This window comes from Leptolyngbya sp. CALU 1928 (assembly GCF_056784215.1).
Map to the genome: position 1 here is coordinate 1,730,146 of NZ_JBXBCE010000001.1, position 115,343 is coordinate 1,845,488.

Annotated in this window: 105 protein-coding genes, 1 tRNA gene and 2 pseudogenes (2 of these 108 only partly in view); 53 read left to right on the forward strand and 55 right to left on the reverse strand. The window is 48.5% G+C overall.

Annotated features, from left to right (window positions below):
- Nucleotides 1-126: the 3' end of a cyclic nucleotide-binding domain-containing protein gene (locus AC1S5B_RS08040; RefSeq protein ID WP_482035155.1), read on the forward strand. 2,712 nt of this gene lie to the left of the window's left edge; 126 of the gene's 2,838 nt are visible here — the last part of the coding sequence; its start codon lies off the left edge, out of view; it ends in the stop codon at nt 124-126.
- A 15-nt stretch (nt 127-141) separates the two neighbouring features.
- Here the strand turns inward: AC1S5B_RS08040 and AC1S5B_RS08045 are convergent, their stop codons facing one another.
- The 24 genes from AC1S5B_RS08045 to AC1S5B_RS08160 all read right to left on the reverse strand — a co-directional run bounded on the left by AC1S5B_RS08045 (nt 142) and on the right by AC1S5B_RS08160 (nt 25,227).
- Entirely contained in the window at nt 142-282 is a 141-nt protein-coding gene (locus AC1S5B_RS08045; protein ID WP_482035156.1) for a photosystem I reaction center subunit IX, read from the reverse strand.
- Nucleotides 283-384: 102 nt separating this feature from the next.
- Complete coding sequence (locus tag AC1S5B_RS08050; RefSeq protein ID WP_482035157.1) at nt 385-864, reverse strand: Photosystem I reaction center subunit III; 480 nt, start codon at nt 862-864, stop codon at nt 385-387.
- 51 nt (nt 865-915) lie between these two features.
- Nucleotides 916-1,290 (reverse strand): photosystem II reaction center phosphoprotein PsbH, encoded by a 375-nt coding sequence (gene psbH, locus AC1S5B_RS08055; RefSeq protein ID WP_482035158.1) that lies wholly within the window; start codon nt 1,288-1,290, stop codon nt 916-918.
- A 66-nt stretch (nt 1,291-1,356) separates the two neighbouring features.
- The gene (gene psbB / locus AC1S5B_RS08060) at nt 1,357-2,973 is read right to left on the reverse strand and encodes a photosystem II chlorophyll-binding protein CP47 (RefSeq protein WP_482035159.1); all 1,617 of its coding nucleotides are present in this window, start codon (nt 2,971-2,973) and stop codon (nt 1,357-1,359) included.
- Between the two features lie 57 nt (nt 2,974-3,030).
- Nucleotides 3,031-3,372 carry a hypothetical protein gene (locus AC1S5B_RS08065; RefSeq protein WP_482035160.1) on the reverse strand — a complete coding sequence of 114 codons (342 nt, stop codon included), beginning with the start codon at nt 3,370-3,372 and terminating at the stop codon, nt 3,031-3,033.
- Nucleotides 3,373-3,509: 137 nt separating this feature from the next.
- Nucleotides 3,510-4,922, reverse strand: a complete 1,413-nt coding sequence (gene psbC, locus AC1S5B_RS08070) for a photosystem II reaction center protein CP43 (protein ID WP_482035161.1) — start codon at nt 4,920-4,922, stop codon at nt 3,510-3,512.
- Nucleotides 4,906-5,964 carry a photosystem II D2 protein (photosystem q(a) protein) gene (psbD, locus tag AC1S5B_RS08075; RefSeq protein WP_482035162.1) on the reverse strand — a complete coding sequence of 353 codons (1,059 nt, stop codon included), beginning with the start codon at nt 5,962-5,964 and terminating at the stop codon, nt 4,906-4,908. Before psbD ends, psbC begins: the two co-directional genes overlap by 17 nt.
- Before the next feature lie 2 nt (nt 5,965-5,966).
- Nucleotides 5,967-6,452 carry an allophycocyanin subunit alpha-B gene (apcD, locus tag AC1S5B_RS08080; protein ID WP_482035163.1) on the reverse strand — a complete coding sequence of 162 codons (486 nt, stop codon included), beginning with the start codon at nt 6,450-6,452 and terminating at the stop codon, nt 5,967-5,969.
- The gene (locus AC1S5B_RS08085; protein ID WP_482035164.1) at nt 6,449-6,721 is read right to left on the reverse strand and encodes a hypothetical protein; all 273 of its coding nucleotides are present in this window, start codon (nt 6,719-6,721) and stop codon (nt 6,449-6,451) included. The genes apcD (AC1S5B_RS08080) and AC1S5B_RS08085 overlap by 4 nt, the downstream gene beginning before the upstream one ends.
- Complete coding sequence (locus tag AC1S5B_RS08090; RefSeq protein ID WP_482035165.1) at nt 6,718-9,066, reverse strand: phycobilisome rod-core linker polypeptide; 2,349 nt, start codon at nt 9,064-9,066, stop codon at nt 6,718-6,720. Before AC1S5B_RS08090 ends, AC1S5B_RS08085 begins: the two co-directional genes overlap by 4 nt.
- A gap of 52 nt (nt 9,067-9,118) precedes the next feature.
- The gene (locus tag AC1S5B_RS08095) at nt 9,119-9,475 is read right to left on the reverse strand and encodes a hypothetical protein (RefSeq protein WP_482035166.1); all 357 of its coding nucleotides are present in this window, start codon (nt 9,473-9,475) and stop codon (nt 9,119-9,121) included.
- Nucleotides 9,476-9,597: 122 nt separating this feature from the next.
- On the reverse strand, nt 9,598-10,077 hold the full coding sequence (gene apcD, locus AC1S5B_RS08100) for an allophycocyanin subunit alpha-B (RefSeq protein WP_482035167.1): 480 nt from the start codon (nt 10,075-10,077) through the stop codon (nt 9,598-9,600).
- Between the two features lie 22 nt (nt 10,078-10,099).
- Nucleotides 10,100-10,585 (reverse strand): globin family protein, encoded by a 486-nt coding sequence (locus tag AC1S5B_RS08105; RefSeq protein WP_482035168.1) that lies wholly within the window; start codon nt 10,583-10,585, stop codon nt 10,100-10,102.
- A gap of 114 nt (nt 10,586-10,699) precedes the next feature.
- On the reverse strand, nt 10,700-11,176 hold the full coding sequence (gene apcD / locus AC1S5B_RS08110) for an allophycocyanin subunit alpha-B (RefSeq protein WP_482035169.1): 477 nt from the start codon (nt 11,174-11,176) through the stop codon (nt 10,700-10,702).
- A gap of 65 nt (nt 11,177-11,241) precedes the next feature.
- The gene (locus AC1S5B_RS08115; RefSeq protein ID WP_482035170.1) at nt 11,242-12,387 is read right to left on the reverse strand and encodes a photosystem II q(b) protein; all 1,146 of its coding nucleotides are present in this window, start codon (nt 12,385-12,387) and stop codon (nt 11,242-11,244) included.
- Nucleotides 12,388-12,697: 310 nt separating this feature from the next.
- A complete protein-coding gene (locus tag AC1S5B_RS08120; protein ID WP_482035171.1) occupies nt 12,698-13,207 on the reverse strand; it encodes an allophycocyanin subunit beta in 510 nt (169 codons plus the stop codon).
- A gap of 34 nt (nt 13,208-13,241) precedes the next feature.
- Nucleotides 13,242-13,403, reverse strand: coding sequence for a photosystem I reaction center subunit VIII (psaI, locus tag AC1S5B_RS08125; RefSeq protein ID WP_482035172.1), 162 nt, complete (start codon nt 13,401-13,403; stop codon nt 13,242-13,244).
- 118 nt (nt 13,404-13,521) lie between these two features.
- On the reverse strand, nt 13,522-14,040 hold the full coding sequence (locus tag AC1S5B_RS08130; protein WP_482035173.1) for a photosystem I reaction center subunit XI: 519 nt from the start codon (nt 14,038-14,040) through the stop codon (nt 13,522-13,524).
- 114 nt (nt 14,041-14,154) lie between these two features.
- Nucleotides 14,155-16,386, reverse strand: coding sequence for a photosystem I core protein PsaB (gene psaB / locus AC1S5B_RS08135; RefSeq protein WP_482035174.1), 2,232 nt, complete (start codon nt 16,384-16,386; stop codon nt 14,155-14,157).
- Nucleotides 16,387-16,439: 53 nt separating this feature from the next.
- Nucleotides 16,440-18,791: a photosystem I core protein PsaA gene (gene psaA / locus AC1S5B_RS08140; protein ID WP_482035175.1), complete on the reverse strand. Its 2,352-nt coding sequence runs from the start codon at nt 18,789-18,791 to the stop codon at nt 16,440-16,442.
- A gap of 368 nt (nt 18,792-19,159) precedes the next feature.
- The gene (gene psbA, locus AC1S5B_RS08145) at nt 19,160-20,245 is read right to left on the reverse strand and encodes a photosystem II q(b) protein (protein WP_482035176.1); all 1,086 of its coding nucleotides are present in this window, start codon (nt 20,243-20,245) and stop codon (nt 19,160-19,162) included.
- A gap of 75 nt (nt 20,246-20,320) precedes the next feature.
- Complete coding sequence (locus tag AC1S5B_RS08150; RefSeq protein ID WP_482035177.1) at nt 20,321-20,689, reverse strand: response regulator; 369 nt, start codon at nt 20,687-20,689, stop codon at nt 20,321-20,323.
- 10 nt (nt 20,690-20,699) lie between these two features.
- Complete coding sequence (locus AC1S5B_RS08155) at nt 20,700-23,285, reverse strand: ATP-binding protein (RefSeq protein ID WP_482035178.1); 2,586 nt, start codon at nt 23,283-23,285, stop codon at nt 20,700-20,702.
- Nucleotides 23,278-25,227, reverse strand: a complete 1,950-nt coding sequence (locus AC1S5B_RS08160) for a response regulator (protein WP_482035179.1) — start codon at nt 25,225-25,227, stop codon at nt 23,278-23,280. Before AC1S5B_RS08160 ends, AC1S5B_RS08155 begins: the two co-directional genes overlap by 8 nt.
- 41 nt (nt 25,228-25,268) lie before the next feature.
- Between AC1S5B_RS08160 and AC1S5B_RS08165 the strand changes: the two genes are divergently transcribed.
- Nucleotides 25,269-25,454: a hypothetical protein gene (locus AC1S5B_RS08165; RefSeq protein WP_482035180.1), complete on the forward strand. Its 186-nt coding sequence runs from the start codon at nt 25,269-25,271 to the stop codon at nt 25,452-25,454.
- A gap of 308 nt (nt 25,455-25,762) precedes the next feature.
- Nucleotides 25,763-26,884, forward strand: a complete 1,122-nt coding sequence (locus AC1S5B_RS08170; RefSeq protein WP_482035181.1) for a response regulator — start codon at nt 25,763-25,765, stop codon at nt 26,882-26,884.
- A gap of 119 nt (nt 26,885-27,003) precedes the next feature.
- Here the strand turns inward: AC1S5B_RS08170 and AC1S5B_RS08175 are convergent, their stop codons facing one another.
- Both AC1S5B_RS08175 and AC1S5B_RS08180 read right to left on the reverse strand, forming a co-directional pair.
- Nucleotides 27,004-27,381 (reverse strand): response regulator, encoded by a 378-nt coding sequence (locus AC1S5B_RS08175; protein WP_482035182.1) that lies wholly within the window; start codon nt 27,379-27,381, stop codon nt 27,004-27,006.
- Nucleotides 27,363-32,198: a PAS domain S-box protein gene (locus AC1S5B_RS08180; RefSeq protein WP_482035183.1), complete on the reverse strand. Its 4,836-nt coding sequence runs from the start codon at nt 32,196-32,198 to the stop codon at nt 27,363-27,365. The genes AC1S5B_RS08175 and AC1S5B_RS08180 overlap by 19 nt, the downstream gene beginning before the upstream one ends.
- A 240-nt stretch (nt 32,199-32,438) precedes the next feature.
- On the opposite strand from AC1S5B_RS08180, the gene AC1S5B_RS08185 reads away from it, so the two are divergent.
- The 12 genes from AC1S5B_RS08185 to AC1S5B_RS08240 all read left to right on the forward strand — a co-directional run bounded on the left by AC1S5B_RS08185 (nt 32,439) and on the right by AC1S5B_RS08240 (nt 41,789).
- Complete coding sequence (locus AC1S5B_RS08185; protein ID WP_482035184.1) at nt 32,439-32,654, forward strand: hypothetical protein; 216 nt, start codon at nt 32,439-32,441, stop codon at nt 32,652-32,654.
- A gap of 34 nt (nt 32,655-32,688) precedes the next feature.
- Complete coding sequence (locus AC1S5B_RS08190; protein ID WP_482035185.1) at nt 32,689-33,075, forward strand: response regulator; 387 nt, start codon at nt 32,689-32,691, stop codon at nt 33,073-33,075.
- Between the two features lie 91 nt (nt 33,076-33,166).
- Entirely contained in the window at nt 33,167-33,661 is a 495-nt protein-coding gene (locus AC1S5B_RS08195; RefSeq protein WP_482035186.1) for a DUF1269 domain-containing protein, read from the forward strand.
- A gap of 3 nt (nt 33,662-33,664) precedes the next feature.
- Complete coding sequence (locus AC1S5B_RS08200) at nt 33,665-34,120, forward strand: hypothetical protein (protein WP_482035187.1); 456 nt, start codon at nt 33,665-33,667, stop codon at nt 34,118-34,120.
- 103 nt (nt 34,121-34,223) lie between these two features.
- Nucleotides 34,224-35,699, forward strand: a complete 1,476-nt coding sequence (locus tag AC1S5B_RS08205; protein ID WP_482035188.1) for a basic amino acid/polyamine antiporter — start codon at nt 34,224-34,226, stop codon at nt 35,697-35,699.
- Nucleotides 35,700-35,800: 101 nt separating this feature from the next.
- On the forward strand, nt 35,801-37,063 hold the full coding sequence (gene arcA, locus AC1S5B_RS08210; protein WP_482035189.1) for an arginine deiminase: 1,263 nt from the start codon (nt 35,801-35,803) through the stop codon (nt 37,061-37,063).
- A gap of 45 nt (nt 37,064-37,108) precedes the next feature.
- Nucleotides 37,109-37,534: a DUF6325 family protein gene (locus AC1S5B_RS08215; RefSeq protein WP_482035190.1), complete on the forward strand. Its 426-nt coding sequence runs from the start codon at nt 37,109-37,111 to the stop codon at nt 37,532-37,534.
- Between the two features lie 62 nt (nt 37,535-37,596).
- Nucleotides 37,597-37,965 (forward strand): SHOCT domain-containing protein, encoded by a 369-nt coding sequence (locus AC1S5B_RS08220; protein WP_482035191.1) that lies wholly within the window; start codon nt 37,597-37,599, stop codon nt 37,963-37,965.
- Between the two features lie 213 nt (nt 37,966-38,178).
- Nucleotides 38,179-38,982, forward strand: coding sequence for a cyanophycinase (locus AC1S5B_RS08225; protein ID WP_482035192.1), 804 nt, complete (start codon nt 38,179-38,181; stop codon nt 38,980-38,982).
- Nucleotides 38,983-39,023: 41 nt separating this feature from the next.
- The gene (locus tag AC1S5B_RS08230) at nt 39,024-40,664 is read left to right on the forward strand and encodes an MFS transporter (protein WP_482035193.1); all 1,641 of its coding nucleotides are present in this window, start codon (nt 39,024-39,026) and stop codon (nt 40,662-40,664) included.
- A 134-nt stretch (nt 40,665-40,798) separates the two neighbouring features.
- Nucleotides 40,799-41,275, forward strand: coding sequence for a hypothetical protein (locus AC1S5B_RS08235; protein ID WP_482035194.1), 477 nt, complete (start codon nt 40,799-40,801; stop codon nt 41,273-41,275).
- Between the two features lie 79 nt (nt 41,276-41,354).
- Nucleotides 41,355-41,789, forward strand: coding sequence for a hypothetical protein (locus tag AC1S5B_RS08240; RefSeq protein WP_482035195.1), 435 nt, complete (start codon nt 41,355-41,357; stop codon nt 41,787-41,789).
- 103 nt (nt 41,790-41,892) lie between these two features.
- Here AC1S5B_RS08240 and AC1S5B_RS08245 read toward each other — a convergent pair whose 3' ends face one another.
- The 3 genes from AC1S5B_RS08245 to AC1S5B_RS08255 form a co-directional block, all read right to left on the reverse strand.
- Nucleotides 41,893-42,858: a YihY/virulence factor BrkB family protein gene (locus AC1S5B_RS08245; RefSeq protein ID WP_482035196.1), complete on the reverse strand. Its 966-nt coding sequence runs from the start codon at nt 42,856-42,858 to the stop codon at nt 41,893-41,895.
- Nucleotides 42,859-42,959: 101 nt separating this feature from the next.
- Nucleotides 42,960-44,066, reverse strand: coding sequence for an AI-2E family transporter (locus AC1S5B_RS08250; protein ID WP_482035197.1), 1,107 nt, complete (start codon nt 44,064-44,066; stop codon nt 42,960-42,962).
- Nucleotides 44,067-44,171: 105 nt separating this feature from the next.
- The gene (locus AC1S5B_RS08255) at nt 44,172-46,160 is read right to left on the reverse strand and encodes an ABC transporter ATP-binding protein (RefSeq protein ID WP_482035198.1); all 1,989 of its coding nucleotides are present in this window, start codon (nt 46,158-46,160) and stop codon (nt 44,172-44,174) included.
- 182 nt (nt 46,161-46,342) lie between these two features.
- On the opposite strand from AC1S5B_RS08255, the gene AC1S5B_RS08260 reads away from it, so the two are divergent.
- On the forward strand, nt 46,343-46,804 hold the full coding sequence (locus tag AC1S5B_RS08260; RefSeq protein ID WP_482035199.1) for a hypothetical protein: 462 nt from the start codon (nt 46,343-46,345) through the stop codon (nt 46,802-46,804).
- Nucleotides 46,805-46,990: 186 nt separating this feature from the next.
- On the opposite strand, the gene AC1S5B_RS08265 is transcribed toward AC1S5B_RS08260, so the two are convergent.
- From AC1S5B_RS08265 to AC1S5B_RS08290, 6 genes are all read right to left on the reverse strand, one after another.
- On the reverse strand, nt 46,991-48,793 hold the full coding sequence (locus tag AC1S5B_RS08265) for a glycosyltransferase family 2 protein (RefSeq protein ID WP_482035200.1): 1,803 nt from the start codon (nt 48,791-48,793) through the stop codon (nt 46,991-46,993).
- Between the two features lie 32 nt (nt 48,794-48,825).
- The gene (locus tag AC1S5B_RS08270) at nt 48,826-49,728 is read right to left on the reverse strand and encodes a glycosyltransferase family A protein (RefSeq protein ID WP_482035201.1); all 903 of its coding nucleotides are present in this window, start codon (nt 49,726-49,728) and stop codon (nt 48,826-48,828) included.
- Entirely contained in the window at nt 49,725-50,708 is a 984-nt protein-coding gene (locus tag AC1S5B_RS08275) for an NAD-dependent epimerase/dehydratase family protein (protein ID WP_482035202.1), read from the reverse strand. Before AC1S5B_RS08275 ends, AC1S5B_RS08270 begins: the two co-directional genes overlap by 4 nt.
- Before the next feature lie 33 nt (nt 50,709-50,741).
- Nucleotides 50,742-52,085: a UDP-glucose dehydrogenase family protein gene (locus tag AC1S5B_RS08280; protein ID WP_482035203.1), complete on the reverse strand. Its 1,344-nt coding sequence runs from the start codon at nt 52,083-52,085 to the stop codon at nt 50,742-50,744.
- A 24-nt stretch (nt 52,086-52,109) separates the two neighbouring features.
- On the reverse strand, nt 52,110-53,075 hold the full coding sequence (locus AC1S5B_RS08285; RefSeq protein WP_482035204.1) for a hypothetical protein: 966 nt from the start codon (nt 53,073-53,075) through the stop codon (nt 52,110-52,112).
- A gap of 226 nt (nt 53,076-53,301) precedes the next feature.
- Nucleotides 53,302-53,541 (reverse strand): hypothetical protein, encoded by a 240-nt coding sequence (locus AC1S5B_RS08290; protein WP_482035205.1) that lies wholly within the window; start codon nt 53,539-53,541, stop codon nt 53,302-53,304.
- A gap of 171 nt (nt 53,542-53,712) precedes the next feature.
- Between AC1S5B_RS08290 and AC1S5B_RS08295 the strand changes: the two are divergent.
- A pseudogene (locus AC1S5B_RS08295) lies at nt 53,713-53,859 on the forward strand (helix-turn-helix domain-containing protein); the annotation flags it as partial.
- 18 nt (nt 53,860-53,877) lie between these two features.
- Here AC1S5B_RS08295 and AC1S5B_RS08300 read toward each other — a convergent pair.
- The gene (locus AC1S5B_RS08300) at nt 53,878-54,015 is read right to left on the reverse strand and encodes a hypothetical protein (protein WP_482036625.1); all 138 of its coding nucleotides are present in this window, start codon (nt 54,013-54,015) and stop codon (nt 53,878-53,880) included.
- A 51-nt stretch (nt 54,016-54,066) separates the two neighbouring features.
- Here AC1S5B_RS08300 and AC1S5B_RS08305 point away from each other — a divergent pair, with 51 nt between their 5' ends.
- The 4 genes from AC1S5B_RS08305 to shc all read left to right on the forward strand — a co-directional run bounded on the left by AC1S5B_RS08305 (nt 54,067) and on the right by shc (nt 58,976).
- On the forward strand, nt 54,067-55,980 hold the full coding sequence (locus tag AC1S5B_RS08305; RefSeq protein WP_482036608.1) for an NACHT domain-containing protein: 1,914 nt from the start codon (nt 54,067-54,069) through the stop codon (nt 55,978-55,980).
- A complete protein-coding gene (locus AC1S5B_RS08310; protein WP_482035206.1) occupies nt 55,977-56,324 on the forward strand; it encodes a type II toxin-antitoxin system RelE/ParE family toxin in 348 nt (115 codons plus the stop codon). Before AC1S5B_RS08305 ends, AC1S5B_RS08310 begins: the two co-directional genes overlap by 4 nt.
- Nucleotides 56,321-56,617, forward strand: a complete 297-nt coding sequence (locus tag AC1S5B_RS08315) for a helix-turn-helix domain-containing protein (protein WP_482035207.1) — start codon at nt 56,321-56,323, stop codon at nt 56,615-56,617. The genes AC1S5B_RS08310 and AC1S5B_RS08315 overlap by 4 nt, the downstream gene beginning before the upstream one ends.
- 412 nt (nt 56,618-57,029) lie before the next feature.
- Complete coding sequence (gene shc / locus AC1S5B_RS08320) at nt 57,030-58,976, forward strand: squalene--hopene cyclase (protein WP_482035208.1); 1,947 nt, start codon at nt 57,030-57,032, stop codon at nt 58,974-58,976.
- Nucleotides 58,977-59,051: 75 nt separating this feature from the next.
- Here the strand turns inward: shc and AC1S5B_RS08325 are convergent, their stop codons facing one another.
- A complete protein-coding gene (locus AC1S5B_RS08325) occupies nt 59,052-59,738 on the reverse strand; it encodes a PEP-CTERM sorting domain-containing protein (protein ID WP_482035209.1) in 687 nt (228 codons plus the stop codon).
- Nucleotides 59,739-59,986: 248 nt separating this feature from the next.
- Between AC1S5B_RS08325 and AC1S5B_RS08330 the strand changes: the two genes are divergently transcribed.
- Nucleotides 59,987-61,609, forward strand: coding sequence for a SulP family inorganic anion transporter (locus tag AC1S5B_RS08330; RefSeq protein ID WP_482035210.1), 1,623 nt, complete (start codon nt 59,987-59,989; stop codon nt 61,607-61,609).
- Between the two features lie 12 nt (nt 61,610-61,621).
- On the opposite strand, the gene AC1S5B_RS08335 is transcribed toward AC1S5B_RS08330, so the two are convergent.
- Nucleotides 61,622-63,202 carry a VanZ family protein gene (locus AC1S5B_RS08335; protein WP_482035211.1) on the reverse strand — a complete coding sequence of 527 codons (1,581 nt, stop codon included), beginning with the start codon at nt 63,200-63,202 and terminating at the stop codon, nt 61,622-61,624.
- Nucleotides 63,203-63,643: 441 nt separating this feature from the next.
- Between AC1S5B_RS08335 and AC1S5B_RS08340 the strand changes: the two genes are divergently transcribed.
- The 9 genes from AC1S5B_RS08340 to AC1S5B_RS08380 all read left to right on the forward strand — a co-directional run bounded on the left by AC1S5B_RS08340 (nt 63,644) and on the right by AC1S5B_RS08380 (nt 70,673).
- Nucleotides 63,644-63,787, forward strand: a complete 144-nt coding sequence (locus tag AC1S5B_RS08340; RefSeq protein ID WP_482035212.1) for a hypothetical protein — start codon at nt 63,644-63,646, stop codon at nt 63,785-63,787.
- Entirely contained in the window at nt 63,784-63,948 is a 165-nt protein-coding gene (locus AC1S5B_RS08345; protein WP_482036609.1) for a transposase, read from the forward strand. Before AC1S5B_RS08340 ends, AC1S5B_RS08345 begins: the two co-directional genes overlap by 4 nt.
- 27 nt (nt 63,949-63,975) lie before the next feature.
- Entirely contained in the window at nt 63,976-65,148 is a 1,173-nt protein-coding gene (locus AC1S5B_RS08350) for a DNA double-strand break repair nuclease NurA (RefSeq protein WP_482035213.1), read from the forward strand.
- 61 nt (nt 65,149-65,209) lie between these two features.
- Nucleotides 65,210-66,022 carry a 5'/3'-nucleotidase SurE gene (gene surE / locus AC1S5B_RS08355; protein WP_482035214.1) on the forward strand — a complete coding sequence of 271 codons (813 nt, stop codon included), beginning with the start codon at nt 65,210-65,212 and terminating at the stop codon, nt 66,020-66,022.
- A 437-nt stretch (nt 66,023-66,459) separates the two neighbouring features.
- On the forward strand, nt 66,460-67,368 hold the full coding sequence (locus AC1S5B_RS08360; RefSeq protein ID WP_482035215.1) for an MBL fold metallo-hydrolase: 909 nt from the start codon (nt 66,460-66,462) through the stop codon (nt 67,366-67,368).
- Nucleotides 67,369-67,392: 24 nt separating this feature from the next.
- On the forward strand, nt 67,393-68,394 hold the full coding sequence (locus AC1S5B_RS08365; RefSeq protein ID WP_482035216.1) for a bifunctional riboflavin kinase/FAD synthetase: 1,002 nt from the start codon (nt 67,393-67,395) through the stop codon (nt 68,392-68,394).
- Nucleotides 68,395-68,534: 140 nt separating this feature from the next.
- Nucleotides 68,535-70,010 carry a glycogen synthase GlgA gene (glgA, locus tag AC1S5B_RS08370; RefSeq protein ID WP_482035217.1) on the forward strand — a complete coding sequence of 492 codons (1,476 nt, stop codon included), beginning with the start codon at nt 68,535-68,537 and terminating at the stop codon, nt 70,008-70,010.
- Between the two features lie 88 nt (nt 70,011-70,098).
- Entirely contained in the window at nt 70,099-70,308 is a 210-nt protein-coding gene (locus AC1S5B_RS08375) for a hypothetical protein (protein ID WP_482035218.1), read from the forward strand.
- An 11-nt stretch (nt 70,309-70,319) separates the two neighbouring features.
- Nucleotides 70,320-70,673, forward strand: a complete 354-nt coding sequence (locus AC1S5B_RS08380; RefSeq protein ID WP_482035219.1) for a type II toxin-antitoxin system PemK/MazF family toxin — start codon at nt 70,320-70,322, stop codon at nt 70,671-70,673.
- 109 nt (nt 70,674-70,782) lie between these two features.
- Here the strand turns inward: AC1S5B_RS08380 and AC1S5B_RS08385 are convergent, their stop codons facing one another.
- Nucleotides 70,783-71,925, reverse strand: coding sequence for an alanine--glyoxylate aminotransferase family protein (locus AC1S5B_RS08385; protein WP_482035220.1), 1,143 nt, complete (start codon nt 71,923-71,925; stop codon nt 70,783-70,785).
- Between the two features lie 283 nt (nt 71,926-72,208).
- On the opposite strand from AC1S5B_RS08385, the gene AC1S5B_RS08390 reads away from it, so the two are divergent.
- Together AC1S5B_RS08390 and AC1S5B_RS08395 are read left to right on the forward strand one after the other, a co-directional pair.
- Entirely contained in the window at nt 72,209-72,442 is a 234-nt protein-coding gene (locus AC1S5B_RS08390) for a helix-turn-helix domain-containing protein (RefSeq protein ID WP_482035221.1), read from the forward strand.
- On the forward strand, nt 72,442-73,341 hold the full coding sequence (locus AC1S5B_RS08395; RefSeq protein ID WP_482035222.1) for a BglI family type II restriction endonuclease: 900 nt from the start codon (nt 72,442-72,444) through the stop codon (nt 73,339-73,341). The genes AC1S5B_RS08390 and AC1S5B_RS08395 overlap by 1 nt, the downstream gene beginning before the upstream one ends.
- Here the strand turns inward: AC1S5B_RS08395 and AC1S5B_RS08400 are convergent.
- Complete coding sequence (locus AC1S5B_RS08400; RefSeq protein WP_482035223.1) at nt 73,338-74,237, reverse strand: DNA-methyltransferase; 900 nt, start codon at nt 74,235-74,237, stop codon at nt 73,338-73,340. The two genes, AC1S5B_RS08395 and AC1S5B_RS08400, sit on opposite strands and share 4 nt — an antisense overlap.
- Before the next feature lie 168 nt (nt 74,238-74,405).
- Here AC1S5B_RS08400 and AC1S5B_RS08405 point away from each other — a divergent pair, with 168 nt between their 5' ends.
- Together AC1S5B_RS08405 and AC1S5B_RS08410 are read left to right on the forward strand one after the other, a co-directional pair.
- Nucleotides 74,406-74,606, forward strand: coding sequence for a hypothetical protein (locus AC1S5B_RS08405; RefSeq protein ID WP_482035224.1), 201 nt, complete (start codon nt 74,406-74,408; stop codon nt 74,604-74,606).
- A 56-nt stretch (nt 74,607-74,662) separates the two neighbouring features.
- Nucleotides 74,663-74,875, forward strand: a pseudogene (locus tag AC1S5B_RS08410) (ISNCY family transposase); the annotation flags it as partial.
- 285 nt (nt 74,876-75,160) lie between these two features.
- On the opposite strand, the gene AC1S5B_RS08415 reads toward AC1S5B_RS08410, so the two are convergent.
- Nucleotides 75,161-76,144 carry a pyruvate dehydrogenase complex E1 component subunit beta gene (locus AC1S5B_RS08415; protein ID WP_482035225.1) on the reverse strand — a complete coding sequence of 328 codons (984 nt, stop codon included), beginning with the start codon at nt 76,142-76,144 and terminating at the stop codon, nt 75,161-75,163.
- Between the two features lie 337 nt (nt 76,145-76,481).
- Between AC1S5B_RS08415 and AC1S5B_RS08420 the strand changes: the two genes are divergently transcribed.
- The gene (locus AC1S5B_RS08420) at nt 76,482-76,985 is read left to right on the forward strand and encodes a DNA recombination-mediator protein A (RefSeq protein ID WP_482035226.1); all 504 of its coding nucleotides are present in this window, start codon (nt 76,482-76,484) and stop codon (nt 76,983-76,985) included.
- 24 nt (nt 76,986-77,009) lie between these two features.
- Here the strand turns inward: AC1S5B_RS08420 and AC1S5B_RS08425 are convergent, their stop codons facing one another.
- The 3 genes from AC1S5B_RS08425 to AC1S5B_RS08435 form a co-directional block, all read right to left on the reverse strand.
- Nucleotides 77,010-78,374, reverse strand: coding sequence for a DNA double-strand break repair nuclease NurA (locus AC1S5B_RS08425; RefSeq protein WP_482035227.1), 1,365 nt, complete (start codon nt 78,372-78,374; stop codon nt 77,010-77,012).
- A gap of 205 nt (nt 78,375-78,579) precedes the next feature.
- On the reverse strand, nt 78,580-79,518 hold the full coding sequence (locus AC1S5B_RS08430; RefSeq protein ID WP_482035228.1) for a hypothetical protein: 939 nt from the start codon (nt 79,516-79,518) through the stop codon (nt 78,580-78,582).
- 196 nt (nt 79,519-79,714) lie between these two features.
- Nucleotides 79,715-80,449, reverse strand: coding sequence for a histidine phosphatase family protein (locus AC1S5B_RS08435; RefSeq protein ID WP_482035229.1), 735 nt, complete (start codon nt 80,447-80,449; stop codon nt 79,715-79,717).
- Between the two features lie 213 nt (nt 80,450-80,662).
- On the opposite strand from AC1S5B_RS08435, the gene AC1S5B_RS08440 reads away from it, so the two are divergent.
- From AC1S5B_RS08440 to AC1S5B_RS08450, 3 genes are all read left to right on the forward strand, one after another.
- Nucleotides 80,663-81,025 carry a phosphomannose isomerase type II C-terminal cupin domain gene (locus AC1S5B_RS08440; protein ID WP_482036610.1) on the forward strand — a complete coding sequence of 121 codons (363 nt, stop codon included), beginning with the start codon at nt 80,663-80,665 and terminating at the stop codon, nt 81,023-81,025.
- 30 nt (nt 81,026-81,055) lie between these two features.
- Nucleotides 81,056-81,490 (forward strand): VOC family protein, encoded by a 435-nt coding sequence (locus AC1S5B_RS08445; protein ID WP_482035230.1) that lies wholly within the window; start codon nt 81,056-81,058, stop codon nt 81,488-81,490.
- Nucleotides 81,491-81,565: 75 nt separating this feature from the next.
- Nucleotides 81,566-83,071 carry an AAA family ATPase gene (locus AC1S5B_RS08450; RefSeq protein WP_482035231.1) on the forward strand — a complete coding sequence of 502 codons (1,506 nt, stop codon included), beginning with the start codon at nt 81,566-81,568 and terminating at the stop codon, nt 83,069-83,071.
- Nucleotides 83,072-83,147: 76 nt separating this feature from the next.
- Here the strand turns inward: AC1S5B_RS08450 and AC1S5B_RS08455 are convergent, their stop codons facing one another.
- Nucleotides 83,148-84,395: a murein hydrolase activator EnvC family protein gene (locus AC1S5B_RS08455; RefSeq protein ID WP_482035232.1), complete on the reverse strand. Its 1,248-nt coding sequence runs from the start codon at nt 84,393-84,395 to the stop codon at nt 83,148-83,150.
- Nucleotides 84,396-84,653: 258 nt separating this feature from the next.
- On the opposite strand from AC1S5B_RS08455, the gene AC1S5B_RS08460 reads away from it, so the two are divergent.
- Complete coding sequence (locus AC1S5B_RS08460) at nt 84,654-84,938, forward strand: hypothetical protein (RefSeq protein WP_482035233.1); 285 nt, start codon at nt 84,654-84,656, stop codon at nt 84,936-84,938.
- A gap of 42 nt (nt 84,939-84,980) precedes the next feature.
- On the opposite strand, the gene AC1S5B_RS08465 is transcribed toward AC1S5B_RS08460, so the two are convergent.
- Complete coding sequence (locus AC1S5B_RS08465) at nt 84,981-85,301, reverse strand: TIGR03792 family protein (RefSeq protein WP_482035234.1); 321 nt, start codon at nt 85,299-85,301, stop codon at nt 84,981-84,983.
- A gap of 231 nt (nt 85,302-85,532) precedes the next feature.
- Here AC1S5B_RS08465 and alaS point away from each other — a divergent pair, with 231 nt between their 5' ends.
- A complete protein-coding gene (alaS, locus tag AC1S5B_RS08470; RefSeq protein WP_482035235.1) occupies nt 85,533-88,160 on the forward strand; it encodes an alanine--tRNA ligase in 2,628 nt (875 codons plus the stop codon).
- A gap of 13 nt (nt 88,161-88,173) precedes the next feature.
- Here alaS and glmU read toward each other — a convergent pair whose 3' ends face one another.
- Nucleotides 88,174-89,565: a bifunctional UDP-N-acetylglucosamine diphosphorylase/glucosamine-1-phosphate N-acetyltransferase GlmU gene (gene glmU / locus AC1S5B_RS08475; RefSeq protein WP_482035236.1), complete on the reverse strand. Its 1,392-nt coding sequence runs from the start codon at nt 89,563-89,565 to the stop codon at nt 88,174-88,176.
- A 91-nt stretch (nt 89,566-89,656) separates the two neighbouring features.
- A complete protein-coding gene (locus AC1S5B_RS08480) occupies nt 89,657-90,850 on the reverse strand; it encodes a GNAT family N-acetyltransferase (protein WP_482035237.1) in 1,194 nt (397 codons plus the stop codon).
- Between the two features lie 251 nt (nt 90,851-91,101).
- Here AC1S5B_RS08480 and AC1S5B_RS08485 point away from each other — a divergent pair, with 251 nt between their 5' ends.
- Nucleotides 91,102-94,158: a DUF4912 domain-containing protein gene (locus AC1S5B_RS08485; protein WP_482035238.1), complete on the forward strand. Its 3,057-nt coding sequence runs from the start codon at nt 91,102-91,104 to the stop codon at nt 94,156-94,158.
- Nucleotides 94,159-94,176: 18 nt separating this feature from the next.
- Here AC1S5B_RS08485 and AC1S5B_RS08490 read toward each other — a convergent pair whose 3' ends face one another.
- Entirely contained in the window at nt 94,177-95,088 is a 912-nt protein-coding gene (locus AC1S5B_RS08490) for a CPBP family intramembrane glutamic endopeptidase (protein ID WP_482035239.1), read from the reverse strand.
- 209 nt (nt 95,089-95,297) lie between these two features.
- Between AC1S5B_RS08490 and AC1S5B_RS08495 the strand changes: the two genes are divergently transcribed.
- Nucleotides 95,298-95,621, forward strand: coding sequence for a slr1957 family protein (locus tag AC1S5B_RS08495; protein WP_482035240.1), 324 nt, complete (start codon nt 95,298-95,300; stop codon nt 95,619-95,621).
- A gap of 232 nt (nt 95,622-95,853) precedes the next feature.
- On the forward strand, nt 95,854-96,375 hold the full coding sequence (locus AC1S5B_RS08500; protein WP_482035241.1) for a CGLD27 family protein: 522 nt from the start codon (nt 95,854-95,856) through the stop codon (nt 96,373-96,375).
- Between the two features lie 124 nt (nt 96,376-96,499).
- Here the strand turns inward: AC1S5B_RS08500 and AC1S5B_RS08505 are convergent, their stop codons facing one another.
- Entirely contained in the window at nt 96,500-98,395 is a 1,896-nt protein-coding gene (locus tag AC1S5B_RS08505; protein WP_482035242.1) for a DMT family transporter, read from the reverse strand.
- Nucleotides 98,396-98,840: 445 nt separating this feature from the next.
- Between AC1S5B_RS08505 and AC1S5B_RS08510 the strand changes: the two genes are divergently transcribed.
- Complete coding sequence (locus AC1S5B_RS08510; protein ID WP_482035243.1) at nt 98,841-99,308, forward strand: TspO/MBR family protein; 468 nt, start codon at nt 98,841-98,843, stop codon at nt 99,306-99,308.
- A 39-nt stretch (nt 99,309-99,347) separates the two neighbouring features.
- Here the strand turns inward: AC1S5B_RS08510 and AC1S5B_RS08515 are convergent, their stop codons facing one another.
- Nucleotides 99,348-99,968 (reverse strand): HD domain-containing protein, encoded by a 621-nt coding sequence (locus AC1S5B_RS08515; RefSeq protein WP_482035244.1) that lies wholly within the window; start codon nt 99,966-99,968, stop codon nt 99,348-99,350.
- A 110-nt stretch (nt 99,969-100,078) separates the two neighbouring features.
- On the opposite strand from AC1S5B_RS08515, the gene AC1S5B_RS08520 reads away from it, so the two are divergent.
- The 7 genes from AC1S5B_RS08520 (at nt 100,079) to AC1S5B_RS08550 (ending at nt 108,008) form a co-directional block, all read left to right on the forward strand.
- Nucleotides 100,079-100,519 (forward strand): peptidylprolyl isomerase, encoded by a 441-nt coding sequence (locus AC1S5B_RS08520; protein WP_482035245.1) that lies wholly within the window; start codon nt 100,079-100,081, stop codon nt 100,517-100,519.
- A gap of 243 nt (nt 100,520-100,762) precedes the next feature.
- Complete coding sequence (locus AC1S5B_RS08525; RefSeq protein WP_482035246.1) at nt 100,763-102,250, forward strand: glycosyl hydrolase family 57; 1,488 nt, start codon at nt 100,763-100,765, stop codon at nt 102,248-102,250.
- A 281-nt stretch (nt 102,251-102,531) separates the two neighbouring features.
- Complete coding sequence (locus tag AC1S5B_RS08530) at nt 102,532-104,850, forward strand: CapA family protein (protein ID WP_482035247.1); 2,319 nt, start codon at nt 102,532-102,534, stop codon at nt 104,848-104,850.
- Between the two features lie 63 nt (nt 104,851-104,913).
- On the forward strand, nt 104,914-105,786 hold the full coding sequence (locus AC1S5B_RS08535; protein ID WP_482035248.1) for an aldose epimerase family protein: 873 nt from the start codon (nt 104,914-104,916) through the stop codon (nt 105,784-105,786).
- Nucleotides 105,787-106,697: 911 nt separating this feature from the next.
- On the forward strand, nt 106,698-106,979 hold the full coding sequence (locus AC1S5B_RS08540; protein ID WP_482035249.1) for an Npun_R1517 family heterocyst differentiation transcriptional regulator: 282 nt from the start codon (nt 106,698-106,700) through the stop codon (nt 106,977-106,979).
- 125 nt (nt 106,980-107,104) lie between these two features.
- Nucleotides 107,105-107,177 (forward strand) — tRNA-Glu (locus AC1S5B_RS08545).
- 132 nt (nt 107,178-107,309) lie between these two features.
- Nucleotides 107,310-108,008, forward strand: a complete 699-nt coding sequence (locus tag AC1S5B_RS08550) for an esterase/lipase family protein (protein WP_482035250.1) — start codon at nt 107,310-107,312, stop codon at nt 108,006-108,008.
- A 215-nt stretch (nt 108,009-108,223) separates the two neighbouring features.
- Here AC1S5B_RS08550 and AC1S5B_RS08555 read toward each other — a convergent pair whose 3' ends face one another.
- The 4 genes from AC1S5B_RS08555 to AC1S5B_RS08570 all read right to left on the reverse strand — a co-directional run bounded on the left by AC1S5B_RS08555 (nt 108,224) and on the right by AC1S5B_RS08570 (nt 114,684).
- Entirely contained in the window at nt 108,224-108,451 is a 228-nt protein-coding gene (locus tag AC1S5B_RS08555) for an IS1-like element transposase (RefSeq protein WP_482035251.1), read from the reverse strand.
- A gap of 289 nt (nt 108,452-108,740) precedes the next feature.
- Nucleotides 108,741-109,409 (reverse strand): GIY-YIG nuclease family protein, encoded by a 669-nt coding sequence (locus AC1S5B_RS08560; protein WP_482035252.1) that lies wholly within the window; start codon nt 109,407-109,409, stop codon nt 108,741-108,743.
- A 177-nt stretch (nt 109,410-109,586) separates the two neighbouring features.
- A complete protein-coding gene (gene gltB, locus AC1S5B_RS08565) occupies nt 109,587-114,266 on the reverse strand; it encodes a glutamate synthase large subunit (RefSeq protein ID WP_482035253.1) in 4,680 nt (1,559 codons plus the stop codon).
- A 268-nt stretch (nt 114,267-114,534) separates the two neighbouring features.
- Nucleotides 114,535-114,684 carry a hypothetical protein gene (locus AC1S5B_RS08570; protein WP_482035254.1) on the reverse strand — a complete coding sequence of 50 codons (150 nt, stop codon included), beginning with the start codon at nt 114,682-114,684 and terminating at the stop codon, nt 114,535-114,537.
- Nucleotides 114,685-114,775: 91 nt separating this feature from the next.
- Between AC1S5B_RS08570 and AC1S5B_RS08575 the strand changes: the two genes are divergently transcribed.
- Nucleotides 114,776-115,343, forward strand: partial view of a phosphodiester glycosidase family protein gene (locus AC1S5B_RS08575; RefSeq protein ID WP_482035255.1) — the 5' end (the start) only. The gene runs 1,217 nt beyond the window's last position; the window shows 568 of its 1,785 coding nt (coding positions 1-568); its start codon is at nt 114,776-114,778; the stop codon falls past the right edge of the window.

Here is a 115,343-nt window from a genome sequence, read left to right on the forward strand (position 1 = left end):
GCCATTTCAGTCGATGCCTTTGATGATCTACTCAACAAAGACTCTGATTTTGCCCGACGGGTTTTAGAGCTTGAAAGTCGCCACCTTCAACGATTGGTGCAATCGAGGACAAGTCAGGCGATTTAGCCAATCAACACCGCTCTAAAGGGCTGCTTTGAAGTAGGTGCCATACTGCAATCCTGGAAAAAAGTAATTTAGCTCAATGAGCACAACTGAAATCAAAACCAGGGTTAAAAGGGCAACAATAGGGGCACTGGTCAAATACTTGAAAAAGTAAGTCATGGGTCATCTCCAAAGTTTTCTAACTATTCAATCGACTCAATCGACAATCGCAGGTCTAACCTCCTTGTTAGGTAGGGGCACCTATTGGGGGTGCCCTATTACTTAACGAGGGGACACATAAAGTTCGCTTTCTTTCGTCGTCAATCGCCCTGTGGCAAGCTCTTGAATAAACATCAATGGCCAGAGTAAGCCTTTGAACAAAGACTGAATTGCCAGCGGAATATCAATAAAAATTTCCTTCTGCTCAGGGTCGTTAGAGTTCTTGGAAGCTATCAGGTAAGCGCGACCACTCCAGCCAATGAACCCCGCAACATAGAAAAATAAGGCAAAGGGAATGGCGGCATCCACGGCGCGATCGCCCCGTAGAGCTAGATGAGGCAACCCATCTTCACCACACAAAAGATATTCTGAATAAGCTTTATAGGGCTGATCAAAGTAGTAGCCATCCGGCGCATTATTTTTTCGTTCCAAAAATGCTTTCGATTCTTTACAAGGAACCAATGCCGTACTATCAGCCAAGGCAGGCGACATTGGACTCAAGAACAGCGCGATCGCTAATATCAGTACACAAACTTTTTTCATTGTAGTGATCCTGTTAGGTCAAAGCTTTTTCCAAATCTGATGTCATTCCAACTATTCTTGATCTTTGGGATAGGTCGTTGCGCCATATAAGATAAACCCAACACAGACTACGCCAAACGCCAATAGCCCCAAAAACACGCGGAAGCCCGTTGCCGCAAACTCTCCCTCGCCATAAGCATGAGGTTCCATAGGCGGCGAATAGTTACTCAACACTGACCAGTCGATATCGATGCCTTCCAGCAAAATGGAAGCATTGTAAACTTGCAGAATGATCAGCAAGAATACGAAAAATAGCAGAATGATCACCGCCATTAAAAGAGTAGTTCCCCATCCTCGTGTGACTTTGCCTGCTTCAGAGTTGAGTTGCCTCAGTAGATATTGAGTTGGGGCAACCCTTTTAGATGGATATTTACTAGGTTGTTGCATACAGTTCTCCAAATTGATCGCGTTAGTGAGGCAAACACAAAACCTGCCTCACCAAATTCAATGAAATTACGCTTCGAGGCTTTGCTGTAAAGCAGGGATGGGACTATCCGGCTGACTAACTGGTGTAGCGGGTTTCATGACTTCAACGGGCTGAAATACAGGGCGTTTGCGGGAGGTTCTGTCTCCCACCTTTTGGAAAACGCCCCACTCCACTTGATCTTCATCCAGATCTGGGTCAATCCCTGCAAACACATCGCGGAAAAGAGTACGAGTGCCGTGCCAGAGGTGTCCAAAAAACCACACCAGCGCAAAACAAGCATGGAAAAAGGAGAAGAATCCTCGATTGCTGGTACGGAAGACTCCGTCTGAATTGACAATGGCTTGGTCAAATTCAAAGGGCTGACCCAGTTGGGCTTGGCGAGCAAGCTTTTTGACTTGTGAGGGTTCCGTGAAGGTTTGTCCATCCAGTTTGCCGCCGTAGAAGCTGACGGTGACACCGGTTTGTTCGACGCTATATTTGGCTTCTGATCGGCGGAAGGGAATATCGGCTCGGACAACTCCATCCTTGTCGGTTAAGACCACCGGGAAATTTTCAAAGAAGTTGGGCATTCGCTGCACGGTGAGTTCTCGCCCTTCTTGATCTTTAAATATGGGATGTCCTAACCAGCCTTGGGCAACACCATCACCATCGATCATTCGTCCCACTCTGAACAATCCACCCTTTGCCGGACTGTTGCCCACATAGTCATAAAAGGCGAGTTTATCGGGAATGCTTGACCAGGCTTCTGAAGGAGTTGCCCCGGAAGCAAGACTGGTTTGAACGCGGCGATCGATTTCGTTGTGAAAGTAGTTATTATCCCATTGGAAGCGGGTGGGTCCCCAGAGTTCAATCGGCGTGGTAGCCGTGCCATACCACATGGTTCCGGTTGCCACAAAACCCGCAAAGAAAAATGCTGCTAGGGCACTCGCTAGGACGGTTTCCAGGTTCCCCATCCGCAGCCCTTTGTAGAGATACTCAGAGGGGCGCACATTGAGGTGAAATAGTCCGCCGATAATGCCAACCAGTCCAGCGGCGATATGGTGAGCAACGACTCCGCCCGGATTGTGGGGGTTGAATCCGGCGGCTCCCCATTCTGGGGCAACGGGTTGCATGTGCCCGGTTAGACCAAACGGGTCAGATACCCACATCCCCGGACCAAATACTCCTGTTAGGTGAAAGGCTCCAAACCCAAAGCAGACTAGCCCTGCCAAGACCAGGTGAATGCCAAAGATCTTGGGTAAATCGAGAACCGGCTGATCGTTCTTGGCATCGTAAAAGGTAGCAAGATTCCAGTAGTTCCAGTGCCAAACGGCAGCTAGGAATTCTAACCCAGAGAAAATGATGTGAGCGATCGCAACGGTTTCAAACGTCCAAAAGCCCGGATCAGAAACGGTTTCGCCCGTAATACTCCAACCTTGCCAAGAGGTCGTCACGCCGAGCCGAGCGACGAAGGGCATGAGAAAACAGCCCTGCCGCCACATCGGATTCAGCATCGGATCACTCGGATCAAATAATGCCAGTTCAAATAACAGCATGGAGCCAGCAAAACCAGAGCAGAGGGCATTGTGCATCAAATGCACTGCCAGCAATCGTCCGGGATCATTAATGACAACGGTATGAACGCGATACCAAGGGAGTCCCATTGAGTAATGCTCCTTTTCCTAAATGTAGTTTGAGTGATCAATAAATTTAAATTGAGTTTAAATTTTACTGATGACCTGTTCTATTTTTGAGTTTTCTAGTGTTGGTTTATCGAGGCTAGAGAGAGTAAGTTTTGATTCGTAGTCTGAACAATTAATCGCTTCTTCCGTTAATGCTTCAATGGGATGAATTGTGCATTTAAGCTGATAGTTTTTTGTAAAAAACCGACAGGTAGAACAGGGAATTTGGTGCATCCGTTTGGCATAGATGAGGGTGTCACTGCTGAGTGCCCACCCCTTTGTAAGGAGCAAGAGCAGCACAATCCAGGCGACAAAAAAGCAAAGGAGAATTAAATAGGCGTGAAGCGGATAAACAATAGCCAGATAGGGTGGATGCAGCATATTAGTGGTCTACCAATAATATGAGAGGTAAAGGAGTAGCAAGGTAAAGGGGTAGGGATATAGAAGTAGGTGCTTCGACTTCTTCACTCCTTCTACTGCTCAACTCCTTTACCAATCACTGATTGTTTGACACACTATCAATCTAGATCAGGCATATTAAGGACGGGTTCGTTGTTGCGATCGATGCCGCGAATAAAACCGGCTGCTGAGGCTCTAGCGCGTCCAGCGTGCCAGAGATGCCCGACTAAAAACAAGAAGGCAAAGATGAAATGCACCGTTGCCAACCAACTGCGGGGCGAAAGAAAGTTAAAGGAATTGGGTTCGGTGGCAAGTCCGCCCACTGAGTTGAGGGAACCTAGCGGCGCATGGGTCATATATTCAGCCGCACGGCGCGTTTGCCAGGGTTGAATATCGTTGCGGAGTTTGTCTAAATCCAGTCCATTTGGTCCCCGCAGGGGTTCGAGCCAGGGACCCTTAAAGTCCCAGAATCGCATGGTTTCACCGCCAAAAATGATTTCTCCAGTCGGCGATCGCATCAAATATTTCCCTAACCCTGTAGGACCTTGAGCCGATGCCACATCTGCTCCCAACTTCTGGTCACGCACTACAAACGTGAATGCTTGGGCTTGGGACGCTTCGGCGGCAGTGGGTCCATAAAACTCACTGGGATAGGCAGTATTGTTAAACCAAATAAAGGCAGTTGCAATGATTGCTTGACCACAAATATTGCCCAAACTTTGCGCTAAATAAGCTTCGCCAGACCAAGTAAAGACTTTATGAGTCCACTTGAAGGGAGTCGTGAAAATATGCCAGATACCACCCAAAAAGATAATGATGCCCATATAGATATGACCACCCACAATATCTTCTAGGTTGTTGACTCCAATAATCCAGCCTTGCTGTCCGTAGGGCGATCGCACCAGGTAGCCAAAGATCGTCAGGGGATTCAAGGTGGGATGAGAAACCAATCGAACCGCGCCGCCGCCCGGTGCCCACGTGTCGTACAGTCCGCCCCAAAACATCGCTTTGCCAACAAACAGCAGCGCCGCTATACCGAGGGAAACTAGATTGAATCCCAAGATAGTGGTGATTTTATCTTTATCAGACCAGTCGAAGTCGAAGAAGCCTGCGAGGCGATCGGGTCCCTGCAAAGAATGGAAGATGCCGCCAAATCCCAGCACGGCAGAGGCAATTAGATGGAAGACCGCGATCGCAAAGAAGGGGAAAATATCTACCACTGCACCGCCGACCCCCACGCCAATCCCCAAGGTGGCAATGTGAGGCATGAGGATTAAGCCCTGCTCATACATCGGCTTTTCGGGGACATAGTGCGCCACTTCAAACAACAGCATGGCACCTGACCAAAAGGCAATCAGTCCGGCATGGGCAACGTGTGCCCCCAATAGCCGACCCGAAAGATTCATAAACCGGGCATTCCCTGCCCACCAAGCGTAGCCAGTAGAGGCTTCATCCCGTCCGTCGCGTCGCGTCGTAATGCCGCGACCAGGGGTTGAAACAATCGTCACAGACCGATCAAAGGGCGTTTCCACGGGGCAGAACCTCCTCAGGGAATACAAAGTGTTCGTGGGGTTGATCTGTCGGAGCCATCCAGGCGCGTAGCCCTTCATTCAGCAAGATATTTTTGGTGTAAAAGGTCTCAAATTCGGGATCTTCAGCCGCGCGGATTTCCTGGGATACAAAGTCGTAAGCCCGCAGGTTGAATGCTGTTCCAATCATGCCGATCGCGCTCATCCACAGCCCTGTAACCGGAACAAACAGCATAAAGAAGTGGAGCCAGCGTTTATTAGAAAATGCTACGCCAAAGATCTGTGACCAGAAGCGGTTGGCAGTCACCATGGAATAGGTTTCTTCTGCCTGGGTTGGGGTGAATCCGCGAAAGGTGTTGAATCCACGGGTTTCCTCAAATAAGGTGTTTTCAACCGTGGCACCATGAATCGCACACAGCAGCGCTCCGCCCAGCACCCCAGCCACGCCCATCATGTGAAAGGGATTGAGGGTGTAATTATGAAAGCCTTGGAAAAATAGCAGGAAGCGGAAGACGGCAGCTACGCCAAAACTGGGAGCAAAAAACCAGCTAGATTGACCTAGGGGATACATCAAAAATACTGAGACAAAGACGGCGATTGGGGCGGAAAAGGCGATCGCATTATAAGGACGAATGCCCACCAGTCGAGCGATTTCAATCTGGCGCAAACAAAAGCCAATTAGCGCGAAGGCTCCATGGAGCGCCACAAAGTTCCATAAGCCGCCCAACTGAAACCAGCGAGTTATATCTCCTTGAGCTTCCGGTCCCCAGAGGAGTAAGAGGGAATGCCCAAAACTGTTGGCGGGTGTGGAAACTGCCGCCGTTAGAAAGTTGCAGCCTTCTAGGTAAGAGGTGGCTAGCCCATGGGTATACCAGGAACTGACAAACGTGGTGCCTGTGAACCATCCCCCCAGTGCTAAATAAGAGCAGGGAAACAGCAATAGCCCCGACCAGCCGATAAACACGAAGCGATCGCGCTTCAGCCAATCATCCAGCGTAAACAATAGGTCGCCCCATTCGCGGGGACGATTCAGTGCAATAGTCATGATTAAATTCCCTGAGAAAAGGTATCAATAATATGGTCAAAGTAGGGCGTAACAGTGGCGGCATCGGCTTCCCCTAACAGGACAATCACTTCTGCTTTAATACAGCGCATTGCCTCCGCCCAGTTTGCAATGGGAATATTCAGCGATCGATACATCTCCTTCATGCCGATCGTCCCAATCTCTTCGAGGGGTTGTTGGTTGCCAGCCAACACACAGTAAGCAACCAGGCGGATATACCAGCCCTGATCCCGCTGACAGGAATTAGTTTTGCGGATGTTGCCACTGTTACTGGGAGTAATCGGGCAACGCTGCCAAAATCTCTGGCTACCTCGCTCCACCAGATAGCGTTCATTGCTTGCCAACTTATTGGCAATTTGGATGCGCTGTTCTCCTGATTTGCAAAAGTTTTGCATCATCCAAATTTCCCCTGCCGTGGGATAGCGCACCTCGTTATCGGCAGTTTCAATTAGCTGTTTGACCAGGCTCATGGCTCATTCTCCCGACTGTAAAACAATTGCACCCCCCCAAACCAGCCAAAATACAGCCGTCCAATCATGCGGCGATTGCTCTGGCGATCGCGCTTACGGGGATCGCGCGGATTGCGATTGGGTAACGCTAACGGTTGCCTCAGCCATTTTCTCAAGGCGGCTCCTAATCCCTGCAATTTGCGCCGTTGAGAGTGCAACATCAGCGGGGTTTCTGCCTGCGATCGCTCACCTGATCCAGTTTCAGTGGATCGGGGATTTAGGGGGGTCATGTTAACACCTCGGTTGGCTGTGGCGTATCCGATGGCTGTGGCGTATCCGAAACTGGTTCTTCTGGCACCTGGCTCATCAGTTCGGCAACCACGGCAGCGGGTGAAGGCGGCAACTGGAAGTTATTGTGCCCGTTATGCCCGTTGTGCCCGTTTTGTGAACGCGATCGCTGACTTGCCACTTGCATCATCCAAGCCCAAGCTCTACCGCCTTCAGAGACCTCGATCGCCGGAGCTACCGATGGAATCGATTCTGCCGGACGGCGAGTGGAACCCGCAAAGCCGTTTTGCCAAGAGTCACTGGAGCCTGTGGGCGATCGCAGTGCCAAGCCTCTAGGGGTGACATAGCGTTCATAGGGCACCGTATCTTCGCCAAACACCTCGCTGTATTCCGCACTATCGATCAGGGCATCGATCAGGGCATAGAAGCCTTGACGAGCGCAGAGGTCATAATATCGACTCAGTTCCTCACGCCCGTAGGTGGGTCGTCCGAGCAAGCGGCGATGGATATACTCGATCGCCTTGGTGACATAGAGCGATTCCCAAGCCTGTTTCCGAAACAGCCGCGATTTACCCAACTGTCGGATAAATTCCCGCAGTGTAATCTCTCCACTTTTCAGCTTCGTTTCCGCTGCGATTAGCCGTTGACCCGCGTAAACATCGCCGCCAAACACCTGCCGATAAGCGCCCAAAATGACGGCTTCAGAGGAGTGCAGAGAGACGTTGAGGTTGGGAGTTTGGGTTGAATTCCCGGAATGATTGACGCTGAATTTGAGCAATCGAGTGGCGATCGAACCCGGCACCCTGCCCAAGGCGTGAGCATCCCCATTGCCAGTCCCGCAACCAATCAAGATGCGACGATGATCATTGTTGAAAAATGCCGGATGTTCAGTGGGTGCATGATTAGACTGAGGAAAGATCGCGCCAAACTGAATTTCCAACGGATCATTGCCCACCCCATAGGGATGCTGGTCGGGCATAGGCTGACGATAGCTGCCAAATAGCGTAATAAATTGAGGGACTTTTTGCGCCGCTGCACTAAAGTTAAACAATGCAAGCTGTGTTCCCCAATTGCGGCATTCCTGCGCTTCCTGACCCAAGCCTCGCAGATAGGGAATCGTCTCTTCGCCAAAGTAATCGCTGTACTCTTGAGAATCCACTAGCGCATCAATCAGGGCTGCCAAGCCCCCGTGAGTGATGACATCAAAGTAGGTTTGAAATTCTTCAATCGAATACAACCCGCGTCCCAAAAAGTGGCGGACTGCTAATTCAATCACGCGACTGATGGTGAACGGCTCGTAAAACTCCTGGCGATAGAGGCGAGATTTGCCTAATCGACGGATAAACTCTTTGGTGGAGACTTGCCCGCTTTTTACCTGGGATTCGAGATCGCCCAAGCTCACGCCATAGGCGCGGGTCATATCGCGTTCAAACACTTGTCGATAGGCGGCTTTGATCGCGTCTTGCTGTTCTGTCACCGCCATTCCAGGTCTGATGACGAATTTAGGACGTAGGTTGGTCAGCTTATAGGTTTCTGGCAACTGTAACCCTTGCTGATCGAGAGAAACGCCTTGACGCACAAGGCCGGTAGGACTTTCCGTTTGATATTCGGCAATCAACACATCAAAGTGCTGACGAATAATCTCTTGGGCTGCTGGATCGTGCTTAAAGTAGCTCAAACTTTTCCACTTCAGCGTTTGAATTGCCACGACCGTAGCCGCTGTCACGTTCTCTGGAATTACCCCCCGCAATCCCCGCACATTCACTGCCAGAATGCTGGAATCGCCTGCGACGATCGCATAAATTACATAGCGCAAAAACCAGGAAATATCGCGCATCGACTTTTTCATGTTGCGAACGCCATAGCGCAACACATTGATCCGATGAAACTTATCGGGAACGGGGTCAAAGTCTTTTGCGATCGCAAGTTGTAGTCCTTCCAGCCAGCTATTTTTGGCAGTAGCCTCCCGTTTAGTACCGGATTCGGTATGTCTAAACTTCTGTGGCAACGCGCTCCCTATGGGCGTAGGTCGCCTCCGTTGCCATGCCCAACTGTTATGCCCTGGCAAATTCACGCGATTGGGCAATGGCTCTAAATAGATCAGCGGTGCGCCCCAAACAAAAATTCGGTTTCCTGCCGCCGAGACGATCGCCTCGGCATTTTGACTTAAGGTTTCAGCAATTTCCAACAGCTTTTCGCCGGAACGAAAGAAGTCCAGCAACTTATTTAATTCACTCTGTTTCAGCCAGCGGTCTTGCTGCTCCGCTTGCGAAAGTGCGATTGTTGGTAAGGTGTGATATCGTTGCGGATTTGCCACTGGGCTACCGCTGCTGATAAAAATACTCATGACTCTAAATCACTCCCGTTGGGAATAGTGTGGAACGATTCGATCAGCCTATCTAGCTCACAGGCGTAGCTTTTGACCAGTCCACTGCCGATGGCGATAGGCTTCTGGGGCGATCGAGCAAATCTCGATGAAGTTGCAAAATAGAGTGAATTCCCTGAAACGCCAAATCGTGGATTTTTAGACGTTCTTCTAAGCAAACGGTTAAAGGCTTGACCCTGCGTGATTCATCAGTCGTGTCAACCACTCCATACCGATTGCGAACCCGACTTAATACATAAGCAACTAGTTCTTGATGGAGATCTGGAATCAAAAATAGTTGTCGATATAGCGGGTTTTCTGACTCATCCAAAACTAGTTCAATCTCTTCAATCACAATGAGCGCAGTTAAATTAACAAGCTGCTCAGCCATGGCTAAGTTTCCTACTAAAACTTGATTTTGTAGGTTAGATAAAGTCTTAAAAACAAAAGTTTTAAGGCTCATTGAATTTATAGACTATTCAATCTAACCTACAAAAATGGGTTGGTTCTGTGCTAGGGCGTGAGTCCAGTAATGACATAGTCAAAATAAGGAGCCACCACCTTAGCATCATCTAGAGATAAGAGAATCAAAGCCGATTCTTTGAGACACTGCATACATTCCACTAGGTTTTCCAATGGAATTCCTAGAGAGATATACATCTCCTTTGCTCCTCGAATACCCACAGATTCAATGATTTTGGTATCTCCCTCAACTAGCGCATAGGTTACCAAGCGAATATACCAACCTTGGTCGCGGATACAAGAAGCGCGATAGGTTGGGTTACCGCTGTTGCTAGGCGTTATGGGGCGGCGTTCCCAAAATCGCTGGGTGCCAGTATTAATGATCGTTTGACTATTTGCCGCCAGAATTTTGGCAATTCGGAGACGTTGCTGCCCCTCTGCAAAGAAGTCGCGGATGGTATGCAGTTCTCCAATGGTGAGATACCGTGCTTCAAGATCGGCGATCGCGATCGTTCGGGTGATAATGCTCATAGCAAATAGGTGCCTTTGATAGTTAGCTTAAGCCAGCAGCAATGTAATCCAGGTAAACGCCCATTTCTTTGCCAGCATCCGCGCCTAACAAATCCGTCACCACATCTTTCATGGACTGCACTGCCCGAATGGTGGCGCTAACAGGAACGCCTAACGAGTTGTAAGTTTCCCGTAATCCATTCAAAACGCGCTCATCTAAAATCGATGGATCACCTGCTAACATGGCGTAGGTTGCATAGCGCAAGAAGTAGTCTAAATCGCGAATGCAAGCGGCATAGCGGCGGCAAGTATACATGTTGCCACCAGGAGCGGTGATGTCGGTATACATCAGCGATCGCGCTACTGCTTGGGTTACTAAAGTACTCGCATTCCCGCTGATATTAGTGGCTGCTTTTGCCCGTAATTCGCCACTCCGAAAGTAGTTTTGTAGCTTCTCTAACCCAGCATCATCCAAATACTTACCTTGAGTATCAGAAGAGTTAATCAATGTGGTAATCGCATCTTGCATTGTGAATCTCCTTAAGGTTCAATTTCGAGTCAATTTCAAGTTGATTTCAAGTTGATTGAAGAGGGTAGCGATCGCATACCGCTCAGCAATCCAAAATCACACATCTAAAATGATTTAGGACAGCGATCGAATGATGTAATCAAAATAGGGAGCCACTTCAACCGCATCTTCGGCACTCATCAAAGACACCGCTTCCTCTTTTAAACAGCGCATACATTCAACAATGTTTCGCAGCGGAATTTCTAGTGAGTTGTACATCTCCTTAATGCCCACCGTGCCGATCTCTTCCAACGGTTTTTCGCTGCCCGCCAAAATCGAGTAGGCGATTAAGCGAACATACCATCCTTGATCGCGCTGACAGGACGCGGTTTTGCGGGGATTCCCACTATTGCTGGGGGTCACAGGAACTCGCTCCCAGAACTTAGCACTGCCGTTTTGCACAATTCGCTGTTCGTTTTCTGCCAGCAGTTTAGCAATACGAATTCGCTGCTCTCCAGTCTTCAAAAAGTCCTGAAAAATCCGAATTTCTTTAGGAGCCGGGTATCGAGCTTCACTATCGGCATTGAGAATCAATTCAGTCACAATACTCATCGGGCTTCTCCTGGGAATTTACTACTGAAATGGACTACTTGTTAATCAAATCTAGCGACAGGTCACTAGCGAAAGGTCACGGGCACCGATTCCCCAGCAACCCAGTCTGGGGGAAGTTGCTGGCTTTCCAAGAAAAACTCTGGCGATCGCGATTCAGTGACCGCTTGCAGCCCTAAATTAATCTGAGTGATTCGATCTGCCCACGTTGGAACCCCTCGACCATTGCTATGCAGCGCTGGTTGATCTAGATTACGCGGGTGAAAATCTAACCCAGAAATATCGACTCCCAAAGCGGCTGACCAAATGCCTGCTACCGGTAAGGCAGCTAAGACAAAGTGCAGCGATCGCGAGTCAGGAAAGGTTAAATATCGCCCCCAGGTTCGATGTTGATAACTTTGGGCAGCATCAAAGCGATAGGTTTCCTCCTTTTGTCCGAACCGATAGCCAACGTTGATCGATTCATCGTCGCCTGTCTTACGAACGAAAGTTGAGGTCACTAGCGACCCATGCACTGCACTACAAAAAGCGCCCCCAAAAACTCCGACTACACCAAATTGATGGAGCGGATTCATCAAAATGTTGTGGTCTGCCTGAAACCGCATCATAAATGTGAAGGTTCCAGAAACTCCCAAGGGCATTCCCGCCGAAAAACCACCTTGCCCAATCGGATAGATTAGGAGGACTGATAGTGCCGCTGCCACGGGAGCCGTAAACGCTAGAGAAATCCAGGGGCGCATTCCTAAGCGATAACTTAACTCCCACTCTCGATCCTGGTAAGCAATAAGCCCAATCACGAAATGCAACACTATCAATTGATAGGGACCGCCGTTATATAACCACTCATCCACGGAAGCCGCCTCCCAGATTGGATAAAAATGTAGCCCGATCGCAGCAGAAGTAGGCACAACTGCCGCTGTCATCAGGTTATTTCCATCCAATAATGAACCCGTAATGGGAGTTCCCATTCCAGCCATATCAACGGGTGGAGCCGCAATAAACGCAATGATAAAGGTAGTGGCAGCAGTTGCCATCGTTGGAATCATCAACATTCCAAACCAGCCAATATAGATACGGTTATCGGTGCTGGTCACCCAGGCGCAAAATTGCTGCCAGAGTTGGGAAGGCGTTTTTCGGTTGACTAAAGGGCTTGTAATTGTTGCCGGACGAGCGGAATCACGACCAGACACAATCTCACTGCTGGACTGTGACATGCAATTCAAATCTCCTTACAGTATTCACCTAACTGAATAATCGAAATTTTGTGATTAAAACTGATTTATAAGGTTGTAATCAGGTTTATTTAGGCTTTGACTGCCATCTCTAATAAAGTGATAGCAATCAGGCTGATGAAAATTAAGATTAAATCAAAAAAATGAAGAACTGATAAAGAGATGAAACTCATTAAAGAGATCAAAATAATTTATCTAAAAACTGATTTAAAAATAAATTTAGCACTCAAAAACAATCTTGTTGAGATGCAAGATATATCAAGTGCTAAATCGAATATTGAATTGTGCTGAGTTAAACGTTGCGTTCGCTCAATTCGCGAATAATGTAATCAAACGGTTCATCGACAAAGGTAGAATTGCTTAGCTGTGCCGCTACCAGTTTTTGATGCACTCGCTCCTTCATCAGTTGCACACTCCGAGCCGTTACCCCTAGGGGAATGCCAAGGGAGTTAAAGGTGTCTCGTAGCCCAGCCAGCAAGCGCTCATCCAGGATGCTAGTATCTCCGGTCAGCAGAGCATAGGAAGCATAGCGCAGGAAGTAATTCATGTCCCGCAGATACATACTGTGACGACGAGTAGTATAGGCGTTGCCACCGGGCTGGATAAGATAGGGCAATTCTTCAAATAGTTGTCTGGCGGCTTCTCGAACAATTTCTACGGCGTTGGCATTAATCACGGCGACCACTTCAACTCGTGTGCTACCGGTGTCTAGGTAGTTGGCGAGAGTGGCGATCGCGGCGGTATCTAAAAAGCGATCGGTCACATCGTAGTGATTAATCACCCGATTCAGCATATCTTGCATGTTTGATCTTCCTTAATAGTTAAAGTTTTGATAGTCAAGCTTCTGTACTAGATTCTTCTTCGGGAGCCTCTTTTTCGATCCACAAAAACACCATTGCAATCACTGGAAACGGCAAAATATAAAAAACCAGTGGAATCATAATCCAGGGTAGCCACGAGGCTGAATAGGCACCCGTGAGTTGAGTCAGGTCTACCATGATCACTCTCCTAAATAAATTTCAGTTTGAATTGTGAAATGTCGATATTGATATCGAGATCGCGCGAATCATGATGCGATATCGGAATGGGGCGATCGCGCGATCGCCCAAACTGGCGTTACTGGATGTTAACGGCTCCGCGCAAACTGGCATCTAAAAACCCAAAGTTTTCTAGCAAGAAATAGGCAAACACCGCTCCGCCCATCGATCCTAGAAAAACTCCACTATTCAATTGGAACCATTCTTCCTTCGTTCTCAATGGTCTCAAATCATCTTGCGAATAGCGACTGTAGGCACCTTTGGGATTGCCTTGAAATGTGGTTAGGGCGAACAAAGAAATGCCTAAACAGGCTAAAGCAGTGATATAAACCGTCGTAATTAAACCACTCAAGTTCGCACCATGAGCCGTTTCTCGCAAGGGTCCCACCACAATCTCAGGACCAATCAGAAAATATCCGTGTGCCATGCCAATTTCCAATCCCCGGATAAAGGGAGTCAATCCTGGGCGGTAGGCGGGTAAGTTTCTGATAAAGGCTTTTACTAAGGGCGAGTCATTGATTGGAGTCGATAAGTTACCCAGAAAGGGATCTCCTTTATAAGGTTTAACCCAGTCTGTTTCGTTAGTGGTATAGCTCATAGAAGTGTCCTGCAATAGAAGATAAGAAAAGTCCTAGCGATGGCACTAGGACTATTAGCTAGTTTCTGAGAGAGAGGAGAGTCTCAACATTCGCTAGCCAAACTTGAGGCGACGCTACCCAAATTTGCTTGCAGTTGCGCCGATTAAAAATGCGCCGTAGGTGGCGACATAACCCACTGTGAAGTGAGTCAGCCCCACAAGTCGAGCTTGCACAATCGACAATGCTACGGGTTTATCTTTGGGATAGCCAAACGATAATGGGGTGCTTTCATGTGCCCAGAGCAGGGTTTCGATCAATTCTTGCCAATAGCCACGCCAGGTAATCAGGAACATAAAGCTGACTGCCCACGCAAGATGACCAAACAAGAACATCCATGCCCAAACGGCTAAACTACTGGTGCCATAAGGGTTATAGCCATTGACTAAGGGACCTGAATAGAGCCAAAGATAATCTCGGAACCAGCCCATCAGATAGGTGGAGCCTTCATTAAATTGGGCGACATTGCCTGACCAAATTGCTAGATGCTTCCAGTGCCAGTAAAAGGTGATCCAGCCCATGGTGTTGAGCATCCAAAAGATTGCTAGGTAAGAGGAATCCCAGGCAGAAATATCGCAGGTGCCGCCGCGCCCTGGTCCATCACAGGGGAAGGCATAGCCAAAATCCTTTTTGTCGGGCATTAGCTTGGAACCACGGGCATCCAGTGCCCCTTTGACTAGAATCAAGGTAGTGACATGGAGACCTAGGGCGATCGCGTGATGGACTAATAAGTCACCGGGTCCAATCGTTAGGAACAATGAGTTCGTGCCATTGTTGATCGCATCCAACCAGCCCGGTAGCCAAACATTGGCATAATTGGGCCAAGCCGTAGTCGCCACACTATCTGGATTCGATAGGAGCGTATTGAAGCCATACAGCAACTTGCCATGGGAGGCTTGAATGAACTGAGCAAACACTGGTTCAATCAAGATTTGCTTATCTGCGGCACCAAAAGCAACCTCAACATCGTTGTGAACATAGAGACCGAGGGTATGGAAGCCGAGGAACATCGACACCCAACTCAGGTGAGAGATCAGCGCCTCTTTGTGGGCAAGCATTCGTGCCAACACATTGTCCCGGTTGAGTTGGGGGTCATAATCCCGCACCAAGAAGATTGCTCCGTGAGAAAACGCGCCCACCATCAGAAATCCGGCGATGTATTGATGATGGGTGTAGAGCGCTGCCGTGGTCGTGAAATCTTTCGAGATGAAGGCGTAGGGCGGCATGGAATACATGTGCTGCGCGACCAGCGATGTGATTACGCCTAAACATGCTAGGTGCCAACCGAGTTGGAAATGCAAGGAGTTGTTATAGGTGTCGTAAATGCCTTGATGTCCACGTCCTGTTTTGGGAGCAATAAAAAAGCCTTTCCAACCGGGTCCTTGGAGCGCCTCCAGCATTTCTTTGATGTTATGCCCGATGCCCCAATGGGTGCGGTACATGTGTCCGGCAATGATGAAGATAACCGCGATCGCCAAGTGATGATGCGCCATATCCGTCAGCCAAAGCGACTCGGTTTGAGGATGAAAGCCACCCAAGAAAGTGAGGATGGCAGTTCCCGCCCCTTGCGCCGTGCCAAAAACATGATTCGCTGTATCAGGATTTTCCGCATAAGCCATCCAATTCCCCGTGAAAAAAGGCGCTAGTCCAGCGGGGTGGGGTGGCATAGAGAGGAAATTATCCCAGCCAACATGCTGTCCCCGTGATTCGGGAATGGCGACATGGACGAGGTGCCCTGTCCAGGCGAGGGAGCTAACCCCAAACAAGCCTGCCAAATGATGATTCAGACGGGATTCAGCATTTTTGAACCAGCCGAGACTGGGACGAAAGCGGGGTTGGAGATGCAGCACACCTGCAAACAGAAACACCGATGCCAGCAACATCAAAAAGAGCGCACCGACAAACAAATCATTGGTGGTTCGCATTCCGATCGTGTACCACCAGTGATACACCCCGGAATAACAGAGATCCACTGGATTTCGGGCACCCGCTTGGGTATAGGCTTCGATCGCGGGTGGACCAAACTGAGCATCCCAAATCGCGTGGGCAATGGGTTTAACGGTCAGTGGATCTTTGACCCATTGTTCAAAGTTGCCCTGCCATGCGACATGAAATTGCGTGCCCGATGCCCACAGAAAAATAATCGCTAGATGTCCAAAATGGGAGGCGAAAATCTTTTGGTAAAGATTCTCTTCGGTCATCCCATCGTGGGTTTCAAAGTCGTGTGCCGTGGCGATCGCGTAGAAGATTCGCCTCGTCGTTGGATCGCTTGCCAGATCTTGGCTGAATTTAGGAAATTTAGTCGCCATAATTCATATCGGGTTGAGTATTGGATATTGAGTGTTGCATGGAGCGATCGAGGTCATCCCAGAGCCACCGTTCGAGCCAGGAAAAATGCCCAAGTCGTCACAATTCCGCCTAACAAGTAATGCGCCACACCCACCGCTCGTCCATGAGTGATACTGAGGGCACGGGGTTGAATTGTGGTCGTAATCTTGAGCTTGTTGTGCGCCCAAACAATGGACTCAATCAATTCCTGCCAGTAGCCCCGACCACTAAACAAGAACATCAAGCTAAATCCAAAGACAAAGTGTCCAGCTAAGAACATCAACCCATAGGCTGACAGCGCCGAGTTATAGGAGGTAATCACTTGGCTCGACTGTGCCCAGAGAAAGTCTCGCAGCCAGCCGTTATTTGTGATGGAAGAGGTGGCAAAGTTACCCCCCGTAATATGGGATATCGTGCCATCCGCATTCACCGTCCCCCATACATCGGATTGCATCTTCCAGAAGAAGTGGAAAATCACCATCGACAGGGAGTTATACATCCAGAACAAGCCGAGAAATACATGATCCCACGCAGAAACCTGACAGGTGCCGCCGCGTCCGGGTCCATCGCAAGGAAAGCGGAATCCCAAATTTGCTTTATCAGGAACTAGGCGCGAACTGCGGGCAAACAGCACCCCTTTCAACAGCACTAAAACCGTGACATGAATTGTGAAAGCATGGATGTGGTGAATCATGAAATCGGCAGTTCCTAGCGGAATCGGCATCATTGCTACCTTGCCAGCCACCGCTACGACACCACCGCCCCAGGCATAGCTTACGGGTGCGCCAATGCCGGGAGCCGTGACTCCCAAACCCGAAAGAGCAATATTGTGCGCTCCGCCAAAGCTGTCACCCAAGGGGGCTGCTGCTTGCAATGCCCCGATCGCCCCAGTGTGAATATGCTGTATCCATTGGGCAAACACGGGCTGCAACTGAATGCCTGTATCTGAGAACATATCTTGGGGTCGTCCAAATGCCCGCATCGTGTCGTTGTGACAGTACATCGCAAAGCTGTGGAATCCCAAAAACTGACACACCCAGGCAAGGTGAGAAATGATTGCATCCCGGTGCCGTAGCGTCCGGTCTAGTACGTTGTTCACATGGTCAACCGGGTTGTAATCCCGCACCATGAAAATGGCTGCGTGAGCCGCTCCTCCTACAATACAGAAGCCCGCAATCCAGACATGATGGGTGAACAGAGAAGTCACGGTGGCATAGTCTGTTGCCAAGTAGGGATAGGGCGGCATGGCATACATATGATGCGCCACCAGCAGGCTGGCTGTGCCGAACTGCACCAAGTGAATCGATAGATTCGCGTGCCAGGAGGTTTCAAAGATTTTGTCGAGACCCTGATGCCCCCTTGGTCCAATGAAATTGAACAACGGAAACATTTTGGGGGTTCTGGCATCATCCAGTAACTCTCTGAAACTATGACCGATGCCCCAGTTGGTGCGATAAAAGTGACCAGCAATGATGAACAAAACCGCGATCGCCAAATGGTGATGGGCAGTATCGGTTAACCAAAGACCGCCCGTAACGGGGTTCAGCCCTCCCTTAAAAGTGAGGAAATCTGAGTAAGCCCCCCAGTTGAGCGTGAAGAAAGGAGCCAGCCCTTTGGCAAAACTGGGATAAATATCCGCCATTAGTTGCTTATTGAGAATGAACTCGTGGGGCAAGGGAATGTCCTGAATAGCAACACCCCGATCCAACAGCTCATTGGTCGGCAAGGCAACATGGATCTGGTGACCCGCCCAGCCCAACGAACCACAGCCCAGCAACCCTGCCAGGTGGTGATTCATCATCGATTCCCAATTCCGGAACCACTCCAGTTTGGGTGCGCTTTTGTGGTAGTGAAACCAGCCTGCAAATAGCATGAGGGCTGCCATCACTAAGCCACCGATCGCGGTGCAATAGAGTTGAAATGAGTTGGTAAAACCAGCAGCGCGCCACATGTAAAATAATCCAGACGTAATCTGGATTCCGTGGAAGCCGCCGCCCACATCAGCATTTAGAATATCTTGCCCAAAGATATCCCAAACAACTTGGGCGCTGGGTTTAATGCCTGTCGGATTGTTCATCCAGGCTTCGTAATTAGAAAACTTAGCCCCATGAAAATACATGCCGCTGAGCCAGATAAACACGATGGCAAGATGCCCAAAGTGAGCCGAGAAGATTTTGCGGGAAACATCTTCTAAATCACTAGTGTGCGTGTCAAAATCATGGGCATTGGCATGTAGATTCCAAATCCAGGTGGTGGTTTTAGGACCACGGGCAAGGGTGCGATCGAAGTGTCCAGGTTTAGCCCACGGCTCAAATGAGGTGGGAACTGGATCGCGATCAACGGTCACTTTTACCCGTTGTCCTCTCTCCGGAGGACTGATGGACATTTAGACTCTCCTTATGATGCGAGCTGCAAGGAACGGCGGAGGTTAAAAATTGAGGTTAAGGATTTCAGAGAACCTCTAAACAGGCTCTGCAAGGGATATCAGAGGTTTAGGGGATGCAATGTAGAATAAGCAGAAAAAATAAAGAACTGATAAAGACGATGAGTAGTTTTACAAAATGACATCTTCCGCTGGGTAGATAGTTTGGGGTTTGAGGTTCGGGTTTTGGGTTTTGGGGTTCGGGGTTCTAAAAAAACTGCTCTCCTCCGCACTCCGCACTCTGCACTACAACAAAAAGCGTCCTCCGGGATGGAGAACGCTGATTAACACAATCGGTTAGAGTCTACCCTTCGACACTTGATTGGCGGCGTTTAACCCGCGATCTCAGGAGCGCGTAACGCCACTGGAACTGCGTCTGCTCCGGCGAGATCCAGGGGGAAATTATGGGCATTGCGTTCATGCATCACTTCAAACCCCAGATTCGCCCGATTCAGCACATCTGCCCAGGTATTGACCACCTTACCCTGACTGTCTAACACAGACTGGTTGAAGTTAAAGCCATTCAGGTTGAAGCCCATGGTGCAAATGCCAAGCGCCGTACACCAAATGCAAACAACCGGAAACGCACCCAGGAAAAAGTGCAGCGATCGGCTGTTATTAAAGCTGGCGTATTGAAAGATCAGCCGACCAAAATAGCCATGAGCCGCCACAATATTGTAGGTTTCATCTTCCTGCCCAAACTTATAGCCATTATTCGCAGACTCATCTTCCGTAGTCTCTCGCACCAAACTAGAAGTGACTAAACTACCATGCATTGCACAGAATAATGACCCACCAAAAACTCCAATTACCCCCAACATATGAAAGGGATGCATCAAGATATTATGTTCTGCTTGGAAGACAAACATAAAGTTAAAGGTGCCGCTAATACCCATTGGTAAACCATCGGAAAAACTGCCTTGTCCAATGGGATAAATCCAAAATACAGACGCGGTTGAAATCAATGGCGCACTGTAGGCAACACAAATCCAGGGGCGCATTCCCAAACGGTAGCTGAGTTCCCACTGTCTTCCCATATAGCAGGCAAGGGCGGGAATATAGTGTGCCCCAATCATTTGATAGGGACCCCCGTTATAGAGCCACTCATCAATGCTTGCTGCTTCCCAAACTGGGTAGAAGTGCAAGCCGATCGCGTTCGATGAAGGCACAACCGCCGCGCTAATCAGGTTGTTGCCATAGAGTAGGGAACCTGATACTGGCTCCCGAATTCCATCAATATCGACCGGTGGAGCGGCGATAAAGGCAATGATAAATACACAGGCAGAAACACCCAGCAGGGGAATCATTAGCACTCCAAACCAACCGATATACAGTCGATTTTCGGTGCTGGTAATCCAATTACAGAAGCTTTCCCACTGATCAGTCGCTCTTTGGCGTTGTTGGAGCAATGTAGTCATAGAAGTTTAACCCGTGAATAATTGCACTCACAGAATAGGCAAAAAATCTAAAGAACTGATGAAGAGGAGAAGAGTTTAGGCGATCGCTCGAATCACTTGAGCCGACAAGCTAAACGGATCGTAAGGCTTCGTAATCACCGCAACCACGTTGAGTTGAGTGAGTTGGCGTTGTTCTGCCGTTTGAGCCTTGGCAGTCAACAAAATCACGGGAATATTTTGAGTTTCTGGATTAGTTTGCAACTCCTGAAACGTCATAATTCCGTCCATTCCCGGCATCATCACATCCAACAAAATAGCATCGGGATGTTCGATCGCCGCTTTGAGTAACCCTTCATTTCCGGAACTTGCCGTCAACACTTCCCAATCGCCTGTCACCTCTAAGCAAACTTGAGTTGCCTCACGAATGTCATCTTCATCATCAATAATCAAAATTCGCCTAATCATTAGGGTCGTCCTATTTTCGGTACAGCGGCAACGTGAAATAAAAGGTACTCCCTTTTCCGATTGTGCTTTCTACCCAGATCTGTCCGCCATTTTGCTGCACAATGCTCAGACAAATGGCAAGCCCCAGCCCAGTGCCGCCTTGATGTCCAGCGTTGGAGGCATCCAGTTGTTCAAATCGGTCAAAAATCGCTTCCAGCTTATCTTCAGGAATACCTTGCCCTTGATCTTCAACCGCGATGATCACGATATTCGGTTTAGAAAACGGGTCAGTCGGTTTCTCCGATGTGACCGAAACCGTTGTGCCAGCGGGGGAAAACTTGATGGCGTTGCTGAGCAAATTGGTCAGGGTTTGAATGATGCGATCCGGATCAACCCAAACTTGAACGGCGATCGCATTTACTAACAAAGTAATCTCCGCTTTTTCTGCCATTGCCCGCATTGCATCAACGGATTGCTGAATCAAATCAGCGACGTTGCAAGCTCGTTTTTGCATGACGGTCTTGCCAAATTTGATCCGCTCTAAATCCAGAATGTCATTAATTAATCGCACCAAGCGATTGGTGTTAGAAAATGCAATCTCCACCATGCGCTGACTTTTCTCCGGCTGAGTATCGAGATGCCCCTGTGCCAGCATTCCCAAAGCCGTGCGAATTGAGGTTAATGGCGTTCGCAGTTCGTGACTGACCACAGACACAAATTCATCTTTCATCCGTTCCATCAATTGCCGTTCAGTCATATCCTTGAACACGACTACCGCGCCCACAATCTTGCCCTGTTCTCGAATGGGCGTACTGACATATTCCACTGGAAAACTTGATCCATCCTGCCGCCGAAACAAGTCTTCCGTGACGTGCTGCACCAGACCAGTTTGCAAGGTAGCAAAAATCGGGCTATCTTCCCAAGGGTAGGGAGTGCCGTCGGGCTTGGAGTGATTCAAAATGGGGTGCATCCATTGTTCTGCCAGATCTTCAACCTCACGCCCCAGCATTCGTGCTGCCGCTGGGTTCACAAACGTTGTTTCACCCTGGAGATTTAAGCCATAGATGCCTTCGCCGGCAGAGTTGAGAATTAGTTCATTTTGGCGACTCAGCCGATTTAAAGAATCCCTTGCCTGTTGACGTTCTCGTAGAGCGCGTTCGCGTTCACTAATTTCATGCAACAGTTCGGTGTTGATGTCTTGCAGTTCTGTGGTTCGCTCTAGCACGCGCTGTTCCAGTTCAGCATTCAGGGCGAAAACTTTAATTTCCACCTGTTTGCGCTCTTGAATATCTTGTTCCAAATCGGCATTGAGGGCGTGAACTTGTTGATACAGTGCGTAGTGATGAATTGCCATGGCAAAATGTTTGCCCAAGGCTTGCGCCAGTTCCAGATCAGCGATCGCCCACTCTTGGCTCTGTCCTGGTTTTAACTCCAACCAGGCATCAAACGACTGCCGGGGGCGCAGTTGACGCGGATCATTGCGGTCAATCTTCCGTGCCCAGAGCGTCTCAATATCTATGGGTGGGCGAAACACACTGAGGTAGCCCAACGGCTGTTTGCGATATTGCAGTCGCACGATCAAGAGGCTGCAAATTTTTGCGGTTTGAAAGCTAGTCACAAGATCGGACGGCATGGCGGCACTGAATACCTCCGAGATCGCCCAAACATTCTCGACATCCGTCACAGCCACCTGGGTTTCGAGCCAGGGTTGCCACTGGGGATGAGCTTCAATCTTAAGAGTGGCATCGCTAATTTGAACGGTTGAATCATCCGCCCAGCGATCGCCAGGTTGCTCTCCCACCGTCAATAACTGAGCTACTTGTCCCGATTTTTGGGCGGCAATATACAGCCTGCCGCCGCTCCCCTTCAAAGCATTCACCGTTTGCTCTAGCGCCTGTTGCAATTGCATCTCGGTCATCGAGTGCAGCAACCAAGACACGCGATTGATCGTGGATTCTTGCTCGGCACGAATTCGAGTTTGGTCAAGCAGGATCGATTGGGCGATCGCGATCGAGACTTGATCGGCAACCAACTGCACCACCTGCAATTCTCGCTGAGTCATTTGGCGCGGTGTGGCATGGTGAGAGACTAACAAGCCCCAAAGCTGATCTCGGCATTCATTCTGATGCAAAATCGGTACAACCAACGAGGATTGCACCCCCATTGCCGTCAGATAGTCTACATGACACGGATCAACCGGGCGAAAGCGAATATCATCTGCTGCCAGCGCTTTGCCGGTTTTGGGACAATCCAACGGACTCAGCCCAATTTTCTGGGCTGCCACATCCACAATCGATCGCTGTCGAGCTTTGAGAAATAATTCCCGTGCCTCAAGGGGAATATCATCTGCTGGAAAGCGCTGCCCTAGTAAGGAGGGCAACTGCCGCTCATAAATCGACTCAGCCACCACTTCACCGCTGCCATCAGGATGAAATCGATAAACCTTGACGCGATCGGTGTCGAGAAAAGCGCGCACTTCCGCCACGGTTCCCGCCAATATTTCGGGCAGTTCTAGAGAATGCCGAATCCGGTTCATCATCCGGTGCAGCAGCATTTCCAATGAATCAACGGGCGATGGCTGATCGAGTTTTCGGTGGGTTGACGAGTGACTATTCATAGATAAGGCGAGGCAGAGGAGTAAATAGACGAAGCAGACGGGCACGTTCTAAGCGATTGAGGATACACGTCACTAATTCCTTCGCGTTAGTCGCTTTGCTCACATAGTCATTTCCACCCGCCGCGATTGCCTGCTGTACGGTAGGCGTATCCAGATGCATGGTCAGAAACATCACGGGTAAATCTTCCCACTGCGGCGCATTTCGCAACACCTGACACAGTTCAATCCCATTAAAATGCGGCATCTGAATATCGAGCAGCAACAAATCGGGTGAAAAGTCTTCGAGCATGTGCCAAAACTGACGGGGTTCGTCTAACGTTGCCAGTTGCACCCCCCAGGGTTCTAGCAAGGCTCGAATGCCTGCCAAAATTTGGGGGTCGTCATCCACCACCATCACCTTGGCAGTAGTGACACAAATATGCGCTTGTGCCCACCTCACCATCTCTAGCACCTGAGCAGACAGGGCTTTGGTTGAGCATTCACTATGCAATTGCGGGGCTGTAGTCGGCTGAATTGCCAAGGACTGAAGATCCGATTGACCTAAAAACACATGGGCACCCAATCGCGCCGCCTTAACTCGTGTGGCTAAATTGTCTTGATGGGCGATAAACAGGACGAGTGGCGGCGGGCTGCATCTTGTCGAAATTGCCAGCCGTTCCTCCTCAGAGGTGACATTCAGCAGCAGTACGGGTTCGCTTCTACAATAGGATTGCGGCTGGTCTGTAAATTCATTGATAGACTCATCTATAGACAGTGCGCGATTGTGTGACTTAGATGCCGTTGAACTTGCCACCCACTCCATACCAATGCCGTAAGTCGCTGCCATGTTAAAAATTTGCTCTACTAATTCGGCATCGTTATCGATTACCAAAAATAGAGGCACTTGATTGTATAAGGATGGTGGGGACTGTAGAGTTGCTTTCAATTGAGCTAATAAATTCAGCAGATGCACGGCTTTGTTGTCCGTGGGTAACGATGAGGATTGCAGAATGTGTTCGATGCTGCGAGCTAAGCTAGACCCTTCCGTGAATCCAAAAATCCCTAATGCGCCCGCCAGTTGATGGGCAATTCGACAGGCTTGTTGATACTGCGCTTCGCTAACGGTGCCCACTAACATTTCCGCTCCAGTCTGCTCCAAAACTAAGCAGCGATCGCAATTCAAGCGCTTATACTTTTCCCAGACAGCGGCTAATCCGACGCGAGTTTTCTGCTGAACCAATCCTTCTCTCACCCATTCTGGCAGCGCAGAAGCAGGCGCGATCGGTTCCGTTGCCTGCTTCAAACGATACCCTTGCCCATAGATTGTTTGAATCAAATCGGCAGGTGCCCCTCGCTGTTTGAGCTTTTGCCGCAGCCCTTTAATATGAACTGTGACCGTATCTTCGCCAGGAGCCTCCTCGCAAGACCAGAGATGATCTAGTATCATACTGCGGTTAAAAATTCGCTGGGGATGGCGCAAAAAGAACTCTAGCAAGCGATACTCTTTGGGAGTCAGCAACACGGGTTGTTCATCGTAGGTCACTTCGCACAAACCCGGATCAAGGCGCAGGGTCATCCATTCTAAAACCGTCGGTCGCACAGATCCTTTGCGGCGCAACAAAACCCGCAGCCGAGCGAGGAGTTCTTGCGGCTCAAAGGGTTTCACCATATAGTCATCGGCTCCGGCATCTAACCCAATGACGCGATCGCGGCTAGAGTTTTGAGCCGTCAATAATAAAACAGGAATTTGACAGCCTTGAGCGCGAAGCTGCTGACAAAACTGAATCCCATCTAATCGGGGTAATAGAACATCTAGCACAATTAAATCGTAGGTAAATGCTTCTACACATTCCCAGCCAATTTGTCCATCTGTGGCAATATCCAGAACGTAATGATTTTCAGTCAAGATGATTTCGATCGCTCTCGATATTGCTTCATCATCTTCAACGAGTAGGATTCTCATTAGGGATAAGACCCTTTACGAAAAGAGTTGAACACGTCGCTATGCTGCAAGTTGTTGCCATTTCAGAAGCAGCCTTGAATCTCAACTGCTTGCCGCTTGGCACAACAAAATGTACGGGCGAATGGGTCTTGAAAAATAATGCTGAAGCTTGCCCACAATCCACTGCGGATATCCCTTGGCAGCAGATATGGAAAATTGTAATCAAGTCTACTAAAACTCATTATTAAGGCATCTTTTGCCAAACAGTCAGATTAGTACACTAAAGTTTAACTTTAAGTAAACGAGCTTTCAGCGAAATCAGAGATCAGGGCTAACGCAAGGTCGAGATTAGGCACGAGACCTATATTTTTTAATGAAAAATACCTGCTGTGGTGTTAAGAAAAGTGATATTATTTGGCTGAAACTTTACAAAGTTAGCAAAATATAGACAGCGAGTATTCCGACTCAATTAAACGGCTAAAGAGCTAGCAAAAGCGATCCCATATTGGCTCTGCGATCGCCCACGGCATGGTTTACAGGGATGAGATCAGACATCATGAAAATTCTGTTGATAGAAGATGACCCACACACCACTGCTTTTCTGGTCGCAACGCTTTCTGCCCATCATTATGCCGTCGATCTAATCGCAGATGGCGCAGCGGGACTGGAGCTAGCCACTCAGTGGGAGTATGATCTGATTCTCTTAGATGTGCTACTGCCGACCTTAAACGGTGTTGAGGTGTGTCGTCGTCTCCGCGCTCAGGGCTGCCAAACTCCAGTCTTAATGCTAACCGTAAAAAACTCGAACGAGGATATCATTGCGGGGCTGGATGCGGGCGCAGATGATTACGTTGCCAAGTCTAGTGATGCCTCTCAGTTGTTAGCGCGAGTGCGCGCCCTGATGCGGCGTAGTGGCAGTCTTTCTGCGTCTCCCATCTTGACTTGGGGAACCCTGCATTTTGATCCAGCTTCGGCGCATGTCACCTATAATCACCAGCCGATCGCCCTTCGTCCCAAAGAATACACCCTCTTAGAACTCTTCCTCCGCTATCCTCAGCGCATCTTTAGCCGCAGCACCATCATTGATCACCTGTGGTCAATGGAGGAAACACCGGTGGAAGGATCAGTCACTAATTTGATCAAAGACTTGCGCCATCGGTTGAAGGTTGTCGGGATTGATAGTGACATGATTGAAACGGTGTATGGGCTGGGTTATCGGTTAAAAGCAGCCCCAATCCCAGAGAGAACCCTGGCAAAGGAGGATGAAGAGCGAAAGAATCAAGACATTGCTCCAGCATCCATTCCAGCAAGGAATTGGGATGATGATTGGAACGACGCGCGATCGCAGCGGGGAATTGCAGCAGTTGAGCGCATTACAGAGCAATTTCAGGTGTCGTTAGACCAACGAATTGCCCTATTAGAATCCATCACGCGATCGCTGCAATCTGGCACGATCAACGGGCATCAACAGCACACTGCAAAAACAGATCTCCACAAATTGGCAGGCGGGTTAGGCACCTTTGGCTATATTAAAGCTTCAGCGATCGCCCAAACCATGGAAAACTTGTTAGAAAAAGATTTGAGCCAAGAACCGCGATTAATCAACCAGTTCGCTCATTTACTAGGAGAATTAAAGCAAGCCCTAGCTAAACCGCTAATCAACGCCCCGATCTCCTAGGAGAAGAAGGGTCAGGAGTTGGAGGTCAGGGATCAAAAGTTAAAGTCCCTCTTTCGCTCTGGGAGAGGGACTTAGGGTGAGGGAAATCGGGAAAGTCGCCGCCTTTAGGCGTGGGAGTGTCAAGTGTTCCAACCCAATATTTCGGCGACTTGGCTCCAAATGGTTAGCGGGTTAAAAGGCTTGGTGATGATGCCTGCAACGGCTAGCCCTGAAAATTGCTGGCGATCGCTCGCCAATAGTTTAGCTGTTAACACAATGACTGGAATTGACCGAGTGCGAGGATCTGCCTGAAGCTTCTCACACATTTGAAACCCATCCATATCCGGCATTGATATATCTAATAGAATGGCATCCAAAGCATTCGTCTTGGCGATTTCTAACCCTTTAACGCCAGATGATGCAGCGATCGTCCGCCAACCTGCAAATTCTTCCAACGATACGCGCACCACATCACGAATATCATCATCATCATCCACAATCAGGATTTGCTTAGACATATAGCAGGTACTGTGAAATAAAAGGTGCTGCCTTTGCCGAGGGTGCTTTCTGCCCAAATTTGACCGCCATGTTGGTGGACAATATTTTTGCATATTGCCAGCCCCAATCCAGTTCCTCCTTTCTCGCGAGAATCGGATACATCAACCTGCTGAAACTGTTCAAAAATGAGTTCGAGTTTGTCTGCCGGAATGCCGCGCCCTTGATCGGTGACGGAGAAGAGGAGGGAGGGAGATGGGGTAGAGGGGTAGAGGGGTGATACTTCTCGTCCTTCACCTTTCTCCTCCTTCATGCCTTCACGCCTCCACTCCTCTATTCCTTGCAACTCTGCTTTGAGCCAAATTGTGTTGCCGGGAGCGGAAAACTTGATGGCGTTGCTGAGGAGGTTGGTGAGGGTCTGTATGATAGCGTCGGGGGCTGCCCACAGGGTTGTAGAAAGGGACGTGACAGTAAGGATGAGGGCTGATTGATCGGCGATCGCCTGAACGCTGTCTACTGCCTGTTGCATCAGATTGGCAACTTGGCAAGGCTCCATCACCAGTTGAACTTTGCCCGATTCTAATCGTTCTAAATCAAGAATATCGTTGACTAGCCGCACTAAGCGATCGCTGTTGTTGAGCGCGATTTTTAGCATGTGTTGAGCTTTTTCAGGGCGATCGCTGAAAATACCTGATTCTAAAATGCCGAGCGCTCCTCGGATTGAGGTTAAGGGCGTGCGGAGTTCGTGGCTGACTACGGAAACAAACTCATCTTTCATTTGTTCCACTTTTAGGCGATCGCGAATGTCTTGAATATGCCCCACAAAGTAGAGTGGTTGACCACCGAGATCGCGGATAGGAGCGGTACTCATTAATACTGGAACTATTGTTCCCAGCTTGGAAATATAGCGTTTTTCCATTTGAAATGATCGAATCTCACCCACTAGCATCTGGTGAATCCCATGGGCATCTTCCTTGAGATCCTCCGGGTGGGTAATGTCCTGGAAAGTCAGCTTGAGTAGCTCCTCTTCAGTGTAGCCAACGAGGTTGCAATAGTAATCATTCACCCTGAGAAACCGCCCCGCTAATGAAATAAGAGACATGCCAATGGGCGCATCATCAAACGCCTTGCGAAACCGCTCTTCACTATCCCGCAGGGCTGCTTCAGTTCGTATGCGATCGCTAATATCTACAAATCCGCCAATCGATCCTCTCACCTTGCCTTGCTCATCCCGCAACGGAGAAGCATAGGAAAGCAATTGGATCACTGTGCCATCAGGATGGACAATCTCGACTACTTCATCCCTAACCTCAATGTTGTGGGCGGATGCATACTGCATGGGCAAGTCTTCGACCGAGAGTTCTTGACCCTCTCGATACACTCGATAAGCCGGACGCTCGGCGACCGGGGCACTTGGGGAAGCATTGGCATCGAGTGGCACTCGCAGGATATCAGATAAACAAGGGTTGATCCGAGCAAATCGGCACTCTGGATCTTCCCCGATCGCCACCCCAATAGGCAGCACCTCAAACAGGGTTTGTAGGTCGTTAACCCGCTCAGTTAGCTGTTGATTAAGCTGCTGAATTTCAGCTTCGGCTTGTTTGCGATCGGTAATATCGCGTCCGACCGATTGGAATTCAATAAAGTGTCCCTGCTCAAAAATCGCCCGACTATTCCATTGAGTCCAACGTAACTCTCCGTGGGAAAAAACCCGATTTTCGATCGTCACGGTGGGGGTATCCTGGCTCATGGAACTGATTAACTGAGCGACCGTTTCCCGATCTGCTTCAAAAATAAGCGGCATATAACGGCTGCCGACCGCTTGCTGGAGGTCTAACCCAAAATAACGACAGAAGGTTTCATTGACAAACGTGAGCGTACCATCCGGTTGGAAGCGGCAGATCAGTTCTATCTGATCCTCCACAATGGCACGATAGCGAGCTTCACTCAGTTTCAGTGAGTCTTCTAGCTGTTTGTGATCGGTAATATCATCTGCCACCCCCACAATTCGCAAAGGATTACTGTCGTCATCGTAGATAATCAAAGATTCTGACCGAATCCAGCGAACGTTGCCATTCGAGTCAATGATGCGATACTGTATGCGCGTCTGGTTGCCAGAGAGGAGTTGATTGAACGCCCCCCCAACGTACTCTAGATCTTCAGGATAAATTCGATCGAGCCAAGATCTTGGATTTTGATAGAGGCTTTCGCAGGAGTAACCCCATAGTCTTTCGTAAGATGGGCTGATGTAGAGATACTGCCCAGTGATCACACATATCACATAGACCACATGATTGATGGTTTGAGCAATCTCTTGAAATCGAGCTTCACTTTCTTGCAGTGCTGCCTCTGCATTTTTGCGATCGCTAATATCGCGTCCAACCGACTGGAATTCAATCAGGTGTCCCTGCTCGTCGAAGATTGCCCGGTTGTTCCACTGAGTCCAGCGCACGGCTCCATGGGAGAAAACTCGATTTTCAATGGTCACTGTCGGGTTTTCCAGGCTCATGGAATTGAGCAGTTGAGCGACTCTATTCCAGTCTGCTTCAAACACAATGGGCTGATAACTGCTGCCAATTGCCGTCTCTGGGTCTAGCCCGAAGTAACGGCAGTAAGCTTGATTTACAAAGGTGAGCGTACCATCTAGTTGGTATCGGCAAATGAGTTCCATTTGATCGTCTACAATGCCGCGATAGCGAACTTCACTCAGTTGCAACGCTGCTTCTACTTGGTGGCGTTGGGTCAAGTCGCGAATCACAACCAGTACTTCATCGGTGTCGAGTGGCATCATCCTCGCTTCTTGCCAGAGGTGCTGTCCTTGCACGAAGAGTGGAAAGTCATAGACCTGAATTTCTCCGGTTTGCAATGCGGTGTTTGCGGCATCTAGTCGCTGCTGTGCCGCTTCTGGCGGCAGAATATTGCGAATGTTTTCCCCTTTTCTTAAATTGGGGAACTCGATGGGAAAAGCAGTGGTGGTTTTGAAATCTAAGTAGGTGCCATCTCGATGCATCCGAATAATTAAATCTGGCAAGGCATTTAAGATTGTGCGATTGAGGGTTTCGCTTTGTCTCAGCGCTGCTTCTGTTTGTTTGCGTTCGTCTTCGACGCGCTTGCGTTCGCTTTCTAGCCGTGCCCGATCGCTGATATCTCTGCCAATGCCCAGCACATAGGTTTCACCGCTGATTTCAATCAGTTCGGCAGACACCAGAAGCGTTTTAATTTGTCCCGTTCGGGTATGACTTTGCACTTCCAGATTATGAACCGATCCATCCTGCTGCAACGTTTCGCGGAAACGGATGCGATCGCCCAGATCGCCCCAAATTCCCAGATCCACCAACCGCTGCCCGATTAGTTCCTCACGGGAATACTCCAGCACCTCAAAAAAGCTGTTATTTGCCTTCACACAGCGTCCCTCTGCCCAGGTGGTGAGGCTGATCAGATCGGGGCTAGAGCGAAAGATGATGGTGAATCTTTCTTCAGATTCTGCTAGGGCGGTTGTGGTGCGATCAAAGGACTGTTGTAGTTGGTCTGACATTTGGTTAAACGTCTCTGCCAGACTGTTCAACTCGTGAATTAGGGTATCGGTGGGTAGTTTTTGGTCGAGATTGCCGTCTGCCAGTTCGCGGCTGACCCGGTTGAGTTGGGTAAAGCGGGCGCTGAGTCGGTTTGCGGTCAGCAATCCTAGGGCGATCGCGGCAGCCAGCGTTAATAGACAGAGCAAAACCGTGGTGCGAGTATGATTCTGAATCGGTGCCGTGAAATGAGATCTAGGAATCACCGTCAGAATTCGCCAATTCAGCCCAAGTTGATCTTGAAAGGGTGTGATTTTTACATTTTGCAGTTCACCATTGTGGTGAAATTCTAGGTATTGGGGTTGATTCAGCGCTAATGCGTTGGGGCGATTCGTGAAACGTTCGCGAAGCGTCTCCGAAGGAGAATCCCTACGGAAATCGCGCAAATATTCCCCCAGCGATCGGGTCAAACCATCTTGACTTTGCTCAATCTTCAGTTGCTTGAACTGATCTGGCTTTCCAGGAACAGCACTAATTGTGTAGGGTTTTTCTTTAAGGGATGTGGCGATTAGGGCACCGTTTTGATCAGTGATCACAACTCGACCAAAGCGGCTTATCTCTAAACGATGCAGAATCTCACTTAAATAATCTAGCCGCAGATGAACTGCAAAAACTCCTAGGAGACGATTCGTATCACGCTGATAAACCGGCTGTGAGGCATCTAAAGTCAGTTCCTTCGCAGTGCCATACTGGGCAATCGGATTCCAGCCCGGTTTTCCCGTTGTCACGGCTCGTCGATAGAACGGGCGATCGCGTCGAACATCCAAGCCATTGTCAACATGAACGAGTTCTCCCCGCTTGCCCTGCTTGTCTAGGCGATAAATCTGAATTTGGTCTGGACGAGGCGGATCAGCAATGCCTAAATACAAAGTCGGAAACCGTTCAACTAATCTAAACGTGCCTTGAGGATTGACAAATAAGATCGCCGACACCTGATCAAACTGCTGAGATCGATTGAACAAAGCTGCTTCCAGGGCTGGAGTATTCTGAAGATCAATCTGCCCCTGATTAACGGCATCTACATTCAACCGATTAATTAATATCGGTGTTTGCAGATAGGTCTTGAGTTCTTGCGTCACGCGCTCATTAGTTTCTGTGACTAATCGCTGTCCTAGATCTGTAACCGCCTCTTGCCCACTCTGGTAAGACAAGTAGCCGACTAATGCCACGGCTCCCACGGTTTGCAATACGAAGGGAACAACCAGCACCCCACGCAAAGGAATATTGGTAATCAAGTTGCGAAGTTTTTTGGGCAGGGCGATCGCCATGAAGAATGCTTAGCGGTGAGAAGATACCTTATTTATACTTATACTAAACGCGATGTGCAGCTATTCCTGATTCCTCTCACCCCAAATCTCTCCCACAGCGGGAGAGGGATTTTTAGATCCCCCAGAGTGGGCTGACTTTAGTTGCACACCACGAAAATCTAGGTTTTCCTATTAGTTTCATATTTTCTTGGTCTACTCTAAGGGACGAGTGAGTTCAACAAAGTCCCATTTGTTTCTGTCATGTTTAACAATGACTCATCCAAAATTAGTTATGTTGAAATTTCAATCAATGTTTTAAGTGAAGCTTTGCAAAAGCTTTACGAGCACGATTATACTTCCGCACAGGTAATGGTGGCGGTTGCCAGACAAGTGTTGGAAGATTTGCAATTAAACTTCGATCAACATTCTCAGGTTGAAGAAAGGCTTAAGCAACTTCTCAATCAATCACTTAAATAAGGGTTGCCCCTTTTTTGGCAAAAGGGTGTTGCTCATGCCTAATAAATCAATTTTGTTGATTGAACATGAAGCCAGTATTCGCGAGGTTTTACATACTTGTTTAATCGAGTTTGGCGGCTGGAGAGTTGCTCTATCGAACTCTATTCAAGAGGGAGTTGATTTATGTACAACTCTCTGTCCTGATGTGATTTTGTTAGATGCTTCAACTTCAGAAACAGATGCTTTGATATTTCTTGAACAGTTGAAGCAATATTCAATTGCCAAATCCATCCCAATTTTGTTGATTACTGCGAGAGCAAGTTGGTTTACACTAAGTCAGCTTCACCAAATGGGATTTGCTGGAGCGATCGCCAAGCCGTTTAATCCTTCTACTCTATCTGCTCAAGTTTCTAACTTGCTGGGATGGAATCATGAAGATTAATCGTCACCCTATTGCAGTGTTAAGGAACTGAATAGGTAAAAAGAAAAGCACCTTAATCACCAATTAACCACCAATTAACCTAGGAAAAACCATGTCTACTTTAACCGTTTGGAAATTTAGTACCGTTGATGGCGCAGAGAACGCTTTGAAGAAGTTAGGAGACTTACAGAAACAACAGATTGTTCAAGTTTTGGATGCTGCGATCGTATCCTGGCCTGTGGGACGGAAAAGTCCTAAAACCAACCAAGCCTTTAACACGGTTGGAGCCGGTGCCCTCGGCGGCGCATTCTGGGGTATGTTGTTTGGTCTAATCTTTTTCGTGCCGCTGTTTGGTTTGCTCATCGGTGCTGCAACGGGTGCCCTTACCGGCAAGTTTACAGACTATGGCATTAACGACGGATTCATCAAAGATGTTCAAAGCAAAGTAACCGAGGGAACATCCGCCCTATTTTTGCTAACGGGTCAAGTCACCGTAGACAAAGTGGAAGCGGCATTTGAAGACGCAGAAAAAGGTGAATTGATTCAATCCAACTTATCCGCTGAACAAGAAGCAAAACTACGGGAAGACTTTGGTTCAGAGGTTTAATTAATGAAAAAACTTTTGACCACTACAACCACGCTTTGTCTTGCGACAGCAGTAACGATGTTGTCTCAACCCGCACAAGCACAACCCTTTCCTGCTGCACCTCCAAGCTGTGTCTACTTAAGAGAAGTCACGACTAGAAACACCGTGATTCGGAAGGTGATTGAGACCAATAACTCAAACGCCAATGTTGATTTTTTGGTGCCAACAGGCACAAGCTTCAGCAGCTATATTGGCAAAATGATTCCTGAAAACAATCAGCGTTACACCATAGAGGTAAATCTCAAATATAACGACAACACCGCTTCTAAAGCAGTGAATCGTACCATTCAGGCACGGCGTTTTTACCTCTACAAACAGCCCTTCCGCACACCCACCAGTCAGCAACCCTTCCAGATCAATAGCCGAATTACCGGCGATCGCAACACTGCCTATCGCGTTGCCGTTTTAGCTTGCCAATAGCGTCCCTCATTTCACTTCAATCTCATCGGTGCAGTTTGCGCTGATTTGCACTGATTTGCACTGATGAGATTGACCCGATGGCAACAGTCAATAGGAGCACAGCATGGCATCAGATCAGGACTATAGTACGGCACCGGAACAAGAGTATGGTGCAGCATCAGACAAGGAGATCCTTTCCGTTGGGGCACTGACGGCGCTTGTTGTTGGTTCGATGGTGGGCGCAGGGATCTTTACCATTCCTTCCGCCTTTGGTCGAGCAACCGGGGTCGTGGGTGGGCTGATTGCCTGGGTAATTGCCGGGGTTGGCATGTTGATGCTGGCATTTGTCTTCCAAACCTTGGCGCAACGTAAACCTGATTTAGATTCGGGCATTTTTGCCTATGCCAAAAAGGGCTTTGGTAACTATATTGGCTTCCTGGCAGCACTGGCTTTCTGGGCGAGTAGCTGCGTGGGGAACACCTCTTACTTCGTCTTAATCAAATCGACGTTGGGTGAGTTTTTTCCCATATTTGGAGATGGCAATACGGTTCCGGCGGTCTTTGTCGCTTCCATCATCCTGTGGATTTTTCACTTTATGATTCTGCGGGGTGTGAAGCAGGCGGCTGGGCTGAACACCATTGTCACGATCACCAAGATTGTCCCGATCCTAATTTTTATTCTCGTTCTTCTATTTGCATTCAAAGCCGATGTCTTTGCCGCAAATTTTTGGGGTGGTCAAGGCGATAATGTTGAATCTTTATTCACCCAGGTTCGCAACACGATGCTGGTGACCGTGTTTGTGTTTATCGGCATTGAAGGCGCAAGTGTTTACTCTCGTTTTGCTGAGAAGCGCTCTGATGTTGGTTTAGCCACGGTTTTAGGATTCGTGGGGGTGCTTTGTCTGCTGATCTTAGTGACTGTCTTGCCCTACGGTATTGTGCCACGGGCGGAGCTAGGAGCCATACGCAATCCGTCGATGGCGGGTTTATTTGAGTCGGTTGTGGGGCGCTGGGGCAATATCTTTATTAGTCTGGGTCTGCTGATTTCGGTGCTGGGTGCCTTTCTAGCATGGACTCTGTTTGCCGCTGAGGTGCCGTTCATGGCTGCCAAAAGCAATCTCATGCCGAACTTCCTAAACCGGGAAAACAGCAATGGGGTGCCATCGACCTCGCTGTGGATGACCAATCTTACGGTTCAGGCATTTTTGATTGCGACTCTATTCAGCCAACAGGCGTTTATCCTTGCCTTGGAATTGGCGAGTTCCTTGTCTCTGATTCCCTATTTGCTGGTTGCTGCTTTTGCGCTGAAACTCGCGTTGACCAGAGAAACCTACGAGCAAGATTCTCGGACGCGCACCAGAGATTTGGTGATTGGCGCGATCGCCACCGCTTATTCTATTCTGATGCTTTATGCAGGCGGTCTAGAGAAACTGCTGTTGTCGGCGCTAATCTTAACGCCAGGAACAATTTTGTTTTTCATGGCTCGTCAGGAGCAAAACCGAAAAGTGTTCAAGCCCTGGGAGTTATTTATTTTCTCTGTGGCTGTGATTGCTGCGCTTTCAGCCCTTTATGCACTTTCGACGGGTCAAATTGTTATTTAATCAATTTTGAGTTTTTAATTTTGAGTAAGTAATCTAATTCAGAACTCAGAACCCACAACCCAGAACTCAAAACTACTTTATCCCTAACCAACGGAGTAACTATGGCACACGCGACCGATCCCAATTCCATCCCTTATGGTGTCCATTCGGAAGTTGGCACCCTGCGAAAAGTGATGGTCTGTGCCCCTGGTCTAGCCCATACTCGCTTAACTCCCACCAACTGCGACGATCTGCTGTTCGACGATGTCATGTGGGTGGATAATGCCAAGCGCGATCATTTCGATTTCATCACGAAGATGCGCGATCGCGGTGTTGATGTTGTCGAAATGCACAATCTGCTGGCAGAAACTCTGGATAACCCGGAAGCCAAAAAATGGCTGCTCGATCAGCAAATTACCGCTAATGAAGTCGGGGTCGGGCTGCTCGAAGATGTCCGAGGTTTCTTAGAAAGCTTGCCGTCTCGGAAGCTGGCAGAATTCATGATTGGGGGACTTTCGATCATGGATATTCCCGAAGAGCAAGGCAGCGCCCTACTCAAGCTTTCCCGCGAGGAGTTTGGCATGACGGGCTATCTACTGCCCCCGTTGCCAAACACACTCTACACTCGTGACACCACCTGCTGGATTTACGGCGGTGTGACCCTAAATCCGCTGTTTTGGCCTGCTCGTCACGAAGAAACTCTGCTCACCACGGCGATCTACAAGTTTCATCCAGACTTTGGAGATGCCGTCACTGTCTGGTGGGGTGATCCAACCCAGCACCACGGGTCTGCCACCATCGAAGGTGGGGACGTAATGCCGATCGGCAACGGCAGTGTATTGATTGGAATGAGTGAGCGCACCTCTCGCCAGGGCATTACTCAACTGGCGGTAGCCCTGTTTGCCAAAGGAGCCGCAGAACGAGTCATTGTTGCTGCTATGCCTAAACTGCGATCGGCAATGCACCTAGATACGGTTTTTACCTTCTGCGATCGCGATCTAGTCAGCCTGTTTCCCCAAATCATGGATCAAGTGGTGACCTTCTCTTTACGACCCAGCGACAAACCCGCTGGATACGAGTTGACCAAAGAGACTGAACCCTTCACCGATGTCGTCGCCTCCGCGCTGAACTTTAAAAAGCTGCGGATAGTGGAAACGGCGGGTAATCCTTATGCCATGGAGCGGCAACAGTGGGATAGCGGGAACAATATGGTTGCCCTCTCGCCCGGTGTCGTTTTTGCCTACGATCGCAACACTCTGACCAATACGGCTCTTCGGAAAGAAGGTGTAGAAGTGATCACCATAGTCGGGGCTGAACTGGGTCGCGGACGCGGTGGCGGACACTGTATGACTTGCCCCATTATTCGAGATGCCGTTGATTTTTAGTGACTCGCTCGGACTCATCGATAGTTCAAAACCAGGAGAGCCAATATGTCCTTAGGTCCCGTTGAGATGCTGTGCATCAAGTTTCCGAGCACCTCCATCAAAGATGAAATTGCGGCGGCATTGAAAGCGCTGGTTGAGAATAAAACAATTCGCATTATCGATATTCTCTTTATTCGTAAGAATGCCAGCGGTGACGTGACAATGACCGAAATTGATGAGATGGAGGATGTGGATCACAGCCTGCTTGATCCAGTGATTGCCGATATTTCTGGGCTAATTGCCGAAGTTGATGTTCAAGAAATCGCTCAATCTTTAGATAACAACTCATTCGCTGCCCTGATGCTGTTTGAAAATATCTGGGCAACGACATTTCGAGACGCAGTGCTGAAGGCAGAGGGTCAACTTCTGCTCAGCGAACGGATTCCTAGCAGTGCGATCGAATCGGCGATCGCGGCTCAGGTAATCGTGTAAGTCTGCGGGTTCAACAACATAACCCATTTTTGGGATTATTTTCCCACTTTAAGGAGGCTCAAATGGTAGGAAGAAGAGGTCGAGGGGGTCGGCGCGGTCCAGGTTTATTAAATACTGTGGCAAGAACAGCCGTAATCAGCAGTACGGCAACGGCAGCAAGCAATGCAACCAGCGGCGCAATGAATCAGAAAGCGATGCAGGCGCAGCGCGAACAGGCAGCCGCAATCCAGGCTCAAGCCGAAATGGAACAACTAAAAGCTCAACTTGCCAATGTTCAAGCTACCCAAGCCCAAGCAGCGGCACCCGTGGCAGCGGCACCCATCGCCCAACCGGATCTATTGGCACAACTGACGCAACTGTCGCAGCTTAAAGATGCAGGCGCACTGACGGACGAAGAGTTCCAGCTTGCCAAAGCCAAACTACTGAGCTAACGTTACCGCGAGTTTACCAAGGACTATTAGGGACGGTAGGCATTGTATGATCGGCTCATTGGATTTTGTGCCGAATCCTGCGAGTCGCTCAACTGAATGCCTTTTTTAATGCGGGGTATTCGTGCAAGAGAGTGACTCAACCCAAACTGCGACTGGCTCAATCTAAGCCGCGATCGCAGTTTGTCACAGCAAGTATATTTAGGAATAATCACGATGAGTACTGAGAGTAATCGGGGCGCTTTAGTCATTATTGGCGGAGCAGAAGATCGGGAAGGTGAGTGTGTTGTATTGCGGGAGTTTGTGCGATTAGCGGGGGGAAGGAAAGCCCGGATTGCGGTGATGACTGCCGCTACCAGTATGCCGAGAGAAGTGGGAGAGGATTACATCAACATTTTTAAGCGATTGGGCGCAGATTTAGTTGAAGTGATCGACACGAGAAGCCGGGAGGATGCGGAAGAGGACTCTGCGGTTCGCCTGATTGAGTATTCAACTGGCATCTTTTTCACGGGAGGCGATCAATCAAAGATTGTAGACTCCATTAAAGGAACGCCGCTGGATAAAGCCATTCACAAGCGACATGCGGAAGGAACCGTGATTGGCGGCACTAGCGCGGGTGCGGCGATGATGCCGGATGAAATGATTGTCGGCGGGGCTTCAGTCTCTAATCCCAGTGTTGATGCGGTCGAAATGGGTCCTGGAATGGGCTTTTTACCCGGCATTGTTGTAGATCAGCATTTTGCTCAACGGGGTCGCCTCGGTCGTCTTTTGGCGGCATTGGTGCTGAACCCTGCGGTGTTAGGTCTAGGCATTGATGAAGATACCGCCATTATTGTCAAGGGGGATGAATTTCAGGTGGTGGGACAAGGTGCTATTACCGTTGTGGATGAGTCAGGCGCAACTTACAACAACCTGAATGGATTGCTCAAAGATGAAGCGATCGCGCTCTGTGATGTCAAGCTACATATTTTGCCCCATGGCTATCGGTTTAACCTAAAGACCCATCAACCGATCATGTAAGCAGCCATAATCAAAATGGTGTAGAGGATTTACAGATATAAATGGCAACCTTAAAGGAGACGATCTCATCCAAAATTAGGCATCAAAGCTTTTGGGCAATTGCCCTTACCTTGTTTATGGTTGCTTACAATGTCAGCGTCATGCCTGCCATTATGTCTCCGCTGGTGCGCGAACTCAATTCAAGCGTGGGTGCCATCCAAGGTATTTTGGTTGTGTTTTCCCTGGTCACTGCCTCCTTTGCGCCCACCACCGAAAACCTTTGTCGCTTTTACGGGCGAACTCGCATCTTTGGCATTGGCTTGATTCTGTATGGCATTGGGATTGCGCTGACCTCCCTCAGCCCCACCATTGGCATTCTCGCCCTTAGTTTTTCATTGTTAACGGGGTTGGCTGCCACGCCCTTAATTAGCAGCCCTTGGGCGATCGCAGAGATGGTTTACGGCGGCGAAGATGAAGAGCAGACCAATTTAGTACTGATTTTGGCTTCAATCCTAGGAGGGCTAACTGGGGGGATCTTGGGCGGTTTCATTGCCTTCAATTTTGGCTGGCGTTGGGCATTTTTGCCGTCCCTGAGTGTGCTATTTCTGGTGTTTCGATTCCAGCGATCGCTGCCAAATTTGACCATTCCTGTTCCGCAACCGATTGATTGGATCGGCGGGCTGCTCTCATTTTTAGGACTGAGTTCTATTTTTGCAGGGATCGGTTTAGCGGGAGAATTCGGTTGGTGGGTGCCAAAGCGTCAGTTTTCAATTGCGGGCTTGATCATCCCACCCTTTGCAATCTCGATCGTACCCACATTGGTAGCCGTAGGCATGATTCTTTTGGGATTCTTCGGCTTCTGGCAACGATGGCAAGCAAACCGATCAGGAGCCTCTTTATTCCAAGTTGGACTATTGCGTCGGCGAGAATTTATATTTGGAATGCTTGCCGCTATGCTCCACACGCTGATCGTCACGGGCGTGCAATTCAACCTCTTTCAGTTTGTGCCCCTGGCATTGTCGCTGAATCCCTTCAGAACCGCGATCGCAATTATGCCCTACAACTTGACGGTGCCCATTGTGCTAGTTGCAGTAGTCAAGTATCTGATTCTAGGCAGCCGCATCGCACCGAAATATATTGTCTGTAGCGGTATTTTCTTGCTGGCTGCTGGGATTGGTGTGCTTTATAGTAGCTTGCATCCCAATATCAACGCGCTTGAATTAATGCCAGGGTTAATCATGATGGGCGCGGGTTCAGGGTTATTTTTGTCCTATGTGAGCGTCCTCACGTTCTCATCTGCTTCCATAGAAGACAAACCCCAATGCCCTGGAATTTATAATCCAATCCAGAATTTAGGCAGTTCTCTAGGGCGAGGAATCTTGGGTACGACGCTGGTCTTTTTTGCCTCTCAAGGTATTGTCGATAGCGTTTTGGAAAAGCTAGATAAAACCTTGACCATAGTCCAACGGATTGAAGTCATTGCCCAATTACAAGAGATGCTGCAAACGTTTTCTAGAGAAGAAATCAGAGCAGTATTTGCAAATAAGCTGCCACCGTCAATTTATCCATCCCTGCAATCTATTAACCTCAATGCCGCAACCACAGGAATCAGAAATTCACTGTTGATTGCACTCGCGCTTACAGTAGTGTGTTTTATGTGCGCGATCGGCTTGCCTAAATATCCTTACTGCCGTTCCTCCTGAAGAGAACCCACTGAATAGATTCTAAATTCTTAACGAAAGATTAGTGTGTTTTTATCTGCTATTTGCTGTACTCTGTTTGTCTCACTTTCCCTCCGGCTCACTGCTCATTTCCATTCCACAAACCGAGGTTTTTTATGATTTCTAACCACCTATTTTCTAAAGTTTTGATGATATTTCTGGGTGCCAGCATTCCATTGAGTACCCAGGCAGTGGTTAAGGCGGCTGAAACCTGCCAAGCATTCCGTCCTCTGAATGGTTCAGGATATGAAGTGAGAAAATCTGTGTCTTCTACCGGGGTTACTCCAGGAGTAAGAAACAATTGGGATACCGATTTTGTCGTTCCCACTGGCACCCGCTTTACTCGTTACATTGCCACCATCACCTCACAAACGCCCGAAAATTACAACGTCATCATTAACTTTAGGTTCGGTGATAATACTGCCCAACAAGTCTTTAGACGAGATGGATTACGGTTAGTGGGTGGAGTTCCATTTCAGATTATCGGAGAGCCTCCAACCGCTGCTCGGCAACCAATTCAAATCAATACGAATATCAGTGGTCGGCAAGGAGCTACCTATCGCGTGGGCGTTTCAGGTTGCACTAAACAATAAGCCTAAACGGATTTAACTAATAAATTTAAAGAGAGAACCAGGATATCATGGCGATTGGCTTAGTGCATAGGAGTGACGCATGAAACGGTTTCATTTTGGTCTTGCTTTACTACCACTGGTTTTAATGACAGGCTGCATCATTGGAACGGTTAGGGGAAAACAAGCCGAACTGTGTAGCAACTTAGTATTGTTAAACCGGACGATCGCCGCTCTCAATCAAGTCGCCAATGATCCCACGTCTCCGATAGATGCTTTGAGGCAGGCAGAGGAGCGAGTAAGTGCCGCTTACAGGGAATTCAGAAATTCTGCGAAAGACAACGTGCAAGAGGAAAAAGCGGATGAGTTAGAAAAAGCCTACAAAGATTTAGAAAAAGCCTACGGAGACTTGGATGAAAAGGTAAAAAAAATTCCTGATAAATCAACCATGGCTCAAGCACGCATCGCAATTTCTGAAAATTTGGCTGCGACCGAATCGGCATTGACTCGAGTTAAATCAGGCTTGAGGTGTCAATAGCTAAGATAAAAAATCGTTTCAGGTATTGAGATAAAACTTTAAGCAAAACAACAAGTAATCATTCAATTCAACAGTCAGTGACTTCAAAAAGTATCTTCTAAAATTATTCAGATAGGCTATCTAAGCTGTTTATTTCCCTATTGCGACGACTGCCAAAAAGATTGGCATAAACATAGGATAAGACACAGCCAAAGAGAAAGATTTGAAAGGTTAGAAAAATCCATAACATTAGAATCATCACGCTCCCAATTACACCATAGGAGAGAAAATGACTGCCGATTGTGATTACACTATTGCTGACTAATTGCTGTAATGTCACTAGCAATGAGGTGGTGAATAAAGCGCTTAACCAGACATCACCCCACGCCACATAGACAGATGGCAAAATTTTAAACAAAATGCAGCCGACGATCGCCAAAATCAAAAACGACGAGCCAAACTGAAGCCATTTAGTGAGTTGCAGTTCGTCAACCTTAATAAAGCTGAAGCGATCCTGAAAGTTAGCGGTCAGTTCAAGGACGGTTTTGATGGCAATGTCGGAAAGCAATGAAGCCAGCAGCAATAAGGCAGTCCCCAGCACTAATACAAATGAAAAAAGTTTGTTGGCAATAAAGAAAAGCGCCATTTTAAGCGGCGACCCTGCTTCGGAGACTCGGCTGGGCGATCGCCAAATTTTGTTGACTGAACTTCTGAGAATGCCAAAGACTGCGCTGGCTGCCCACAAAAGCAAGCCAAAGCCAATAACACCCGCTCCCACACTATTTTCATTCAGGGAAACAATCGTTCCTTTGATCAGATCGTGAACTTCTGGGGGTAAATATTGTATGATTCCGTCTTGAATCGATTTCACCGCTTCAGTATTCGGACCCAGCAGGGAACCCACCACGCTCAAAACAACTAGCAGCATTGGGAATAGGGAAAACAACGCAAAGTACGAGAGGGACGCTGCCATGCCAGGGCAATTATCTTGGTCCCACTTTAAGCCCGTTTTCATCAGCAGTTGGGCTGGCTTGGACGGCAAAATAGTAGACCGAATATAGGCTGGAATGGATCGAGTAAGGCGAGTCATAGACCTAATTTCCGCTTGAGAGCCACGTTAAGCAGCAAACCTGAAGTCATTATGCTACTCAAAAAAAGGAATTGTTGTTGGTCAACTGAGAAACTATAAGATCAAACCTTTTCAGATGGCTCAATCCTATCTGGCTCAGTCAGATCAACCGCAGTTTCTTCTAGAAGCGGTGTGGTTTTCTCTGGGGCTGACTGCATCCACAGGGTAATCATGCCTGCGATTGGAATTGAGAGAAAGACTCCTAGCAAGCCAGCCACTCGCTCCCCAATAAACAGAGCCAGAAACAGGATGACCGGATTCAATTCCAGAGCATCTCCCATGACTTTAGGGCGAATATAGTTATCCTGAATTTGAATCAGCACAATCGAAACCGCCAGAACCCTGAGGGCGATCGCGCTCCCCTGAGAGGCAAACACTAAAAACGTGACCACGATCACCCCAAGAGTCGCGCCGATACCCGGAATCGCATCAATGATGCCAATGATGATCGCCAGAATTAGAGAATAGTTGACTCCCAAAAATGGATAAATCAGCAGCGTTGTTGTGGATAGAAACAACATCAACAGCAGTTGTCCGCGAATAAATCCCAGGAAGCTCTGCTGAAACGTGGCATCAAAGCGATCGCGGGAAGTGTGCGGAATTAGGGTGAGAAAAGACTGCCACAGTTTTCCGCCGTCGATCAGCATATAGAGGCTGATCACCACCCCAAAAATGCCAATAAAAACGCTGGAAAAGACACTCTGCACAATGCTTAATCCATTAGCTAACCCGGCTTGGAACGTATTCACCAGATTGCTAATATTCAATTGATTCAGAAACTCTTGGAATGGCAAAAAATCTTGCTGCCTAAGACCGTTTCTAAGCTCGCCCACTAAACCTTGTCCCTGACTTAAAACTTGGAGTCCAATGCCTGTAATCAAGCCCACCAGCAGGATAAGCGCGCCGAGGAAAACAATTGCGATCGCCCAACCCCTTGGGATGTAGCGCGTTAGCCACATCACCGGATAATTGAAGAGGACAGCAAAGATAGCGGCACCGGTAAATAGAGCGATCGTACTATGAAAGTAATTAATCAGTAATACAGTGATCCACCCGCTGGCAAACAGCAAAACGTAGCGCAGAAGGGTGAAGTTATTCAGGGTTTGCCACAGGGACGCTGATGGCTGAGGTAACGGAGGACGCATGATGGCTGACCATAGACGTTGCAAACAAGAACAGGGTCGAAGTGTTCAGATTGTACTACGCCCCTCATTCAATGCACTCTTGCTATGCCAACTTTCAATCACGGGCTTCAGTTTCCTAGCGGCTCACAATCAAGACACTTCCTTACCCTCAGAGGCGTACTTGTATTCAGTAATGCCTGCTTCTCTCACGCCTGTTTGCACTTGCCACAAGCCTGCATAGACACCTTGTTGATTGAGTAAATCCTCGTGTCGTCCGCGCTCAACGATTTTGCCGTGTTCCATGACGTAGATGCAGTCGGCATTGCGAACGGTGGAGAGGCGATGAGCGATCGCGATGGTGGTGCGTCCGACGGTGATTCGTTCCAGAGATCGCTGAATGGCAGCTTCGGTTTCGTTATCCACCGCAGAAGTGGCTTCATCCAAAATCAGAATCGGCGGATTTTTCAGCACGGCACGGGCGATCGCCAACCGCTGCCGCTGTCCACCCGATAGCTTTTGTCCCCGTTCTCCCACAATCGTGTCGTAGCCATCCGGCAGTTGAGCAATAAACTCCTCCGCTTCAGCGATTTCTGCCGCTGCCACAATCTCCTCCATTGATGCATCAAAGCTGCCATAAGCAATGTTTTCGGCGACCGTGCCATGAAATAGAAAAACATCCTGATTCACCCAGCCGATCGCCCGTCGCAACTCCCGCAGCTTCAAATCTTGAATATTCACCCCGTCTAACGTAATCACGCCCGACTGAATTTCATACAGGCGCAACAGTAGTTTCACCAGCGTACTTTTTCCCGATCCAGTTGAGCCGACGATCGCCGTCGTTTTACCCGCCGGAATTTGTAGCGATAACTGTTCAATCACGGGCGGACGGTGGTTGTAAGCAAAGGTGACATTGTGAAGCTGAAGTTCTCCCCAGATGAAGAGTTCGGAGTTCGGAGTTCGCAGCGCGATTGATTGTTCGACTCTATCCTGACTGCTTTTCCCTTTTTGCTTTTCCCTTTTCTCTCCAACTTCTAAATGTCCCGAAGGAATCGCGATCGGGGTTTCCAGTAAGTTCATGACCCGATTCGTGGATGCCATTGCCCGTTGATAGAGGTCGAAGGTTTCCCCCAGGCGCGTCAATGGCCACAGCAGGGATTGGGTCAGGTATACCATGACGCTGTAGCTGCCGACGGAAAGTTGACCCGCGATCGCGGCTTTGCCGCCAAATAGCATTGTGGAAATGAAGCCCACCAATACCACCAGGCGAATTAGGGGAATAAAGGCGGCGCTGAGGGCGATCGCCCGTTGGTTGCTACGGCGATAGGCTTGGCTTTCTAAGCGCACTCGTTCTTTTTCATAGTCTTCGGTGGCAAAACTTTTAATCGTGGTGATGCCGCTCAAATTGTTGGATAAGCGACCATTCAATAGGCTGACTTTCTCGCGCACTTCGGCATAGCGGGGAGCTAACTTTCGCTGAAATATCACCGAACCCCAAATGATGAACGGCATCGGCAGCACCGCCATCCATGCCACTGTGGGAGCCAAAATGAAAAACACCGTGCTGATGATGATGACCGTGGTGGTGACTTGCAGCAGATTATTCGCGCCGCCATCCAAAAAACGCTCTAGCTGGTTGATGTCGTCATTCAAAATAGATAGCAATGCCCCGGTGCTGCGCTCTTCAAAATATGCCAGGTCCAATTCTTGCAAATGCGAGTAGGCATCCAATCGCAGGTCATGCTGAATACTTTGTGCCAGGTTGCGCCAGAGGCGATCGTAAGCATATTGAAACGCCGATTCCAGACCCCAAATTACCAAGGTCAATCCTGATAAAATCACCAGTTGGCTAAACAGATCCGTTACGCCAAACCGAGACAGCACCGAGTTTTGCTTTTGCACCACCACATCCACGGCGGCACCAATCAGCAGAGAAGGAGCTAGATCGAAAATTTTGTTGAGAATGGAGCAGGCGATCGCCCAACCAATTTGTCCGTGATAGTTGCGCCCATAGCGAATCAATCGCATCAGTGGATGCATGGTTTGAATGCTGTCTGGCAACGCATCACCAGTGGGCGTTGGCTTGGGAGCAGCAGGGCGTAATCGCTGGGTAGATGCGCGGTGAGATGATAAACGAGCCAAAGGAAAACCTCTTAAAAGCACTGACATCATCGAGCAGTCTTCACTCTAGCCAACTTTCGCACGAAGAGTCTGTCTACAGAACCGCTAGATAAAAACAACGGATATGTGCCTATCGGATGCTGTAATACTCTTCACCGAGATGATATGCTGCGTTGCGTAGAATTTGAAATGAGGGAAAACCAATGAATTCGTACACTCCAGAAGAAACCGCAGCCGTAATTAAAGCGGTGACATTAGCAGGCATGGCAGTCTCGATCGCAGATATGGGCATCGTTTCGACCGCCATTGAAGCCGGAGCTTTGGCTCAAGAGATCGTGGGTGCCGCGAAAAAATATCCCACCAACAGCATCGTGCAATCGGTGTTTTCAGCAGAAGCCGTCAAAAACAACTCGCCCAAAGCGCCCGAAGGCATGACTCCTGATAATTTGATTGATACCGCCATGACCGCAATTCATGAAGCGGTGGCGATCGTCACTGCAAAGGCAACCCCAGCCGAAGTAGAAGAGTATAAACAATTTATTTATGCTGCTGCTGAACACGTAGCCAATGCCGCAGGCGAAGGACTGTTTGGCACAGGCTCAACCAAAGTCAGCGCCAATGAAGCCGCCGCACTGACTAAACTCAAAGCAACTCTAGGCGTTTAAAGTAACCCGGCAAAGGGTATCCTGTCGGCATTATCGAACTTGATTAGCTAAGCTGCTCGTCATTTAAGCTGTAATCTTGAAGATCAAAAAGCTCTGTGAACAAGGGGCTTAAGCCCCTTGTTTCTGCAATTTGAATGGATGTCCGCTTCAGAAAATTGTTTTTTGCGGATGAAGCAGCTTTTTTCATCAAAGTTCAAACATCACTTCATCTCTAGATAAGTTGGGATTGTAATACGGGTCGTTGTAATTTAGCTGCTCAAAGTAGGGTTGCCACTTATCGTTTAGAGTTTGCCACTCTTTGGGTTGGAGTCCGGGCTGCCGACTCGCAGATTCATAATGAATGAGTTGCGCGTAGGGAGTCACCACTTGCCGATAGCCTGCTTGATGGGCTTTAAGGCATAAGTCCACATCGTTGTAGTTGAGTGGAAACGCTTCATCCATTCCACCTAACTCGTTGTATAAACTGCGTCGCATCATTAAGCAAGCTGCGGTGACAGCCAAATAATTCCGGTTGACCAGATTGGACAGAAAGTAACCAGGATGGTCGCCTGCAACTTGATGGAATGCGTGTCCTGGGTTACCGCCCAACACCATCACGCCGATATGCTGTAGGCTGCCGTTTGGGTAAAATAGCTTCGCTCCAACGGCTCCAATGTCTGGCTGTTGGGCAAATTCCAGCATGGATTCGATCCAGTCGGGCGTAAGAACTTCCACGTCGTCGTTTAATAGCAACACAAATTCGCCCTTAGCTTGGGCAACTCCTAAGTTGATCCGTTGGGCAAAGTTGAAAGAATCAGCACAATGGATAAAGCGTAAATCGTTCCCTGCGATCGCTCCTATGATTTCGTCCGATACATCATAGCCATCAACTACAATCATTTCAATATTGCGATAAGAACTGCGATCGCGAATGCTGCGAACACAAGCCTCTAACAGACAGTAATTTGCTCCTGTTTTCAACCTCTTTCCCGCAGTGGGAATCACAATGCTGACCAACGGATTTCCCTGAATCTCGCGCCGCATCCGATAAAATCCCTCACGCGAACCTGGCTCTACTCGCCCTGGATAGTCACTCCGAATCAGCATATCTTCCAGAGCGCGTTTAGCTGCCTCATATGCCCAAGGTTTTGCCTCTGAACTGGAAGTCACGGATTCTGGAATCACCCGCCAATGATACAAAATTTTGGGAATGTGATAAATCTGCTGGGTATGTTCTACCAAACGCAGCACCAGGTCATAATCCTGAGAGCCGTCGTATCCTGCGCGAAATCCCCCGATCGCCCACACCAAACTTCTGCGATATACTCCCAAGTGGCAAGTATACATACAGGAGTGAAAATAGTCAGGCGACCAGTCTGGCTTGAAAAACGGGTCATGGCGATCGCCTTCAGGACTCAGCTTGTCCTCATCGCTATAAATAAAGTCGGCTTCGGGATGTTGGTTAATCAGCTTGGCATTTTCAAATAAAGCATCGATCGCCAACTCGTCATCATGATCCAACAGCGCCAAGTACTCACCTGTTGCCAGTTCTAGGGCAGCGTTGCTAGTCGCGACAATATTGCCGTTTTCTGCTCGAAAAACAACTTTGATGCGAGGATCAAGTTTGCTGTAACGGATCAGCAATGGCTGAATGTGTGCCGCACTGGAGGCATCATCGGCAATGCACAATTCCCAATTCGGATAAATCTGATTTCGCACTGACTCGATCGCCTTCGTTAGCCAAACCTCCTCAACGTTATACACGGGCATAATCACCGAAAAAGTGGGGCGATGTTGCCACTGCGCCATTTCGAGATCGGCATTTGCCAGATCCGTTGGGGTCAGTTTTTGACGCGCTATCCACTGTTGATAAGTCAGTCGCTTACGAAAGCGAGTAACAGTGCGATCAAATAGAAATCGAAAAAAACCACGAGTTCCTCGCTCTTGCCAAGCCTGATACAGCTTACGCAACTTTCTTGCAATGACGGAAGGCACCGTTCTAAATCCCATGAATAAAAAAGTTGTCAACAAACCTGATTCAGTTAAGACAGGAGTGAATCACCCACATCTACTTTCATTCCGAGCCGTTGCTTGAGCTGCAGCCAACGCTTTCTGACTTTCCAAGTTTTACTACTTTGCACCGTTGAAACAATTGTGTTTAAACGACTTTGGGTTATATGCAATCGGCTGTGAGTTTGATGCACGTTCTCTCTGAGTTCAACAAGCTCTCTAAATAAAATATCAATGTGATCAGCGTAAAGTTGAGGATGGTTTTTAAAAATCTGAGTATAGCTTTTAATCCAATGCTCTTGGGTCATCTGCTTACTTCTAGAGTTCTCCACTTTTCGGATCATAAACAGCACTTCGGGAATCCGAAATACGTCCCTACCTAGCTCAAGAATAGAAAGCCAAAAGTCGTAATCTTCCCAGCCCCACACCATGTTCTCGTTGTAGCCACCCACTTTTTCCCAGTCGGCTTTGCGATAAAGGCTGGAATTGAAAATCATATTGCCTAATAAAATGTCGGGAAACTGATAGGGCGGTACATCAAAACTGCCCGTTTCTGCACCAAACAGTTCCGCTTGAGCATACACAATTCCTACATCCGGCTGCGACTCTAAAATGGAAACGGCTTTTTCGAGATAGGTGGGTGCAATGCGATCGTCCGCATCAATCGGCAAAATATACTGTCCTGTTGCCTGTTGAATTCCTACGTTTCGCGCTGCCGAAGGACCTTGGTTTTCGGTGTGAATCACAGAAACGTTCGGCTTCTGATAGTGCTTGAGAAGCCGAACTGTTTCAACATCGGTTGAGCCGTCGTTGATGATGATAATCTCAACCGGGGTATAGGTTTGGGCAATTACGCTTTCTACTGCTTCGTCAATAAATTGTCCCTGGTTAAAACAGGGCATGATGACCGAAACAAGAGGGGGCGAATTGCTCATACGGTGCTGACAAGAACTTGCTTTTTCGTCATTTGGTCATAAATCCAGCGGAAGGTTTGCTCCATACCGGCTTCCAACTGGATATCGGGCTGCCAACCGAGCAGTTCTTGAATCAAGCTGTTGTCGCTATTACGACCATTCACGCCTTTCGGTGCGGCGAGGTTATAGCGGCGTTTAAGCTTGATTTGAGCGATATCTTCTACAATGTCAACCAATTGATTGATGGTGACTAATTGGCTACTGCCTAAATTAAGTGGCTCAGCGATCGCGCTTGCCATAATATCGAGCGTTCCTTTTACACAGTCGTCAATGTACATGAAACTGCGCGTTTGGTTGCCATCACCCCAAATCTCAATTTCATGGGTTCCAGACAGTTTTGCTTGAATCACCTTGCGGCAAATCGCAGCAGGAGCCTTTTCACGACCGCCATCATAGGTGCCGTCGGGTCCGTAGACATTATGATAGCGGGCGATGCGGGTGATCAGTCCAAAGTCTTCAGTATAGTGCCGACACATGCGCTCACTAAACAGCTTTTCCCAGCCATAGCCATCTTCGGGCATAGCGGGATAGGCATCGGACTCTTTTAATGCCACCACGTCGGGCGTGGTTTGACGATAGGCAGGATAAATGCAAGCGGAAGATGAGAAGAAAAACCGCTTAACCCCAAATTTTTGGGCTGCCATCAGCAGATGGGTGTTGATCAAAACGGTCAACATACAGAGGGCTTTGTTGTTCTCGATAAACCCCATGCCACCCATGTCAGCTGCCAAGTTATAAACTTCACTAGCTCCGTAAAGCGCCCGTTCACAGGCAACTTTTTCGGATAAATCAAGCTGCAAGTTATCGGCTTCAGCAGAAACTTGATACCACTCCTCTAAGGGTTTAATATCAACGGCTCGAACCGGGCGATCGCCCTGCTTCAGTAAAGCTTGAACTAAATGTCCACCAATAAAACCACCCGCACCACAGACTACGATCATGTTGGGCACTCCTCACTACACTCACAATTTTGATTAAACAGTTGTTGAGCCGACTCCAAGCGCCAGGTATTCGCACACTTGAGAAAACTGGCTGCGATCTAAAACCCGCCAACAGTCCAACAGTAGCTTACGCTTAGTTGAACTATTAGTCGATATAAAATCCTCTGGCACAAGCGTTTTAAACTCTTTGGAAGACGTGGTGATGACAACCGCATCTGCTCGTTGAACGCAATCCTTCGCAGAATCAGCATACTCTGGCTGAGTTCCTAAGAGTTGCTGGACGTTTTCTAATGCTAATGGATCATACAAAATCACTGCAAATCCTTGGGACAGTAGCTCTTTTGCCAGCGCTAAACCTTGCGATCGCTCAATCACATTAGTGTCGGGTTTATAGGAAAGCCCCAGAATACCCACTTTGGAGTTTGGAGTAAGTTTGGGCAATAAATGGCTTGCTAGGCGCGCCGCTTGGTTGCGGTTGATCTCATCGGTTGCCGTGGCGATCGCAGGGTTTGCCCCCACAGAATGTGCCATGAATGCAAAAGCCACGTTGTCACGCGGGAAGCAAGGACCGCCGTATCCCGTTGCACCCTTGAGATATTTTCTGCCAATGCGAGAATCTTGACCGATCGCATTGGTGACCACATCTACATCTGCGCCAGGAATCCGTTCGCAAATCTCACTGAGCATGTTGGCATAGGAAATCTTGGTGGTGACAAAGGTATTAACCGAGATTTTCGCCAGTTCTGCATTCACCAAGTTCATGTGAGAAACGGGTGGGTTGCCATTACTCATCTGCAAATAAATTTCTTCTAGCATTGCGCCAGATTTCGGATCAGATTCACCAATCAAAATGAAATCTGGATTGAGCATGTCATAGATGACATTTCCTAACGCGATAAACTCAGGGCTATAGCAAAGCCCAAACCCTTCACCACAGGTTTTACCAGAAGCCGCTTCTAACGCCGCCTTGATTTCGCTCTCCGTCGCCCCCGGCATGACGGTGCTGGTAATGACAACCAGGTGAAAAGTGTTTTTATCCCGAATACTTTTGCCAATTGGGTCAAGCACTGCATGAATATATTTCAGCGAGAAACCACCCTCGGCATCGCTTGGAGTTGGCACAATGATAAAAGTTACGTCTGACTGGGCGATCGCCTCAGCATAATCAGCAGTTGCTCGAATATGCTCGCGATTTCGATAAAGCATTTCGTCTAAACCCGGCTCCTGCACCGGAGCTTTTCCTGCATTAACCTGGTCAATTGCGACTTGATTTACATCTACACCAATAACGGTAAAGCCTTTTTCAGCAAGGCAAGCAACCATTGGCACACCCAGTTTACCCAGACCCACTACGGAAACGATACGCTTCTCCGCCACTTATCCCACACTCCTCACTGCAACTTACTCAAGAGATGAAGGTTTACTTCGCCTTAATCCTTTCAATCTGGAGACGATTCTAGCAGGAATTCCCAACAGTTTTGGAGGAACCGCACTCAATTGATCCCCAGAACGTAGAAGACTCAGCAGCGTTGTATACACTAATCTAAATTTTGGACGCGCCAAAGACAGCATATCCAGCCTGCGATCGAGACGCTTCCAACTCAACAAAGGTTTCTGCAATCCTTGGGGGGTGATTTGCCAGTCTGCCAAATCTAACATGAAGTAGGTATAGTGGTTGCCGCCTAATAGCTGCAAATTATGCTGGGCTTCCTCTCCTAAAAATACCCCTTTTTTTCCATCGGGATGATGATTGTAATCGTGATTTTGATGCACCGCCACAATGGATTGAGTTGCGTCTATTAAAGGGATGTTGAGATTCAAGGCTTTGTAAAGCATCCAATTATCCCAACACAAGCGCCCAATGGCAAAAGGGGGAATATCCATGTAAGTATTGGGTGTAAACACAAAGTAATCCATCGCCTGGGAGCCTTCTAATCGACCCAGGGTCATGGCGCGATGCCGTAGCTGCTCTGCCCAGCCAGGATGGGGCGCGATCGCTTCATCAAAATCTAGATTCCAGCGTTGCCCAGTTAGCATAAATCGCTCGAATGGAACCTGCTGAATAGTTTCCATAAAGTCATTCAGCAAGATAATATCTGCATTGACATAAGCAAACAGCGATCCGGTGCCCACTCGTTGAGCAATTTCAAACAGGGAACTCATCAAGGGGGTTCCATATTCATTGCGCTCCACCTCTGCCACATATTTGACCCCAAATTCTTGGGCAACTTCGGCAGTTCCTTCATCATCCCCCAGCAGAATAATTTCAGGTTTTGGCTCTAGCAACGTCCAGCTAGTAATCGCATTCCGCTGAATTTGATCAAACTCTCCCCGAAACCCTTTTGGAATCGCAAACAACGTCAGCATTCAATTTGCCGTTCACTACACAACACCACTCACACTTAGACAGACTAAACCAAAATGAAACCCACATTTGTCCAGATTATGCCCTAGTTGCCGAAAAGCTCCTAATCGCGATCGGCTAAGCTACTTTGCTATTCACCCGTGGGCGAACCAGATCCGCAAGAAAACAAGAAAATTGCTGAAGGGCGATCGCAGTTTGGAGTCAGTCTAGAGCTAACGCGATCGCCCTTCACGCCTCATCGGTTTGCAATGCTCCCAAACTATGAAGCAATAGCCGCCACAGAAACGTTTGCTGCGCCTCACTCAACGGTTTTGGCTGACTGCCGACTTCTTGCAATGCAATCAAGATCAGAAAACAGAGTTCGAGCAACAGCAACAGCAAAACTGCATGAGGATTGAGCCAAGTGGCAACACCCACTACAGCAAACTTGATCACTTTCAACCATTTCGTCTTGTTGGAGTTTTTCATCAGGAGTTACTTGAAATCAACTCCTTCAGAATCTTTTGAGCGTGTTGTCGTTGTTTTGTCTGACTTGTTTGAGTTGAATGAGATAAAACTGAGAAATAGATTTTTCGATAATTTAGGTCGTCTATGTCCCGCCGCGCATCGCAAGCTGGTATTGATGCCATCCGACAAGTTATGAAGCGTAACGGCTGGACACAAGTAGAAGTAGCCAAAGACGTTGGATTTTCCCGTTCGACGCTCAATCAAATTTTGAGTGGTCAAGCAGTCAAAGTAGAAAACCTTGAGGAACTCTGTCATTTGTTTGATTTGCAAATCGGACAAGTTTTAGAGCCAGAGAGTTTATCCAATCTCTCGAACCTCGATTCCCTTGTGCAAAATATTCGCGATCGCATTCGTCCACTCATCCAGGAAAAGTGCGGCACGATGCGGGTGCTGGATATGAGCCAGCCGATCGGGTTGGGCGAGATTTATACCCATGTCAACATTCTGGAAAAAATTACTGGACGCACTCGGCGAGAACTGGCTGAAATGTTGCCAGACATTGCACCAGAAAATTTTGAGCGCTTTAGTCTAGGTGCTGTCCTAGAGAAGCGGGTTCCCGGATTGGAAGCGGTTGAGAAACACAGCAAATTGATGATTCTCGGTAAACCGGGAGCGGGAAAGACTACCTTTCTGAAGCATTTGGCAATTCAATGTATCGGTGGTGCGTTTCAAAGCGATCGCGTTCCGCTTTTCATCACCCTCAAAGACTTCGCTGAAACCGATGGTCAACCAGATTTAATGACGTTTATTGATCAGGCGATCTCGGCGATCTCAACAACGCCACCATCCCACAATACTCAACAAATTTTGGACAGTGGACACGCCCTGGTTTTGTTGGATGGCTTGGACGAGGTACGCGAAACCGATGCCAGCCGTGTTCTACGACAAATCCAGCAGTTTTCAGAACGCTATTCTCGCAATACCTTCGTAATCACTTGCCGTATCGCTGCCCGCGAATACACCTTCCAACAATTTACCGAAGTCGAAGTTGCGGATTTCGATGATGAGCAAATTGCCGATGTCTCCAGCAAATGGTTTCGCTGCAAACAGGCTGAGGTGAAAGCGAAACGATTTTTACAACAGTTAAAAGCAAACCCGCCAATTCGTGACCTAGCAAGTAGCCCACTTTTGCTGACCTTACTCTGCCTTGTGTTTGAGGATTCTGGCGATTTTCCGGCAAACCGCGCCGAACTCTACCAAACTGGCGTAGATGTGTTGCTGAAGAAATGGGACACTAAGCGTAACATTGAGCGCGATCAAATTTACAAAAAGCTTTCCCTGAAACGCAAAGAAGATTTGCTGAGTCAAATCGCGTGGCGCACTTTTGAAACAGGTAATTACTTCTTCAAGCAGAAAGAGCTTGAGCAACAAATCCGTGAGTTTATTGAAAATTTGCCTGGAGCTAGCACCGATGAAGAGACTCTAAATTTAGACAGTGAAGCGGTGTTGAAATCGATCGAGGCACAGCACGGTTTATTCGTGGAACGTGCCTGTAGCATCTATTCCTTCTCACACCTAACCTTTCATGAGTATTTTGCTGCCCGATACATTGTTGCTAACTGCAATCCATCCTCAATGGAAGATTCAAATTTAACTGAGTTAGTAAGCCATTTAACAGATAAACGCTGGCGCGAGGTGTTTTTGTTAATAGTAGGAATGTTGCCAGAAGCAGATGTTTTCTTCAAGCTATTAAGGGGAAAAAATGAATCTTTAATCTCTAATAGTGACAACATTAGAAGTCTTCTTGAATGGATTCAGAGCAAGGTAAATGAATCCGATGATCCTATTTCAAGCATATATATCAAATTGAGTAACTTAGCTAGATTAATTGATAGGCTCTGTTTTCGGATCGTACTTAAAAAGACTAATCCTGATATTCAATATCGCAGTTATGAACGTAGCTTGAACGAGCTTTTTTCAGACAGTATAACTTTGACACCTTATTTTGATTGGATAGTTGAGTGCTGTACAAGTAGGGAGATTTCCAGACCTAGAGAGATATTCTTTGAAATTGGCTTATCATTTCACGATTTATTTAATATTCGATATTTTAAGGGATTTTCTAGGAGATTTCCAGAAAAAAAACTAGTAGAAAAACTCAACATTTTCTCCTCTGAGTTATCTAGATACTGGGCAGTTCAAGAAGAGTTTGAGGAATGGTGGAATCATAATTCCGAAGAGAAGCTTTCAGAGTTGAAAATGATAATAGACGAGTATTGTGTGATATCTCAATGGAAGTTTTCAGAAGAAGAAAATCAGATAATTACAGATTATTATTATGCGAATCTTCTTCTACTACAGTGCCTCAGTAGCGATTGCTACGTTAGCCGAGAAGTGCGGCAGGAGATTGAAGAGACGTTGTTGTTGCCGATCGCTGCTTTAGAAAATAGACAGCAATGATGGTCAAACCTATTCGGTGGGTTGGCGCTGCCCGTGAAGAAATCCAAGATTTGCCGGAAGAAGCGCGAAAAGAAGTGGGTTTTGCGCTGTGGGCAATTCAGCAAGGTGAGTCGCCGCCCGACTTCAAACCAATGGCGATTGTGGGCAAAGGAGTAGAAGAGATTCGGATTCGTACCGAAAATGCCTATCGAGTCTTCTATGTTGCTAAATTTGAGGAAGCGATTTACGTTCTCCACGCCTTTCAAAAGAAAACCCAGAAGACCGCTAAAAAGAACCTTGAACTGGGGCAGAAGCGCTACCAACAGCTTCAACAACTTCGTTTAGAAGAGAATGCTGAACCATGACCGAAACGATGATTACTCAAGCTGCCGAGAATATCTTTCTTGATCTGGGTTTCTCAGATCAAGAAGCCGAGAATTTACTGATTCGCGCCAAACTCATGTTGGTGCTGCAAACTCATATTCGTCAACAGAACTGGACGATCGCTCAAGCTGCTGATCATCTCAACCAATCCACCGACCAAATTACCGCCCTGACTCAAGGCAAAATTGGGCAGTTTTCAGTAGATACATTGATCACACTGCTCAACCAGGTCGGTATGTCTGTCCGTGTCGAAGTTCTCCCCAAAGTTGCGTAATTCGCACCAACGTTAGGATTACAATGCCGATGAACGGTGAGTGGATTGCCTGAAGCACGATCGCAACTTTAACCCCAAATGTACAGCAGGAGATTGAAAATAAACTGTGGCTAGCGATCGCCGTGAGTTAGCGCCTAGGTTACTTCGCGCTTTAATTCGTCAATCAGAATTGACCGTCGATGAGTTTTTAGCGGAGAAATAGTATTGACGAATGGTTGTTAGATTGATGGAAGCGCGATCTCAGTTTGGAGTCAGTCTAGAGCCAACGCGATCGCCCCATGCAGTTTTGATAACCCGCACCTGCTCCATCAGACAGCCGTGCAATCGCCAAATCTAGTTCACCCATCAGCACGATTGCCAAACTCAACGGACAAAGGCACAATACATCAACGTTGGGGAGGAGTGTGAGTTAATGCAAACACAGGATCAAGTTTCGCAGTCCAGCATATCGCTAGAAAGATTGAATCAGGCGATCGATCGCAGCCAAAACTATTTGCTATCGCTACAAGCATCAGAGGGCTACTGGTGGGCGGAGCTAGAGTCGAACGTGACGATGGCATCTGAGACTGTGCTGCTGCATAAAATTTGGGGCACCGATGGGACTCGCCCGTTACACAAGGTTGAACAGTATTTGCGACGACAACAGCGCGATCATGGCGGTTGGGAGCTTTTTTATGGCGATCGCGGCGAACTTAGCACAAGTGTTGAAGCGTATATGGCAATGCGATTATTGGGGGTGCCTGCCTCTGATCCGGCATTGCAAAAAGCGCGCAAATTTATCTGCGATCGCGGGGGCATCAGCAAAACCCGCATTTTCACCAAGTTTCATTTGGCACTGATCGGCTGCTACGACTGGAGCGGCTTACCCTCTCTTCCCCCCTCGCTGATGCTGTTACCCGACAGCTTTCCGATTTACGAAATGTCGAGTTGGGCGCGGGGCAGCACTGTTCCTTTGCTGATTGTGTTCGATCGAAAGCCCGTGTATGTCGTCGATCCTGCAATCAATTTAGATGAACTGTATGCCGAAGGGCGCATCAATGCCAAGTTTGAACTACCCAGCAAAGGCGACTGGAGCGATATCTTTCTGTGGCTCGATCAAGCTTTTAAGCTAGGGGAAACGCTGAATCTCGTGCCGTTTCGTCAGGAAGGCATTGCCGCAGCGGAAAAATGGGTGCTGGAACGGCAAGAACCGACGGGCGATTGGGGCGGCATCATTCCCGCCATGTTGAACTCGTTACTGGCATTGAGAGCGCTGGGCTACGATGCCAATGATCCGGCGGTGGTGCGGGGGATGCAATCCGTCGATCGCTTTGCCATAGAAACAGACGACTGTTATTGGATGCAACCCTGCGTTTCGCCCGTGTGGGATACGGCGCTGGTCATTCGTGCTTTGGTGGATTCTGGGATCGCGCCCGATCATCCAGCTCTCGTGAAAGGTGCCCAATGGCTGCTGGATAACCAGATTTTGGATGATGGCGACTGGACCGTCAAAAATAAAGCTGGAAAGCCGGGAGGGTGGGCATTTGAGTTTATCAATCGGTTTTATCCTGATGTGGATGACTCGGCGGTGGTGGTGATGGCGCTGAGTGCGGTGCAAATGCCGAATGAAAAAATCAAGCAGCAAGCAATCGCCCGGTGCATTGACTGGATTTCCACGATGCAGTGTAATGGTGGCGGTTGGGCAGCCTTTGACTTGAACAATGATGCCGACTGGCTGAATCAGGTGCCCTACGGCGATCTAAAAGCCATGATTGACCCCAATACGGCGGATGTAACGGCGCGGGTGTTGGAAATGGCGGGACGATTGGATGGTAACAGTCTGGCGGCGCTGCCCCAATCTGCAATCGATCGCGCGATCGCCTACCTGCACCGCGAACAAGAACCCGAAGGCGGCTGGTTTGGGCGTTGGGGAGTCAATTATATTTACGGGACAAGCGGCGTTTTGTCTGCCCTGTCCTTAATGACTCCAACTCGCTCTCGGCGGGAAATTGAGCGCGGTGCTAACTGGCTGGTCACCTGTCAAAACAACGATGGCGGCTGGGGCGAAACCTGCTTCAGCTATCGCGATCGCTCGTTGATGGGACGGGGCGACAGCACTGCTTCTCAAACTGCTTGGGCACTGACGGGATTGCTAGCCGCAGGCGACGCGACTGGTACTTACGCGATGGCGGAGATCGAACGAGGCGTGCAGTATTTGCTAGATACCCAACGCCCCGATGGTACCTGGGACGAAGACTACTTCACCGGAACCGGATTTCCCGGACACTTTTACCTAAAATATCACCTGTATTTGCAACATTTTCCCCTGACCGCGATCAGTCGCTATCGTACCTTGTTGCTTGAATACCCACCCCACTAGAAAAAACAGAAAAGCCCTCTGGACTCCAGAGGGCTGATCCCATTGATGTAGGTGTTATCTAGCTGTTTTTATTCACTATTGAGCCAGCTTTTTTGCTTTGCGACGCGCAATGCTCATACCCATGCCCGCAAGCGCAAGTCCAGCCATGGTGGTAGGTTCGGGGGCAGCGGCGGCGGAAGTGGGTGCAGATTCAACCGCGATCGCTGAAATATCCCAGCCATCGCGATCGTTGCCCCTAGCAGATTTATCAACCAGCTTCACAAACTGATAAGTCTCTCCCTGCTTCAGGTTCACAACAGTCCCCGTTTTGGTGTTGTAGGCTCCATCAGCAATATTCTTGACTGTTTGAACCAAGTTCCAACTGTCTAAGCTATTTCCAACATAAACATCGACCTGCTCGTCGTAAGCTTCCTGACTAGATTTAAAGCCCCAGGTTGTTTCCCATAGACGAATCTGGTTTTGAAACAAGGTGCCAAAGCTAAACACCGCAGAACCGCCTAACCCTAAACTAAGAAACTTTTGATTGCCAGAGCTATACACATTTCCAGTGGGCGCTGTGAATGCTCCCAGCGCTTCTTCAGGATTATCGCGACCATCTTCAATTTTGGTCACCTTGCCACCGGAAGTCGTCGCATAGCCAGCGTTATAAGACTCTACTTTGTTGGCAAACGTGAGGGATTGAGCTTGGGAAGGAGCATTAGATATAACAGTGGCGACTAGAGCAAGCGGTACGGCGAAGAAAAGAGGATTAACAGTTTTCATAGGATTGAAGATTGGATGAGATGAGGTGTGCCCAACAGACGGATGTTTCTGATTGAAACGCTCCACTCAACGTACCCTGAATCAATTGGTATCGTTAGGTACAATGCTGCATCTTATTTAAAGCAATATCATCTGCCAATCCGTTGTGAAATTACGTGCCAAATTGACTCTCAATCCCTTTATTGCTGGGGTTTTAACCGTTTAGTGAATTCACTTAAGTATTTATAAGGGAATCCCCTTCCTCGCGGTTGGAACGAATTTATCGATCGCGGGTACGGATGGCTGTTGCGTTTTCCAACTGTTATACCAGTGAGAAAAGTACGTCTGCTAAACCCCTGGTAATTCTATATTTGATGACGATGGTAGGAAAAAAATTGAACGGAACGACTTTCAAGCGAGAGTGGTTTTCTAACACTCAAAAAGACATTGTGGCGGGCACCGTGGTGGCGCTAGCGCTGATTCCAGAGTCGATCGCCTTTTCCATCATTGCAGGTGTAGACCCCACCGTTGGGCTGTATGCCTCGTTTTGTATTGCGGTGGTGACCGCCTTTGTCGGTGGGCGACCTGGATTGATTTCAGCCGCAACGGGTTCAATGTCCCTGCTGATGATTACTTTGGTAAAAAATCACGGGCTGCAATATTTGTTTGCCGCCACAATTTTGACCGGGATTTTGCAGATTCTCTTTGGGGTTGGCAAACTGAGTCGCCAGATGAAATACATTCCGAATGCAGTGATGAGTGGCTTTGTGAATGCCCTCGCCGTCCTAATTTTTATGGCACAACTGCCCCAACTGATCAATGTGCCCCTAGCCGTGTACCCAATGGTGGCGATCGGGCTGGCGATTATTTATATTTTGCCGAGGTTTACAACCGCTATTCCCTCGCCCTTAGTGGCGATCGTGCTGCTGACGGCGGCATCCATTTTAGGCAAGATTGATGTGCCAACGGTGGGTGATATGGGAAAGTTGCCCACGGTTCTTCCCTTTTTTGTGCTGCCCAATGTGCCGTTTAATCTGGAGACGCTGCAAATTATTTTTCCCTACGCGATGACATTGGCGATCGTCGGCTTGCTGGAGTCGTTGTTAACTGCTGCGCTGTTGGATGAACTCACCGATACGCCCAGCGACAAAAATCGAGAAGCGAGGGGGCAAGGCATTGCCAATATCGTCACGGGCTTCTTTGGCGGAATGGCAGGCTGCGCCCTAATTGGGCAATCGATGATTAACTTCCAGTCAGGCGGACGAAAACGCCTTTCCACGCTATCGGCGGGTGTTTTCCTGCTGTTCTTTATTTTGGTGTTGGGGGATTGGGTTAAGCAGATTCCTATGGCTTCGCTGGTTGCCGTCATGATCATGGTTTCCATTAGCACGATGAACTGGTCATCCCTGCGGGATATCAAACGCATTCCTCGCAGTGAAACGGTGGTCATGGTCACCACAGTAGTCATCACAATTGTGACTCATAACCTAGCGATCGGGGTGGGAATTGGGGTTGCGCTCAGCACCGTCTTATTCTCACGCAAGATTGCCAAAGTTCTGTTTGTCGATACGCGGTTGAGTCCTGATGGAACCCAACGAACCTATAGCATTGCAGGACAGTTATTTTTCGTTTCCGTGAATGATTTCCTGGATGCGTTTAATTTTCATGAAAATTTGGAGTTCGTGGTGATTGACCTGACTCAGGCGCACATTTGGGATCAGTCGGCAGTGGCGGCGATCGATAAAGTGGTGATTAAATTTCGTCGTTATGGGTCAGAGGTCGAACTGATTGGGCTAAATGAGGCAAGCGCTACATTGCTGGATCGGTTAGCGGTTCACACTCAACCCGATCCACTCGACAGTCGCGCTGATCACTCATCAACGTCAATTTAGCGCTTTGTCAGGTTAGAGAAGCTTAGCCAGAGTCGTAGGCTTCATAGGTTTAAAGAGGCTTCTTTTAGAGGCGAGGATGGTTCCGCCTAACATCAGGATTCCAAGCAGTACGTTGGCGGCACGAATGGGGCGATCGCCCTCATTTGCCAAAAAGCCTTCTAAGATCAACGAGGGCAGCACAGTGCCGCCACCAATCACCATCAGATAGAGCGATCGCCGATGTTTCAATCGATTGGCAATTAACCCAATCAAAAACCCTAAGGGAACCAAAAGCAGCAGATACAGCACAATCTGATAGCGGTTCGGAGTCAGGTCAATTAGATAGCGGCGTTCAACACTGTCTAGATAAATCCGGATAACAAAGCCAGAATAGGTCACCAAAAGGCGATGGGGCTGAGTATCGGTAAAAACATTTAGAAGGGTCTGCTGCGGTATGCGTTTGGCTGCGCTGCTTCTAGCCGCATCCAGCAGGATGGTGAGTCCAGATTGCGCTTGCCCTATCATCAAATTTCCTTGACCCGATGGCGGGGCGATCGCAATGATCTGTTTAAAGCCTGGTAACGCTGCGGACAGATCTGTCGCGGCGATTGTTGCGCTCAGGGTGAACTGCGAACTTTGCTGAATCCGCTGACTGATAGATGGCACTGGCTCAGTAGTTTTTAGCCAGCTTTGTGCGGATAGAGTTGCCCCATTTTCTGAAAGGGCATCGGGGGCTTTTCCTTGCCAGGAAAGGGACGGGGCATTCCCAGTGCTATCTTGGGTTCCTTGTTCGCCTCTTAAAGAATAGGCGGCTAGCACGGAGTTATTGCGGGTGATAAACGCCTGCGAGTCTGCAAAAAACTGTTTTACTTGAGGTTGCGATAACGCGCGATCGCCCAACACGACATCAGAAATAGTGCCATCCCAAGACGTATCCAGCGTTTTCTGAAACACTGGATGGTAAGACGAATAGTTGGTGCCCAGCGACAGCGGATAGGTTAGGCTCCATCCCTGCAAACTATTACCCTGCCAAGCAAACACTACTGCACCAGCCAAAACTGCATAGGCAACTAGCCCAATCACCAACTGCTTCAGCGAAAATTTGGCGAAAATTTGGCGGCTAATATCCAGCAGCAGCGTTGCACCGCGATAGACCCAGAATCCAAAATATTCAAAACAAAGATAGCCAACCCCACCGCCCACTGCATTAGAAACCACATCTAGCGGAGTTGGCTTACGACCGGGCAAAAAAGCTTGTAGCAACTCAATCCCAAGCGACATTACACCGCACACCAGCAAGACTGCTAACAGCTTAGTTATCGGTTTGAAGGGGCGTTTTGCGATCGCACTACCCAATCCAAAACCAAGCGGCGCAAACAGCACAATGTTGGCAAGAACATCTAATAGTCCTGAGGGGGTTCTAAAACGTCGGATAATTTCTTGAATCGGTGAACTACCCGTAAACATGAACTTGAATGGATAAAGCGTTGCAACAACAATCAAGATCATGCCCAATAGGATGATTTTGGGTGCCCATCGAGTTGCTATGTCACTCGTCCATGGTTCATTGATCTCTTGAGAAAACGAGCTTTTAGCTAACCTTCGATCATTCATTGTGTTTGTGGGGTGGGGTGTCCAACCTAAAAAAGTGTGAATTAATCCCTAAGCGCACCTGCCATGGCTTCAAAACGGGATCAGAATAAATCATCATTAGAATTACTTAGTTAAGGCAGGATTAAATGCGATCATAGTCAGCGGGTTTGTGAGGTGACTACTGATGGGAATGGGCTTTACTAAGGATTCACGAACGACTTGAAAATTTATAATGGGCTTAAAGTTCGGCAGGTCTGGAACGCGATGTGCGACGTTCCTAATTGCCTTCACCCTAAGTCCCTCTCCTAGAGAAGAGTATCGGCTAACTCGACGATGAGTTTTGGCAATCTTCTGCCGGGTTTAGTGCCGTCTGTTAGAGCCTTTAATTTGTCGTGCCCCCTTTGAAGCTTACGAATTTTGCGGTCTAGCTTTGAGTAATCAGGACTCTCAGCCTTCTCGCCATTGCTCATAATTGCTCATAAAGGCAAAGATCTTGATGCCCAAATTAATGCCGATATTTTGGTTCAGGTTTCGATTGAGTATCCACCTAAGCTTTCGATTTCTCAGATGGTGAACGCCTTAAAAGAGCTATCCAGCCGCCGATAGGGGCGGCTGGATGCAAAGAACCTTGTTGCAAGGACGCTTTATGGACTCCTAGCTACTTTGTTTCATCGGTCTGCGGTGCGCCGTTAGAAGGGGTAAAGCGATATATTCAGGAACAAGAAAAGTCTTCGTCAAGCGACGGGGTTTTCAACCTATTTCTTTGATAGAACAGACCCTTCTATTCCTCCCCTATGCCTCTCAAGTCCTCCAAAATATTATCACTGCTTCAAGAAAAACGAGCCGATTTTGAACGGTTTGATTACACCGCGCAGCAAGCTTTTCAGAAATATCGCAGGGCGCTGGCAAAAGCGTCCCAAATGCCAGCAGAAGTGATCCGAACGGATCTGAGCGACTGTGCCCCCAGCGATCGCGGAGCGGAACCCTTAGAACCCCTAGAAAATGATGAAAATTGGGTAAAATCTTTTGGGCTGCTCTGGCAAAGCCGCGAAGATAGCCATGCTTGGGTGCGTGATCGCCTGACAGACATTGCCACTTTTGCCGTGGATGGTTCCCAAATTTATCCGGGCAAAGATATTTCAATTCCGATCGCGCTGATTCAAATTGGCTGGTTTGAAAACTTCCATTCTGCCGATAGCCGCTATGAAAAAGATGTTGCCGTGGATGTGATGACTCCCGCAGATCTGAAAGCAAATAGCAGCGGCGATATGCTGAATCAGCAGGTGAATATGCGCCGATTTCAAATGGAAGTGGAGCGCCTAATTCAATATATGGAAGACCGAGCCGGCGATCGCACCTGTCTTGCGTTCTTTGATGGCTCCTTGGTGGTGAGTTTTGCAGACACGTTTGATCCGGCTACGCGAGATTTTTATGTGAAATCCGTTGTGAAGCTACTACAGGCAAGCAAACACTATCAAGTGCCCCTGGTTGGCTATATTGACACCAGCTATGCACGGGATTTGACAGTCATGCTGCAACGGGTGTTTAACCTGCCCGATGCCCCTTCGATTCACGATGCGCCTCTGCTGGGCACCTTGATGCAGTGGGGCGATCGCACGCCGTTGTTTTCCTGTCGGCGCTCTGGTGTTTTGCAGGATTACCCGACCGCGATCGCCAATCAGATCAGCTTTACCTACCTCAAAGCCCACGACGGCTTACCCGTTCGCCTAGAGCTACCCCAATGGATTTATGATGCGGGGCGGCTAGAGCAAATTTTAGACTGGGTGCGGGGCGAAGTGATTATTGGCGGCGGCTATCCTTATGTGATCGAAACGGCTGATCAAACGGCTGTCCTTAAAGCTGAAGATAGCCAACTGTTTTTTCGCCTGCTGCAAGACTGGGCAAAAGCGGAGGACTTAACCCTGCGCCTTTCCCGCAAAATGGTTAGCAAAGCCCGACGACGATAGCTGATTTGTGCAGGACTCTAATGGACAATGGGCATAGGCAACCATCCAAAGGCGGCAGGCAATGAAACTATTGATCAGTAATGATGACGGCATTTTTTCTTTGGGCATTCGATCGCTGGCGAACACGCTGGCAGAAGCTGGACACGAGGTTTTTGTGGTCTGCCCTGATCGCGAGCGATCGGCAACGGGGCACGGACTCACGCTACACCAGCCCATTCGCGCGGATCGAGTGGAATCAGGGTTTCATCCTGCCATCAAAGCCTGGGCATGTTCTGGAACCCCCTCAGATTGCGTTAAGCTGGCGCTTTGGGCACTGCTGGACGAGAAACCCGACTTAGTGCTATCCGGGATTAATCATGGGGCTAACTTGGGCACTGATGTGTTGTATTCGGGCACCGTATCTGCGGCAATGGAAGGCGTGATTGAGGGGATTCCGAGCGTGGCGTTTAGCTTAACCAGTTTCGCCGCTCAAGATTTTGTGCCCGCCGCAAATTTTGCGCGATCGCTAGTTGCTAAGCTCGAAAAACAGCCCATTCCACCCTTAATGTTGCTGAATGTGAATGTGCCTGCGGTCAAAGCAGAGGCGCTCGTCGGAGTGGCTATCACTCGCCAAGGCTTGCGCCGCTATATTGATGTATTTGAAAAGCGGATCGATCCGCGCGGCAGAACCTACTATTGGCTGGCAGGAGAAGTGCTGGAAGAGGTAGAAGACTCATCGGATCTTGCAGCAGTGTTTCCTACCGATGTTCAGGCGAATCGGCAAAACTACATCACAATCACGCCACTGCAATACAATCTAACTGCCTCGCAAGGTCTAGAAAATCTAAAAGATTGGGCAAAAGAACTTTCTTCCTATGCGCCCTTAATCAGTTGAGCGATGTTAACGCTCAGGCTCACCACGCTGAACGGAGGAATCTGAAAAGGTCGCTGCTGGATAACTTAGCTGAATCATTCATTAATCTTAAAGATCTGTGAAAGCGCACTTTTCAACAAAGAGAAATAAGATTAAGAGGAACAAATAACGACACCTGAAACGTTTGCATTGTTGTTCATCTGGGTACTTTAAGTACAAGGATTGATAGAACTATAGGACTTAAAGCTTTTTGGAGTTACCTCAGGAAAACTGAATGTGTTTCTAATCACTTCAATGACCGATCCAGATCACTGTCAAAATGACGAATTTCCGTAAAGCTGCGTATATAGAGTATTTTCGGATATTGCTGCCTATCCGTGAACGGATTAAATAAGGTTCACCGTTTGCCAAGCAGTGTTCACTTGAGAACCCCTATCGAAGTTCACCGAGAGATATCCATGTCCAGCGCGTTAGATCGTTTTGTCATCAACTTTTGGGGAGTCCGAGGGAGTATTTCCTGTCCGGGAGCAAGCACGGTGCGATATGGAGGAAACACTCCCTGCGTGGAGATGCAAGTGGGCGGTAAACGATTAATTTTCGATGGTGGTACAGGGATTCGAGTTTTGGGAAGAGCGCTCTTACCTGAAATGCCATTAGAGGCACATCTATTTTTTACCCATTCTCATTGGGATCACATTCAAGGATTTCCTTTTTTCCTACCTGCATTTGTGCCGGGTAACCGTTTTCATATTCACGCTGCGATCGCGCCTGATGGCTCCACTATCGAAAAGCGCCTGAATGATCAAATGCGGCATCCTAACTTCCCAGTTCCACTGCAAGTGATGGGTGCTGATCTACAGTTTAGAGATTTGGAGATTGGGCAATCGGTGCCTGTGGGCAATGAAGTGCTGGTAGAAACGGCACTCTTAAACCATCCGGGGCAAGCACTGGGCTATCGAGTCAACTGGCAGGGGCACGCGGCGGCTTATGTCACCGACACGGAACACTACGCAGATCACCTGGATGAAAATGTGCTGAAGCTGGCAAAAAATGTAGATGTACTGATCTACGATGCCACTTATACCGATGACGAATATTATTCAAAGCAGTCTAGTAAAGTTGGCTGGGGGCACTCCACTTGGCAAGAAGCAGTCAAAGTTGCCAAAGCCGCGAATGTGAAGAAACTGGTTATCTTTCATCATGATCCCTTGCACGATGATGACTTTTTAGACCAGATAGGGAAGGATGTTGCCAAGGCATTTCCCAATAGCATTCTCGCAAGGGAAGGCGTTCCGCTGCAAATTGTACCACCCCCTGCTTCCTCAAATGGGATGAAGCCATTGAAAGAAATCCAGGTTTCCGTCTAACCAGAGGATGCGTTGTGTGTCAGAATGTCAAGCGTGTGGATTACTTCATCGATCGCTACGGTTCTTACTCCTACTGCGGTTGCCCTTGGAAATTTTGATGGTGTCCATCAGGGGCATCGGCAGGTCATTCAGCCTGTTTTGGTAAATTGCAGTGAGATTGAAAGTGGGATTGACAGCCAGATCGCCTCTCCGGTTTATCCAACGGTTGTTACCTTTCATCCTCATCCTCAAGAATTTTTTTCGGGTCAGCCGCGCAAATTGCTGACTCCTCTAGCCGAAAAAGCAGTTCAGCTAGACGCAATGGGAGTCAAGCAACTCGTGTTACTGCCGTTTGATCAGCAGCTAGCGATACTCACTCCAGCGCAGTTTGTCCACGAGATTTTGGTAGAACAATTGCAGGTGCGCCAAATCAGCATCGGTTCAGATTTTCGATTTGGGCGAAACCGGGCAGGAACCGCGCAGGAACTCCAGGCGATAGCGGCTGCCGAAGGCATTGAGGTGATAATTACCTCCCTAAAACTGCTTGACGAAAAACGGATCAGCAGTTCTGCCATTCGTGCAGCCTTGCAAGCCGGAGATATTGCCCTTGCCAATTACCTTCTGGGTCGCCCTTATACGCTGGTCGGAACCGTTATCAAAGGTCAACAGCTTGGCAATACCCTAGGCTTTCCCACGGCTAACCTGGAGCTTCCACCCGAAAAGTGCCTGCCTCGCCTAGGAGTCTACGCTGTGCGAGTGCAGTGGTGCGAAAAGAGCGATCGCGTAGGCGCTGACTTGTCAATTCGTCCCCAACCCGTTACAGCCTATGAGATAGGGGTGATGAACTTGGGCTACCGACCGACAGTAAACGGCACTCACCTAGTCGCCGAAGTGCATCTACTCAACTGGTCAGGCAATTTATACGGGCAGATTCTTTCCGTTAGTCTCGAGCAATTTCTTCGCCCTGAACAAAAGTTTGAGTCACTGGATGCGTTGAAAGCCCAAATTAAAGCAGACTGTGATGCCGCGCAAGCCATCTTTAGCTGATAATGGAGTCCATCCCAAGGCTATTTTGCGATTGCGGCTAGAATGGTAAGTTGCCTTTAATTATCACTGTACGAGTTTCGCCTAGAACTATATACTTTTGTGCAGTTAGAAACAGCGATTCGATTGATTGAGGAATAAGCATGTACATCGTCCAGATTGCCGCTGAGTGTGCCCCTGTAGTAAAAGCCGGAGGCTTGGGCGATGTGGTTTATGGGTTGAGCCGAGAGCTAACCCTACAAGGTCATACCGTAGAAATTATTTTGCCCAAGTATGACTGTATGCGGTACGACCATATTTGGGGATTGCACGAAGCCTATCAAGATTTATTAGTGCCTTGGTATGAGGGCGTGATTCGCTGCACGGTTCACTGCGGCTGGGTGCATGGGCAACTGTGCTTTTTTATTGAGCCTCAATCAGAAGATAATTTTTTCAATCGGGGCACCTATTACGGCTGCAAAGATGACAACATGCGATTTGCCTTTTTTAGCAAGGCAGCACTGGAGTTTTTGTTGAGAACTAACAAGCGACCCGATATCCTCCATTGCCACGATTGGCAAACTGGGCTGGTTCCAGTCTTGCTATACGAAATTTATAAGTGGCACGGGATGACGAACCAGCGGGTTTGCTATACTATCCACAATTTTAAGCATCAGGGCATTGTGGGTGCGGAGATGCTTGCAGCGACGGGGTTGAATAATGAAGCCTATTATTTTGAATACGATCGCCTACGCGATAACTTCAATCCGTTTGTCCTGAATTTTATGAAGGGCGGCATCGTTTACTCCAACTTTGTGACTACGGTTTCACCCCATCATGCCTGGGAAGCGCATCATGGCGAATTGGGCTATGGCTTGGGGCATACGCTGCATCTTCACCAGCATAAATTTACCGGCATTCTCAACGGGATTGATGATGAGTTTTGGAATCCGGAGAGCGATCGCTACCTTTCTGCTCACTACAGCAAAGACGACCTAACGGGCAAAGCTGCGAATAAAAAAGCCTTGCAAGAGCGCCTCTGGCTTGAAGTGGAAAACAAGCCCTTAATTGCCTATATTGGGCGCTTAGATGACCAGAAAGGAATGCATCTGGTTCACCACGCCATGTACTATGCTCTTCAGCGCAATGCTCAGTTTATTCTGCTCGGCTCTGCGACGGAACCCGGCATCAATCAATGGTTTTGGCACGAAAAACGCTTTCTCAACGACAATCCCAATGTGCATTTGGAACTGGGCTTTAACGAAGAACTCTCCCATCTAATCTATGCTGGAGCCGACTTAATTGTGGTGCCGAGCAACTTTGAACCCTGTGGGCTAACCCAAATGATCGGCTTTAAATATGGCACTGTGCCGATTGTCCGGGGGGTGGGCGGCTTGGTGAATACGGTGTTCGATCGCGATTATGACGAAACCCATTTGCCCGAAGAGCGCAATGGCTATGTATTTTATCAAACTGACGACTCAGCGTTAGAATCCGCGATGGATCGGGCGATCGGGCTATGGGAAAAATACCCCGACGAGTTCCAAAAGCTAATTGTGCAAGGGATGAACTACGATTATTCCTGGAATCATCCCACCAAAGATTACCTAGAAATCTATGAATTCATTCGCCACAAGTAGGAGCCGAGCTTTTGATTGATCAGTGATATGAACTGACGTGAATTTCTGGCTTGGCGTTTAAAGTAAGACGAAGGGAGGAGAATTCTCTATGCCAAACACAATCCAAGAGATTTATACCCAAGTGATTCGTGCGTTGCCACCCGCAGAGCGGCTACGCTTGGCAACGCTGATTCTCAATGATTTAGTACAGCATAATGCTGATGTTATTGATCAAAGTGATGCATGGACAGAGCAAGATCAACTTGATTTAGTGACCTTCTCCTTGCAATATGCGGCAACGGGTTACCCTGAGAGCTAGGAGTTAGCCGAGTGACCTTTAATCCAGGTGATGTCGTTACTGTTGATTTTCCCGGTGTCACAGGGATTAAACGTCGTCCTGCTGTCATTTTGTCTTCGGCAACCTATCATGCAAATCGCCCTGATGTAATAGTTGGGCTGATTACAACTCAGACGACTGCTTTAGGGGTAACCGATTACATCCTTCAAGATTGGCAAGCAGCAGGTTTACGGGCTGCGTCTGTTTTTCGGAGTTTTATTGTGACGTTGCCGCCTGCTGCTAACTTGGTTTATGTTGGGCAGCTATCAGAGCATGATTGGCAAAATGTTCGGGCGTGCGTCAAAGTAGCCCTTGCAAAATTGGACGAGTCAGAACTAGAGCCATAAGTTTTACTGTCGCAGGTCGCGTTTTGACTTCGCTGAATGCTCTCCAAGTAGGCGGTTAAACGAAGCCATAGCTTGCTTCCCGCAGGGTAACGCAATCTCCGAATATGCCTTACAAAAGTTGTTTGAGGGCAGCAACTAGGCGATCGCAGCTTTCGGGTTTGCTGTTATAGCCCATTAAGCCGACGCGCCACACTTTGCCTGCCAGTTCGCCTAAGCCGCCGCCGATTTCGATGTTGTGGTCGGTTAGCAGTTGACGGGCGATCGCTTTGCCATCCATACCAGCGGGAATGCAAACGGTGGTCAAGGTGGGTAAACGAAATTCTTTCTCAACATGCAGAGATAGCCCGATCGCTGCTAATTGCTGCCAGAGGTATTCCACATTCGTTTGGTGTCGCTGCCAACACGCCGCCAGCCCTTCTTCGGCAACCAGTCGCAGTGCTTCCCGCAGTCCGTAATACAGGTTGATCGGCGCAGTGTGATGGTAGACATGCTCCGCCCCCCAATATTTACCCAGCAAATTGGCATCCAGATACCAGTTGGCAACCTTAGTTTTGCGTTGCGCCAGCTTTTCTAGGGCGCGATCGCTCATGGTAAACGGCGATGCTCCGGGCGAACAGCCCAGCCCTTTCTGGCTACAACTATAGGCAAGATCCACGCCCCACTCATCCAGAAAAATCGGCACTCCGCCCAAACTAGTAACCGTATCAATCAGCAGCAGGCAACCATACTCACGGCACAAATCGCCCACGCCTTCCATGGGCTGACGTGCTCCCGTGGAGGTTTCAGCATGGACAAGGGCAAGAATCGCTGGACGATGGGTTTCCATTGCCGATCGCAATTCTTCCAGGCTAAATACCTGTCCCCAGGGTTTGGCGATCGTTTGCACATCGCCCCCATAGCGCCCTGCCATATCCACCAGACGATTGCCAAAATAACCCGCCACGCCGACCAGCACCACATCTCCCGGTTCCACAGCATTGGCGATCGTGGCTTCCATTGCCGCTGTGCCCGTGCCGCTGATGGCAAAGGTGCAGGAATTTTCAGTTTGCCAAACATAGCGCAACAGAGATTGAATTTCGCCCATGAGTGCTAAGAAGGCTGGATCGAGATGACCCACGGGGGATAGGCTCATGGCGTGAAGCACGGCGGGATGAGCATTGGAAGGACCGGGTCCCAGCAACAGGCGATCAGGCACCTGCAACGGCGCAAGATTCAAGCGTTGGCGATCGCGAATAGATAAGGTTTGCATCATGACAACATCATTGGTAGTAAGGCTGATGTTGAGTTTAGCTTTCTCCGGGTAGCGATCGGTGAAAAAGCAAAATACTGCAAGATTGGGATTGGTAGTTGGTGAGGAGTGGTGGGGCGATCGTTGACAGTCCTACCAACCTGAAGATAGGCAGAATCTTTCCGCCTATCCTCCCAAACGGCGTACTATAGAAAAGGTTGCTATATATAGTCTGTAGATATATAAGTAGCATCTGGATAGGCTGATCGAAGAATAAAATCTAATCTGTGATTCTACTTAATGTTAGATGATCAAGCAATTTCTAGGACTTAATCAAGTTGTAGCCACAAATCTAAGGAAGCTAAGAAAAGGGATTGGAATATCCCAAGAGGATTTAGCTGAAAGATGTGGTCTGCATAGAACTTATGTCGGCGCTATTGAAAGAAGTGAGCGCAACATCACGTTACAGACTCTAGAAAGACTTGCAGAAAGTTTGGGTGTTTCGCCACATGACTTACTGAAAGAGCGTCAAGATGTTTAATGCTTTTAGAGATTCTCAATATATTATTTATAAATATTATTTATAATCAAGCTAGAGATTACTTCATCCAAAACTATATTCAGCTGATCGAACTGGAAAAATTTATATCTTCCAAAATACATGAAATTATTAATATCAATATCAAGCAGATAGTTGATGACTTCAATGAAGCAAGCTACCTCTACCCATTTTGGCAAAACTATCCGCCTGAAGAAAGAGGAAGATTGCCGATAGGTGATCAGTACCATTGGATAGAGGTTGGTGAACACGCAATTGGAGATAAGTTGCCGAGGCTCTTGGAGAGTTATTTCAGTATTCGTGATGTAGGTCTACCTACAGGTTCTGATGTGAGATTAGTGCTAACGCATCCAGAAATTAGCAATATTACTAGTGGTTTTACAGAAAAGTGTTGGCTATTCCTCGATATTAAATCTGTTGGACCCAGGGACGATCAAGACCATACGGTAATGTCTCACAATCAAATTTCTGGGAGCGGCAGATGGAATTCTGCTGATGGTGGTGTCGTTAATGAAATAATGGTCGCAAGGGGTCGGAAAGCAAGCCACTTATTCCACTGTAGTATTTCTCCAATTTATGTACTTAGTGATGGGACTGTCGTACCAGTTGTTGTAGTTATTCTGAAGCCTGTGTACAAAATGCTATCCCTTGAAGAAAACTCAACTGATATAGGACAACCACTCAGAAGAATCAGCTTTGCAACGGTTCCTAACGGATTACTTCTCCACGAACGACCAAATTATCTAGAGCAATATCCTGAACTATTCTTTCCTGGAAAAGATGACAAAACAAAAAATCCTTTAAAGGTTCGCTGTAGGGTCAGCTTTGCAATTTTAAGAAGTATAGCTAACTGGAGATTTCAAGAGATTTTTGTGCGCTAAGCAAAATGCAGTTCTGTCTGAACAGATAATAGTTCTTTCAGACGGGCTTTAGCCAAATTTACATAGCCACCTTCTTTTTCTATGCCTATGTATCGTCGATTTGTTTTAACCGCAGCAACAGCAGTTGTACCACTACCCATAAATGGATCTAACACTAAGTCACCTTCCGCGCTAAATAGTCGTATTATTCGTGTTGCTAACTCCTCTGGGAACTTTGCCTCGTGGTCATCGTTTGCTCGCACACTGTTTATGTACCAGATACCTCTCGAACCCCAATCTTTCCATTCCTGAGTTGAAAGCTTGCTCCTATCAATTACATACTCTCCTGGCTTCCAGAAGATGTACAAGTCTTCATATTCACTAACTGCCTTCAGCGTGTTACTTGTCCATTGACTATTTGCCCAAGAAGGATCTTTAACCCAAACCCTTTTGTCATATAAATAAATTCCTACATTATGAGCGTATTCTTCAAGATAATGCCCTACTAGCTTAACTCTTGTCTGAGTATTATATTTTCCGCCGCGAATATTATTCCCGTTCAGTCTTCTATCAATAGTTTGTTCACTACAACCAAGTAATTCTGCTAGCTGATAACGATTAAGATTGGGATACTTCTCACGAGCTTCCAAAACCATTTCTCTTGTTACCTTGCATTTTTGATTAGAGATGTTAAGAGCCTGTATCCGAGGCATATCATCATCTTTAAAACATAAAATATCTGCAATGTTGATAGCTAGAAAACCGCCTGACTTTAGGGCTAACGCATGATTCTCAATAACTTTTCTCAGCATAGCTTGCCAAGATTCAAAGGTCTCCTCCTTCTCATATTCCTTTCCCACAAAATATGGCGGCGACCAGAAACTCAAAGCCACACTATTTGGCTCAATTTCGAGCATTTTGTACTCTGACTTGGCGTGATAGATTACGTCGGTTTTGAGGTGCTGCATCTAAAGTGCTACATAAAGTCATCATCTTAAGCATGCTACATAAAGTCATCATTTTTGTCGAATCTCTATGACGGCTTTATGTAGCTAGTTGTAACAGTCAGCGCATTCTCACACAGTTTGCCAGCCGCAAGTGACGACCTCATGATCGATCGCCCCATCACTTCAAACTGCGATCGCGGTGGTATTTTAGTCAGTGAGCAGCGATCGCTTAATTTCGATCGTGCGGCGCGATCGCCGCACGATCCTGCATCAATCACAGAACTAATGAGACTGCGATCGCTCCATCCCTTCAAAACGCGATCGCGGTTCATATCTTAGTCAGTGAGAAACGATCGCTTAATTTCGATCGTGCGGCGCGATCGCCTCACAATCCTGCATCAATCACAGAACTATCGCTGTTGTTTCACACCTTACTGGAGTGGCTCGACCAGAAGTACAAACTTCTACGATCTCACTTGCCCACTCGCAAGACCTTTTTCGATGATTTGCGAACCTTAACTCGTTACCTGTATTTCGACAGTTGGGATCATCTGCTTACCTTCATGCTTGAGGGTTTAGAGCTAGAAATCCCACCCAACACTAGTTAATTTTCCATACTGAGAATTGCTGATCACATCTCCACCAGCTTGACAATTTTTCCACGGCAGTGCAACCAAGCTGGCTATGAGGAATGACCGCCGCCATATCCTCGGCTGAAGATTCTAGCGCACATTCTACTGAGGTTGCTGTTACGCCGATTGGGTGCGTACCTGTTCTACGCCGAAGTCATCAGGAAAGCTGCAATATCCTCGAATCACTAAGGCTTTGTCTGGGATTCTTTCCACATGTTGTGTCTTCTAATAAATCATAGGGTTGCACCAACCGCTGATTTTCTATAGCTGTTTATTCACAATCTTCTTCACCGCTTCTACAATTTGTTGAGGTTGCACAATCGTCAGGCTTTCCAATGCGCCATTGTAAGGCGTAGGGATGTCTTGAGAGGAAAGCCGAATTACGGGAGCGTCGAGTTCATCAAAGAAGCGATCGCTGATGGATGCCACTATTTCCGCCCCAATCCCGCCCGTCCGCATACATTCTTCCACTACGATAACGCGATGAGTCTTGCGAATGGACGCACCAATCGTTTCAAAATCCAGCGGTTTCAGCGACAAGAGGTCAATAATTTCAGGATCATAGCCCTCTTTCTCCAGGGTTTTCACGGCTTGCATAGCATGATGGCGCATCCGCGAATAGGTCAGCACCGTCACATCTGATCCTGAGCGTACAATTTCCGCTTTGTCTAGAGGCAAATAATATTCTTCCTCAGGCAAATCTTCCTTCAGGTTGTAGAGCAGCACATGCTCGAAAAACAGCACAGGATTGTTATCGCGAATGGCAGATTTCAACAGCCCTTTGGCGTTATAAGGCGTAGAGCAGGCGACGATTTTGAGTCCTGGGACTGCTTGAAAGTAGGCTTCTAGGCGCTGGGAATGTTCGGCTCCCAACTGTCGCCCTACGCCGCCCGGACCTCGAATTACTAGGGGAATCTTGAAGTTGCCGCCGGAGGTATAGCGCAGCATGCCGGCATTGTTAGCGATTTGGTTGAAGGCTAGTAGCAAAAAGCCCATGTTCATCCCTTCAATGATCGGGCGTAACCCAGTCATCGCCGCACCGATCGCCATCCCGGTAAAACTGTTTTCGGCGATCGGGGTATCCAGTAACCGTAGATCGCCATATTTTTTATACAAGTCTTTGGTGACTTTATAGGAACCACCGTAGTGCCCGACATCTTCGCCCATGACCATCACGGTTGGGTCTTTGGACATTTCTTCGTCGATCGCCTCGCGCAGGGCGTTGAAGAGTAGGGTGTCTGCCATGGGTTCCTCTAAATGCTCAAATGATTGCTCAAAGCCAATCCTAATTCTAGACTAGTCGGCTGCGATCGCCCAGAGCTAAAGCCTATGAAGCCCTCACAATTTCGCCTTTTGTAGTTTGCACCTTTTATGGGCAATTGATTGGGGTGTGGTGTGGGTCAGTCCAAACTTAAAACTCAAAATTAGTCATTGTCCGCTTCGCAAGGCTCAACACACTCTATGTGATCCGTCCTCTATCCCCTGCCAATTGCTAAGTATTGCCTGGATTCTACGAAAAAAATCTGTGCGGCAGGGCTAGCTCTGTTACAATATGCTCCGTTGTACAGTCGGGACAGCATCATTGAGCCAGTCTATCAACATTCCTAAAGTCGATGATTTTCTGCAAGAATTGGCCACAATTCAGCAGACGGGATCTAAGCGAATCGCCCTCCTGGGTTCCCGTCATGTGCCGATTACTCATCAGAAACTAATTGAGATCATGAGCTATGCCCTTGTTCTAGAGGGAAATCGCTTAATCACATCTGGGGCAACCGGAACGAATCTTGCCGCAATTCGCGGGGCGATGCGGGCAGATCCGTCGCTGCTGACTGTGATCTTGCCTCAAGGACTTGATCGCCAGCCGCGAGAATCTCGTGACCAGCTTGAACAGGTCATGCATTTAGTAGAGAACCCTGACAATGACAATATGGCTTTGGGAGAGGCTAGCGCTGTGTGTAATCAAGAGATTATTTCACGCTGTCAGCAGCTAATTTGTTTTGCCTTTCATGACAGTGCAACCCTGCTCAAAACCTGCCAAGACGCGGAAGATCAGCGCAAAATCGTAACGCTGTTTTATTTCGATTAAATTAGCAGCGACAGAAGCGCTTTTTCAGGCGATGCTGCCGCGCTTGCGGGCTTCTTTGTAGGAAACGCCAACATTTTGTAGTCCGGCGCGGATCATTTGCTGCTCTAGCAAGGCAAAAAAGCGAGTGCGATCGCCACCCCGAACCACTGCCTGATTATGCGCCTCTGCCAAGGCGACGGGGTAACCATAACCCTTTTGCACTTGCGCCAACACCAGACTGAGCGCGTCATCCAGTAAGGTGCGATCGTCCAAAACCCAGCCTGGAAACTCCACCCTAGCGACTTCTGTGCCCACATGCACATAGCAAAAATAAACGCGGTGTTGGTCACCATACAGATCTAAAATGCTGGCAGAACTGCGCCAAATGGGGCTACGCTGACCGGGCTGTAGCTGCATTGCCCACATTGCTGGATCTTTCAGCGGTTCCAACACCTGACAAGGCGCATGATCTTTTTGCCCTACCTCGTTTTTGCCTGAACAATGGGTCATGCAATCGGGCACATCATAGGGACAGGCAGGCAACCGTAAAAAATTAATAGATTCCCCGCTGCGAGAGGCGCTGAGATAGCCAACCAAGGGAACTTTTGACTGCCTTAACTGTTCCCATGCTTCTAGAATTGGCTGCAAAATAGTATTTCGCGCCTCACTGGGCAACTGCTCCAAAAACCAGTAGATCAGCGAGCCGTCTACCATTGCGAGAGTGGGGGGAGTTTCGAGTTTCAAGTTTTGAAAGTCCGATAGCTCTATTTGGTGAGTTTGGAGTAACGCCTTCGGAGACGCTACGCGCATGGAGTTTGGAGTTTGAAGTTGGGAGTTCGGCATTCGATATTCGGCATTCGGCATATCTCCTGGGTCAACGCCACGCGATCGCAATTCGGAACTTTCTTTGACGTGCTGCCCTAGTTCTGCGATCGCGACTGCCTCTGACACAGTTCTGCGGTAGCCCATCCATTCTTCGGTGCGAATGCCCCACTGCCGCGAGAGATAGAGATCTTCAGGGCGATAAAAAACTTCTGGCAGGCTGTCCAATAAGGGGTGGCGGCTTTGCCCGTAGTGCAGCACAATTCGCCCAATGTTGATTAAATAACAATAGGCAATTTCGTGGTGGCTGGGGGCAATTTGGGAGCCGTCCGTGGCAATGACGGTGTGGGCAGCGGGAGCAGTGGGGATGCTGACTCGTAGGTTGAGCGGTTCGATCGGAGTAGCCGCAGTGAAAGTAATGCGATCGCGCCACTGTTCCTGCAACATCACTAGTTCATCCTGCTGTCGATAGGCTTTATCGAGCAAGGTTTGCGATTTCTCTAATCGCAGTCGAGTTGCCACCGCTTCTTGAGTTAAGTGCTGGCTAATGCCCTGCATTTGTTGCGCTAACTTAGTCAAATCCAGCATTCATCACGCCTCAACGCTACCCGTCTACTGATAGCATAATTCACCTGTACTGAATTGACGGGCGATCGCTTGTGTCAATTTTCTGAGTTACCTATTTGCACTTTCCTCGGTTATGTATCAGTCCTGAGAGTTTTTAGAACAAACAATAGGCGTAAACCTAGGTACACAAACCTCTGCACCGCTAGAACCCGACACCCGACACCTGCTATAGAGGCTCAGTAGAAGTTTGAGGAGTTTCTGGGATGTCGGTATCCTGGTTACGCTTTGCAACTTCTAGGGAAACCTCACTGTTTTTGCGATAAGTGCCCACTCTATCTTGAGCCGTTTTGTAGCGCCTATCAGTGCTAGGCACGGTTGCCATTAAGTCAGAGGCTTTTTGCCATTGGGCGGCTAAGCCTAGCCATTCCGCCGGAGATTTTGCGGATTGACTCGCCTGAGAGGTACTTTCTGCTAAGCGGACGGCTTCAACAAAGGCATCGGGGGTACTAGAGTTATTGACCGTGGCAGTTGAGGACTTAGTTTGAGATGGAGTATTAGATTGGGCAGAGGTTGGTTTAGCCGTCTCAGCCTGCAAATCGGTTGCAGTAGACGTGCCGAAACGGTTATAAAAAAACCATCCCCCAGCAAGCAACAGACAACTGACGATCGCGCCGCCAATTACGCCCCGACGAAACTGACTTTGCTCACGATGTTTGCTCAGCCTTGGTTTCACTACAGACGCTTTCGTCACATCAGATTTTGCCTGTGCAGCGCTGCGATCGCTCCAATCATCCGACCATTGCTGCAATAGGTTTGGTTTCTTTAAAAGAATTTCTTCCGACCACAAAACCTGTTTTACGGGATCTCGGCTAATCTCATCTAGCCAAAGCAACTGCTGTTCTCGGACAATCCGGCTGTTGATGTTGACTCGACGAATGTTACGCGGCGCGATCTCCTCTAAGATTTGCCGGATTCGCTCCACCAGCGGAATTTGATCCAACTGTTCCAGTGTCACCCCTTCACATAACAGTTGCAGGATGCCATCGGCAAAAATAGCGCGGGTTCGCACGCCAGAATCCGCCAGTTTTTCGTTCAGCACTTGAATGATGGCTGCAACGCTTCCCTGTCTTGCCTGTTTAAAAATGTCGTTCGCCTCGTTTGTCATGGCTCATCCGTGGCAGATAACTACTGAATAAACTCTTTGCTTAAACCGCCGCTCGTTTCCCAATCGGACGGACTAAAAATAATTGCAAATGCAGATCCCGCAAAAATTGCAGTCGCAACTGTATCGTAAGTTACATATTTTGCAATAGATATGATTTGTGTGAATACAATAACTCAAGTTGGCTGCAATGCAATGCTTAACTTTGTAAATGCTGGCAGTCGTTAAATCGATAGATTTGCCACAGATCCGTATTAAATCGATTTTGATCGGTACGTTCCCAGCGATCGCGATCAATCCAAAATTCAAACAGGGCGGTGTTATGGGCACGCAGTCGCCACGAGCGATCGCTGCCCATCAATTCAGCAATCAAGTGTTGCAAAATCCAGCTATGGGTGACGATCCAGATGTGATCACCATTGCGATGCTGTTGTAGCAACATTTGGATAAATCGCCGCGATCGCGATCTGGCATCTTCCAGCGTCTCTGCCCCCGGAATCAAAATCCAATCCGGTGAGCTTTCCAGCGCCTGACAGAGATCGGGATAGCGGCTGACTGCTTCCGCCCAAGTTAACCCTTCAAAAATGCCGTTTTGAAACTCCTTCAATTCATCTGCAAACTGCACTGGAATCTTGCGGCTAACCCCCTCCGCACTCTCACCCGACATCGCCGTTGCATCAATCAAATCACTCACCGCTGCCGGAAGTGGCGCAGTCAAAAAATAATCTACCAAAATCTGGGTCGTCTGCGCTGCCCGCTTCAACGGACTGGTGTAAACCTGGGAAGGATGCCATCCCTCAGTCAACAATCGGCGAGCCAGTTTTTCTGCCTGCTGCCTGCCTACCTCAGATAGCTCAAACTCTCCATGCCCTTGCATTCGTTTTTCTTGGTTACCCACCGATTGAGCATGACGAATAAACAGCAGCTTTAACACAAACAGATCCTAGGTTTCAGGTTTCAGGTTTCAGGAGAACGCTCATGTAAGCGAACCCCTAGTATTAATCGCAAATTGTGTTACGGACACTTCGCCTTTGTGCGATCGCCGTTTATTTTGGGTTTAATTAAGAAAGATTGCAACGTATTAACACCTATACCACTTATGGCACTCCTACAAAACGTTTCTGAAACCGCAGCCGTTGCGACTGCGATGGCATTGGCTCAAATGACCGGGGTCACCGATACGCGCCCTTGGGGTTCCTTCACCGTTTTGGATGAAGGAGTTGGCTACAAAATTAAACGAATTGAAGTGAATCCGGGGCATCGGCTTAGCTTACAAATGCACTACCATCGAAGTGAACATTGGATTGTGGTATCTGGCACGGCAAAAGTCACCTGTGATAATCAAGAAATCGTGCTGTGTAGCAACCAATCCACCTATGTTCCTCAAACCAAGGTGCATCGGTTGGAAAATCCTGGAGTGATTCCTTTGATTGTGATAGAGGTACAGAATGGAGATTATCTCGGAGAGGATGATATTATCCGCTTCCAAGATGATTATGTTCGGCAGTAGATTAGCTCTGGCAATAAATGAGTGATTTGAATGCATCACATCTCAATTCGGACGGCAGATATTCATCAGGCGATCGCATTTTACGAAATGCTCGGTTTTGCCGTAAACGAGCGCTTTACCACGGGTTACACTCTGGCTTGCTGGATGGAAGGGCTGGGGGGACGCATTGAACTGATTCAAATTCCCCAGCCAAAACCTGCCCCCGATGCTTTTCACGATGAACATTATGTGGGGTATTACCATCTTTCCTTTGACCTGACCAACCACACCTCCGATCTTTCCGATTGGGTCAACACGCTTCAAGACCAATTTAAGCAAGCCATTGCCGCCGATTCATCTCTCCTACAACCGCTTAAAGTATTGCTGAAACCAGAGCAGCAGATGATTGGCGATCGCGTTTACGAAGTTGCCTTCATCGCCGATACGGATGGGCTACCGCTAGAGTTTATTCGATTGTTAAATTAGGTTTCGGGTTTCAGGTTTCAGATTTCAGAGATCCTGATCTTGCTACCATGCGTCATTCGCCATTCGTCGTTTTTTATGGATATTGAGCCTTTTTTTGATAACTGGTGTTATTTGCGAACTGAGCTAGGCTGGCTCGACCGCGTGTTAGCGACGGCGGTGGCTCGGCAGCGCAAGGAGACGAAGGAGATTAGTCAGGTAGCGCGATCGCAGGCAGATCGCGTAACAAGCCACTGGTGGAAAGGCATCGTGAATTTGGAAGGAGCGATTTCATCCGATTCACCTGCGGATATGCCCCGCAAGGGTGGCAGTGGGCTGAGCTATCAGCAACAGATGGAATCAAAAATTCGAGTCAGTCAACAGCACGGAGTTGCCTTAGGGTTGCCGACTTTATGCCAACGGTTGAGCCTAACTCCCTTTGAAAAAAATGTGGTGCTGATGGCATTAGCACCCGAAGTAAGTCGACGTTACGGCAAACTTTATAACTTTTTGCAAGAGGCAAATCAAGGCAGTGGATCGGGCTTGCCGACGGTGGATTTGCTGCTGCGGCTGCTGTGTCGCAACGATGGGGAATGGCGATCGGCGCGGCTGGCATTTGCAGCAGATGCAACGCTCGTTCAACGCGACATTTTAAGATTACCCACTTCTAGCACGGAGCCATTTTTGGAGCATCCAGTTAAGCTGGTTGACCTGATTGTGGAATATCTGCTATCCGATCAACCGGATATTACCCTGCTCGATCGCTGGCTTCAAAAAACCGATACTCTCAGCGCTGAGCCTCCCCTACCTGCCTTGAGTTTAGATACTTGGGAGCCTAAAAACCTGACCTCTGGTGTAGATACGCCAGCAATTTTGCAGGTCAACGCGCACCCTGAAAAATCGCTGTGGTCGAAGCTACTTTTACCTAATTCACTGATGGCGACCCTGAAACATTTGGGCGATCGCATTCAATATGCTCAACAGGTGGATCAGCAATGGGGCTTTCAGGCTGTTCATGACCCAGATTTTTTGGGTAGCGTCGTGCTGTTTGTGGGAGAACGAGGAACGGGAAAAACTACCGCAGCACAGGCGATCGCCCAACAGTTACAAGTTCCCTTAATGTCAGTTGATTTAGCTTGCCTGAACCTAGCTGAACGGCGTCAAATGCTTGTGGACTTGACGACTGAGGCACCGACTGTATTGCTGTTAAAATCGGCTGACTGTTGGCTGGGGCGAAATGCGGTACTGGCTACGGAGCTACAGCCGTTTTTAGTAACTCGCCACCGGGCGATCGCCCTGACGATTTTTAGTACAGACCGAAAGGAACTGATTAAACCAAGCTGGCAACAGCAAATGAGCCAGATTTTGACCTTTCCCAAGCCCAATCAAAGCCATCGTTTCACCCTGTGGCAGCAGGCTTTTCCAACCCAAGTGACTTTGGCAGATGACATCGACTGGAAGGCTTTGGCGCGGCTGCCCTTGAGTGCCGGAGAAATCCGAGCGATCGCTCGTGAAGCGGCGATTTGTGCGGCGACAACTGGCTCCATAACGATCTCAATGGCTCATTTGCAACAGGCATGTCGATTGAGAAGCCTCAAATTGTAGAGAATCTGGGAACCTAATTAATGCTGACTTTCTTTCCTACTGAAATCTGAAACCTGAAACCCGAAACCTGACTCTCTTATAAAAACGCTGCGGGGTCAGTGGGTTCTCCATCTCGACGGACTTCAAAATGCAGATGAGGTCCGGTAGAAAGACCCGTGGAACCAACTGCCGCGATCGCCTGCCCCCGTTGAATATTTTGACCTTCTTCTACATACAGTTCACTAGCGTGAGCATACAGCGTCGTGATATTGCCGCCATGGTCGATGATCACCGCGTTCCCGTAGCCGCCATACCAGCCTGCAAAAATCACCGTGCCGCGATCGGCGGCGTGAATGGTGGTGCCATAGTCTGCGCCAAGGTCTAATCCAGAATGAAACCGTTCATAGCCTAAGACCGGATGCATCCGCCAACCAAAACCGCTGGTGATTTCTCCTAAGCAAGGCAGGATGAATTGCCCCGTGCCGCGAAAGGCGATGTTGTAACGATTTTGAGCCGTGTGACGCTGAATCAGCAGGCTAATCGTGCCGGAATCTTGCTCTAGTTGCGATTGGGCTATTTCCATAGCGCGGCGATCGCTTTTGAGCCGATCAATCGAAGTTTTTTGGTAGGCAATTTGTCCTTCTGCATCTGCTTTTTGTGCCAGAAGTTCTTGAGTCAGCAGCCCTACTTCATTCTTCTTACGCTCCACTGCATCCCGCTGACGATCCAAGCGATCAGCATCGGTTTTAAAAGCCGCTAACCGTTTGCGATCGCTTTGATATAAGCGCTTAAGCTGAGAACGCCGATCTAAAAAATCATTTAAGTTTTTGCTTTGGAGCAACACTGCCCAGCCGCGATCGAGGGTTTGGCGCTGCAAAAATTGCAGACGGGCAATCGTGGAAAACCGTTTTTGGCGATAGCTTTGCTCCGCAGCCGCCAGTTTCACCTCTAAACTTTGCTGCTTTTGAATGGCGGTTTTTAACTGGCTCTCGGTTGCTTGTAGTTGGCTTTGGGTGACTTTAATATTCTTTTGCAGCCCCTTCAGTTTGGTGTGTTCCAAGCTTTCCTGAATTTTGTTTTGGCTCTGCTCTTGCTTAATCTGCGATCGCTGCTGATCTAATTCTTGTTGATGGCGCTGCAAATCTTCCACTGATGCCTGCGCTAGATAGTGACCTGAATTCGGCAGTGCTTGGGCTGGTGGCGCGATCGCGAGGCTGACGATCAGGATGCAGGCTGCGATCGCTAACCGCCTAAACACGCGCCTGATAAACAATACCTGCCATCCTTCGGCTGATGCTCTGGGAAGCCTAACACCAACTTCTTCCTGTCTAACCACCGGGTTCATCGTCTAAATCGCGAAAAGCACCTTGGAATTCTACTCACCTACGGTAAGAATGGCGACAAATTTCGCAATTCAAGACTCTGTAAATTACCGAAAGATTAACAAATATTTATTCATGGTTCAGTATCCTTACTGAATGCTTAAGCAGTTTTAAGAACAAAATTCAGTAATTTCATTAGTTTATTTAGACAATTGGCACAGAAAACTTATTTAATATTTACATACAATGCAAAGAAGCGAGTGAGACTTTAAGTAAAGCGTATGATGTTCCCAAAATTGCTAACTGAACGAATGATTCATCCATTTAACTTTTATGTGGATGGTGAGGTTCGCCCAGGGATGCGATATCAAAACGATTTGTATGGATTATTTCAAGAGTTCAAATGGGAACAGCGGTTAGATATTTATCCGATCGCAAATGAGTTATTGCAAAAAGGCATTCCCATAGTTATCACAGCGGTTCAGCAGCGCTATGTCTTATGGGTGCAACTGCGATCGCCTTCAACGCTAAACCAACAGGTTATCGAGTATCAACCTATTTCATAGAGCCGATATGCTTCTCTGCAATCCATCTCAAAGCGAACTATCTTACTGGCGATGAGGCTGGATAAACTTACGCACATCATAGTCTTCCGCTTCAATAATTTTGTAAGTGTTCCCATCAAATGCTTGATTAAACTGTTTTTCTGTCGCATTTAAATAGTCTTGCGGAATTGCCTTCCACGCCTCGCGCGTTTCCCAATGAATCACTAAAATGACTTCTTGAGGCTCTTGAGGACTGATCCAGACTTCTTTCCCTAAAAAGCCGGGATACTTAGCTAACGCAGCCGTCCAAACTTCCTCATCTTTTTGAATAAAGAGTTCCCGGAGTTCTTCTGCCACCTGAACCTTTAACCACTCAATGACCATACATTACTCCTTGCCGGGTGAATGCGTAACGCCCCTGTGTTTCAACCGGGGAATAGTAAGAGCGTACCGAATTTGTTCGGTTTTAAAGAGACCTCCGAACTCAATTAACCATGGCGTGGATCAAGGTTAAAATTTGAAGCTAAAGTCTGCCGCGATCTCTGTGATTAGTTGAATCCTAAGGCATGATGAAGAAAGATTGATTAAATCTAGTTCTTTTTTCAAAAAACGTCCATGGCTACTCCCCTAAGCGGCACTCAAATTCGGCAAACATTCCTGAACTTTTTTGCAGATCGCAATCATCGAGTGCTTCCCAGCGCCTCCCTCGTGCCAGAAGACCCGACGGTATTGCTGACGATCGCGGGGATGTTGCCATTCAAGCCCATTTTTCTAGGGCAGCAAGCCGCTGAATTTCCCCGCGCTACTACGTCTCAAAAATGTATTCGCACCAACGACATTGAAAATGTAGGACGCACGGCACGGCACCACACCTTTTTTGAGATGTTGGGCAATTTTAGCTTTGGGGATTACTTTAAATCTCAGGCGATCGCCTGGGCTTGGGAGCTTTCCACCCAGGTGTTCGAGTTGCCACCGGAACGAGTGGTCGTCAGCGTGTTTGAAGAAGATGACGAAGCCTTTGCTATTTGGCGCGACGAAATTGGCATTCCGGCTCACCGAATTCAGCGTATGGGTGCAGATGACAACTTTTGGGTATCGGGTGCCACGGGTCCTTGTGGACCTTGCTCGGAGCTATATTACGACTTCAAGCCGGAACTAGGAGATGACGCGATCGATCTGGAAGATGACAGCCGCTTCATCGAGTTTTACAACCTGGTGTTTATGCAATACAACCGGGATCTTGAAGGCAAGCTGACTCCGCTCACGAGCAAAAATATTGACACGGGCTTGGGGCTGGAGCGAATGGCGCAAATTTTGCAGAAAGTGCCCAATAACTATGAAACCGATCTGATTTTTCCGATTGTGAAAACGGCGGCAGATATTGCTGGAATTGACTATTACACTGCCGATGATGCAACGAAAGTAGCGCTGAAAGTGATCGGAGATCACATTCGGGCAGTGGTTCACATGCTGGCAGACGGAATTACAGTTTCTAATGAGGGGCGGGGCTATGTGCTGCGTCGCTTGATTCGGCGCGTGATTCGCTATGGGCGCTTGATTGGGATTGATCGAGAGTTCACGCCGCTGGTGGCAGAAGCCGCGATCGCCCTTGCCGAAGATGCCTATTCCATGGTGCGCGATATGGATCGGACGATTAAGCTGGCATTGCAACGGGAAGAAATCCAGTTTCTTAAAACCTTGGAATTGGGCGAACGCGAACTCACAGCCGTGATGGAACAGGTCGGTGTGGGCGGACAAATTCCTGGAATTAACGCCTTTACTTTGTATGATACCTACGGCTTCCCGTTGGAATTAACCGAAGAAATTGCGGCTGAAAAAGGGCTGACGGTTGACTCAGACGGCTTTACGGTTGAAATGGAAAAACAGCGATCGCGATCGCGCAATGCCGTAGAAACCATTGATTTGACGGCTCAAGGAGCATTAAACCAACTGGTGGGGCATATTCAGGAAACTGAGTTTTTGGGCTACAAGCTGCCGGCAGTGGAAGCGGAGGTCGAAGCGCTGTTGGTGGCGGGACGGGTGGTTTCTGTGGCGGAAGCGGGCACCGAGGTGCAGGTGATTTTGAATCAAACGCCATTTTATGCCGAATCGGGTGGGCAACTGGGCGATCGCGGTTATCTGTCGAGTGAAACCGCACTAGTTCGGATTATGGATGTTAAAAAAGATGCCGGATTCTCTGTTCACTATGGGCGAGTTGAGCGAGGAACCCTGCATGTTGCCGATGCGGTCACCGCACAAATTGATCTTGCCTGTCGCCGTCGAGTGCAGGCACATCACACCGCCACTCACCTGTTGCAGTCTGCTTTAAGGAAAATTGTGGATGAGTCGATTTCTCAGGCGGGTTCCCTCGTCGGATTTGACTCGCTCCGGTTTGATTTTCGCAGCCCCCGCGCTTTGACTGCGGCAGACGTGCAGCAAGTGGAGGAACAGGTAAATACCTGGATTGCCGAAGCCCATGTTGCCCACACGGAAGTACTTCCGATCGCCGAAGCTAAAGCACGAGGCGCGATCGCGATGTTTGGTGAAAAGTATGGCAACGAAGTCCGTGTACTCGATGTCCATGGCGTATCCATGGAGCTTTGCGGTGGCACCCATGTTAGCAACACGGCAGAAATTGGATTATTCAAGATCACCTCAGAGTCAGGCACCTCCGCCGGAATTCGCCGCATTGAAGCTGTCGCCGGACCTGCCGTGCTGGAGTATCTCAACCTGCGGGACGAAATTGTTAAAGATTTAAGCGATCGCTTTAAGGTGAAGCCCGAAGACATTCGCGATCGCATCACTGCATTGCAAACCGAATTGAAAACCACCCAAAAGCAGTTAGATAGCGCAAAATCGCAGGTTGCTCTGGCAAAAGCCGATAGTCTGCTGGCAAAAGCCGAATCGGTGGGTACGTTCAAAATTCTTGTAGCCGAACTGCCCGGAGTTGATCCCGAATCGCTTAAAACTGCTGCCGAACAACTCCAGCAAAAGCTGCAAGCCGGTGCAGTATTTTTGGGTTCCGCGCCTGAACCCGGCAAGGTGAGCTTGGTCGCTGCCTTTAGCCCTGAAGTGGTGAAAACAGGCTTGCAGGCTGGCAAATTTGTCGGCGCGATCGCCAAAATCTGTGGCGGCGGCGGCGGCGGTAGACCCAACCTTGCTCAAGCAGGCGGACGCGACGACGGCAAACTCGCGGAAGCCCTTGAAGCAGCCAGAGATCAGCTAAAAAGCAGCTTAAGCTAGGAAACTGGGTGAATTAAGTATTTTTTTGATCAGAGTTTGATTTCAACCGCCAACCAGGTTTGATCACTTGACGGGCACGAGCGATCGCCAAACAATCGTTTGGCACATCATCGGTAATGGTGGAACCCGCTGCAATGTTCACGTCTTCACCAATCGTGACGGGCGCAACTAAGACACTGTTTGACCCGGTTTTGCTGCGATCGCCAATCTGAGTCGGATGTTTTTTCACGCCGTCATAGTTGGCAGTAATGGTGCCTGCACCAATGTTGACTTGATTGCCAGCGGTGGTGTCACCCAAATAAGACAAATGCGCGACATTGGTGCGATCGCCCAGTTTGGTATTCTTTAGCTCCACAAAATTTCCGATCCGACACTGCGTTCCGGTTTCCACATGTCCGCGCAAATGGGCATAGGGACCAATCCGTGTGGCATCGGCAACCGAACTATCGGTGACAACGGAATACAGCACCGTCACATTTTGACCAATCTGGCTATTTTCAATCAGGCTACCCGGACCGATTCGGCTCCCTGCTGCGATCGCCGTTGTGCCGCGCAGGTGAGTTTGGGGTTCAATCACCACATCGGGTTCAAGCTCCACGGTGTCGTCGATCGTGATGCTGTTGGGATCAATCAGCGTAACCCCTTGCTTCATCCAGTTGTCTTTGATGCGATTTTGCAAAATGGTATAGGCATCGGCAAGCTGCTTGCGATCGTTAATCCCTAAAATTTCCTGATAGTCCTCTACATCTACCGCCATCACGGGTTTCATGTAGTTGACTGCGTCCGTCAGGTAATACTCTTTTTGATCATTGTTCGTGGTTAGCTGGGGCAATACTTTCGCCAAATCAGCCCAACGGAAGCAATACACACCCGCGTTAATTCGGTGATTTTCCCGTTGGATTGGAGTGCAATCGCGGTCTTCCACAATCTGCTGCAATAGGTTTTGATCCGTGCGAAACACCCGTCCATAGCCTTTGGGGTTGGGCAGTTGAGCCGTTAAAATCGTCGCAGCGTTGCGATTCTCTTGATGGGTTTGCAGCAATAATTTGAGAGTTTGAGGACGGAGTAAGGGAACATCGCCATTGAGAATCAGCAAATCGCCCTCAAACCCTGATAAGTGGGGCAACAATTGTTGCACTGCGTGTCCGGTGCCGAGTTGCTCTCGTTGTTCAACAAATTCTAGGGCGGGTAAGTTGTTTTTTTCACGCTGCGAATCTGATAGCTTTTCCATGACTAACTCATGGCGATAGCCGACAATCACTAACCTGCGAACCGGCTGAAGCTCTTCTACGCTGTTGAGTACCCATTCCACCAGCGATCGCCCCCCCATGCCATGCAACACCTTGGGCAGGTCAGACTTCATGCGGGTACCTCGTCCGGCGGCTAAAATTGCGATCGCGACCATGCTTATTTAACAAATCAGGTGGACATTAGAACAACATCTTATGCGATCGCGTTGAGGTCGTACAAAAGGAGATCCGATAAAGAAGCCGACTCTACAGTTTTTTTTCGTAAATTCGATAGGTTTTGTAAATCGTGCCGCCTGACGTTTCGATTAGTTTGCGGGAAGGGAAATTGTCCTCATAAACCCAAGATAGTTCAGCCCGTTGGTAGGGTTTCCCCTTTTTGATGCCGCCCATCATGCCCAAATAAATTAGGGCTAGAGCCACTCTTTTCCGGCGATACTCTGGCAGCGCACAGATCGCAATCACCCGCCCTTGGTCAATTTGGCGGCGATACCACAGAAATTTAAGAATCCCCAGCCAGTTCAGCTTCCCATTCACATGCTTCAGGGCGATATTGTAGTCCGGCAGCGCCATCCAAAAGCCAATCATCTCGCCGTTATATTCAGCAACCGGGAACACATCGGGATCAACCAAATCCTGTAACGACTTCGCTTCTTCCAAAAACTCTTCCTGGGTGCGCGGAGTGGAACTCCAGTTCGCGGAAAAGGCTTTGTTAAACAGGTGATATAGGCTAATCGCATCGGTTTCAAAATCCTTGCCTTTGGTATGAATTGGGCGAAAAGTCACCCCTGCGTTACAGGCAAACTGATAGGCTTTTTCAAACTGTTTGGGCAATGGCTCATCTAAAGGAAAATTATAGGCGTAGGCATCTTTTGCTTTGTGCCAGCCGTGTTGCTCCATGAATTGGGGATAGTAGGGCAGGTTATAGGGCATCATGATCATCGGCGGCGAGTCGAATCCATCCACTAAAAAAAGACAATTATTATGGGTGGAAAGGTCGATGGGTCCGCGAATTTTGACCATGCCCTGCGATCGCAACCACTGACTGGCAGTGTCTAGTAAGGCTTGGGCGATTGCATAATCATCAATGCATTCAAAGTAGCCAAATAGTCCAATGGCTTCTCCTTCGCGATCGATGAGGCGCTGGTTCACCGCCGCAACAATGCGCCCCACAGGTTTGGGTGGTGCTGATGTCGATGACGTTTCGATGGCAATGAATGCCTGCAATCTGCCGTATTCAAAAAAGGGATTGGTGGGTGCTAGCTGGTTGGCAACACTACTGCGGAGCGGGGGCACCCAGTGAGGATCGTTGGCATAGACGATCGCGGGCACATCCAAAAATAAGGCTTGTTCGTCGGCAGTGGTGACCGGAATGATTTGAAAAGCAGTATTAGAGTCAGGGGCGATCGTGTTGGAATCGCTTGAATGGGGCAATGGATTCATAAAAAAGATGCTTTATCTACAGCACAGATAATTTTTATGGTTTAAACAAGAACTTACTGGGACTATATCAGGCGATGGAATCTGCTCAAAATCCCACACAAGACTAAATGCTACTGAACGGAAAATTTCACGAGTCGTATCAAGAGCTTTGCGATCGCCATTGACTATGAGGGAAATTGCTGAGATATTTTGAGCGTAACTTGTTAAGAAAAAATAAGGTCAGCCCCAATTTTTAGGTCATTTTTATTCTTATGCCGCACAAGAAGTCCCCTTCCATATTGAACCTGGCGTTACTCGTTGCTTTAGCTACAAGCCCCATGGCAGCGCTGTATTGGTCACTAGAGTCTGTGATTGCCCAGTCTCCTAGCGTGTCTCCAATTTCACCGCCTACAGCCGTTCCTGCGGGTTCTATCGTGCGGATTGATGGCTCCAACAGCCTGTTAGTGGTCAATCAATCGTTGAAGCAGAGTTTTGAAAATGGATCTTCAGGAACCAAGGTCGATATTGGGAGTAATGGGTCAGAGGCGGCTTTGCAAGCGGTGTTAGATGACAAGGTTGATATAGCGGCGATCGGGCGACCTTTGACGGCGGCAGAAAAGCAAACAGGGTTGGTGCCCGTTTCGATTGGGCGTGAAAAGATTGCAATTATTACCAGTTCTAAAAATCCCTATAGCGGTGACGTTACCTTCGATCAGTTTGCTAAAATTTTTCGTGGAGAAATTACGAACTGGTCACAACTCGGCGGCGCTCCAGGGAAGATTCGATTGATCGATCGCCCAGAAACGAGTGATACCCGCCAAGCATTCAAAACTTATCCCGTATTCAAGGCGGCTCCATTTCAAGCGGGGGCAACTGCTGAGGCTGTGAGCCAAGATAGCACCGCTGATGTTATCCAAAAATTGGGTAATGATGGCATTGCCTACGCGATTTACAGTCAAGTAAAAGATGTAGATGGAGTCAAGATTATCTCCATGCATCAAACCTTGCCCGATAATCCGGCTTATCCATTTTCCCAGCCGCGTTATTTGGTTGCCAAAGCGACCCCTGCCGCTCCAGCTAAGGACTTTCTTGCCTATGCAACGGGGGCATCGGGTTTGGCAGCGATCGCCGCTGCGAATCAAGCCGAAGTTGCCGCGATCGCTCCAGCGGGTTCTCCCAGTGCGTCCGTTTCGCCAACGGTTGCCTCTTCATCAACGGTTGCGCCAGAAGCTGCCGCCTCTCCCGATGCAACCACTTCCCCTAGCATGGTCACCTCCCCTAGCCCTGAATCGGGTGCGATCGCCCCGGTGCCCAACTCCACCAATCAAGGCTTAGCCGGATTCCCGTGGCTGTTACTGGTGCCTGCCGCACTTTTGGGATGGATTTGGTGGTCTGCTAGAGGACGACGCGCCCCGGCTGCACCTTTATCTGGATCAACATCTGGTGTAGAGCGATCGCCCCAACCCCCTTTAGCTGAACCGATGGCTGCACCTGGGGCTGAAGTGCCTCCTACCGCCCAACCCTCCAGTCCACCGATTGCAGCCGCCCCGCCTATTGTTCAATCTGCTTCCATCCCACCTGTTTCATCTGTGCCACCGATTGATGGACTTCTGACTGAACCCATTGCCGGGGGGGGTAGTAATGTATCAGGGAGTAATCCAGCAATTCTGGGAGGAGCCGCGATCGTTGGAGCTGCTGGGCTAGCCGGATTAGCGGGATTGGCAAGCAAGGAGCAGAATGAGACATCTGCCATAGAACCATCTGCTGCCATAGAACCACCGCTGGATCGAATTGCATCTGAAACCGTCAGCCCCAAAGCCCCTACTTTTGCTGAGCCGTTGGCCGAAGTAGCCACCCCAACAGCCCCACCAGACCTAAATCTAGGGTTGGCTGCGGGTGCGGCATTGGCGGCAGGCACAGGCGCGGCACTGTGGGCAACGCGATCGCAAGATACTGACCCAAAAGGTGTGGCAATTCCTGCTTCTGCCGCAGGGCTTCCTATCTCAGGCAATTTTGCACTTGCAGATGTAGATGACGGGTTGGTGGGGTTGCCTGCTAGCTATGGAGAAAGCCGAATTGTATTAATGCCGCGCGATCCACAGTGGGCATATGCCTATTGGGATGTTTCTGATAGTCATAAAGCGTCATTACGTCATGAAGGGGGCGATCGTTTGGCGCTGCGCTTTTACGACGTAACAGATACAGATAGGAGTCAACAAAACCCACACAGTTTGCAGCAATATGACTGCGAGGAAATTGCCACCAATTGGTATATTCCAGTGCCCCTCAGCGATCGCGATTATATTGTGGAAATTGGCTACCTGACCCAAGATGAGCGCTGGTTAATGCTGGCACGCTCTGCCCCCGTTCGGATTCCGCCAATCTATCCATCGGACTGGACAGAATCACAAGACGTTACCATTTCTTGGGATGAAGAGTTGAGTGAAAAAGTCTTCTCTGTACCTCTTCCCTACAAAAAGAAAGTACGCACGATGCATGAAGTGATGTATGAGCTAGCCCATGGAGTCGAAAGCAATCGCGCTGCGGGTTCTCTATACGGCTCAATGCAAACGGATAGCTCTCTGATTTCTCCTTCAGGAATAGGCATGATGTCCGGGGTCGGGATGTCTGGGGTCGGGATGTCCGGGGTTGGGATGAGTAGTTTAACGACCTCAGGAATGGGCATGATGTCCGGGGTTGGCATGTCCGGGGTTGGGATGAGTGGTTTAACGACCTCTGGAATTGGCATGATGTCCGGGGTTGGGATGAGTGGTTTAACGACCTCTGGAATGGGCATGATGTCCGGGGTTGGCATGTCCGGGGTTGGGATGAGTGGTTTAACGACCTCTGGAATGGGCATGATGTCTGGGGTTGGGATGAGTGGGGTTGGGATGAGTGGGGTTGGAATGTCTGGTTTAACGACCTCTGGAATTGGGATGATGTCTGGAATTGGGATGATGTCCGGGGTTGGGATGAGTGGTTTGACGACCTCTGGAATGGGCATGTCGGGAATGGGGTTCTTTGCTTCCATGCCGCCAATTCGTTCGCGCAAGTTTTGGCTAGTGGCAGATGCAGAGTTGATTATTTATGGTGCAACTGAACCCGATGCCACACTGACGATCGCAGGTCGCCCAGTGCAACTCAATCCAGATGGTACTTTTCGCTTCCAAATGTCATTTCAAGACGGTTCGCTTGACTTTCCCATTCTGGCGATTGCTTCAGATGGGGTTCAAACTCGCACTATTCATCTCACCTTTGATCGAGCAACTCCTGTTCGCAACACTAATCAGAAAGATGAGTCGGTAGAGGAATGGTTGCCGAATAGATGAGCCACTGATTAGTCAACATCAACAAAAATTCTGATTATCCTTAAATAAAAACGTGTAAGCCGCGATCGCTCCAATTAAGGTTGTTAGAAAACTAATTTTAGGATCTAAAAAAGCAACTTGGGTTAAGAGAGAGGGCGATCGCAGACTAGAATCGGCTGAATTAGCGATCAATAAAATGAATAGATTGTTAGCAGCATGAATGCCCAAAGCAAGTTCTAACCGATTATCTTTTAGGGTTACTGCTACCAAAAAAATAGATAGCACTCCATAAGTTAATCCAGTCCACACACTGCCGCGATTCATTTCCGAGTTGCTAAAATGTGCCATGGCAAATGGAAGACTGGTCGCGATCGCTAGGACTATAGGCTGTTTAATCAGTTGCCCCATAGCCTGCAAAAAATAGCCTCGAAACAGCAGTTCTTCGGTTGAGGTTTGAAGCGGCGTTAAAATGAGCGCGATCGCCAAAAATGCTAGCCATTGCCGGGGATGAAAGCTCCATTCAAAGTGCTGTGGGAACCATAAAAATTCAATTATTAATTGAATGCTTAATATAAAAAACCAGACACCAAATCCTACCGTTAAACGCCTCCATTGAATAAAACCAGATGGATTGATTAAGGTGATTAATTTGCGGTGATGAATCCATTTGATAGCAGCAAAAATGCCCCCAAAGAGAAAGAAAAACGGGATAGTGTTAATTAAATAATTGGCGATCGATGGGAAGAGCCAATCACCTAGCCAAGAATTTATTAAATGATAGGCACTTCTTTCTTTCTCTATAAAAACGCTAATTTGCGCTATGAAATCACTAACAAGAGTTGAAATGAAAACTCCAAACCAGGCACTTACAACAATGCATAAAAAACCTAGTAAGTAATAAATCCAACGATTTTTCCCCTGTTGGACAGCATCCAAAAAGCTTGTTTTCATTACGTTAAGAAAAAATATTTGTAAATAACTTAAAAGACCAGATTGCAAAAGATTTCTGATTGTTGCGAAATTTTTCGATCGCGGATGAAAGAGTAAATTTTGATTTCTTCAAAAACACGCTTTAGGATTCTTTTGATATGGTCAATAGACGCTAGCTTTGCATACTACATCGATGCCTTATTTGACACCTTTTTGGCTGACTTACGGATATGAATCATTACGCAAGCCATTGGATTGATGATTGGTGCCAAGATAATGGCTGGACTGACTGGTTTATCGATCGCTCCATTTATTGGGGTTTTCCGCCTCATGGGGTCATGCCAATGCCGATTCCATCGAAGGCAATGAGAGCAATTAAAGCAAAACAGGGGTTGTGCTTTGAGGAAAAAGTTTGGTGTATGGCAGCAGTGAGCAGCATGATCTCAGCAGGATTATTTAGCTACTTCTCATCTTCTCCAATGCCGCTGGTTGGCGCATTTGCTTTTTGTGCAGTAGTGGCGGCTCGGCTAGAAAACGAAGAGATCTGGCGGTAAGCTCCAGCCTAATTAAACAAAAAATTAAGTTTTGAGTGCTTGCGTAACTTAACAAACCCTCTTAAATGCTGACTTCAGTGTTAGAAGGGTTTTTTAATTTTCTTCTAACAGTTTTCGCTCACAACGTCTTATTTTTTCCTTACCCTTGCCTTTAGGAAGTCGCTTATACTGAAAAATACATTGGGTCATATTAATTTTTCATATCCAATCGTTACACTCACGGGAGATCAACGTGTTGCCAGATGACCTGACCCAAAATCGATCGATCGCAGCTTGCCCAGTTCCAACCGAGCAGCTTCCTTTGAATGAATATGAAGATTTGAAAGAATCTTGGTTTTTTCGTTGGGCAACGTTAGAGCGATCGCGCTATGTCAGCACAATACTCTGGGTTTGGCTATGGAGTTGGGCGATCGCTGCTCCAATCGCCGCCGCAAGTTTTCCGTTTGAAAAATATCCGGCTGAATTTTTACTGACTAGCACGGGTGGGGGAATTTTGCTGCTAGGGCTAGTCCTAATTCGCCTCTATCTCGGCTGGTCTTATGTTTCGTCTCGTTTGATGGATGCCAAAGTGTTCTATGAAGAATCGGGTTGGTATGATGGACAAACCTGGATTAAGCCCACAGAAGTTTTAGCCCGCGATCGCTTAGTGGTGAGCTATCAAATCCAGCCAATTCTCAAGCAAATGCAGATAACCTTTGCCATACTGGTTGGACTTTTGGGCATCGGCACTATTATCTGGCATTTTCTAAACTAATGATTTTTTGAGGATCTAGAGGATCTATTTGAATGGTTGACGGTTTTTTGCATGCGCGATCGGAGTGGGGCTGATTGCTACCGCTGGATTTCGCATCCTAATTCCGTTCCTTTGCTCCACTCCTCTATTTCTTTTTCGTTTGCAGCTTCATGCGCTCAAAACTCAGCGCCCCTACTCCTACTGTGACTAAAAAGATACCAAACCACTGCACCCCTTCTAGCTTGTTTTGAATTAAGACCCAGGCAAGTAATGCCGTCATCACAGGACCAATGGAGGCAACAATGGAAGCTAAACCTGCCCCCATATAGCGCACCCCAAAATTATTAGATAGATAGCCAACTAGGGTTAAAAAGCCCAACACGATCCCGCTCAAAATAAAGCCCGTGCGCTTGTCTGGCTCAACCATCACACCCAAATTTGGACCCAGCACAATGAGAATAACGGCGGACAGTACAAAAATAGTGAAAAATTGAATCAGGCTAACAGGGACGGGGTGCAGTTTCTTGAAGCCAAGCTGCATCAGGATTAGGTATAGAGCAAAGGCAACTCCAGAGCCGATCGCGATCAGGATGCCTTCCGGTGAAAATCCTTTACCAGAATCAAAAATTTTCGGGAGTGCCGTTAGAATAATCCCGGTTAAAATCGTCGCCATCACTGCCCAGCGTAAAGGAGTGGGGCGATCGCCAAACAAAAACCACGCCAGCGGCACCGTAAAAATGGGATACATAAACAAAATCGTGACGGCAGGTCCTGCACCAATCTGCCCGATCGCGATATAAATCATCACTTGGGATAGAAAGAGAAAAAAACCACTGCCCACTACAATCCAGATTGGTTTGCGATCTTTTGACTTAAAAAACCGGAGTAAATCTCTCCATACTGGCGGATAGAGTACCATCGCGACACCGATCATCAGCGGAATCACCACCAGCATTCGCAGCCATAAAATTAATAGCGAGTTGCCTAAATTAAGCTGGAGGAAACCGCCCACATCAAAGCTGTCTAGCACTCTGGCAGGCTTAAGCTGAAAAGCATTTGTCGTTGGATCAACAGCGCCATTCCCAATAATCCGCACGACTACATTGTGAATTGATAGAGCCACGGTTGAGAGCAGCACCAAACACAACCCTGTCCAAAAGCTAGATAGCTCTTTTTTTGCAGCGGCTTGGGACGAAATGGGTGCGCCCGGAAACGTAATGGGAGTAGGCGAGATCGGTGGGGTGGGCTGAGGCTGATGAGTTTGAGGGGAATAAGCCTGGGACGGTTGACCTGTTGGTCTTGCTTGCGAAATAGGCAGTTCAGGCGGATAGCCCGATTGTTGGGTGGAGGCGATCGCGGGATTGAGGCGGGATGTACTGGTTGCTGGTGGCAAGGATTGCTCTAGCGATCGCGATCCCGCATCCAATAGCAACTGATCTCGAATCCGGCTGACTAAAGTTTCTAGAACAGCTTCTCCCTGCTGCTCCAAATTATGCATCCGGCTAAGCCGCTGCGAGAGGGCGCTTTCATAGCTTGCCAGTTCTTGCTGCAAGGTATTGAATGTGGTGCTAAACGTGGCATCTAAAGATGTCAATAGCCGATGGGCATGGTCGCTCGCATCACTGCGATCGCCAGATAGTGCCATCTGGTCACTCCCTAGTTGATGGGTATTGGCAAGTTGGTTCACCTGCTGCACCATCACATTTTGCAAATGATTCGCTAGCACAAGCGCCAGTTGCTTTGCCCAAAGTTGCTGTTGAGCAATTTGCTGTTGAGATAACGATTCTTGCTGGCGGGTTTGCAACGCCTGCTCAGTCGCTTGCAGTTTGTCAACTTCGGCAGTCAACCGGGCTTTCTCTGCCTGAAGTTGAGTCACTTCTTGAGACAGTTGAGTCACTAACCCTTGATGCAAATGCTTCAGATCCTGAGTTACCGTTTGCAGGATGCTTTCAACCGTTTTTCCGTCTTCACCGTTAATCTCTGGTCGATTCTCCATTGGTTCCTCAAAGGCTCCTACGTTCGCCACCCCTGGTTTTGTCATTGTAACTAGTGACTCAGGACTCAGTATTCCCTATTTGGGGCAAAATGTACTTTTAAGATCCCACTAGCCCGCTACTAAAGTACTCTTCATTCAGCAAAAGATGAACTAATTCATGAGGAAAATTTAAATTTGGGTAGGAATTACAGAGTAAGCAAAAACCAAGCTAAAAGATAACAGGTTGCAATTTAAGAGATGGGTCTTAGAACCTAGGACTCCTGCTTTTGGAGAGAATGTCAGCCCAACGGGACATCGGATTCCTAGAGGCAATTCCCATTGAGTTGGGAAGTCCACGATCTATGGGAAGCGTGAACACCGGGTAGTTTACCTTAAAAGAGATTTCAGTGGGGAGGACATAACTAACGATTGATTGCAAAAGGGCGATCGCTTGCCACAATATTTATAAATTGCTGGTATTCTTGCCAGCGTGAGCAGGTAAGGATTGAGCATGATTAGATCATGGATGGTGATTGGGGCAGTGGCGATCGCGGTTGCATTTTCAGGCAATATTCTTGGACCCAATGACATCCGGTGGTTTCGCCAACTACAGCGTCCTCAATGGCTGACGTTTGAAGGCTTGATTCCCGTGATTTGGACGGTGATCTTAATTTGCGGCACCTGGTCAGCTTATCTCGTGTGGGAAGCAAACCCCGGCACCGAGCAAACCTGGTGGCTGATGGCATTGTATCTATTGTTGGAAATTGTCATCATTGCCTACTCTCCGACTACCATTCGCCTTCGTAACCTCAAAGCAGGCACGATCGTCGGTGGCATTGGCTTTATAATCGGTTTGATCTTGGCATTTTTGGTGCAGCCCATTTCTAATACGGCATTCTGGTTGCTAGTACCCTATTTACTCTGGAGTCCAATCGGCACCTATACCACTTGGGCAATGCATCAGTTGAATGATGCCTAAAAATGCACGTGAAGTCATCGCATCTAAGTCGTTCAGGCTTTAGGTCAGTTTCGCCAAAGAGTAGGCTAGATTGTGACGTGCCTTAGCTTCATACTGATCGCGAAATAAGGGAGTTGCATAGATCTGCGATCGCCCTAGGAATGATTGCAAAATCTTACCCCGCTCCCGTCGATATATCGGCTCTGGCACCCATTCATACTCTGCCCGCACTTGCCGCTCATATTGAGCAAATCGCTCTGGTGCAGCAGCCAAAATCCCCAAATCTACATCGACTAAAACTTTAGCATCTTGGCTAGTGGGCACTGCATCATGCGTTGTCACCCTAATCAGCGAGTAAACACGCTCCCTAACTTCTTCAGGTAAACCATGGGCGATCGCGCTGGCTCGTGCCCATTCAGCACTTTTCACTTCGTTATTTTTGCTGGCGGGTTCATAGATCGCATCATGAAACCAGATAGCAAGTTCCACTTCTGCGGGATGTTTTGCATACTCTCGAATCTGCTCAAAGTGAGTGAAGCACTCCTGTAAATGTTGGAGCGTATGATAGCTGCGATGAGGTTCCGCATAACAGGCACAAACCTGTGCATAGAGGGTTTCGCTGCCATTAGTCCCTAGTTGTTGCCAGGTTTTTTGCCAGTGAGCGATCGCAGTGAGTGTCATTCTGAATAGATACGATTTGAAAGTGACGGATAGGCAATTGGATAGGCGAAGCGATCGCCCTAACACTGATAGGATCAGGATGTTTAGATTCGTGTCCTCAGGAGACAGCTATGACCCGCGCCATTATGGAAACCGATAAGGGCACCATTCATCTAGAACTCTTTGACCAAGATGCACCCAACACCGTTAAAAACTTTGTCGAGCTAGCCAATAGCGGCTTTTATGACGGGCTAGCGTTTCATCGCGTCCTCTCCGACTTTATGGTGCAAGGAGGCTGCCCAAATACTCGCGCTGGTGCAACAGGGATGCCGGGAACGGGCGGACCCGGCTACAAAATCAAGTGTGAAATTAATCCTAATTTGCATGAGGCAGGCTCCCTTTCCATGGCACATGCCGGAAAAAATACGGGTGGCAGTCAGTTTTTCATTTGCCATTCGCCTCAGTCCCACTTGGACGGCGTACATACGGTATTTGGTAAAACCGCAGATATGGATGTCGTCAATGCGATTCGTCAAAACGACAAAATCATTTCGGTGAAAATCGAAGCATAGCTTCTGCTGATGTAGTACTAATTTCCATAGTGCTACATCCAAATAAGGCTTCCAGATAAAAGTTACAGGGATCAAAAATGCAATCCGTTTGGCGGTGAGCAGTTTGAACTCATCTTCAAGGCGATCGCGGATTCAGTAAGGATGACAAAATCTTCGCATTACCTTGTCTGATGGGTTCGAGAGTCATTAGAGAAGTTAGTTCATATCGCCTACTCTGACGTTGAACCCCAGTAAATGAATTTTATGACCATCACTGCCAATCTGACCGATCGCCCTGTTCTAGATGAGTTAATGGATGGCTTACCCAACATTTCTGGCTGGGAAGACGAGCTTGAAAGTGTGACCAATCCGCAAAAATCAGTGTTTTTGCCAGCCACTAATCTACAGCTTGGATCGATAAAAGCTGCTTTTGCGATCGCCCTGCATATGCACCAGCCCACCATTCCCGCTGGCTGGAACGGCGCATTGATCAACAACTTGCAGCAGATGTTCGAGCATCCCAACGATGGCGACAACCACAACGCGGGTGTGTTTGCCTGGTGCTATTCCCGCATGGCTGAGTTTATCCCCGAACTGGTGGCTCAGGGCTGCAATCCCCGCGTTATGCTCGATTATTCTGGCAATTTGCTCTGGGGTTTACGGCAAATGGGGCGCGGCGATGTGCTGGATAACCTGAAACGGATTACCTGCGACCCCACCTATCAGCCCTACGTAGAGTGGCTGGGCACCATGTGGGGACACGCTGTGGTGCCATCCACGCCAATTCCCGATATCAAGCTACATATCCAGGCATGGCAGCATCACTTTGCCTCAATTTTTGGCTGGGAGGCGATCGCCCGTGTTAAAGGATTTTCGCCCCCGGAAATGCATTTACCCAACCATCCCGATACGCTCTACGAATTCATCACAGCCCTGAAAGAGTGCGGCTATCGCTGGATGATTGTTCAAGAACATTCCGTTGAAACACTCACAGGTGAATCGTTGGGCGATAAACATCTGCCCCATCGCTTGATTGCCCGAAACTCCAAGGGCGAAACGACCAGCCTGACCGTATTGATCAAAACCCAAGGCTCAGATACTAAACTGGTTGCTCAAATGCAGCCCTATTACGAAGCCAAATCTCAATCTAGCGATCGCAGCATCAGCGGTATCTCCATTCCGCCGTTAGTCACCCAGATCAGCGATGGCGAAAATGGCGGCGTGATGATGAATGAGTTTCCCTCTGCCTTCAAAAAGGTATGGCATGAAATGGGGCAAAATCCCGATGTTGTGGGGATGACGGGCACTGAATATCTAGAACTGATTGAAGCGGCTGGGGTTAATCCTGACGATTACGCCACCTGTCAACCAGTGGGTCAGCACCAAATCTGGCAGCGCGTTTCCCTGGAGAGTGTGACTCCCGAAGCCGTAGAAGCCGCGATCGCCGATGCTAAACAAGCGAACTCCAACTTTCATATGGAAGGCTCCTCTTGGACTAGCCATATGAGTTGGGTGCAGGGCTATGAAAATGTCCTCACGCCCATGAATCAACTGAGCGCTCGTTTCCATGAAAAGTTCGATTCACTGACGAGTCAACCTAATCAAGCGCCTCTCACTCGGACTACTGCCTACCGTCAAGCCTTGCTATATAACCTCTTGCTGCAAACCAGTTGCTTTCGCTATTGGGGGCAAGGTAGCTGGACTGATCATGCCCGTGCCCTGTTTGAAAAAGGCATGGAAACGCTCGGCTAAACAAAAATAGGTGTTGCTGAATCGCTAAATTTGCCCTCACCCTAGCCCAACGAGCGAAAGGACAAGGTTCTAGCTCTCTTCTCCTCAAGAAGAAGAGTTGGGATGAGGGCATCTTAGGTGCACATCAGGTATCTCTGGAAGATTTCTACAATTTTTGCGTGGTTTGCCAAATATAGTTGGTTGAAATTGGTCAATATGGAGTATCAATAGGTTGTCAATATCTCTTACTTGAGAAAAGAGATGTTTTTATCGTGTGTGGCATTGTTTGAGGATGAAGCGATATGGTTCAGTCTGCAACGTTGGGATATTCGCCGAATGTGTTGGAACTCGCTCAGCGCGGAAATTTACAGGCGATCGCGCAGTGGCTTAATCAATCGCTGCGTCCCTATGGGCTAAAGGCGCGGGTGGGTTCTAGTCATCCCACTAATCTACGGTTGCTAATTGAACTGCCCTTTATCCCCAAACAGGAAGCCCCTTCAGGCACTTGGCAAGAGCAACTGATGCGATTTGTCTGCCATCACTTGTGGCAGTTGAATTCTCCCGTGATTCGGGGTGCCAATATTGCGGTTCGTCTCGCCGATCAGCCGAAACAAATTCTTTGGAAGCAGTCGGTACGGATTGTCACGCCTGCCAATCGGCATCGATCGCAGCCCCATTCGCAGAATCAACAGATGCGATCGCGGATTCACAAAACCGCTCGACGCAAAAATCGGCTCCGACTGGCACGCACCTTACTCGTCGGTGGCCCTGCCGTTGCCGCCATTATGGTAGGTGGTTTTCTGGGCTACAGCCGCGCCCCCGTCACCCAAACTGATGCTTCTGCCTCTTCTCAATCAGGCAACCCAAATCTTCCTACTCGCTCCGACACCGTGCGGACTGCCCTAGAAACGGTGCCTGTGTTAAAGCACAATCAAGTTGTCAATCCCCAAGATCCCACAGTGACTTTGATGTTTGCGGGAGATGTCACCCTAGCCGATCACTTTGAAGAAGTTATTGGTCAGGATTATCAGCGCCCCTTCGCCGCTATGAAAGAGTATCAGCAGGCAGATTTATCCATGGTGAACTTGGAAAATCCCTTGACCAGAGCAACCCTTGCCATGCCGGGTAAGCAATTTAACTTCAAAGCCAATCCCGATGCAGTCAAGGTTCTGACTACAGGTGGAGTAGACCTGGTGAGTCTGGCAAACAACCACACCATGGATTTTGAAGCTGATGGATTAAAAGAAACCTTGGAAACTTTGGATGCAGCCGGAATCCAATATATGGGAGCCGGGAAAGATTTGACGGAAGCCCGTCGCCCCAAAATCATTGACGTGAAGGGACAACGGATTGCCTATCTTTCCTATTGGGGGGAAGAATATGGCGCAGAAGCGAATAAAGCCGGGATTAATTCAATTAAAGAAGATCGGATTGCCGAAGATATCAAAGCCATCCGAGATCAGGTGGATTGGGTGGTGGTGAATTTTCACTGGGGACAAGAACTGGCAGAAGTTCCTGCCGATTGGCAAGTGAAACTAGGACATTTCACGATTGATCAGGGTGCTGATGTGATTGTGGGACATCATCCCCATGTACTGCAAGGCGCAGAGATTTATAAGGGTCGTCCGATCGCCTATTCCCTAGGCAACTTTATTTTTGGCGGTAACTCCCGCACCGATTACGATACGGCGGTGATGCAAGTTTCCCTCAAAGACAAGCAGATGAAGGTAGAGTTTTTGCCCGTGGAAGTGACGGGCTATCAGCCAAAAGTTGCCCAGGGCGATCGCGCCACTGCAATTCTCGGAAACCTAACTCAGCGATCAGCGAAATTTCAGCAACCCATGCAATCGCCTGTAGTCCTTGATGCCCGTTCGCCTCAACCCTCAGCGACTACCGGAACCCCAGAAGCCTTGGCTCCTGCCACACTGCCAGCATCTCCATCTCTGCCCACCATCAATCCCGCACCCGCGCCACTATCCGCACCCGCACCGATCCCCCCCGATAATCTCATGCCGCCGCCTGCGGATGCTCCAGCCGTTGATGCAGGCACAAGCATTCCCCAAACATCTACGCCTCAAACATCTACGCCAGAAGCGCTCAATAATCCAGCCGTTCAGCCCAGTCCGGATGCAGTCAGCACTCCGACACCCATCGATCCAGCCAATACCGACATCCTGCCGGGTTATGGAGAAGTCGCTCCTCCTGCACCGACCACCAGAAGCAGCCCAGACGATGCTACTCAGCCCCCAGCCGTCCAAACTGAGGCTCCAGTAGTCGCGCCCAACGCGCCCCAACTACCCTCTTTCGCAAATCCCAGCAACTCCTTCACAAATTCTCCCAGCCAAACTCCACTTAAAGGCAATCCGCAAAGCAATCCGGGAGATCCCCAGGTCAGCCAGCCGACCTCAGGCGATGCTATGGATTCTACGGCATTACCTGCGGCGCAGCCCAACACGGTTAGTTTTCAGATTCACCCCAAATCTGCTGTGAAAGTCGCGCAAGTGAATGAAACAGTAAAGGGGATTGAAACAGAGAAGAAAAATGCAGCCGCAAAGATGGCCGAACCTGAAAAAGATCTTGCGACTCAGGATGTCGCCTTAAAAGCACCGATGATGTGGTAATCGTTAACGGCTCATTCATCTGAACAGGTTAAAGTGAGGTGATTTTAGAGCAAGGAGCTAAGCATGAGCGCGATCGCAACAGAACAACGCCAATATCTCACCTACATCCTCACCGATGAGGCAACCGGGGCAAAGTTGGAAATTGTGCCAGAACGTGGCGGCATTGCCACAAGCTGGCAAATGGAAGGTCAAGAGATTTTCTACTTAGATCAAGAACGCTTCACCGATCCAACGCTGACCGTTCGGGGCGGCAATCCCATTTTGTTTCCGCTGTGCGGCAATGTGGTGGATAACACTTACATCCACAACGGCAAGGCTTACAGCATTAAGCAGCATGGATTTGCGCGGGAACTGCCTTGGAGCGTGATCAACCAGACCACTACTGACGGAGCCAGCCTTACCCTGGGTTTAAACAGCAATGACCACACTCGCGCCGTTTATCCCTTTGAATTTGAGCTTGCCTTTACCTACACCTTGAAAGGTAATACCCTTACTTTGAGCCAGCGGTTTACCAATCATTCCACCGAGCCAATGCCCTTTTCCGTGGGCTTCCATCCTTACTTTGCGACGGCAGATAAGACTGCACTGCAATTTCAAATTCCCTCCAGCGAGTTTTATGATCAGCGTGCCAAAGTATCTCAGGCTTACACCGGAAACTTTGACTTTGATCTGGATGAAATTGATGTGGCGTTTACCGAACTGTCGAGCCATGTGGCAGTGGTCACTGATCCAACTAAAGCGCTCAAACTCACCTTCAGCTTCAGCCCAGACTTTTCTACGCTCGTATTTTGGACAGTCAAGGGCAAAGACTTCTACTGCCTAGAACCCTGGACGGCAGGACGGAATGCGTTGAATACCGGCGATCGCTTGATTCACCTTGCCCCCGGAGCCACTCTGGAAGCCGAATTTGCCGTGAAAGCGGAGTCTCTAAGCTAACGCCTGAGTATTGAAAGGGGCTGGTGCCATGATCAAGGTATGTCATGGTTCAAGCCCTACTAGAACCATTGCTAAGAAATAGTTTGCTGATCAGGAAGCGAAGCGGGAATAGGGCGATCGCGATCTAGGAGAAACCTATCTCAAAAATGCTCTCCATTCGTTATGTATTGAGATAATAAAGATCCGTCTTTTTGTATCCGTAGAAGCCTAGTGTTATTGATCACAAAAATCAGAATTCAAAAAGGCGATCGCGTTCCTAAAACTGATTTCTTTAGCTCTAGTTAACGACAGCGATCGCAGTGATTTCACGGACAGGTTGGCGACCAGATTAATAGTTACTTCATAAAAGACTGAAAAAATTTACTAATCGCCAGTGATTTTCTAGTCTTAAATTTTATGGTTTTTTGTCTTTCTGTATAAGTTTCAAAAAATATAACAATACGCTCAAAAGCTCTCTGGGAAGCACTTTGTCTTCCTAAAGGCGTTTAGTATTCTTTATTTAAAATAAGGCGGATTCAATCGAAACAAACGCTTCATCCAAACTTTATCTTTTTTGTAAAAACTTTATGCCGCCAGTCTTGTTAGCACCATAATAATGACCTAGCTAGTGAGTGGCAAAAAGTCTATGTATCAATCGATATCAGTAGATTATAAGGCTTTCTTTAGTTATTAAAAGATTAGTTAAAGATGCATTTTGTTCAGTTAAAAGTTCAGCTATTTAGCCGATTCTGATTAAATAGATGGGAATGCTAGGTTTGTGCTGTGATAGAGAGATTGTTAAGTGGCATTAAATTAGGCATCTTTGAATATCATCTCAGGCTTGTATTCTGTTTCTCGAATTAAATTTCTAAAAATGCTCAGTTTTTGAGTTCTATCAGGTTTTCCACATTACTTAATAGGTTGCTCTTCCCATGAGATCTGATTCTTTAAACCGTTCATCAACTTCATCTTCTGAATTAGGCGTATATGAATGCGAGATTCACCTCAAGTTCAGGCTGGTTGAAGAGAAAGATGCATTTGTAAATCGTGATCAGCTTCTAGAGCTTCTACTAGATGCTTTTTCCTATGGATCTGACGAGTACATGGAACCTACTCAAGTCGAAGTCGTGGCGCAAGAGGTCTGTGAGCTATTAGCTTCCCCTCAAATGCGTCGCCAACTGATTCGCCTACGCAACTCTAGTGATGGGGGCTAGTAGGTCATTTCGCTTTAACGAACCCACGCTAAATTCAGAAAATGATGCGTCGCGCTAAAGTTATCAATTAATTCTATTGACAGGGGTTCCAATGTTCGTTACCTTGTATAAGGTCTAGCTGATGTGCCCCCATCGTCTAGAGGCCTAGGACACCTCCCTTTCACGGAGGCGACGGGGATTCGAATTCCCCTGGGGGTATGTAAACTCAAATGATAAAGGCGAGGAGTAACTTACTCTTCGCCTTTATTAATGCATTTTTTCGCTTAGTTGTTTGCCTAGAAACGCGATCGCTTGACCATTTTTCCGCAAACTTTGATAATGCTCTCAACAATGGCACATCCAACCCTAATTTTGCCGGGTTATTTAGCCGGAGCAACGGACTATCGATACCTCCAAAAAGCCCTGATTGACCAAGGTATTCCAACAGTTACGGTGCCATTGCGCTGGCAAGACTGGGTGACAACCATTGGTGGGCGATCAGTGACTCCAGTTCTGCGGCAAATCGACCAAGCCGTCACACAGCTTCTCCAAGAAAGTGGTGCTGCCAAAATCAATTTAATTGGGCATTCGGCAGGCGGTTGGTTAGCCCGCATTTATTTAGGCGAAAAACCCTATTGCATTCATCCGAGTGATACGGAAGACTGCGTTTGGAATCGGCGATCGCACGTTGAAACCTTACTCACCTTGGGCACACCCCACACCAGTTTGGAACGCTGGACGCGAAAAAATTTAGATTTCGTCAACCAAACTTATCCAGGAGCCTTTTATTCCGATTTGCGCTATGTCTGTGTGGCAGGCAAAGCGATTTATGGACAACGCCGACCCGGAAGTTGGTTAGCCTACAGCAGCTATCAACTTACCTGCGGTCAGGGCAACTGTTGGGGCGATGGCATTACCCCGATCTCCGCTGCTCACCTAGACGGGGCTACTAACCTAACCATCCAAGGCGCAACTCATTCGCCCAAATCTGGACAACCCTGGTACGGCTCGTCGGGATTGCTAGAACAATGGGTCGAGTATTTGAAGTAATGACTTAGAGGCTGAAACATTTAAACGCCCAATTCCCCACTTCTGGCTGTTGCCCAAATGGTGCGCGATTCTCCCACGGAGAGACTTCGCCAATGCTGCTAGTGTTCTAGACTTGTTGCTTCACCCTAAATGGTTAACCCAAATTCAAACCGATTGATGAATAGGCAACGCTGCTGTGTTTTTGACTGAACGAAACTCCACATCTGCTTCTGTCTCTACAGCCTGCCATTGGCAAAGGTTGACGATAGTTTGGGTAGGCTCCAGTTCGGCAAGTTTAGTTTCATTGATCGCTTGGATCTGTTGATCTTGCTTAACGCTGCAATCACTGTCGTTGGACTGATATGCAGAACATGGGCAGTATGTCGGATGCCACTGCCATTGATTTCCATATCATTGATTTGTTGTTTGACTTCGGGTGAATAACCAGCATCGGGGTTCTGCACAATCAAGGTGCGTCGAGAGCACTCTGAACTGTGAGATAAGTAGCGTTGTTTGCCATCTGCGATCGCACCCTGTTTGATGACTTCAATCCCATCACGCTTTGGACAATGAATCGGCTCTACAATCGTGGTTAGTTCCCTTCATTGCGGCACCTCCCTCACAGCATCATTTTGAGCAGAAAACAACAAATCTGAAACATTGCCCGATCGCCCAATCGCATCAAGGGAGTACTCAATTAAAAGTGAGTTGAGCAATGGCGATACCTTCAGAGTGCGCTGACCTCTCCAACCTTCATAAGGTTTCTTGAGTCTGCTGTTGCACCACGCTACTCCAGTCATCCTCAGTAACAGCCTCCTCTAAGTTTTGGCGGCGAACTGACAAGTCAGCGCTTGCGCGATCGCCTTCCCCATCATCAGGTTCTCGGCTTTCGGGTTCTGCCATTGCTTTCCGCAGCTTCAGCTTTTTCTCATCGTAGGCTTGGCGTTCTGTCGCAGACATTGCCGCGATCGCAGCGGTTCCAATCGTATTTGCCCACAGTCCACTATCATCCACATTGCCCGGTGGAATAGCTCCTAGTTCGGCAATCCAGGCATTTTGCAAGGCTTCCATCTCGTCACGCTTGGGAAACTTAAACGCCTGCACCCGCACAAATGCACAGATATCAGTGCCCATTTGGGTGACATGCCCCCGCAGTGCCAAAGCAACATTGCGAGAATAGCCAATGTATTGCGTCTGGCGATCGCCATTCAACACCGCATAGACTCCGGCAACTTTGGCATTCCCGACTGCTTCACACCAAGAATTCAATGGTGTCACCGCTTCAGTCGTTACAGATGGCTTAGCGATCGCAGCATCCACAGCACCATGTTCATCCTCAGAACTGTAGAGAAAACCATGCAACCCTTGATGCTCTTGGGGCACGTTCTGATGTTCGATTGGAGTTGTGTTATCGGGTGTCACTTGAGTTTTTCCTGCGGATAGGCGATCGTCAATACAGTCATTATCTCTTTTGCCTACCCCATCTGACTATCTTGTTATGCTCAATTGCTCATCCATCAAAAGTCACAAAAAAGCAGCAACCTACTAAGATTGCTGCGTTGGGAAACATCGCTTAGACTTTGGCAACTAACCGACGATTTACGACACTGGGCTAAGTAGCTTATCCGTCGTGGTTTCTGGGTTTACTTCTGGAGAATCTTTTTCGGATGGGGGAACCGCCTGCCAGAACTTTGGCAGGTATTCTGACCAGTTGTCCAAGATTTTTTTGGCTTTGGGACTGCCTGTATGCTCAGCATGAGCCTGAATCAACTCTTTGAGTTGCTGTTCCCCCACGGGGGAGGTAATTCGTTGGGGCTTGATGATTTCTGGGTTAACTTTGGCAGAGAAACTATCATCTTCATCCAGGAAGTAAGCGAGTCCGCCTGTCATGCCAGCGCCGACGTTGCGTCCGGTTTTGCCCAGCACTACGATCACGCCGCCCGTCATATATTCGCAGCAGTGATCGCCAGCGCCTTCAATTACAGCTTTGGCTTGGGAGTTGCGGACGGCAAACCGTTCACCCGCTAATCCCAATGCGTATAGGGTGCCGCCCGTTGCCCCATAGAGGCAGGTGTTGCCAAGGATCACGTTTTCGGAGGGATCGTAGGTCGCGGAAGCGGGAGGGAAAATGACGATTTCGCCACCATGCATTCCTTTACCTACGTAATCGTTGGCTTCTCCTTCCAGGGAAAGGGTCATGCCGGGTAGGTTAAAGGCTCCAAAGCTTTGACCCGCTGCCCCGTTAAAGTTGAGCGTGATTTGTCCGCTGAAGCCGCTGTTGCCATATTGTTTGGCGATCGCGCCTGCAATTCTGGCACCCACCGTGCGATCGGTGTTGACCACTTTCCAGGTTTTTGTGATGCTGGTTTGATTCGCGATCGCTGCCTGAATGTCAGCATCTGCCAAAATCTCGTCATCTAATACAAAGCCATTGCTGTGAACTGCTTCGTGGATTAACCAAGCGCGATCGGTGCGCGTATCTGGGAGTTTAGTCAGGCAGTCTAAATTGAGGCTGTGGGTTTTGGTCAGGGTGACCTCTTCCCGCATTTTCAGCAAATCCGCCCGTCCGATGATGTCTGTGAGGGATTGATAGCCCAAACGAGCCAGCAGCGATCGCACTTCTTCCGCCACAAAAAAGAAGAAGTTGACTACATGCTCAGGAATGCCTGTAAACCGCTTGCGGAGTTCTTCTTTTTGGCTGGTCACGCCCACAGGACAGTTATTCGTGTGGCAAATTCGTGCCATGATGCAGCCTTCCGCAATCATGGCGATCGTGCCAAAGCCAAACTCTTCGCCGCCCATCAACGCCGCCATGATGACATCCCACCCGGTGCGGATGCCGCCATCTACTCGCAGCAAGACGCGATCGCGCAGTTTGTTCTGCATTAGTACCCGATGTACTTCCGTTAAACCCAACTCCCAAGGGCTGCCCGCATGTTTGATCGAACTCAATGGCGAGGCTCCGGTGCCACCTTCGTGTCCAGAAATTTGAATCACATCTGCGTTTGCCTTTGCCACACCCGCCGCGATCGTGCCAATGCCTACTTCGGCGACCAGCTTCACCGATACTTTTGCGGTTGGGCTGATCTGGTGCAAATCAAAAATCAGTTGGGACAAATCTTCGATCGAGTAAATATCATGATGAGGCGGTGGCGAAATCAGCGTCACGCCAGGTTTAGAGCGGCGCAGCATCGCAATATAGGGACTGACTTTATTGCCCGGAAGTTGACCGCCTTCTCCTGGCTTGGCACCTTGGGCAACCTTGATTTCTAACTGCTGGGCGCTGATCAAATATTCTGGAGTCACGCCAAAGCGACCCGACGCGATTTGCTTAATGGCAGAACTGACGCGATCGCCATTTCGTAATCCTTTCAAATGAGGCAATGTCGCAGACTGCCCTGCTTCATCTACATCATTTAAGGTTTGAAACCGAATTGGATCTTCGCCGCCTTCGCCAGAGTTGGATTTGCCACCAATCCGGTTCATGGCGATCGCCAGAGTTTCATGCGCCTCACGGGACAGTGCCCCCAAAGACATACCGCCCGTGCAGAATCGCTTGACGATATCGCCTGCTGATTCAACCTCTTCCAAAGGAATGGAGGGGCGATCGCTTTTTAGATCCAGCAAATCCCGCAGTGCGGTGAGTGGACGACCCACCATGTATTCTTGGTAAAGCTGATAGTGGTCGTACTGATTTTGTCTGACCGCCTTATGCAGATGCTTGGTCATCTCTGGGCTGTTGATGTGAAACTCGCCTCCCGGACGCGAGTTGACAAAACCGAGGTTTTCTAGCTTTTTGATGGTTAGCTCTGGAAAAGCCCGCTGATGAATTGCCAATACTTCGTGTGCCAGTTCAGCAATGTTTAACCCACCCAATCGAGACGCAGTACCCAAAAAACCGAGATTGAGCAAATCGCCGCCAATGCCGATCGCCTCAAAAATCTGCGCGCCATGATAGCTCGATAGCAGCGAAATCCCCATTTTTGACATGATTTTCAGCAAGCCATCTTCGATCGCCCTGCGGAAGTTAGTTTCGGCTGCCACCAAGCTAATCTGCTTCAGTTTGCCCCGCTCCATAAAGCCCTGAGTTTTGGGATCATGCCACCACTGCCGCACGGTTTCCAACGCCAGATAAGGACACACTGCACTAGCCCCAAACCCAATCAGGCAGGCAAAATGATGAGTACTCCAGCATTGGGCGGTATCCACGATGAGGGAGGCTTTCATCCGTAAGCCTTGGCGAATTAGGTGATGGTGAACCGCACCGATTGCCAGCAAGGGGGGAATGTAGCTAAAGTCGGCGCTGATGGTGGCAGGAGTGCCGTTTTGAGCGGCGCGATCGCTCAAAATCAGAATCTTTTTGCCTGCTTTTACCGCTGCGGTTGCCTGCTGACAAAGGTCTAACACCGCTTGCAGCAAGCCATCAGGACCTAAAGCAATTTTGAACAGCGTCGAAAGCGTTGCCGTCTCAAACCCAGATTCCCGGATGTGATCCAGTTCAGCATCGTTCAGCACGGGGCTATCCAGTTTGATTAACCGCGCAGATTCTGGCTTGGCTTCCAGCAGGTTAATCCGTTCCCCTAGCTGCGTCTTTAGAGACATGACCAGACGTTCGCGGTAGGGATCGATCGCCGGATTGGTCACCTGAGCAAACCGCTGCTTGAAGTAGTCATACAGCACATGGGGTCTGGCAGATAGCACCGCTAAGGGAATGTCATCCCCCATACAAAAAGTGGGTTCTTTGCCTTGAGCCGCCATCTCCTGAATCGTCAATTCCACGTCTTCTGCGGTAAAGCCAAAGGCAGTTTGATAGCGCAGAAACTCTTGCGGTTCTAACTTCGGCGTTTCGTTCTCAAACGGCAGAACTGCCAACTCTTGGCGATTCTGCTTCAGCCATTCACCGTAGGGATGGGATTGAGCAACTCGCTGCTTAATCTCCCAATTCTTCAGGATTTCGTGAGTTTGCAGATCCACCGCAATCATCTGTCCTGGACCGAGCCGTCCTTTTTCCAAAATTTCGGCTTCCGGAATATCTACTACGCCTGCTTCTGAGGCAACCACAATGTAGCCATCGCGGGTGATCACATACCTCGCCGGACGCAGTCCATTGCGATCGAGCGATGCGCCGACCACTTTGCCATCACAAAAAGCCAAGAGCGCTGGACCATCCCACGGTTCTTGAACGCCGCTGTAGTACTCATAAAAATCAACAATTTCTGGATGATCGGCTAGATCCGGCTGATTGTCATAAGCTTCCGGCACCATAATCATCAGTGCTGCTTGCGGACTGCGACCCGATCGCACCAGCAGTTCACACACATTATCCAAGTTGGCGGAGTCGCTATTTTCCATCCGCACGGTTGGCATCAGGTCGGGCAAGCGATTTTTGGGCACATTTCCACTGGCATCTTCACTCACTTGCCAGCATTCATGCATCAAATCTGGCTGCTTCGCGCTCATCCAGTTGATATTTCCCAGCAAGGTATTAATTTCACCGTTGTGCCCCAACAACCGCATGGGTTGCGCTAGAGGCCACTTTGGCAAAGTATTGGTACTAAAACGGCGGTGATAGAGTGCAACTGCACTTTTGTAGTCTGGGTGTTTTAGGTCGGCGTAAAACTCGCCTAGTACCGCAGATCGCACCATCCCCTTGTAAACAATCGTGCGGTTAGAAAATGAACAGAGGTAAAAGTCCTCAACTGCTTTTCCGACTGCCTTTTCTGCTGCTTGCAAAACTCGCTTGCGAATCAGGTACAGTTGCCGCTCTAATTCATCCCCTTGGAGGGTAGATTGCACAAAAAATTGCTCGATCTGCGGCTGATTTTCCCGCGCTTGAATGCCCAAACACTCTGGATACACGGGCACCACACGCCATCCTAAAACAGCAACCCCTTCTTCAATGGACACTTGCTCAAGGGCTTTGCGGGCGATCGCCGCCACAGATGTATCTTGGGGCAAAAACACCATGCCTACCCCAATGTGTTCCCGTGCAGTAATTTCAATCCCCTCCGCTGTAAACCAGGCATTGAAAAGATCCCAGGGAATGGAGGTCATCACACCCGCGCCATCTCCAGAATCTTGGTCAGCGCTGCATCCGCCTCGATGCTCCAAACAGGTTGCAGCAATCAATGCTTTTTCAACCAACTCATGGCTAGCTCGCCCTTGTTGGTCGGCAATAAACCCGACTCCACAAGCATCGCGCTCTTCCACTAGCCAGCGTTGCCCTTCATATCCACTATTCAATTGATTGCTATCCCGCTTTACAGTTTCATTAGCCATGACAATGACGTATTTCGCTCGGTTGGTAGGGTGTTTCTTGCGGAGTTGATTATTATAGATTTCGGTTGTGGGATTCTTAAGGGCTTCCCCTCGGCATCATTACGACCTATCTCAGGGCTGGAAATGTAGATGCTTTGTCAGAAAACCAGAAAAACAAAATCCGTAAAATATCACTATACAAAGAGATCATTACTTAAAAACACTTTGAGATTTATAAACATTACAGGGAAAAGACGGTGAAGAAGAGTACAGCAGGAACCAAACGCATCTAGATCAGGTCAAACAAACCCACCTCAATCAGCATTTTTTTAGAGACGTTGTCGAAGTAAGCAGGATTTTCGGCTGCAAGAATAATAAATTCTGCCGACCCTGACAGAGTTTGAAGGCTGCTACAAAGGATTTCCTCTACAAGTTTCATTCCTGAAGTAAAGTGATATCCCTTTTAAGTTAAAGGGTGCTTTATCAATTATGAGAGGAACATCTTTTTTTATTCTGAATTTTAATCAGCTATGGGTAGTGAGGAACAAAAAATGAGTGCCAAACGATGCTCAACAGGACTAAAAAGACGGTTTGGATTTAGTATCGCGGGAACGTTCGTGCTCTTGGGAATGTCAGTTTCTGCTCAGGCACTTCCGATCGCTCGGCAAGGGACGCAAATTTTGCTCAACGGACAGATTGTCTTTGCGCCTTGGAGTCAGTGGCAAGATGCTGCTGGGCTGCGGATTGGGATTAATGATCGCGCCCTCCTTCCCACCGTCGGCATCCAACTTCTGACGACTAATACCGCCACTCAGCAACCGATTCAGTGGTTCACTCAACCCAATTTGCCGCCCAGTGTTCTATCCACTCGCCTGATCTCGTCTTCGCGCTATTTAGATGTCACAGATCTGGCTAGTCAAAATGGCTGGCAGATGCAAGTGGCGGGTTCTGCCCTGGAAATTAACGCTCCGGTTGCCACCATGCTGGCAATTCGTCAAGGTAGACCCGCTTGGGGCGATCGCATCGTGATTGAATTAGACCGTTCAACCCCCTGGAAAACTGCTGTTGCCAATCAGGACGTGATTCTGACGCTCAACG

What these genes read in the sequence shown, in the direction of transcription:
- AC1S5B_RS08095 (WP_482035166.1), bottom strand. Translation starts at nt 9,475, where the DNA reads ATGGCTGAGCAGCTTGTTAATTTAACTGCGCTCATTGTGATTGAAGAG.
- AC1S5B_RS08505 (WP_482035242.1), bottom strand. Translation starts at nt 98,395, where the DNA reads ATGACAAAACCAGGGGTGGCGAACGTAGGAGCCTTTGAGGAACCAATG.
- AC1S5B_RS08115 (WP_482035170.1), bottom strand. Translation starts at nt 12,387, where the DNA reads ATGTCACAGTCCAGCAGTGAGATTGTGTCTGGTCGTGATTCCGCTCGT.
- AC1S5B_RS08265 (WP_482035200.1), bottom strand. Translation starts at nt 48,793, where the DNA reads ATGGGATTTAGAACGGTGCCTTCCGTCATTGCAAGAAAGTTGCGTAAG.
- AC1S5B_RS08445 (WP_482035230.1), top strand. Translation starts at nt 81,056, where the DNA reads ATGCATCACATCTCAATTCGGACGGCAGATATTCATCAGGCGATCGCA.
- glgA (WP_482035217.1), top strand. Translation starts at nt 68,535, where the DNA reads ATGTACATCGTCCAGATTGCCGCTGAGTGTGCCCCTGTAGTAAAAGCC.
- psaI (WP_482035172.1), bottom strand. Translation starts at nt 13,403, where the DNA reads ATGGTAGACCTGACTCAACTCACGGGTGCCTATTCAGCCTCGTGGCTA.
- gltB (WP_482035253.1), bottom strand. Translation starts at nt 114,266, where the DNA reads ATGGCTAATGAAACTGTAAAGCGGGATAGCAATCAATTGAATAGTGGA.
- AC1S5B_RS08390 (WP_482035221.1), top strand. Translation starts at nt 72,209, where the DNA reads ATGATCAAGCAATTTCTAGGACTTAATCAAGTTGTAGCCACAAATCTA.
- AC1S5B_RS08180 (WP_482035183.1), bottom strand. Translation starts at nt 32,198, where the DNA reads ATGGCGATCGCCCTGCCCAAAAAACTTCGCAACTTGATTACCAATATT.
- AC1S5B_RS08440 (WP_482036610.1), top strand. Translation starts at nt 80,663, where the DNA reads ATGGCATTGGCTCAAATGACCGGGGTCACCGATACGCGCCCTTGGGGT.
- AC1S5B_RS08540 (WP_482035249.1), top strand. Translation starts at nt 106,698, where the DNA reads ATGAGATCTGATTCTTTAAACCGTTCATCAACTTCATCTTCTGAATTA.
- AC1S5B_RS08260 (WP_482035199.1), top strand. Translation starts at nt 46,343, where the DNA reads ATGAATTCGTACACTCCAGAAGAAACCGCAGCCGTAATTAAAGCGGTG.
- AC1S5B_RS08465 (WP_482035234.1), bottom strand. Translation starts at nt 85,301, where the DNA reads ATGGTCATTGAGTGGTTAAAGGTTCAGGTGGCAGAAGAACTCCGGGAA.
- AC1S5B_RS08230 (WP_482035193.1), top strand. Translation starts at nt 39,024, where the DNA reads ATGGCAACCTTAAAGGAGACGATCTCATCCAAAATTAGGCATCAAAGC.
- AC1S5B_RS08315 (WP_482035207.1), top strand. Translation starts at nt 56,321, where the DNA reads ATGACCGAAACGATGATTACTCAAGCTGCCGAGAATATCTTTCTTGAT.
- AC1S5B_RS08450 (WP_482035231.1), top strand. Translation starts at nt 81,566, where the DNA reads ATGGATATTGAGCCTTTTTTTGATAACTGGTGTTATTTGCGAACTGAG.
- arcA (WP_482035189.1), top strand. Translation starts at nt 35,801, where the DNA reads ATGGCACACGCGACCGATCCCAATTCCATCCCTTATGGTGTCCATTCG.
- AC1S5B_RS08480 (WP_482035237.1), bottom strand. Translation starts at nt 90,850, where the DNA reads ATGAATCCATTGCCCCATTCAAGCGATTCCAACACGATCGCCCCTGAC.
- psbD (WP_482035162.1), bottom strand. Translation starts at nt 5,964, where the DNA reads ATGACTATTGCACTGAATCGTCCCCGCGAATGGGGCGACCTATTGTTT.
- AC1S5B_RS08090 (WP_482035165.1), bottom strand. Translation starts at nt 9,066, where the DNA reads ATGAGTATTTTTATCAGCAGCGGTAGCCCAGTGGCAAATCCGCAACGA.
- AC1S5B_RS08455 (WP_482035232.1), bottom strand. Translation starts at nt 84,395, where the DNA reads ATGAACCCGGTGGTTAGACAGGAAGAAGTTGGTGTTAGGCTTCCCAGA.
- AC1S5B_RS08220 (WP_482035191.1), top strand. Translation starts at nt 37,597, where the DNA reads ATGGTAGGAAGAAGAGGTCGAGGGGGTCGGCGCGGTCCAGGTTTATTA.
- psbH (WP_482035158.1), bottom strand. Translation starts at nt 1,290, where the DNA reads ATGCAACAACCTAGTAAATATCCATCTAAAAGGGTTGCCCCAACTCAA.
- alaS (WP_482035235.1), top strand. Translation starts at nt 85,533, where the DNA reads ATGGCTACTCCCCTAAGCGGCACTCAAATTCGGCAAACATTCCTGAAC.
- AC1S5B_RS08205 (WP_482035188.1), top strand. Translation starts at nt 34,224, where the DNA reads ATGGCATCAGATCAGGACTATAGTACGGCACCGGAACAAGAGTATGGT.
- psbA (WP_482035176.1), bottom strand. Translation starts at nt 20,245, where the DNA reads ATGACTACATTGCTCCAACAACGCCAAAGAGCGACTGATCAGTGGGAA.
- AC1S5B_RS08160 (WP_482035179.1), bottom strand. Translation starts at nt 25,227, where the DNA reads ATGAGAATCCTACTCGTTGAAGATGATGAAGCAATATCGAGAGCGATC.
- AC1S5B_RS08050 (WP_482035157.1), bottom strand. Translation starts at nt 864, where the DNA reads ATGAAAAAAGTTTGTGTACTGATATTAGCGATCGCGCTGTTCTTGAGT.
- AC1S5B_RS08215 (WP_482035190.1), top strand. Translation starts at nt 37,109, where the DNA reads ATGTCCTTAGGTCCCGTTGAGATGCTGTGCATCAAGTTTCCGAGCACC.
- apcD (WP_482035163.1), bottom strand. Translation starts at nt 6,452, where the DNA reads ATGAGCCTGGTCAAACAGCTAATTGAAACTGCCGATAACGAGGTGCGC.
- AC1S5B_RS08170 (WP_482035181.1), top strand. Translation starts at nt 25,763, where the DNA reads ATGAAAATTCTGTTGATAGAAGATGACCCACACACCACTGCTTTTCTG.
- AC1S5B_RS08165 (WP_482035180.1), top strand. Translation starts at nt 25,269, where the DNA reads ATGCTGCAAGTTGTTGCCATTTCAGAAGCAGCCTTGAATCTCAACTGC.
- AC1S5B_RS08525 (WP_482035246.1), top strand. Translation starts at nt 100,763, where the DNA reads ATGACCATCACTGCCAATCTGACCGATCGCCCTGTTCTAGATGAGTTA.
- AC1S5B_RS08225 (WP_482035192.1), top strand. Translation starts at nt 38,179, where the DNA reads ATGAGTACTGAGAGTAATCGGGGCGCTTTAGTCATTATTGGCGGAGCA.
- AC1S5B_RS08365 (WP_482035216.1), top strand. Translation starts at nt 67,393, where the DNA reads ATGTCAAGCGTGTGGATTACTTCATCGATCGCTACGGTTCTTACTCCT.
- AC1S5B_RS08425 (WP_482035227.1), bottom strand. Translation starts at nt 78,374, where the DNA reads ATGCTGGATTTGACTAAGTTAGCGCAACAAATGCAGGGCATTAGCCAG.
- surE (WP_482035214.1), top strand. Translation starts at nt 65,210, where the DNA reads ATGAAACTATTGATCAGTAATGATGACGGCATTTTTTCTTTGGGCATT.
- AC1S5B_RS08530 (WP_482035247.1), top strand. Translation starts at nt 102,532, where the DNA reads ATGGTTCAGTCTGCAACGTTGGGATATTCGCCGAATGTGTTGGAACTC.
- AC1S5B_RS08490 (WP_482035239.1), bottom strand. Translation starts at nt 95,088, where the DNA reads ATGAAAACAAGCTTTTTGGATGCTGTCCAACAGGGGAAAAATCGTTGG.
- AC1S5B_RS08350 (WP_482035213.1), top strand. Translation starts at nt 63,976, where the DNA reads ATGCCTCTCAAGTCCTCCAAAATATTATCACTGCTTCAAGAAAAACGA.
- AC1S5B_RS08335 (WP_482035211.1), bottom strand. Translation starts at nt 63,202, where the DNA reads ATGAATGATCGAAGGTTAGCTAAAAGCTCGTTTTCTCAAGAGATCAAT.
- AC1S5B_RS08430 (WP_482035228.1), bottom strand. Translation starts at nt 79,518, where the DNA reads ATGACAAACGAGGCGAACGACATTTTTAAACAGGCAAGACAGGGAAGC.
- AC1S5B_RS08240 (WP_482035195.1), top strand. Translation starts at nt 41,355, where the DNA reads ATGAAACGGTTTCATTTTGGTCTTGCTTTACTACCACTGGTTTTAATG.
- AC1S5B_RS08045 (WP_482035156.1), bottom strand. Translation starts at nt 282, where the DNA reads ATGACTTACTTTTTCAAGTATTTGACCAGTGCCCCTATTGTTGCCCTT.
- AC1S5B_RS08290 (WP_482035205.1), bottom strand. Translation starts at nt 53,541, where the DNA reads ATGAAAAACTCCAACAAGACGAAATGGTTGAAAGTGATCAAGTTTGCT.
- AC1S5B_RS08190 (WP_482035185.1), top strand. Translation starts at nt 32,689, where the DNA reads ATGCCTAATAAATCAATTTTGTTGATTGAACATGAAGCCAGTATTCGC.
- AC1S5B_RS08105 (WP_482035168.1), bottom strand. Translation starts at nt 10,585, where the DNA reads ATGCAAGATGCGATTACCACATTGATTAACTCTTCTGATACTCAAGGT.
- AC1S5B_RS08570 (WP_482035254.1), bottom strand. Translation starts at nt 114,684, where the DNA reads ATGAAACTTGTAGAGGAAATCCTTTGTAGCAGCCTTCAAACTCTGTCA.
- apcD (WP_482035169.1), bottom strand. Translation starts at nt 11,176, where the DNA reads ATGAGTATTGTGACTGAATTGATTCTCAATGCCGATAGTGAAGCTCGA.
- AC1S5B_RS08400 (WP_482035223.1), bottom strand. Translation starts at nt 74,237, where the DNA reads ATGCTCGAAATTGAGCCAAATAGTGTGGCTTTGAGTTTCTGGTCGCCG.
- AC1S5B_RS08245 (WP_482035196.1), bottom strand. Translation starts at nt 42,858, where the DNA reads ATGACTCGCCTTACTCGATCCATTCCAGCCTATATTCGGTCTACTATT.
- AC1S5B_RS08200 (WP_482035187.1), top strand. Translation starts at nt 33,665, where the DNA reads ATGAAAAAACTTTTGACCACTACAACCACGCTTTGTCTTGCGACAGCA.
- AC1S5B_RS08325 (WP_482035209.1), bottom strand. Translation starts at nt 59,738, where the DNA reads ATGAAAACTGTTAATCCTCTTTTCTTCGCCGTACCGCTTGCTCTAGTC.
- AC1S5B_RS08285 (WP_482035204.1), bottom strand. Translation starts at nt 53,075, where the DNA reads ATGCTGACGTTGTTTGCGATTCCAAAAGGGTTTCGGGGAGAGTTTGAT.
- AC1S5B_RS08520 (WP_482035245.1), top strand. Translation starts at nt 100,079, where the DNA reads ATGACCCGCGCCATTATGGAAACCGATAAGGGCACCATTCATCTAGAA.
- AC1S5B_RS08065 (WP_482035160.1), bottom strand. Translation starts at nt 3,372, where the DNA reads ATGCTGCATCCACCCTATCTGGCTATTGTTTATCCGCTTCACGCCTAT.
- apcD (WP_482035167.1), bottom strand. Translation starts at nt 10,077, where the DNA reads ATGAGCATTATCACCCGAACGATCGCGATCGCCGATCTTGAAGCACGG.
- AC1S5B_RS08175 (WP_482035182.1), bottom strand. Translation starts at nt 27,381, where the DNA reads ATGTCTAAGCAAATCCTGATTGTGGATGATGATGATGATATTCGTGAT.
- AC1S5B_RS08485 (WP_482035238.1), top strand. Translation starts at nt 91,102, where the DNA reads ATGCCGCACAAGAAGTCCCCTTCCATATTGAACCTGGCGTTACTCGTT.
- AC1S5B_RS08415 (WP_482035225.1), bottom strand. Translation starts at nt 76,144, where the DNA reads ATGGCAGACACCCTACTCTTCAACGCCCTGCGCGAGGCGATCGACGAA.
- AC1S5B_RS08235 (WP_482035194.1), top strand. Translation starts at nt 40,799, where the DNA reads ATGATTTCTAACCACCTATTTTCTAAAGTTTTGATGATATTTCTGGGT.
- AC1S5B_RS08310 (WP_482035206.1), top strand. Translation starts at nt 55,977, where the DNA reads ATGATGGTCAAACCTATTCGGTGGGTTGGCGCTGCCCGTGAAGAAATC.
- AC1S5B_RS08360 (WP_482035215.1), top strand. Translation starts at nt 66,460, where the DNA reads ATGTCCAGCGCGTTAGATCGTTTTGTCATCAACTTTTGGGGAGTCCGA.
- AC1S5B_RS08270 (WP_482035201.1), bottom strand. Translation starts at nt 49,728, where the DNA reads ATGAGCAATTCGCCCCCTCTTGTTTCGGTCATCATGCCCTGTTTTAAC.
- AC1S5B_RS08460 (WP_482035233.1), top strand. Translation starts at nt 84,654, where the DNA reads ATGATGTTCCCAAAATTGCTAACTGAACGAATGATTCATCCATTTAAC.
- AC1S5B_RS08150 (WP_482035177.1), bottom strand. Translation starts at nt 20,689, where the DNA reads ATGATTAGGCGAATTTTGATTATTGATGATGAAGATGACATTCGTGAG.
- AC1S5B_RS08130 (WP_482035173.1), bottom strand. Translation starts at nt 14,040, where the DNA reads ATGAGCTATACCACTAACGAAACAGACTGGGTTAAACCTTATAAAGGA.
- AC1S5B_RS08495 (WP_482035240.1), top strand. Translation starts at nt 95,298, where the DNA reads ATGAATCATTACGCAAGCCATTGGATTGATGATTGGTGCCAAGATAAT.
- shc (WP_482035208.1), top strand. Translation starts at nt 57,030, where the DNA reads ATGCAAACACAGGATCAAGTTTCGCAGTCCAGCATATCGCTAGAAAGA.
- AC1S5B_RS08375 (WP_482035218.1), top strand. Translation starts at nt 70,099, where the DNA reads ATGCCAAACACAATCCAAGAGATTTATACCCAAGTGATTCGTGCGTTG.
- AC1S5B_RS08155 (WP_482035178.1), bottom strand. Translation starts at nt 23,285, where the DNA reads ATGAATAGTCACTCGTCAACCCACCGAAAACTCGATCAGCCATCGCCC.
- AC1S5B_RS08120 (WP_482035171.1), bottom strand. Translation starts at nt 13,207, where the DNA reads ATGCAAGATATGCTGAATCGGGTGATTAATCACTACGATGTGACCGAT.
- AC1S5B_RS08510 (WP_482035243.1), top strand. Translation starts at nt 98,841, where the DNA reads ATGATTAGATCATGGATGGTGATTGGGGCAGTGGCGATCGCGGTTGCA.
- glmU (WP_482035236.1), bottom strand. Translation starts at nt 89,565, where the DNA reads ATGGTCGCGATCGCAATTTTAGCCGCCGGACGAGGTACCCGCATGAAG.
- AC1S5B_RS08305 (WP_482036608.1), top strand. Translation starts at nt 54,067, where the DNA reads ATGTTGCCAGACATTGCACCAGAAAATTTTGAGCGCTTTAGTCTAGGT.
- psaA (WP_482035175.1), bottom strand. Translation starts at nt 18,791, where the DNA reads ATGTCCATCAGTCCTCCGGAGAGAGGACAACGGGTAAAAGTGACCGTT.
- AC1S5B_RS08395 (WP_482035222.1), top strand. Translation starts at nt 72,442, where the DNA reads ATGCTTTTAGAGATTCTCAATATATTATTTATAAATATTATTTATAAT.
- psaB (WP_482035174.1), bottom strand. Translation starts at nt 16,386, where the DNA reads ATGGCGACTAAATTTCCTAAATTCAGCCAAGATCTGGCAAGCGATCCA.
- AC1S5B_RS08275 (WP_482035202.1), bottom strand. Translation starts at nt 50,708, where the DNA reads ATGATCGTAGTCTGTGGTGCGGGTGGTTTTATTGGTGGACATTTAGTT.
- AC1S5B_RS08515 (WP_482035244.1), bottom strand. Translation starts at nt 99,968, where the DNA reads ATGACACTCACTGCGATCGCTCACTGGCAAAAAACCTGGCAACAACTA.
- AC1S5B_RS08550 (WP_482035250.1), top strand. Translation starts at nt 107,310, where the DNA reads ATGGCACATCCAACCCTAATTTTGCCGGGTTATTTAGCCGGAGCAACG.
- AC1S5B_RS08385 (WP_482035220.1), bottom strand. Translation starts at nt 71,925, where the DNA reads ATGATGCAAACCTTATCTATTCGCGATCGCCAACGCTTGAATCTTGCG.
- AC1S5B_RS08300 (WP_482036625.1), bottom strand. Translation starts at nt 54,015, where the DNA reads ATGGGTATAAATCTCGCCCAACCCGATCGGCTGGCTCATATCCAGCAC.
- AC1S5B_RS08185 (WP_482035184.1), top strand. Translation starts at nt 32,439, where the DNA reads ATGTTTAACAATGACTCATCCAAAATTAGTTATGTTGAAATTTCAATC.
- psbB (WP_482035159.1), bottom strand. Translation starts at nt 2,973, where the DNA reads ATGGGACTCCCTTGGTATCGCGTTCATACCGTTGTCATTAATGATCCC.
- AC1S5B_RS08195 (WP_482035186.1), top strand. Translation starts at nt 33,167, where the DNA reads ATGTCTACTTTAACCGTTTGGAAATTTAGTACCGTTGATGGCGCAGAG.
- AC1S5B_RS08085 (WP_482035164.1), bottom strand. Translation starts at nt 6,721, where the DNA reads ATGACCCCCCTAAATCCCCGATCCACTGAAACTGGATCAGGTGAGCGA.
- AC1S5B_RS08535 (WP_482035248.1), top strand. Translation starts at nt 104,914, where the DNA reads ATGAGCGCGATCGCAACAGAACAACGCCAATATCTCACCTACATCCTC.